Source organism: Rhizobium sp. 01L419, from assembly GCF_056400025.1.
The window spans coordinates 169678-282306 of sequence record NZ_JBFTSM010000009.1 but is presented as its reverse complement, the minus strand read 5'-3'; the positions used below and the strand labels follow the sequence as shown (position 1 = coordinate 282306).

At 60.4% G+C, this 112629-nt stretch carries 112 protein-coding genes and 1 tRNA gene (2 of these 113 cut by a window edge); 63 read left to right on the top strand and 50 right to left on the bottom strand.

Going from position 1 to position 112629, the window contains the following annotated elements; all coding sequences use genetic code 11:
* From AC1DUP_RS19685 to AC1DUP_RS19665, 5 genes are all read left to right on the top strand, one after another.
* A protein-coding gene (locus AC1DUP_RS19685) for an amino acid--[acyl-carrier-protein] ligase (RefSeq protein WP_113299561.1) crosses the window boundary here: on the top strand, nt 1–342 show its 3' end. It extends 567 nt beyond the left edge of the window; 342 of the gene's 909 nt are visible here — the last part of the coding sequence; its start codon lies off the left edge, out of view; it ends in the stop codon at nt 340–342.
* A complete protein-coding gene (locus AC1DUP_RS19680) occupies nt 333–1313 on the top strand; it encodes a DUF1839 family protein (RefSeq protein ID WP_477833916.1) in 981 nt (326 codons plus the stop codon). The genes AC1DUP_RS19685 and AC1DUP_RS19680 overlap by 10 nt, the downstream gene beginning before the upstream one ends.
* 16 nt (nt 1314–1329) lie before the next feature.
* Nucleotides 1330–3804 carry a glycoside hydrolase family 2 protein gene (locus tag AC1DUP_RS19675; protein WP_477833914.1) on the top strand — a complete coding sequence of 825 codons (2475 nt, stop codon included), beginning with the start codon at nt 1330–1332 and terminating at the stop codon, nt 3802–3804.
* A gap of 46 nt (nt 3805–3850) precedes the next feature.
* The gene (locus AC1DUP_RS19670; protein WP_477833954.1) at nt 3851–5029 is read left to right on the top strand and encodes a glycosyltransferase family 4 protein; all 1179 of its coding nucleotides are present in this window, start codon (nt 3851–3853) and stop codon (nt 5027–5029) included.
* 89 nt (nt 5030–5118) lie between these two features.
* Nucleotides 5119–8430: an oligosaccharide flippase family protein gene (locus AC1DUP_RS19665; RefSeq protein ID WP_477833912.1), complete on the top strand. Its 3312-nt coding sequence runs from the start codon at nt 5119–5121 to the stop codon at nt 8428–8430.
* A gap of 116 nt (nt 8431–8546) precedes the next feature.
* Here AC1DUP_RS19665 and AC1DUP_RS19660 read toward each other — a convergent pair whose 3' ends face one another.
* From AC1DUP_RS19660 to AC1DUP_RS19650, 3 genes are all read right to left on the bottom strand, one after another.
* On the bottom strand, nt 8547–9713 hold the full coding sequence (locus AC1DUP_RS19660) for a glycosyltransferase family 4 protein (RefSeq protein WP_477833910.1): 1167 nt from the start codon (nt 9711–9713) through the stop codon (nt 8547–8549).
* Between the two features lie 103 nt (nt 9714–9816).
* Complete coding sequence (locus tag AC1DUP_RS19655) at nt 9817–10053, bottom strand: Lrp/AsnC ligand binding domain-containing protein (RefSeq protein ID WP_113299657.1); 237 nt, start codon at nt 10051–10053, stop codon at nt 9817–9819.
* A 70-nt stretch (nt 10054–10123) separates the two neighbouring features.
* Nucleotides 10124–11032 carry a LysR family transcriptional regulator gene (locus AC1DUP_RS19650; RefSeq protein ID WP_113299565.1) on the bottom strand — a complete coding sequence of 303 codons (909 nt, stop codon included), beginning with the start codon at nt 11030–11032 and terminating at the stop codon, nt 10124–10126.
* A gap of 103 nt (nt 11033–11135) precedes the next feature.
* Between AC1DUP_RS19650 and hglS the strand changes: the two genes are divergently transcribed.
* The 7 genes from hglS (at nt 11136) to AC1DUP_RS19615 (ending at nt 19558) form a co-directional block, all read left to right on the top strand.
* A complete protein-coding gene (gene hglS, locus AC1DUP_RS19645; RefSeq protein WP_477833907.1) occupies nt 11136–12542 on the top strand; it encodes a 2-oxoadipate dioxygenase/decarboxylase HglS in 1407 nt (468 codons plus the stop codon).
* A gap of 69 nt (nt 12543–12611) precedes the next feature.
* The gene (locus AC1DUP_RS19640; RefSeq protein ID WP_477833905.1) at nt 12612–13895 is read left to right on the top strand and encodes an NAD(P)/FAD-dependent oxidoreductase; all 1284 of its coding nucleotides are present in this window, start codon (nt 12612–12614) and stop codon (nt 13893–13895) included.
* Nucleotides 13896–13919: 24 nt separating this feature from the next.
* Nucleotides 13920–15458 (top strand): L-piperidine-6-carboxylate dehydrogenase, encoded by a 1539-nt coding sequence (gene amaB, locus AC1DUP_RS19635; protein WP_477833903.1) that lies wholly within the window; start codon nt 13920–13922, stop codon nt 15456–15458.
* An 11-nt stretch (nt 15459–15469) separates the two neighbouring features.
* Entirely contained in the window at nt 15470–15646 is a 177-nt protein-coding gene (locus tag AC1DUP_RS19630) for a hypothetical protein (protein ID WP_162747193.1), read from the top strand.
* Nucleotides 15647–15665: 19 nt separating this feature from the next.
* Complete coding sequence (locus AC1DUP_RS19625; RefSeq protein ID WP_477833900.1) at nt 15666–16691, top strand: iron ABC transporter substrate-binding protein; 1026 nt, start codon at nt 15666–15668, stop codon at nt 16689–16691.
* A 165-nt stretch (nt 16692–16856) separates the two neighbouring features.
* On the top strand, nt 16857–18524 hold the full coding sequence (locus AC1DUP_RS19620) for an ABC transporter permease (protein ID WP_477833898.1): 1668 nt from the start codon (nt 16857–16859) through the stop codon (nt 18522–18524).
* On the top strand, nt 18521–19558 hold the full coding sequence (locus AC1DUP_RS19615; RefSeq protein WP_113299572.1) for an ABC transporter ATP-binding protein: 1038 nt from the start codon (nt 18521–18523) through the stop codon (nt 19556–19558). The genes AC1DUP_RS19620 and AC1DUP_RS19615 overlap by 4 nt, the downstream gene beginning before the upstream one ends.
* Nucleotides 19559–19560: 2 nt before the next feature.
* Here AC1DUP_RS19615 and AC1DUP_RS19610 read toward each other — a convergent pair whose 3' ends face one another.
* The 10 genes from AC1DUP_RS19610 to AC1DUP_RS19565 form a co-directional block, all read right to left on the bottom strand.
* A complete protein-coding gene (locus AC1DUP_RS19610) occupies nt 19561–20892 on the bottom strand; it encodes a glucoamylase family protein (RefSeq protein ID WP_477833896.1) in 1332 nt (443 codons plus the stop codon).
* Nucleotides 20893–21147: 255 nt separating this feature from the next.
* Nucleotides 21148–22986: an ABC transporter ATP-binding protein gene (locus AC1DUP_RS19605; RefSeq protein ID WP_477833894.1), complete on the bottom strand. Its 1839-nt coding sequence runs from the start codon at nt 22984–22986 to the stop codon at nt 21148–21150.
* Between the two features lie 38 nt (nt 22987–23024).
* Entirely contained in the window at nt 23025–23780 is a 756-nt protein-coding gene (locus AC1DUP_RS19600) for a DUF1028 domain-containing protein (RefSeq protein ID WP_477833892.1), read from the bottom strand.
* Nucleotide 23781: 1 nt separating this feature from the next.
* Nucleotides 23782–25566, bottom strand: a complete 1785-nt coding sequence (locus AC1DUP_RS19595) for a gamma-glutamyltransferase family protein (protein WP_477833890.1) — start codon at nt 25564–25566, stop codon at nt 23782–23784.
* A 21-nt stretch (nt 25567–25587) separates the two neighbouring features.
* Nucleotides 25588–26472, bottom strand: coding sequence for an ABC transporter permease (locus AC1DUP_RS19590; protein WP_113507246.1), 885 nt, complete (start codon nt 26470–26472; stop codon nt 25588–25590).
* Nucleotides 26469–27416: an ABC transporter permease gene (locus AC1DUP_RS19585; RefSeq protein ID WP_113299578.1), complete on the bottom strand. Its 948-nt coding sequence runs from the start codon at nt 27414–27416 to the stop codon at nt 26469–26471. The genes AC1DUP_RS19590 and AC1DUP_RS19585 overlap by 4 nt, the downstream gene beginning before the upstream one ends.
* Nucleotides 27417–27479: 63 nt before the next feature.
* Nucleotides 27480–28988, bottom strand: a complete 1509-nt coding sequence (locus AC1DUP_RS19580) for an ABC transporter substrate-binding protein (RefSeq protein WP_113299579.1) — start codon at nt 28986–28988, stop codon at nt 27480–27482.
* Between the two features lie 81 nt (nt 28989–29069).
* A complete protein-coding gene (locus AC1DUP_RS19575; protein ID WP_115036112.1) occupies nt 29070–29792 on the bottom strand; it encodes a FadR/GntR family transcriptional regulator in 723 nt (240 codons plus the stop codon).
* A 203-nt stretch (nt 29793–29995) separates the two neighbouring features.
* Nucleotides 29996–31438 carry a M81 family metallopeptidase gene (locus tag AC1DUP_RS19570; protein ID WP_477833887.1) on the bottom strand — a complete coding sequence of 481 codons (1443 nt, stop codon included), beginning with the start codon at nt 31436–31438 and terminating at the stop codon, nt 29996–29998.
* 7 nt (nt 31439–31445) lie between these two features.
* Nucleotides 31446–32579 (bottom strand): ROK family transcriptional regulator, encoded by a 1134-nt coding sequence (locus tag AC1DUP_RS19565; RefSeq protein WP_477833885.1) that lies wholly within the window; start codon nt 32577–32579, stop codon nt 31446–31448.
* A 137-nt stretch (nt 32580–32716) separates the two neighbouring features.
* Here AC1DUP_RS19565 and AC1DUP_RS19560 point away from each other — a divergent pair, with 137 nt between their 5' ends.
* The 3 genes from AC1DUP_RS19560 to AC1DUP_RS19550 are packed head-to-tail and all read left to right on the top strand — an operon-like array spanning nt 32717 to nt 36117.
* Nucleotides 32717–34267, top strand: coding sequence for an ABC transporter substrate-binding protein (locus AC1DUP_RS19560; protein ID WP_477833883.1), 1551 nt, complete (start codon nt 32717–32719; stop codon nt 34265–34267).
* A gap of 60 nt (nt 34268–34327) precedes the next feature.
* Complete coding sequence (locus tag AC1DUP_RS19555) at nt 34328–35248, top strand: ABC transporter permease (RefSeq protein ID WP_477833881.1); 921 nt, start codon at nt 34328–34330, stop codon at nt 35246–35248.
* Entirely contained in the window at nt 35248–36117 is an 870-nt protein-coding gene (locus AC1DUP_RS19550; protein WP_477833879.1) for an ABC transporter permease, read from the top strand. The genes AC1DUP_RS19555 and AC1DUP_RS19550 overlap by 1 nt, the downstream gene beginning before the upstream one ends.
* Nucleotides 36118–36178: 61 nt before the next feature.
* On the opposite strand, the gene AC1DUP_RS19545 is transcribed toward AC1DUP_RS19550, so the two are convergent.
* Nucleotides 36179–36253, bottom strand: a tRNA-Gly gene (locus AC1DUP_RS19545).
* 257 nt (nt 36254–36510) lie between these two features.
* Between AC1DUP_RS19545 and AC1DUP_RS19540 the strand changes: the two genes are divergently transcribed.
* The 4 genes from AC1DUP_RS19540 to AC1DUP_RS19525 all read left to right on the top strand — a co-directional run bounded on the left by AC1DUP_RS19540 (nt 36511) and on the right by AC1DUP_RS19525 (nt 39019).
* A complete protein-coding gene (locus AC1DUP_RS19540; protein WP_477833877.1) occupies nt 36511–37020 on the top strand; it encodes a prolyl-tRNA synthetase associated domain-containing protein in 510 nt (169 codons plus the stop codon).
* Nucleotides 37021–37078: 58 nt separating this feature from the next.
* Nucleotides 37079–38050, top strand: a complete 972-nt coding sequence (trxA, locus tag AC1DUP_RS19535) for a thioredoxin (RefSeq protein ID WP_113299586.1) — start codon at nt 37079–37081, stop codon at nt 38048–38050.
* Nucleotides 38051–38151: 101 nt separating this feature from the next.
* Nucleotides 38152–38823, top strand: coding sequence for an LON peptidase substrate-binding domain-containing protein (locus AC1DUP_RS19530; protein WP_113299587.1), 672 nt, complete (start codon nt 38152–38154; stop codon nt 38821–38823).
* 7 nt (nt 38824–38830) lie between these two features.
* Nucleotides 38831–39019: a Trm112 family protein gene (locus AC1DUP_RS19525; RefSeq protein WP_007814601.1), complete on the top strand. Its 189-nt coding sequence runs from the start codon at nt 38831–38833 to the stop codon at nt 39017–39019.
* Between the two features lie 70 nt (nt 39020–39089).
* On the opposite strand, the gene AC1DUP_RS19520 is transcribed toward AC1DUP_RS19525, so the two are convergent.
* On the bottom strand, nt 39090–40304 hold the full coding sequence (locus tag AC1DUP_RS19520; protein ID WP_477833875.1) for a ubiquinone biosynthesis hydroxylase: 1215 nt from the start codon (nt 40302–40304) through the stop codon (nt 39090–39092).
* Nucleotides 40305–40389: 85 nt separating this feature from the next.
* On the opposite strand from AC1DUP_RS19520, the gene tesB reads away from it, so the two are divergent.
* From tesB to AC1DUP_RS19490, 6 genes are all read left to right on the top strand, one after another.
* Entirely contained in the window at nt 40390–41274 is an 885-nt protein-coding gene (tesB, locus tag AC1DUP_RS19515) for an acyl-CoA thioesterase II (RefSeq protein ID WP_477833873.1), read from the top strand.
* A 213-nt stretch (nt 41275–41487) separates the two neighbouring features.
* Nucleotides 41488–41838, top strand: coding sequence for a P-II family nitrogen regulator (locus tag AC1DUP_RS19510; RefSeq protein WP_007814595.1), 351 nt, complete (start codon nt 41488–41490; stop codon nt 41836–41838).
* Between the two features lie 30 nt (nt 41839–41868).
* Nucleotides 41869–43299 carry an ammonium transporter gene (locus AC1DUP_RS19505; protein ID WP_477833871.1) on the top strand — a complete coding sequence of 477 codons (1431 nt, stop codon included), beginning with the start codon at nt 41869–41871 and terminating at the stop codon, nt 43297–43299.
* 237 nt (nt 43300–43536) lie between these two features.
* Nucleotides 43537–46206: a DNA translocase FtsK gene (locus AC1DUP_RS19500; protein ID WP_113308688.1), complete on the top strand. Its 2670-nt coding sequence runs from the start codon at nt 43537–43539 to the stop codon at nt 46204–46206.
* A gap of 135 nt (nt 46207–46341) precedes the next feature.
* Nucleotides 46342–47016, top strand: coding sequence for an outer membrane lipoprotein carrier protein LolA (locus AC1DUP_RS19495; protein ID WP_113299592.1), 675 nt, complete (start codon nt 46342–46344; stop codon nt 47014–47016).
* Nucleotides 47017–47183: 167 nt separating this feature from the next.
* Nucleotides 47184–47987: an exodeoxyribonuclease III gene (locus AC1DUP_RS19490; protein WP_477833868.1), complete on the top strand. Its 804-nt coding sequence runs from the start codon at nt 47184–47186 to the stop codon at nt 47985–47987.
* Between the two features lie 6 nt (nt 47988–47993).
* Here the strand turns inward: AC1DUP_RS19490 and AC1DUP_RS19485 are convergent, their stop codons facing one another.
* Complete coding sequence (locus AC1DUP_RS19485; protein WP_113299594.1) at nt 47994–48449, bottom strand: cyclic nucleotide-binding domain-containing protein; 456 nt, start codon at nt 48447–48449, stop codon at nt 47994–47996.
* 1 nt (nt 48450) lies between these two features.
* On the bottom strand, nt 48451–49134 hold the full coding sequence (locus tag AC1DUP_RS19480) for a response regulator transcription factor (RefSeq protein WP_112564470.1): 684 nt from the start codon (nt 49132–49134) through the stop codon (nt 48451–48453).
* 139 nt (nt 49135–49273) lie between these two features.
* Between AC1DUP_RS19480 and AC1DUP_RS19475 the strand changes: the two genes are divergently transcribed.
* The gene (locus AC1DUP_RS19475) at nt 49274–49822 is read left to right on the top strand and encodes a L,D-transpeptidase family protein (RefSeq protein WP_477833865.1); all 549 of its coding nucleotides are present in this window, start codon (nt 49274–49276) and stop codon (nt 49820–49822) included.
* Between the two features lie 159 nt (nt 49823–49981).
* Entirely contained in the window at nt 49982–50812 is an 831-nt protein-coding gene (locus AC1DUP_RS19470; RefSeq protein WP_477833863.1) for an aldo/keto reductase, read from the top strand.
* A gap of 56 nt (nt 50813–50868) precedes the next feature.
* On the opposite strand, the gene AC1DUP_RS19465 is transcribed toward AC1DUP_RS19470, so the two are convergent.
* From AC1DUP_RS19465 to ffh, 10 genes are all read right to left on the bottom strand, one after another.
* Nucleotides 50869–51210: a cell surface protein gene (locus tag AC1DUP_RS19465; protein WP_162805071.1), complete on the bottom strand. Its 342-nt coding sequence runs from the start codon at nt 51208–51210 to the stop codon at nt 50869–50871.
* 196 nt (nt 51211–51406) lie between these two features.
* Entirely contained in the window at nt 51407–52816 is a 1410-nt protein-coding gene (leuC, locus tag AC1DUP_RS19460) for a 3-isopropylmalate dehydratase large subunit (protein WP_477833861.1), read from the bottom strand.
* A gap of 242 nt (nt 52817–53058) precedes the next feature.
* On the bottom strand, nt 53059–53874 hold the full coding sequence (locus tag AC1DUP_RS19455) for an amino acid ABC transporter permease (protein WP_477833859.1): 816 nt from the start codon (nt 53872–53874) through the stop codon (nt 53059–53061).
* A 17-nt stretch (nt 53875–53891) separates the two neighbouring features.
* The gene (locus AC1DUP_RS19450) at nt 53892–54689 is read right to left on the bottom strand and encodes a transporter substrate-binding domain-containing protein (RefSeq protein ID WP_113299600.1); all 798 of its coding nucleotides are present in this window, start codon (nt 54687–54689) and stop codon (nt 53892–53894) included.
* 146 nt (nt 54690–54835) lie between these two features.
* Nucleotides 54836–55399: a 50S ribosomal protein L19 gene (rplS, locus tag AC1DUP_RS19445; protein WP_113299660.1), complete on the bottom strand. Its 564-nt coding sequence runs from the start codon at nt 55397–55399 to the stop codon at nt 54836–54838.
* Nucleotides 55400–55598: 199 nt separating this feature from the next.
* Nucleotides 55599–56300 carry a tRNA (guanosine(37)-N1)-methyltransferase TrmD gene (trmD, locus tag AC1DUP_RS19440; RefSeq protein ID WP_477833856.1) on the bottom strand — a complete coding sequence of 234 codons (702 nt, stop codon included), beginning with the start codon at nt 56298–56300 and terminating at the stop codon, nt 55599–55601.
* Between the two features lie 5 nt (nt 56301–56305).
* On the bottom strand, nt 56306–56875 hold the full coding sequence (gene rimM, locus AC1DUP_RS19435) for a ribosome maturation factor RimM (protein ID WP_477833854.1): 570 nt from the start codon (nt 56873–56875) through the stop codon (nt 56306–56308).
* A 125-nt stretch (nt 56876–57000) separates the two neighbouring features.
* Nucleotides 57001–57375 carry a 30S ribosomal protein S16 gene (gene rpsP / locus AC1DUP_RS19430; RefSeq protein ID WP_113299602.1) on the bottom strand — a complete coding sequence of 125 codons (375 nt, stop codon included), beginning with the start codon at nt 57373–57375 and terminating at the stop codon, nt 57001–57003.
* Nucleotides 57376–57424: 49 nt separating this feature from the next.
* Complete coding sequence (locus AC1DUP_RS19425; RefSeq protein ID WP_113299603.1) at nt 57425–57745, bottom strand: chorismate mutase; 321 nt, start codon at nt 57743–57745, stop codon at nt 57425–57427.
* 16 nt (nt 57746–57761) lie between these two features.
* Nucleotides 57762–59345, bottom strand: coding sequence for a signal recognition particle protein (gene ffh, locus AC1DUP_RS19420; protein WP_477833851.1), 1584 nt, complete (start codon nt 59343–59345; stop codon nt 57762–57764).
* Between the two features lie 496 nt (nt 59346–59841).
* Here ffh and AC1DUP_RS19415 point away from each other — a divergent pair, with 496 nt between their 5' ends.
* The 6 genes from AC1DUP_RS19415 to AC1DUP_RS19390 all read left to right on the top strand — a co-directional run bounded on the left by AC1DUP_RS19415 (nt 59842) and on the right by AC1DUP_RS19390 (nt 65166).
* Complete coding sequence (locus AC1DUP_RS19415; RefSeq protein ID WP_477833849.1) at nt 59842–60072, top strand: hypothetical protein; 231 nt, start codon at nt 59842–59844, stop codon at nt 60070–60072.
* Between the two features lie 160 nt (nt 60073–60232).
* Nucleotides 60233–61135, top strand: coding sequence for a diaminopimelate epimerase (dapF, locus tag AC1DUP_RS19410; protein ID WP_115036125.1), 903 nt, complete (start codon nt 60233–60235; stop codon nt 61133–61135).
* Entirely contained in the window at nt 61132–62406 is a 1275-nt protein-coding gene (gene mtaB, locus AC1DUP_RS19405) for a tRNA (N(6)-L-threonylcarbamoyladenosine(37)-C(2))-methylthiotransferase MtaB (protein ID WP_477833847.1), read from the top strand. Before dapF ends, mtaB begins: the two co-directional genes overlap by 4 nt.
* A gap of 15 nt (nt 62407–62421) precedes the next feature.
* Entirely contained in the window at nt 62422–63876 is a 1455-nt protein-coding gene (gene ftsY, locus AC1DUP_RS19400) for a signal recognition particle-docking protein FtsY (RefSeq protein ID WP_477833845.1), read from the top strand.
* A gap of 61 nt (nt 63877–63937) precedes the next feature.
* A complete protein-coding gene (locus AC1DUP_RS19395) occupies nt 63938–64582 on the top strand; it encodes a septation protein A (protein WP_113299609.1) in 645 nt (214 codons plus the stop codon).
* Nucleotides 64579–65166, top strand: coding sequence for a DUF2585 domain-containing protein (locus AC1DUP_RS19390; RefSeq protein ID WP_115036128.1), 588 nt, complete (start codon nt 64579–64581; stop codon nt 65164–65166). The genes AC1DUP_RS19395 and AC1DUP_RS19390 overlap by 4 nt, the downstream gene beginning before the upstream one ends.
* On the opposite strand, the gene AC1DUP_RS19385 is transcribed toward AC1DUP_RS19390, so the two are convergent.
* The 5 genes from AC1DUP_RS19385 to ccmA are packed head-to-tail and all read right to left on the bottom strand — an operon-like array spanning nt 65163 to nt 68051.
* Nucleotides 65163–65771 (bottom strand): DsbE family thiol:disulfide interchange protein, encoded by a 609-nt coding sequence (locus tag AC1DUP_RS19385; protein WP_477833842.1) that lies wholly within the window; start codon nt 65769–65771, stop codon nt 65163–65165. The two genes, AC1DUP_RS19390 and AC1DUP_RS19385, sit on opposite strands and share 4 nt — an antisense overlap.
* Entirely contained in the window at nt 65768–65938 is a 171-nt protein-coding gene (gene ccmD, locus AC1DUP_RS19380; protein ID WP_113299612.1) for a heme exporter protein CcmD, read from the bottom strand. The genes AC1DUP_RS19385 and ccmD overlap by 4 nt, the downstream gene beginning before the upstream one ends.
* Nucleotides 65939–65940: 2 nt before the next feature.
* Nucleotides 65941–66702: a heme ABC transporter permease gene (locus AC1DUP_RS19375; RefSeq protein ID WP_113507230.1), complete on the bottom strand. Its 762-nt coding sequence runs from the start codon at nt 66700–66702 to the stop codon at nt 65941–65943.
* Nucleotides 66703–66750: 48 nt separating this feature from the next.
* A complete protein-coding gene (gene ccmB / locus AC1DUP_RS19370; protein WP_113299614.1) occupies nt 66751–67410 on the bottom strand; it encodes a heme exporter protein CcmB in 660 nt (219 codons plus the stop codon).
* Nucleotides 67407–68051, bottom strand: coding sequence for a heme ABC exporter ATP-binding protein CcmA (gene ccmA, locus AC1DUP_RS19365; RefSeq protein ID WP_477833839.1), 645 nt, complete (start codon nt 68049–68051; stop codon nt 67407–67409). The genes ccmB and ccmA overlap by 4 nt, the downstream gene beginning before the upstream one ends.
* 261 nt (nt 68052–68312) lie before the next feature.
* Between ccmA and acnA the strand changes: the two genes are divergently transcribed.
* The 3 genes from acnA to AC1DUP_RS19350 all read left to right on the top strand — a co-directional run bounded on the left by acnA (nt 68313) and on the right by AC1DUP_RS19350 (nt 72655).
* A complete protein-coding gene (gene acnA / locus AC1DUP_RS19360; RefSeq protein WP_477833837.1) occupies nt 68313–71003 on the top strand; it encodes an aconitate hydratase AcnA in 2691 nt (896 codons plus the stop codon).
* A gap of 236 nt (nt 71004–71239) precedes the next feature.
* On the top strand, nt 71240–71980 hold the full coding sequence (locus AC1DUP_RS19355; RefSeq protein WP_113299617.1) for a DUF1223 domain-containing protein: 741 nt from the start codon (nt 71240–71242) through the stop codon (nt 71978–71980).
* A 273-nt stretch (nt 71981–72253) separates the two neighbouring features.
* The gene (locus tag AC1DUP_RS19350) at nt 72254–72655 is read left to right on the top strand and encodes a DUF2794 domain-containing protein (protein ID WP_113299618.1); all 402 of its coding nucleotides are present in this window, start codon (nt 72254–72256) and stop codon (nt 72653–72655) included.
* Between the two features lie 6 nt (nt 72656–72661).
* Here the strand turns inward: AC1DUP_RS19350 and AC1DUP_RS19345 are convergent, their stop codons facing one another.
* From AC1DUP_RS19345 to AC1DUP_RS19330, 4 genes are all read right to left on the bottom strand, one after another.
* Nucleotides 72662–73219 (bottom strand): N-acetyltransferase family protein, encoded by a 558-nt coding sequence (locus tag AC1DUP_RS19345; protein ID WP_477833834.1) that lies wholly within the window; start codon nt 73217–73219, stop codon nt 72662–72664.
* Nucleotides 73220–73330: 111 nt separating this feature from the next.
* Complete coding sequence (locus AC1DUP_RS19340) at nt 73331–74059, bottom strand: Bax inhibitor-1/YccA family protein (RefSeq protein ID WP_477833832.1); 729 nt, start codon at nt 74057–74059, stop codon at nt 73331–73333.
* Between the two features lie 178 nt (nt 74060–74237).
* The gene (locus AC1DUP_RS19335; RefSeq protein ID WP_477833830.1) at nt 74238–76781 is read right to left on the bottom strand and encodes an ABC transporter permease; all 2544 of its coding nucleotides are present in this window, start codon (nt 76779–76781) and stop codon (nt 74238–74240) included.
* Nucleotides 76778–77485 carry an ABC transporter ATP-binding protein gene (locus tag AC1DUP_RS19330; protein WP_113299621.1) on the bottom strand — a complete coding sequence of 236 codons (708 nt, stop codon included), beginning with the start codon at nt 77483–77485 and terminating at the stop codon, nt 76778–76780. The genes AC1DUP_RS19335 and AC1DUP_RS19330 overlap by 4 nt, the downstream gene beginning before the upstream one ends.
* A gap of 72 nt (nt 77486–77557) precedes the next feature.
* Here AC1DUP_RS19330 and AC1DUP_RS19325 point away from each other — a divergent pair, with 72 nt between their 5' ends.
* Nucleotides 77558–78202 carry an arylesterase gene (locus AC1DUP_RS19325; protein WP_113299622.1) on the top strand — a complete coding sequence of 215 codons (645 nt, stop codon included), beginning with the start codon at nt 77558–77560 and terminating at the stop codon, nt 78200–78202.
* 68 nt (nt 78203–78270) lie between these two features.
* A complete protein-coding gene (gene thpR / locus AC1DUP_RS19320) occupies nt 78271–78864 on the top strand; it encodes an RNA 2',3'-cyclic phosphodiesterase (RefSeq protein WP_113299623.1) in 594 nt (197 codons plus the stop codon).
* Here thpR and AC1DUP_RS19315 read toward each other — a convergent pair.
* On the bottom strand, nt 78771–79271 hold the full coding sequence (locus tag AC1DUP_RS19315) for a low molecular weight protein-tyrosine-phosphatase (protein WP_113299624.1): 501 nt from the start codon (nt 79269–79271) through the stop codon (nt 78771–78773). The two genes, thpR and AC1DUP_RS19315, sit on opposite strands and share 94 nt — an antisense overlap.
* Before the next feature lie 35 nt (nt 79272–79306).
* Here AC1DUP_RS19315 and AC1DUP_RS19310 point away from each other — a divergent pair, with 35 nt between their 5' ends.
* Both AC1DUP_RS19310 and AC1DUP_RS19305 read left to right on the top strand, forming a co-directional pair.
* A complete protein-coding gene (locus AC1DUP_RS19310; protein WP_113299625.1) occupies nt 79307–79612 on the top strand; it encodes a 4a-hydroxytetrahydrobiopterin dehydratase in 306 nt (101 codons plus the stop codon).
* A gap of 51 nt (nt 79613–79663) precedes the next feature.
* Complete coding sequence (locus tag AC1DUP_RS19305) at nt 79664–80056, top strand: YkvA family protein (RefSeq protein ID WP_113299626.1); 393 nt, start codon at nt 79664–79666, stop codon at nt 80054–80056.
* On the opposite strand, the gene AC1DUP_RS19300 is transcribed toward AC1DUP_RS19305, so the two are convergent.
* The gene (locus AC1DUP_RS19300; RefSeq protein ID WP_113299627.1) at nt 80053–80613 is read right to left on the bottom strand and encodes a sigma-70 family RNA polymerase sigma factor; all 561 of its coding nucleotides are present in this window, start codon (nt 80611–80613) and stop codon (nt 80053–80055) included. The two genes, AC1DUP_RS19305 and AC1DUP_RS19300, sit on opposite strands and share 4 nt — an antisense overlap.
* A 337-nt stretch (nt 80614–80950) precedes the next feature.
* Here AC1DUP_RS19300 and AC1DUP_RS19295 point away from each other — a divergent pair, with 337 nt between their 5' ends.
* The 5 genes from AC1DUP_RS19295 (at nt 80951) to AC1DUP_RS19275 (ending at nt 85780) form a co-directional block, all read left to right on the top strand.
* The gene (locus AC1DUP_RS19295) at nt 80951–81460 is read left to right on the top strand and encodes an invasion associated locus B family protein (RefSeq protein WP_113308708.1); all 510 of its coding nucleotides are present in this window, start codon (nt 80951–80953) and stop codon (nt 81458–81460) included.
* A gap of 244 nt (nt 81461–81704) precedes the next feature.
* Nucleotides 81705–82940 carry a dual-specificity RNA methyltransferase RlmN gene (gene rlmN / locus AC1DUP_RS19290; protein ID WP_477833825.1) on the top strand — a complete coding sequence of 412 codons (1236 nt, stop codon included), beginning with the start codon at nt 81705–81707 and terminating at the stop codon, nt 82938–82940.
* A 93-nt stretch (nt 82941–83033) separates the two neighbouring features.
* A complete protein-coding gene (locus tag AC1DUP_RS19285; RefSeq protein WP_477833823.1) occupies nt 83034–83987 on the top strand; it encodes an ABC transporter substrate-binding protein in 954 nt (317 codons plus the stop codon).
* Nucleotides 83988–84110: 123 nt separating this feature from the next.
* The gene (locus tag AC1DUP_RS19280; RefSeq protein WP_113308711.1) at nt 84111–84989 is read left to right on the top strand and encodes an ABC transporter permease; all 879 of its coding nucleotides are present in this window, start codon (nt 84111–84113) and stop codon (nt 84987–84989) included.
* Nucleotides 84986–85780, top strand: coding sequence for an ABC transporter ATP-binding protein (locus AC1DUP_RS19275; RefSeq protein ID WP_113299632.1), 795 nt, complete (start codon nt 84986–84988; stop codon nt 85778–85780). The genes AC1DUP_RS19280 and AC1DUP_RS19275 overlap by 4 nt, the downstream gene beginning before the upstream one ends.
* Nucleotides 85781–85802: 22 nt before the next feature.
* Here AC1DUP_RS19275 and AC1DUP_RS19270 read toward each other — a convergent pair whose 3' ends face one another.
* Nucleotides 85803–86444: a LysE family translocator gene (locus AC1DUP_RS19270; RefSeq protein ID WP_113308712.1), complete on the bottom strand. Its 642-nt coding sequence runs from the start codon at nt 86442–86444 to the stop codon at nt 85803–85805.
* 85 nt (nt 86445–86529) lie between these two features.
* The gene (locus tag AC1DUP_RS19265) at nt 86530–87381 is read right to left on the bottom strand and encodes an SDR family NAD(P)-dependent oxidoreductase (RefSeq protein ID WP_113308713.1); all 852 of its coding nucleotides are present in this window, start codon (nt 87379–87381) and stop codon (nt 86530–86532) included.
* Nucleotides 87382–87569: 188 nt separating this feature from the next.
* Here AC1DUP_RS19265 and AC1DUP_RS19260 point away from each other — a divergent pair, with 188 nt between their 5' ends.
* A complete protein-coding gene (locus AC1DUP_RS19260) occupies nt 87570–88793 on the top strand; it encodes an argininosuccinate synthase (protein WP_113308730.1) in 1224 nt (407 codons plus the stop codon).
* A gap of 136 nt (nt 88794–88929) precedes the next feature.
* The gene (locus tag AC1DUP_RS19255) at nt 88930–89571 is read left to right on the top strand and encodes a LysE family translocator (RefSeq protein ID WP_113507218.1); all 642 of its coding nucleotides are present in this window, start codon (nt 88930–88932) and stop codon (nt 89569–89571) included.
* Here the strand turns inward: AC1DUP_RS19255 and AC1DUP_RS19250 are convergent, their stop codons facing one another.
* Entirely contained in the window at nt 89572–90018 is a 447-nt protein-coding gene (locus AC1DUP_RS19250) for a hypothetical protein (RefSeq protein ID WP_007814507.1), read from the bottom strand.
* Nucleotides 90019–90223: 205 nt separating this feature from the next.
* Here AC1DUP_RS19250 and AC1DUP_RS19245 point away from each other — a divergent pair, with 205 nt between their 5' ends.
* The 4 genes from AC1DUP_RS19245 (at nt 90224) to ppa (ending at nt 95681) form a co-directional block, all read left to right on the top strand.
* Nucleotides 90224–92311: a M3 family metallopeptidase gene (locus AC1DUP_RS19245; protein ID WP_477833819.1), complete on the top strand. Its 2088-nt coding sequence runs from the start codon at nt 90224–90226 to the stop codon at nt 92309–92311.
* 159 nt (nt 92312–92470) lie between these two features.
* Nucleotides 92471–94291, top strand: a complete 1821-nt coding sequence (gene typA / locus AC1DUP_RS19240) for a translational GTPase TypA (RefSeq protein ID WP_113299637.1) — start codon at nt 92471–92473, stop codon at nt 94289–94291.
* A 197-nt stretch (nt 94292–94488) separates the two neighbouring features.
* Nucleotides 94489–94995: a GNAT family N-acetyltransferase gene (locus AC1DUP_RS19235; RefSeq protein ID WP_113299638.1), complete on the top strand. Its 507-nt coding sequence runs from the start codon at nt 94489–94491 to the stop codon at nt 94993–94995.
* Between the two features lie 149 nt (nt 94996–95144).
* Nucleotides 95145–95681, top strand: a complete 537-nt coding sequence (gene ppa, locus AC1DUP_RS19230; RefSeq protein ID WP_113299639.1) for an inorganic diphosphatase — start codon at nt 95145–95147, stop codon at nt 95679–95681.
* Nucleotides 95682–95684: 3 nt separating this feature from the next.
* On the opposite strand, the gene AC1DUP_RS19225 is transcribed toward ppa, so the two are convergent.
* On the bottom strand, nt 95685–95996 hold the full coding sequence (locus tag AC1DUP_RS19225; RefSeq protein WP_477833815.1) for a DUF167 domain-containing protein: 312 nt from the start codon (nt 95994–95996) through the stop codon (nt 95685–95687).
* Nucleotides 95993–96313 (bottom strand): YggT family protein, encoded by a 321-nt coding sequence (locus AC1DUP_RS19220; RefSeq protein ID WP_113299641.1) that lies wholly within the window; start codon nt 96311–96313, stop codon nt 95993–95995. The genes AC1DUP_RS19225 and AC1DUP_RS19220 overlap by 4 nt, the downstream gene beginning before the upstream one ends.
* 109 nt (nt 96314–96422) lie before the next feature.
* On the opposite strand from AC1DUP_RS19220, the gene AC1DUP_RS19215 reads away from it, so the two are divergent.
* Nucleotides 96423–97667: an MFS transporter gene (locus tag AC1DUP_RS19215; protein WP_477833813.1), complete on the top strand. Its 1245-nt coding sequence runs from the start codon at nt 96423–96425 to the stop codon at nt 97665–97667.
* Here the strand turns inward: AC1DUP_RS19215 and AC1DUP_RS19210 are convergent.
* The 6 genes from AC1DUP_RS19210 to hemC all read right to left on the bottom strand — a co-directional run bounded on the left by AC1DUP_RS19210 (nt 97648) and on the right by hemC (nt 103492).
* A complete protein-coding gene (locus tag AC1DUP_RS19210) occupies nt 97648–98403 on the bottom strand; it encodes a glutamine amidotransferase (protein ID WP_477833811.1) in 756 nt (251 codons plus the stop codon). The two genes, AC1DUP_RS19215 and AC1DUP_RS19210, sit on opposite strands and share 20 nt — an antisense overlap.
* A complete protein-coding gene (locus AC1DUP_RS19205) occupies nt 98390–98875 on the bottom strand; it encodes a tellurite resistance TerB family protein (protein ID WP_113299644.1) in 486 nt (161 codons plus the stop codon). Before AC1DUP_RS19205 ends, AC1DUP_RS19210 begins: the two co-directional genes overlap by 14 nt.
* A 17-nt stretch (nt 98876–98892) precedes the next feature.
* On the bottom strand, nt 98893–100500 hold the full coding sequence (locus tag AC1DUP_RS19200; protein ID WP_477833809.1) for a heme biosynthesis HemY N-terminal domain-containing protein: 1608 nt from the start codon (nt 100498–100500) through the stop codon (nt 98893–98895).
* Nucleotides 100501–100502: 2 nt separating this feature from the next.
* Nucleotides 100503–101780, bottom strand: a complete 1278-nt coding sequence (locus AC1DUP_RS19195; RefSeq protein ID WP_477833807.1) for a COG4223 family protein — start codon at nt 101778–101780, stop codon at nt 100503–100505.
* A gap of 68 nt (nt 101781–101848) precedes the next feature.
* Nucleotides 101849–102556, bottom strand: a complete 708-nt coding sequence (locus tag AC1DUP_RS19190) for a uroporphyrinogen-III synthase (RefSeq protein ID WP_477833805.1) — start codon at nt 102554–102556, stop codon at nt 101849–101851.
* Nucleotides 102557–102562: 6 nt separating this feature from the next.
* A complete protein-coding gene (gene hemC, locus AC1DUP_RS19185; protein ID WP_113299648.1) occupies nt 102563–103492 on the bottom strand; it encodes a hydroxymethylbilane synthase in 930 nt (309 codons plus the stop codon).
* Nucleotides 103493–103564: 72 nt separating this feature from the next.
* Here hemC and tsaD point away from each other — a divergent pair, with 72 nt between their 5' ends.
* From tsaD to AC1DUP_RS19160, 5 genes are read left to right on the top strand one after another with little or no spacing between them, the layout of a single operon-like run.
* Nucleotides 103565–104662, top strand: a complete 1098-nt coding sequence (tsaD, locus tag AC1DUP_RS19180; RefSeq protein ID WP_113299649.1) for a tRNA (adenosine(37)-N6)-threonylcarbamoyltransferase complex transferase subunit TsaD — start codon at nt 103565–103567, stop codon at nt 104660–104662.
* Nucleotides 104659–105642, top strand: a complete 984-nt coding sequence (locus AC1DUP_RS19175; protein ID WP_477833802.1) for an NAD(P)H-dependent glycerol-3-phosphate dehydrogenase — start codon at nt 104659–104661, stop codon at nt 105640–105642. Before tsaD ends, AC1DUP_RS19175 begins: the two co-directional genes overlap by 4 nt.
* A gap of 9 nt (nt 105643–105651) precedes the next feature.
* Entirely contained in the window at nt 105652–105945 is a 294-nt protein-coding gene (locus tag AC1DUP_RS19170; RefSeq protein ID WP_113299651.1) for a YciI-like protein, read from the top strand.
* A 5-nt stretch (nt 105946–105950) separates the two neighbouring features.
* Nucleotides 105951–106382, top strand: coding sequence for an EVE domain-containing protein (locus AC1DUP_RS19165; protein WP_113299652.1), 432 nt, complete (start codon nt 105951–105953; stop codon nt 106380–106382).
* Between the two features lie 6 nt (nt 106383–106388).
* Entirely contained in the window at nt 106389–107036 is a 648-nt protein-coding gene (locus tag AC1DUP_RS19160) for a class I SAM-dependent methyltransferase (RefSeq protein ID WP_477833801.1), read from the top strand.
* Here AC1DUP_RS19160 and AC1DUP_RS19155 read toward each other — a convergent pair.
* Nucleotides 107033–107527 (bottom strand): hypothetical protein, encoded by a 495-nt coding sequence (locus AC1DUP_RS19155; protein WP_113299175.1) that lies wholly within the window; start codon nt 107525–107527, stop codon nt 107033–107035. The two genes, AC1DUP_RS19160 and AC1DUP_RS19155, sit on opposite strands and share 4 nt — an antisense overlap.
* A gap of 300 nt (nt 107528–107827) precedes the next feature.
* On the opposite strand from AC1DUP_RS19155, the gene sdhC reads away from it, so the two are divergent.
* From sdhC to zapE, 6 genes are all read left to right on the top strand, one after another.
* On the top strand, nt 107828–108220 hold the full coding sequence (gene sdhC / locus AC1DUP_RS19150; protein ID WP_113299174.1) for a succinate dehydrogenase, cytochrome b556 subunit: 393 nt from the start codon (nt 107828–107830) through the stop codon (nt 108218–108220).
* A gap of 11 nt (nt 108221–108231) precedes the next feature.
* A complete protein-coding gene (gene sdhD / locus AC1DUP_RS19145) occupies nt 108232–108612 on the top strand; it encodes a succinate dehydrogenase, hydrophobic membrane anchor protein (RefSeq protein WP_113299173.1) in 381 nt (126 codons plus the stop codon).
* A gap of 7 nt (nt 108613–108619) precedes the next feature.
* Nucleotides 108620–110461: a succinate dehydrogenase flavoprotein subunit gene (gene sdhA, locus AC1DUP_RS19140; protein WP_113308275.1), complete on the top strand. Its 1842-nt coding sequence runs from the start codon at nt 108620–108622 to the stop codon at nt 110459–110461.
* Nucleotides 110462–110476: 15 nt separating this feature from the next.
* Entirely contained in the window at nt 110477–111256 is a 780-nt protein-coding gene (locus AC1DUP_RS19135; protein ID WP_113299171.1) for a succinate dehydrogenase iron-sulfur subunit, read from the top strand.
* Nucleotides 111257–111533: 277 nt separating this feature from the next.
* Nucleotides 111534–112046, top strand: a complete 513-nt coding sequence (locus AC1DUP_RS19130) for a protease inhibitor Inh/omp19 family protein (RefSeq protein WP_113299170.1) — start codon at nt 111534–111536, stop codon at nt 112044–112046.
* Nucleotides 112047–112094: 48 nt separating this feature from the next.
* Nucleotides 112095–112629: the start of a cell division protein ZapE gene (zapE, locus tag AC1DUP_RS19125; RefSeq protein WP_113308274.1), read on the top strand. Its footprint extends 629 nt past the window's final position; the window shows 535 of its 1164 coding nt (coding positions 1–535); the start codon lies at nt 112095–112097; the stop codon falls past the right edge of the window.

Genomic DNA, 112629 nt, shown 5'->3' with positions numbered 1-112629 from the left:
ATGATGAAGCAGGTCGGGCTCGACGTTACGATCGACGTTGCCAACGACCCCTTTTTCGGCCGTGCCGGCAAAATGATGGTCAATAACCAGCGTGACCAGAACCTGAAGTTCGAACTGTTGATCCCGATCACATCGGCGGCAAATCCGACGGCCTGCATGAGCTTCAACTACCATCAGGACTCCTTCGGCGTGAAGTGGGGCCTGAACCTCGAAGACGGCAGCGTCGCCCATACCGCCTGCGTCGGCTTCGGCCTGGAGCGCATCGCGCTCGCGCTCTTCCATCACCACGGTCTTGACGTCAAGGAATGGCCGGCAAGTGTGCGGAAAGTCCTGTGGGGCTGAGCGGCACGATGACATCGGTCTTTGCGGGTATCGACCCTGATGCCTACAAGCCGCATGCGCTGCATTCCAACGAGCGCATGTGGCCGGAGACCAATTGCTATATCGATCTCTGGATCGAGGTTCTCTCGACCTTCGGCGTTGCGCCGGAAGCCATGCTCGGTTTCACGCTGACGCAGGATTTCGAGGGCGACCAGTTCACCTTCTTCAAGGTGCCGTTGGAGGATCTCGAAGCGCTCTACGGCATCCGCGCCACCGAGCTTGCGATCTACGACCGTATCGAGCGGCATGCCGAGGTGCAGATCGCCCGCGGGCGGCTCTGCCTCATCGAAATGGATTCCTTCTACATGCCGGATACGCGCGGCACCGCCTACCGGCAGGAGCACGGCAAGACCACGGTCGCGATCAACCGGCTGGATTTTGCCGGCAAGCGCGTCGACTACTTCCACAATGCCGGTTATTTCCGCATCGAAGGCGAGGATTTCGACGGGCTGTTCCAATCTCATCTGACGGACGAGGATGCGCCGTTCCTGCCCTATACGGAATTCGTCAAGTTCCCGGAACGCCCGGCTGGCGAAGCGCATCTGCGCGAGGTTTCCCGGCGTCTCCTTGCTTTCCATTTTCGTCGCCGCCCGAGCGCCAACCCGATCCGCGCTTTTGCCGAGGTCTTTCCGCTGCAGGTCGAAGCAGTGGCCGATCGGCCCTTCGGCTTCTTCCACAAATATGCCTTCAACACACTGCGGCAGGTGGGTGCGAATTTCGAACTTGCTGCCGATCATCTGACCTGGCTCTCAGCCGGCGAGTTTGGTGTTGCCGCTGAGGAGGCGCGCCGCATCTCGGAAGTGGCGAAGTCAGTTCAGTTCCAGCTTGCCCGCGCGGTCACCCGCCACAAGTTCGAGCCATTGAAAGCGGCACTTGATCCGGCAGCCGATGCATGGGATTCGATGATGGCATCGCTCGTGGAGCGAGTCTGAAGCCGGAGATCTGACCATGCGGGGGCGGTTAGCAAGCATCGGGGCTGAGGAAAGCTTGCTTTCCGAAGGGTGGAATCTGGTTCTGACCGAGCCTGATGCCTGCGCGACACCCCATGATATTCACCTTTCCGCACAGTTCATTCCAGCGCCCGTTCCGGGCACGGTCGCGGCCGCGCTCGAAAGGGCTGGTCTCTTCGACCGCGAAAATCCGCGGGCTCTGAACACCAAGGACGCCTGGTATCTGACCCGCCTGTTCGATACGGAGCCGGGCGAGGCGATCCTGCGTTTTGAAGGGCTGGCGACGATCTGCCATGTTTTCCTCAACGGCCAGGAAATCCTCTCTTCCGAGAGCATGTTTACTGCGCACGAAATGCCGGTGACGCTGACAGGCGGTGATGAACTGGCGCTCTGCTTCCGGGCGCTTGGCCCTCGCCTTGCGGAACCCGGACCGCGTGCTCGCTGGCGGCCGCAGATGATTACGCCGCAGGGGCTGAAGAATGTCCGCAACACGTTGCTCGGGCATATGCCCGGCTGGTGTCCGGAGATCCATGCCGTGGGGCCATGGCGTCCGATTTCGCTCGTGCGGCGAGGAGTGGCTGCGGTCGACAATGTCTCGGTACGCGCCATGCTGGAGGAAAACCGGGCGGGGCGGCTCAGCGTTTCCCTTTATACCGATGGCGAAGAGCCTGTGATGCTGTTGCGCTGCGCTGGCGTCGAACAGGGTTTTGAGAAGATCGGCGACCGGCATTATTCGGCGATCCTCAAACTGCCCGAAGTCGAGGCATGGTGGCCGCGCACGCATGGTGCGCCGCATCTCTATGACGTGACGCTGATCCTCGACGGCGAAGAACACTCGCTGGGCAAAACGGGTTTCCGGCGGATCGAGGCCAACCATGGCGCTGATGGCAGCGATTTCGCGCTTCTCGTCAATGGCGAGCGGGTCTTCTGCCGGGGCGCGGTGTGGACGACAGCCGATATTGCACGGCTGCCGGGCGAGCGGGCCGATTACGAACCCTTCCTGCGGCTTGCGGCCGAGGCCGGCATGAACATGATCCGTATCGGCGGAACCATGGCCTACGAGACACCTGATTTCTTTGCGCTCTGCGACGAGCTCGGCCTGTTGGTCTGGCAGGACTTCATGTTCGCCAATTTCGACTATCCGAAGAATGACAAGGCGTTTATCGGCCATGTGCATGCCGAGGTGGAGGAATTCCTGCACGGGGTGCAGCTCTCGCCCTCGCTTGCCGTGCTCTGCGGCGGCAGTGAAATCCACCAGCAGGCCGCGATGTTCGGCCTCCCCTCGGATTTCTGGAGCGGGCCGATCACCGACGAGATCATCCCGGCAATCTGCCAGCGCATGCGCCCGGATGTCCCCTATGTGCCGAATTCGCCCTATGGCGGAGCGATGCCCTTTTCGCCGAACGCCGGCGTTACGCACTATTACGGCGTCGGAGCCTATATGCGGCCGCTCGATGATGCGCGACGTGCCGAGGTCCGTTTCGCGGCTGAGAGCCTGGCATTTGCCCATGTGCCGCAGCAGAGGATCCTCCAGCGGCATCTCGATGTGCCCTCGGTTCACAGTCCGCTCTGGAAAGAGCGGGTCCCGCGCGACCGCGGTGCCTCCTGGGATTTCGAGGATGTGCGCGATTTCTATCTCGGGCTTCTTTACGATCTCGACCCGGCCAGGCTCCGCCGCGAAGACCCTGAACGCTATCTCGATCTTTCGCGTGCTGTGACGGGTGAGGTGCTGGAGGAAACCTTTGCCGAATGGCGGCGCAAGGGATCGTCCTGCAATGGCGCGCTCGTCTGGACCCTGCAGGATCTGTTGCCAGGGGCTGGCTGGGGCGTGATCGATTCCACCGGCGAGCCGAAGCCCGTCTGGTACGCAATGCGCCGCGCCTTCCGTCCTGTCCAGGTCGTCTTCACTGATGAAGGGACGAACGGGCTCTACGCTCACGTTATCAATGAAACGGACAAGGTGGTCGCTCTCGAACTCGATGTCGCCTGCCTGCGCGATGGGCGCCAGCAGGTGGCAAGCGGCAGCAAGGCCTTCAACCTTGACCCCAGAAGCGTGGAGCGCATCGCCTGCACCGACCTTTTCGGCGGCTTCTTCGATGCGGCCTATGCCTTCCGTTTTGGCGCGCCGTCACATGATGTGAGCGTCGGCTGGCTGCGGTCGACGATGGACGGCGCGCTCCTGGCGCAAGCTTTCCATTTTCCTCGCGGGCGGGCGAAAGCCTTCCACGACGCGACGATCGAAGCGTCCTTCATGCGCGAGGGCGACGACTGGTTCATCACGCTTGCGACCGACAGGCTGGCGCAGTCGGTGCACATCGATGTCGAAGGCTATCGAGCGGAAGAGGACTGGTTCCATCTGGCGCCGGGTCCGGCCAAGCGGGTGAAGCTTATTGCCGCTGCGGGCACCGATAGCGAAGCGCTGCCGACGGGCGAAATCAGGAGCGTCGGCGCCTCGCGCCGTTTCGCGCTTTAAGGACCAGGGAGCGGTAATGACGATCAGAGTGCAGGTGGAAGAGGCTTTGCGGGGCGTCTATCGGAGCGTGCGCGGGCATCTGCTGCAGCGCCTCATCGTCAAATCGCGCCTTGCCTTCAATCCGCGCCGACCTGTCGAGATCGTCGGCTATCTGTCGATGGCTGCAGGCGTCGGGGAATCCGCAAGGCTTTGCGCTGCCGCGCTCTCGAAGGCGGGTCGAGAGATCATGCTTGCTGACGTCAGCACCCATCCGGACGAAGGCAAGCTGGTGGAATGGGCACCGGCGAATCTCTCCGACGGTCAGCCGGGAAGCCGTATATGGCATCTCAACCCGCCCATGCTGCCGCGCGCGATCCTGAAGAAGGGGCTCGGTAATTTCACCCGCACCTTCAACATCGGCTACTGGGCCTGGGAGCTCGAAGTGGTACCAGCGGAATGGCGCAATGCCATGCACTATATGAACGCCGTCTTCGTTCCCTCGGAATTCACGCGACGGGCGATCGCGCCGCATACGACCGCACCTGTCATCGTCGTGCCGCATCCAGTAACCGAGCGGCCGGCGGCTGAAGGCATCCGGCGGAAGTTCGGGATCGCCGATGACGCCTTCTTCGTGTCGTTCATCTTCAGTGCCGGTTCCTCGATCAACCGCAAGAACCCGCAGGGCGCGATCGAGGCCTTCAGGCTGTTCAGCGCTGAATGCCCCAATGCCTTTCTCCTGATGAAGGCGAGTGGCAATCCGGCAAGGGACGAGACGCTTCGAGCAGTCATGCAGTCCGTCGAAGGCGATCCTAATATCAGGATCGTTACCGACAATCTGACGAGTTCGGAGATCAACGGCATTATCCGCGATTCCAACGCCTATCTTTCCCTGCATCGTTCCGAGGGTTTCGGCCTGACGGTCGCCGAGGCGATTATGCATCGCACGCCTGTCGTCTCGACCGGCTGGTCGGGCACTGCAGACTTTTGCGACCCCGATAATACCTGGCTGGTCGAGCCGTCGCTCATTCCCGTCGTCGATAGCCATCCGGAATTTGCCGATCTCAAGGATGCAGTCTGGGCCGATCCTTCGCCGGCGGCAGCGGCAGCGCATCTGAAGAGCATCCATTCGGATACAGATGGTGCGAGGCGGAAGGCGGAGGGGGCCAGGGACTATCTGATGCGCCATCTTGCCGAGCACAGCTATGACAAGGCGCTTTCAAGGCTTTCGGCGATGCAGGTGAGCTAAGCTGAGGGCGTCACTCCCCTTTATTTTAACATTTCCAATTTAGAGATGGCTTGTTTTTGGCCGCGATGCGGCGTGCAACGGATGGATCGATGTCGAAGGGCATTATTGCAAACTCGATGATGAATGCGGCGGCGGGCATGCTGCTTCTGGTGACGGGGTTTGCTTCCTCGATCATAACCGCACGCCTGCTCGGACCTGAGGCCAATGGCATTGTTGCCTTCTCGCTCTGGCTCGTCGTCACCGGCGCCTCGATTGCCGAACTCGGCTCCAGCATCACGCTTCTGAAGACGCTGCCGCAACTCTCGGCGCAGGGCTACAGCCTTGAGCAGCGCAGGGGATTTGCCTCGATCCTCGTCACATTCATGGTTTGCTCCACGCTCGTGTTGCTGGGGCTCTATGCCATGTTCTTCCTGACCTCGGAGGAGATGCACTGGGCCGATACCGCGCCGTCGGTGGCGCTGGTCACCGGTATCCTTTTCTTCGTTCAGGCAATCGGCTCCTTCGTCAAATTCTACCTTATCGGCGAGAAGCGGCTCGGCACCTTCTTTCGGCTGACGCTGATCGTCTCGGTCTTCCAGCTAGTGGGCGTGGCGATCGGCGCGGTTTTTTATGGGGTGCTGGGCGTGCTGGTCGGCTATGCGCTCGGCCAGTTCGTGCTTTTCGTCGCGACCTTGCCGATCCTCTCTACCCGCCGTGACCGCTGCGGCGTCTCGCTCAAATATCTGGCGTCATCGTCGGTCATCCTGTCGATGCAATTCATCATCGATTCGATCTTCCTCAACCGTATCGAGCTGCTTTTCCTGCAGCAGTTCTGGTCGGTGGAAATGGTTGGTTTCTATGCTGCCGGCCTGTCCATCGCCAATATCGCGCTGCAGCTTCCCATCCAGATGAGCGGCAGCCTGCTGCCCTATTATTCGGAACGGCGCCATGCCAGCGCCGATGCGAAATTCCCTGTCGAGGCCTTTGCCGCAGTCATCCGCAGCATGGCCTATATCGTGCTGCCGATGAGCCTCGGGCTTGCCGCGATCTCCAGTGAACTGGTGCATGTGGTATTCGGCGAAGCCTTCGATCGAAGCGGCGGGGTTGTTGCCCTGCTTGCGCTTGTGGCGCCGGCGTACACTTTGATGCAGGTTCTCAGCCTGTACCTGCTTTCGATCGACAAGGCCAATGTACGGTTGAAAATCAGTGTGATAGGTGGCCTCCTGATGGTAGTGGGTTGTTTACTCATCGTACCTAGGCTGGCCGCTGAGGGTGCCGCGCTTGTGCGCATAGCCGTATTTGTTGCGATGTCGGTAATGATGGTCAGACAAACGGGATTCGGAGCTCAGCTTTCGGGGCTTTATCTCAGCCTTACGAAAATCACGCTTGCGGCGGTATTGTGCGCTTGCGGCGCAATTACCGCGCTCGAGATCTTCCAGGGGCCTGTTGGCCTTGTCGTCGCGATCATTGCCGGCACATTTGCCTATTTTGCTGCGCTTAAGGTCTTCCGTGCCGTTCCGGCCGAGGATATCCAGGTGCTGCGCTCGATCCTCGACAAGATCCCGGCGCTGTTGAAGGGACCGGCAAGGCGCGCGGTTGATTTCATCACCGCGCCGACCCCCGAAGGGGAACAGAAGAAGCCGGTCAACGAAGAATTCTCGCGCGAACCGGCAGAAGGCGCCGGCGGTGCTGCTGCTCTTCCCGTTGTCTTCGATGGCACGATCGGTCTCTTCATGCCTGAAAAGGCTGACGTTGCAAAACGTTCGGCTGCCGTTCTCTTCGTCAGTCCCTGGGGTTTCGAGGAAATGTGCACGCGGAAATTCTACCGTGTGGCGGCAGAGCATTTTGCCGATATCGGCGTCCCGAGCCTGCGTTTCGACTATACGGGTACGGGTGACGCTCTGGATTTTGGTGATCACACACCGAGCCTGGAAATCTGGAAGAATTCTATCCGCGCGGCGGCTGGAAAGCTGAAGGCGCTCAGTGGTTGCTCGCAGATCATTCTTGTCGGCCAGGGTCTCGGTGGCACGCTTGCTCATCTGACCGGCCATACAATCGAGGGCGTCGACAGCGTCGTGCTGCTTGCGCCTATTCTGAGCGGCAGGGGGCATCTGCGCGAAATCAACATGTGGTCGCGCATCATCCATGCCGACCTTGGTCTCAGCAAGGAGCATGCGCCGAGCGCACAGGTCCAGATCGCCGGTCTGTCTTTGCCCGACGCAATTGCTGCGGAAATCGGCAAACTGAATATCAGCTCACCACAGGACCTGGCAGCGCCGAATTACCTCATCCTCGAACGCCCGGTTCGCGTCGACGATACGGGGTTTGCTGACGCGCTGAAGGCGCTCGGCGGCAATGTCGAGCAGCGCGTTTTCGAAGGTTATGACGAGCTGGTCACGAACCCGCTCTTTGCGAAGACGCCGATGGCAGTCATCGACCTGCTCGCCGAATGGCTTGTCGAGACGACCTCGCCAGAAGCATCCGCCACTCACTCTCCGCAGATGGTCGAAAACCAGCCGCTCGCGGGTGATGGTTTTGAGGAAATTCCGGTTCGTTTCGGCGCATTCCAGCATCTCATCGGCGTCATCAGTCGCCCGCAGGGCGAGATCAAAGGCAATGCCGTGCTCTTCATGTCGACGGCCTATGATCGGCACGCCGGTTGGGGTCGTACGACTGTCGATATGGCGCGTGAACTGGCTCGCCAGGGCGTCGTTTCACTGCGCTTCGATTCCGCCAATGTCGGCGACAGCGTTCCACGCCCGGATGCGCCGGAACAGGTTCTCTATTCGGCGACGCAGACGGAAGATGCGCTCGCCTCGCTGGATCTCTTGGAAAGCTTCGTCGCCGGCCCGATCATGGTCGCGGGTCGCTGCAGTGGCGGCTATGTGGCCCTGCGTGCGGGCATCGAGGACGAACGCCTGAAAGCGATCGTTTCCATCAATCCCTTCGTCTACTACTGGGATCCCGAGATGCCGGTGCGGCGCGAGCATGTCGTCTCCGTTCCGCGCAGCGTCGACGACTACGGTCAGCGGATGATGCGGCTCGACACGGTCAGGCGGCTGTTCCGCGGCGAGGTCGATGTCTTTGCGGCGTTGCAGAACATCTTCATCGCGATCGGTCGCCGGCTTTCGCCGCGCATCGCGCCGCTTGTCGAACTCATTCCGGGCCGCCGTCATATCGCACGGCAAGTGCGCCAGTCCTTTGCCGCGCTCGGCAAGCGCAAGGTGCCGCTGACGCTGATCTACAGTGAAGGCGATGTGGGTCTCGACCACATGTATTTCCACTTCGGTCCGCGCGGGCACAAATTTACCCGGCACCCCAATGTGCGAGTGGTTATGCTGCAGGATGCCGATCACAACCTGACGCCGCCGGAATCGCGCAAGCTGGTGCTGGACGAGATCGTCCGGCTGGCAAAGGCCTGAGAATCTCCTGATTTTCGGGAGCATTTTCGTTTTCGTTGAATCACGGAAATGCTCTGTCGCCTCGTGTTCCCACAATTCCGGATGCAAAACTGCTGTTCGCTTTTGCTAGAATTTCTCTAGGCGATAATGCCGATCGACCGGTAGAGGTCGATGTAGCGCCCTGCCACAGCATCCCACGAATAGGCCTGGGTGGCTTCGATGAGGCTTTCCCGCAGGACCGCACCCTCGGCAGCGACTTTCCGGTAAGCTTCTTCGATCGCATCCGCGGCCGCGTCCGGCTTCGTGAAGTCGGCGAGGGCAATTGCCTCATGCCTTCCAGCCAGCGCGCGATAGGCCTCATTGGCGTTGAGAACCGGCAGTAGGCCGGCGCTCATCGCTTCCAGGGCGACAAGCCCGAAACCTTCGTATTCCGAAGCGGAAGCGAAGAGGGATGCCTTGGCAATGATGTCGCGGATCGCCTGGTTGTCAGGCGAGATGCTGAGGGTGACAGACTTCTCCAGTGATCTCTCGGCGATTTCACGCTTGAGATCGGCGGCATTGAGGTCGGATTCGGCGCCGACAATATCGAGATGCCAATCGGGATTGCGTCTGACGAGGGCGGCCCCAGTATTCAGCAGGTTATCGAGCCGCTTGTTCACGGAGAAACGCCCGATCGTGACGATGCGACGTTGGGGTGCGCGCGAGGCGATATCGGCAAATTTGCCGATATCGGCGCCGTTTTCGATAGTGATGCCGTCAGGAGCGATCCGGATGAACTGGCTGAGGTCGGACGCGCTGCAGCACACGACCTGCCGGTAGGCCATCGCCGAGAGCCGTGTCAGCGTGCTGAACCAAACCTTCTTGATGACAAGAAATTTCTTGGTGTGAAAGAAGCCGCCATGGGTGGTCACGACCATGGGCTTGCGATGAAGGAGCCTGCTCCAGGCGAGTGCATCGAAGAAGAAGTCGATCGCATGGACATGAATGAGGTCGGCATCGCCGATATGGCGGAACACCTGCGGTGCTACCGGGTAGCGGCTACTCCCGGACCAGGGGATGCGCACCACTTCGATGCCGTCGATGATTTCACGTAGCGGAAGCTTCTTTTCGGGTGCGGTGAAAAGGGAATCAAGCGTGACGACGCGAACGCGATATCCGCGCTTCAGCGTCTGGCGAGCCAGATTGGCAACCACATCTTCCATCCCGCCGCGGTTTGGCAGGAACTGGCGCACCACATGCACGATGAGGGGCGCCGCCTGCGGCTGCGCCCTGTTCTCAAAGGCCTCGATCATGGAGACGGACATTTCCCACCTATTCTTCGTGGGAAGGATCAGCCATGCCGGCCGTTAATGTGCGGTATATGCGGGCGCACTACAGCCGGCTTTGTTAACAGAAGGGTTAATCGCGTCAGAACGCCTTGAAGGTCAATGTCGTCAGAGAACGGATGATGCCGGGGATATTGGCGATGTTGTCGTTGATGAACTTGCCGATATCCTGGCCTTCCTCGATGTAGACCTTGAGCAGCAGGTCGTAATTGCCTGATGTCGAATAGAGCTCCGAGACCAGTTCGGTCTTGTAGATGGCGTCAGCGACCTCATAGGTCTTGCCTGGGGCGCACTGGAGCTGGACGAAGATCGGCTTCATGGGAATTTCCTGCGTCGAATTCTGATGGCGCGCATAATGGTCGAAACCGCTGCTGCGATGCAAGCCTTCCTTATGTGTCCGGATCCGAACCGGCCTCGGAGACGATCCAGTCGCGGAAGGCGGCAAGCGGCGCGTAATCGGCGCGCTCCGGTGGGAAGGCGAGATAGTAGCGCTCGCGGCTTTCCATCTCCCTGTCAACGGCGGCAACGAGATCGCCGCGTTTCAATTCCTCCTGCATGAGGAAGGTTGGCAGCAGGGCGACACCGAGGCCGGCGATTGCTGCCTGCGCTGCCGTGGCGAACTGGTCGAACAACATGCCGTGCACGCTTTCGAAGTCGACGCCGCTATCGGCAAACCAGCGTTCCCAGGCGTCGGGCCGGGTCGTCAGATGTAAGAGAGGCACCGTCAGGAGGTCTTCCGGTCGGGTGATCGCATTGCGTTTGAGGAAGTCTGGGCTGCAGGCGGGCAGCGTGTGCTCCGACATCAGGAAGGCGAGTTCCGCGCCGGGCCAATGCGGATGACCGAAATGGATGGCGGCATCGATGGAATCAAGGCGGAAATCGAAGGGGGAAAGCCGGGTAGCGAGGTTGATCGTGACACCCGGATTGGCGGCAAGGAAGCGGCCGAGGCGCGGTGCCAGCCAGCGTGTACCGAAGGTCGGCAGGATGGCGAGGTTCAGCGTGCCACCATGCGGGTTGGCGCGCAGGTTCAGCGAGGCGCTGGAGATGCGCCGCAGCGCTTCGCGGATTTCTCGAGCATAGGCATCACCGGCGATTGTAAGGCGCACGGTTTGCCGCTCGCGCAGGAAAAGCTCGACACCGAGGTGTTCCTCCAGTGCCTTGACCTGGCGGCTGACGGCGCTCTGCGTCAGGTCGAGTTCGCGGGCCGCCGCCGTCACGCTGCCAGTGCGGGCTACTGCCTCGAAGGCGGCGAGATGGGAGATCGAGGGCAAAAACCGTCTTGGTGCGAGCATGATCATTCCGTTTCAGAATGGGCTATTTCCGAAACGTCGATATTCATGGCTCAAGCTGGATTGTAAAGAATTTCATCCTGCAAAATCGGAATGAACGCGGAGTTCCTTCATGCCCGTCCCTTTCGTCTCCACGGACCACATCCGTTCGCTTTTCACCGAAGCCATGTCGCAGATGTACCGGACGGAGGTGCCGCAATACGGGACGCTGATCGAGCTTGTGGGGCAGGTCAACGCCGAAGTCCTCGCGAGAGACCAGGAACTCAGCGAGCGGCTTCGGCGTGCGGGCGAGCTGGAGCGTATCGATGTCGAGCGTCATGGCGCGATCCGTCTCGGAACGGCCGAAGAGCTGTTCACGATCCGCCGGCTCTTTGCCGTCATGGGCATGCAGTCGGTCGGTTACTACGATCTTTCGGTCGCCGGCGTTCCCGTACATTCCACCTGCTTTCGGCCGGTCGATGAGGCGGCGTTGCACGTCAACCCGTTTCGCGTTTTCACCTCGCTTCTACGCTTGGAGCTGATCGAAGATGAAGATTTGCGTGCGGAAGTTGCTGCAATCCTCGCCAAACGGCGCATCTACACACCCCGTGCCATCGCTCTCATCGAACAGCATGAGAAGGCCGGCGGTCTGACGGAGCCGGAAGCTTCGGAATTTGTTTCCGAAGCGCTGGAGACCTTTCGCTGGCAAGGCGAGGCGACGGTCAGCGCCGAGACCTACAAGCGGCTGCATGATACGCATCGCCTCATTGCTGACGTCGTCAGTTTCAAGGGTCCGCATATCAATCACCTGACACCGCGCACGCTAGATATTGACGAAGTGCAACGGCGCATGCCGGCGCGCGGCATCACACCTAAGGCTGTCATCGAAGGGCCGCCCCGGCGCGACTGTGATATCCTGCTGCGGCAGACGAGCTTCAAGGCGCTTGAGGAGCCGATTGCCTTTGCGGATGCTGCTGGCACAGCATCAGGCACGCATACGGCCCGCTTCGGCGAGATCGAACAGCGCGGTGTGGCGCTGACGGCCAAGGGGCGGGCGCTTTACGATAAGCTGCTTGCCTTGGTGCGCAGCGAAGTGCAGGTCGGTGCATCCGGCGCCAAGGCCAGCGATTATGATTCCGAGCTTGCTGAACGGTTCAAGGCGTTGGCGGATAATTGGGATGATTTGCGGCGCGAGGGGCTGGCCTTTTTCCGCTATTCCGCCACTCCTGCCGGCATTGCGGTCAGAGGGCAGCTGCCGTCTGATCCGGAGGCATTGATCGCCAGAGGATATCTGCGCTTCGATCCGATCATCTACGAGGATTTCCTGCCCGTCAGCGCGGCTGGCATTTTCCAGTCGAATCTCGGTACGGACCAACAGCAGAATTATGCAACGCGTTCAAACCGCTCAGCCTTCGAAGAGGCGCTGGGCGCGAAGGTGCAGGACGAGCTCGCACTTTACGCCGAGCGGCAGGCTGCATCGCTCGATCTTGCCATGGAAAAGTTAGGCCTTTGCGACCTGACGCTGAAGACGGTGGCCTGATATTTGGCCGCTTCCGCAAGCGCGGAGGCGGCGCTAGAGTGCCGATTTCGATCCTGACTGGACTGTCCGATGCTCAATGATCCGCGCTCCCACGGCCTGTGGGAAAAGACTGCTCCCCAGCCGCCTGTTACGTCTGCGCTGGAAGGTGCTGCCGAGGCCGATGTCGTCATCGTCGGCGGCGGCTATACGGGCCTGTCCTCCGGCCTGCATTTAGCCGAGGCCGGGTCGCGAGTCGTGCTCCTGGAGGCGAAGGACATCGGTTTTGGTGGAGCAGGCCGCAATGTCGGCCTCATCAATGCAGGCATGTGGGTCATGCCTGATGATCTGCCCGATGTGCTCGGATCTGTCTACGGTGAGCGGCTACTCGATCTGCTCGGCAATGCGCCGCAGCTGGTGATGGCGCTGATCGAAAAGCATGGCATCGCCTGCGAGCTTGAGAAGCAGGGCACCCTGCATTGTGCCGTCGGCCCCGACGGATTGAAGGAAGTCGAGGAACGCTACAAACAGTGGTCGGCGCGTGGCGCGGCCGTCACGCTGCTCGATGCGGATGAGACGGCAAAACGCATCGGCACAAACGCCTATAGTGGATCTCTGCTCGATATGCGGGCAGGCACGCTGCAGCCGCTCGCCTATGCGCGCGGGCTTGCCCATGCCGCGCAACAGGCGGGCGTTGTGTTGCACACGGCGAGCCCGGTGATTGCGACGGAGCAGCAAGGCAGCCGCTGGGTGGTGAAGACAGCGCGGGGGCAAATCACCGCTGACTGGATCATCGTGGCGACCGATGCCTACAGCACCGGCCCCTGGGAGCAGGTTCGCAACGAGCAGGTGTTTCTACCCTATTTCAATTTCGCCACCGTGCCGCTCGGCCATAATCTGCGTCAATCGATCCTGCCCAATCGCGAGGGTGTGTGGGACACGAAGGAGATCCTCTCCTCCTTCCGCATGGATCAGGCTGGTCGTCTGGTGTTCGGCAGTGTCGGAGCGCTGCGCAATACCGGCCTTTCCATCCACAAGGGCTGGGCGAAGCGCTCGCTGAAGCGGCTTTTCCCTGAGATCGGCGATGTCGAATTCGAGTGCGAATGGTACGGCCAGATCGGCATGACCGACAATGCGCTGCCGCGCTTCCACAAATTCGCTCCCAATGTCATCGGCTTTTCAGGCTATAATGGCCGCGGCATCGCGCCCGGCACGGTGTTCGGCCGCACATTGGCAGAGCATATCCTCGGCCGGGTCGGCGAGGCGGACCTGCCTCTGCCTCTGACCGATCCCCGCGAGACGAGCTTCCGCACGCTCAAGGAATTATGGTACGAAGCCGGCGCTCAGGTCGCCCATTTCGCCGATGCCCGTTTCTGAGAACAACAAGACTGGAACCAAGATATGACCATCGCCGTCCTCGATCTCGCCACCGAAACCGCCAAGCTGCTCGCCGATCTCGGCGTCGATGCCAGGAGCTATACGGGCGGAACGCTCTCCGTCTCCTCGCCGATCACGGGCAAGCAAATCGGCAAGCTGAAAGAGCATTCCGTCTCGGACGCCAAGGCGGCGATCGACGCGGCGCATCAGGCCTTCCTCGAATGGCGCGCGGTTCCGGCGCCGAAGCGTGGTGAGTTGATCCGCCTGCTCGGTGAAGAGTTGCGTGCCTCCAAGGTGGCACTCGGCCGGCTGGTCTCGATCGAAGTCGGCAAGATCACCTCCGAAGGCCTCGGCGAAGTACAGGAAATGATCGATATCTGCGATTTTGCAGTCGGCCTTTCCCGCCAGCTTTACGGCCTGACGATCGCCACCGAGCGTGCCGAACACAGGATGATGGAAAGCTGGCATCCGCTCGGCGCGATCGGCATCATATCGGCCTTCAACTTCCCGGTGGCTGTCTGGTCGTGGAATGCGGCGCTCGCCATCGTCTGCGGCAATTCCACCGTCTGGAAGCCCTCGGAAAAGACACCGCTTACGGGGCTTGCCGTTCAGGCGCTGTTTGAAAAGGCGCTGAAGCGTTTCGTCGCTGAAGGCGGCAAGGCGCCGGCAAATCTCTCGACGCTGCTGATCGGCGGTCGCGAGATCGGCGAAGTGTTGGTCGACCATCCAAAGATCCCACTCGTTTCTGCGACCGGTTCCACGGCCATGGGCCGCGCCGTCGGTCCGCGCCTGTCGCAGCGTTTTGCCCGCGCGATCCTGGAGCTCGGCGGCAACAACGCCGCGATCGTCTGCCCGACGGCCGATCTCGATCTGACGCTGCGCGGTGTCGCCTTTGCGGCGATGGGCACGGCCGGCCAGCGCTGCACATCACTGCGCCGTCTCTTCGTGCATGAGAGTGTTTACGACCAGCTCGTGCCGCGATTGAAGAAGGCCTATGGTTCGGTGACGATCGGCAATCCGCTGGAGACCGGCACGCTCGTCGGCCCGCTGATCGACGGGCAGGCTTTTGAGAAAATGCAGGCAGCGCTTGGTCAGGCAAAGGCTGCAGGCGGCTCTATCGTCGGTGGCGACCGCATCGAGAATGGTTCGGCAGAAGCCTTCTACGTTCGCCCGGCGCTCGTCGAAATGTCCACCCAGGCTGGCCCGGTCGAGAACGAGACCTTCGCGCCGATCCTCTATGTCATCAAGTACAGCGATTTCGACGCCGTGCTGGAGCTGCATAACGCCGTGCCGCAGGGCTTGTCTTCCTCGATCTTCACCAACAACATGCGCGAAGCCGAGACTTTCCTCTCCTCGCGCGGTTCGGATTGCGGCATTGCAAATGTCAACATCGGTCCGTCCGGCGCTGAAATCGGCGGCGCCTTCGGCGGCGAGAAGGAAACCGGCGGTGGCCGCGAATCCGGTTCGGATGCCTGGAAGGCCTATATGCGGCGTGCCACGAACACGATCAACTACGGTAAGACCCTGCCGCTGGCGCAGGGCGTGAAGTTCGACGTCGAATAAGGCGAGGCTGGTTGAAATTGCAAAAGGCGGCGTCCTCGGACGTCGCCTTTTTTGACGAGATCTGGATTTATTCCCGCGAAGATGAAAGATTTAGTCAAGATAATGTGATGCCGTTTTCGGCAGCGAAACTTGAAGTAATCAGTCAACAAAAATATACGGCTGCCATCACCCTTGGGGAACTCGGGTGACATCGTCACGGAGGCCATCATGAAAATTGCTCTTACCCGTCTTTCCGGCGCGTTCGCGCTTGCCGCTTCGCTTCTCGCTGCCACTACACTCGCTGGCAGCGCCAATGCGCAGGAGGCCGAAGGTATCGTCGTTTACAATGCGCAGCACGAAAGCCTCGGCCGCGAATGGATCGATGCCTTCACCAAGGAGACTGGCATCAAGGTCACCATGCGCCAGGGCAGCGACATGCAGTTTGCCAACCAGATCATTCAGGAAGGCGATGCTTCGCCTGCAGACGTATTCCTGACCGAAAATTCGCCGGCGATGACGCTGGTCGATGGCGCCGGGCTCTTCGCGCCGGTCGAGAAGGAAACGCTGGATCAGGTTCCGGAACGATATCGCCCGACCGACGGCATGTGGACCGGCATTGCCGCCCGCACCACGGTTTTTGCCTATGACAAGACCAAGCTGACCGAGGATAAGTTGCCGAAGTCGATGCTCGACCTCCAGGACCCGGCCTGGAAGGGCCGCTGGGGTGCCGCTCCTGCCGGCGCTGACTTCCAGGCGATCGTTGCCGCCTTCCTGCAGCTGAAGGGCGAAGATGCCACCAAGGCATGGCTGAAGGGCCTCAAAGACAACGCCACCCCCTATAAGGGCAACAGCGTCGCCATGAAGGCCGTCAATGCCGGCGAAGTCGAAGGCGCAATCATCTATCACTATTACTGGTTCGGCGATCAGGCGAAGACCGGCGAAAACAGCAAGAATGTCGGCCTGCATTACTTCAAGAACCAGGACCCGGGCGCCTTCGTCAGCGTGTCCGGCGGCGGTATCCTGAAGTCCACGCAGCACATGAAGGAAGCTCAGGCTTTCCTGAAATACATCACCAGCAAGACCGGCCAGACCGTCCTTAAGGATGGCGATTCCTATGAATACGCCATCGGCAAGGACGCTGCCTCCAACGACAAGCTGGTGCCGCTTGCAGACCTCAATGCGCCTGATGTCGAAGCCTCGACCCTCGACAGCAAGAAGGTCGTGGAGTTGATGACGGCCGCAGGCCTCATCTAAGCCTTTGCGCAAAAGCGTGCCTCGGTTTTGCGACAACGACAGGCGCGGAACAAGGACTTAAAGCGCGGCAAGCGGATCTGAAAGATCGCGACGCGCTTTAAACCTTTCTGCCGCAGGCTTGTTCCGGCTAAAACTATTGCTTTTGGCTCAAGAAAACCTTAGGGCATGACGAAATCCGGCAACCGCTTCTCAAAAGCGGTTGCCTTCCTTTTTCAGCGTGTAAAGGCATCGGCCTTGCTGCAGGACAACAGATTGCTTGCATCCGGCAATAAGGCGCCGGTAGCGCCAAGGGCCGCGCGAACGGTTTTGCCGCGCGGGCGCATGCCGCACGCTTCCGTCGTCCTCCTCGCATCGATTGTCGCGATCTTCAGCCTCGTGCCACTCGGCTTCATCGCCTGGGTGACCTATGATGTCGGCTGGGACGTCGTGAGGACGCTGGTCTTCCGACCGCGTGTCGGCGAACTTCTTGTTAATACGATCCTCTTGGAATTGTTCACTATTCCCCTGTCTGTCGCGCTTGCCGTCACGCTTGCCTGGCTGACGGAGCGAACAAATATCCCCTTTGCAAGACTTTGGGCGTGGCTGGCGATTGCACCCCTCGCGGTGCCGGCCTTCGTGCATTCCTACGCCTGGGTCAGCCTTCTTCCAGGCATGCGCGGCCTGCAGAGCGGTGTCTTCGTTTCCGTGCTTGCCTATTATCCGTTCCTCTACCTTCCGGTTGCCGCGGCGCTCCGCAGGCTCGATCCGGCGATCGAGGATGCCGCCGCCTCGCTCGGCCTTGGGCCTTGGCGCGTCTTCTTCCGCACGGTCCTACCGCAGCTTCGCCTTGCCATTTGCGGCGGCTCGCTGCTGATCGCGCTGCACCTGCTTTCGGAATATGGTCTGTTCGTCATGATCCGGTTCGACACGTTCGCGACCGCGATCGTCGACCAGTTCCAGTCTTCCTACAACAGCCCGGCCTCCAATATGCTCGGGGGTGTGCTTGTCGCCTGCTGCCTGTTCCTGCTTGGCCTCGAAGTGCTGCTGCGTGGCAATGAGCGCTATGCTCGCGTCGGTTCCGGTTCCGCGCGTCCGGCCGATCGCCGCCGGCTCGGCTGGTTCGTGTTTCCGGCCGTCGTGTTGCCGGTCGTCCTCGCGGCGCTGACGCTTGGCGTGCCGCTGATCACGCTTGGGCGCTGGCTCTATCTCGGCGGTGTAGAAATCTGGCGCATCGAAGTGGTGAGCGCTTTTGCGCAGACGATCGTGCTTGCCATTGCCGGTGGCGTGCTGACGACGATTGCCGCTGCGCCCATGGCCTGGCTATCGGTGCGCGCGCCGGGACGTCTCCAGCGCATTCTTGAAGCCTGCCACTATTATGTCGGCTCGTTGCCGGGCGTCGTCGTGGCGCTGGCGCTGGTCTCGATCACAGTCCGTATGATCCTGCCACTCTACCAGACTTTCGCCACGCTGCTCGTCGCCTATGTGCTGCTCTTCCTGCCGCGCGCCATGGTCGGCCTGCGTGCCAGCATCGCGCAGGCGCCGGTCGAGCTCGAGCGGGCCGCAATGGGGCTCGGCCGTACGCCGGGACAGGCGGTCCGGCAGATCACCATGCGGCTTGCCGCGCCAGGTGCGGCGGCCAGCGTGGCGCTTGCCGCGCTCGGCATCACCAACGAGTTGACGGCGACGCTGATGCTGTCGCCGAACGGCGTCGATACGCTGGCGACGAAATTCTGGTCGCTGACCAGCGAGATCGATTATGTTTCGGCAGCACCTTACGCCTTCATGATGGTCGTGTTGTCGCTGCCACTTACTCTCATGCTCTATGCCCAATCGAAACGGACTGCCGGTCAATGACGCTGCTTACCATCGACACTATCAGCAAGCGCTATGGCTCGGTTCAGGCCTTGAAGGATATCTCGCTCGAAGTACAGGCGGGCACACGCACGGCGGTCGTCGGTCCGTCCGGTTCCGGCAAGACGACGTTGCTGCGCATCATCGCGGGCTTTGAACAACCTGATGTCGGAAGGGTGACGCTCAATGGCGAAGTTCTTGCCGATGGACCGGCGAGCGTTCCGGCCCACAAGCGCGGCATCGGCATCGTCTCGCAGGACGGTGCGCTCTTCCCGCACCTGAGCGTCGCAGAAAATATCGGCTTCGGTTTTGAGCGCGGCGCGCCGGACCGCGAGAAACGTATTCGCGACCTCCTCGAAATGGTGGAACTCGAAAACAGCATGCTAGATCGCCGCCCGCATCAGCTTTCGGGCGGCCAGCAACAGCGTGTGGCGCTTGCCCGTGCGCTCGGTCGTCGGCCGCGCCTCATGCTGCTCGACGAACCGTTTTCGGCGTTGGATACGGGCCTCAGGGAAAATATGCGCAAGGCGGTCGCCCGCGTGCTGCAGGCGGCGGGGATTACGGCCATCCTCGTCACTCACGATCAGGGCGAGGCGCTGTCATTTGCCCATCAGGTGGCCGTGCTGCGCGAAGGGCGGCTGGTGCAGGCCGGATCGCCAGAGACGCTCTATCTCAAGCCGCGTGATCGCGAGACGGCGCTTTTTCTCGGCGATGCCGTCATGCTGCCGGCGATCATCAAGAACGGGTTTGCAGATTGCGCGCTTGGCAGCGTACCGGTCGAGGAAGGCCATCAGGGCAAGGCGGAAATCATGCTGCGGCCGGAACAGATCCGCGTCGTCGTCGACGAGGCCAATGCGAAATATGGCGGGCGTGTCGTGGATGTGGAATTCGGCGGCGCCACCTGCACGGTGGCCGTGTCGCTTGCGGCTGTCGCCTTGCCGCCGATCCTTATCAAGACATCAAGCGTGGCGCTGCCGGCGCGAGGCGATCTCGTTCGCCTCGATATCGCCGGCAAGGCGCATGTCTTTACGCGGTAAGTTCAGCCAGCCTTCAGAACCAGTTCTTCCGGTTCTTCGCCTGCCAGCCAGCCGCCAGTGAAGCCGGCGCGCTCCAGACCGAGGCGAATGATCGGCGACTTGCGCATCAGCTTCCAGATGAAGTCGGAACGTTCGTTCTCGACCGTCATGACGACGAGGCCCTGGTCTATAGCGACGGTGCGGTCGTCGACCCAGCCTTCCGGCCGCTTTGTCTGGACCGTCGGGTTGAAGCCGCCGGGAAAGCCGCCTTCCAGGAGCAGGTTCGGATAGGTTGTAAGCAGTGCCTTGGTGCCGTCGATGGCGGCCTGCCGGTCGTAAGGCAGGCAGCCAAGCGCTGCCCAGGGCGCAATCGTGCCGTCATCGGGACCGAGTGGAGCGCCACGGGCAGCATAACCCAGCACCTTCGGGCTGCGGCCACCGCGCATGCGGCGCGTCGGCGGCGGGCCATCGCAAGCGGTAAAGCCCCAGATATCCTTGCTGTAGCCGACGAACTGGCCGGGATTGCGTTCCGCATAATCGCGCTGGACGTTGATGACGACCTGTGTGTTGCGGAAATAATCCCAGTTCCGCTCGGCCATCGGCTTGTCCTGGATGCCGCGGAAATCGATCCAGGCATGGGAGAAGAGATGGATGAAGAGCGGACCGGCGTAGAGGTAGGGCTGCTCATTGAAGATCATCCACGAATAGCTTGCCGTGAAGGCGTCATAGCTCGATTGTGGAATCGGATAGGTCGGTGACGCGAGCGCCAGCGTGTAGAGGATGATCGCTTCATCGAAGCCATGGTAGCGCCAGCGCAGGAAACCGGAAGAGGGCTTCCAGCCCATCGAGATACAATCGCCCTTGTTCAGCGCCCAGCGCCAGTCGACTCGCTCGTAGATGAATTTTGCGAGCGCGCGTATCTCGGTCTCGGTTTCACCCTCGCCGTCGAAATATTGTGCTGCGGTCAAAATACCGGCGATGAGCAGAGCGGTATCGATGGTCGACAACTCGCTATTCCACGCGCGGTTGCCGGTATCCACATGGAGAAAATGGTAGAAGAAGCCGCGATAGCCAGTCGCGTGGCGTTCCGTGCCCTGTTTGGCGTTGGCGAAGAAGTGCAACGTGTTGAATACACGCTCTGCGGCTTCCTCGCGGCTGACCCAGCCGCGCTCGACGCCAACCGGATAGGAAGAAAGCCCGAAGCCGACTGCGGCGATGCTGGCCGGGACGCCAGGGATCGACGTGTCCGGCACAAGGCCGTTTTCAGGATTGGAATATTTCAGGAAATACTTGAACGCTGAATGCTGCAGCCTGTCGACTAGCGCGGCATCAATGTCATCAATCCGTTGCAGCATGTGCTCCTGCCCGACTGTTCTATCGCCCCATGGTTCAACATGGTGGCTGCCCCCAAGCAAATCAAACCTTTTTGATTCGCAAGGATAAGAGAACACAAACGCCAGCGATTGGCGTTAATAATTCCCAGTGAAATAATATCTGGAATAAATGATATAAGCGATGCAGCAAAAGGGATTAAACCGCACCCTCGGATGCGGCCTGTTTCCTGCAATAGCTGTCTTTCTCAAACAGCCGCCTAAGCCTCCCGGACTAACTCAGGCGGCTTCGTCCATCCGTACCATATGGCCTGCCGCGACCTCGCGGTACTGACGCTTCGGAGGCACGTAACCCACGGGGCGGACGGGGCTTTTCAGTTCGTCGGTGCCGAGGTTGCGGCGGATACCGCGGCGAGCGGGATCAGGCACGGGAACGGCCGCCATCAGCTTCTTGGTGTAGGAGTGTTGCGGGTTGCGGAAGAGTTCTTCGCGCGGGCCGATTTCGACAATCTCGCCGAGATACATGACCGCAACGCGGTGGCTGACACGTTCGACGACCGCCATGTCGTGGGAGATGAAAAGGAAGGCGAGGTTGAGGCTCTGCTGCAGATCCATCAGCAGATTGCAGACCTGCGCCTTGATCGAAACGTCGAGGGCCGATACGCTTTCATCCGCGACGATGACCTTCGGATCGAGCGCAAGGGCGCGGGCGATGCAGATGCGCTGGCGCTGGCCGCCGGAGAATTCGTGCGGATAGCGCTTCATCATATCCGGCTTCAGGCCGACGCGTTCGAGCAGGTCGGCGGCCTTGTCGCGCGCCTGGGCGCGGGTGCCGAGGCCGTGTTCGACAATGGGTTCGGCGACGGCGGCCCCTATCGTCATGCGTGGATTGAGGCTCGCGAAGGGGTCCTGGAAGATCATCTGGATGCTGCGGCGCATCTGGCGCAGGCTGATCGCGTCGAGGTTCAGCACGTCATAACCGTCCAGGCTGACGGAACCGGCATTCGGCTGCACCAGGCGGGTGATCGAACGTCCGGTCGTGGATTTGCCGCAGCCGGATTCGCCGACGAGCGACAGCGTCTCGCCCTGGAAGAGCTCGAAGGAGACATCCTCGACGGCGTGGATGGCGCCCGTCTTGCGGCCAAGCAGACCGCCGCGGATGTCGAAACGGGTGACGAGGTTCTTCACTTCGAGGATCGGCGTTTTGCGGCGGTCGATGGTTTCGGCCACCTCCACCGGTTCGCGACGTTCGCCAGTCGCCGCATCGATAACCGGGAAACGCAGAGGCCATTTGCGGCCATCCATCGAGCCGAGGCGCGGCACAGCCGAGAGCAAGGCGCGCGTATAGGGATGTTTGCCGCGATGGAAAATGTCGTCCGTCGTGCCGGTTTCGACCGCCTCGCCGCGATACATGACGATGGTGCGGTCGGCGATCTCGGCGACCACGCCCATGTCATGGGTGATAAAGAGAACAGACATGCCCTCCTCTTCCTGCAGCACCTTGATGAGATCGAGGATCTGGCCCTGGATGGTGACGTCGAGCGCAGTTGTCGGCTCGTCGGCGATCAACAGCTTCGGCCTTGATGCGAGCGCCATGGCGATCATCACACGCTGGCGCATGCCGCCGGAAAACTGGTGCGGATATTCGTCGAAGCGGGATGCGGCGTTCGGAATGCGCACCTTCTCCAAGAGGCGGACGGTTTCCGCCCGTGCGTCGGCCTTGCTGATATCGCCGTGGCAGGTGAGCGCCTCGGAGATCTGCCTGCCGATGGTGAAGATCGGGTTCAGGCTGGTCATCGGCTCCTGAAAGATCATCGCGGCATCCTTGCCGCGCACCGCGCGCATTTCCTTTTCGGAGAGCGAAAGAATGTCGCGGCCGTTCAACGTGATGCTGCCTTCGACACGGCTCGAGCCCTTGGCGAGCAGACGCATGATGGAAAGCGAAGTGACGCTCTTGCCGGAACCGCTCTCGCCGACGATGGCGACCGTCTCCCCCGGCATGACATCGAAGGAGACGTTGCGGACGACGGATTTCCATTCGCCGTCAGCGAGAAAGGAGGTCGTCAGGTTCTTCACGGAAAGAACCGGAGAGACGGATGCTGCGGACTGATCACTCATATCGTTCCCTTATTCTTATATGCCTGGTGGTCGGGCTTTCAGGTCTTCGGAGGCGTAGCGAAGGAGGCCGAGGGCCGCCCTTGCGCAATGCGCGCCGCTTCCAGCGCCGCGATCTTTTCATCGATCTCGCGCCTGTCAATCATTCCGTCAGGATTGGCTTTCGTCGCCATCGTCTCGGCGACATGCATGTAACGCTCCTGCGCCACCGCGTAGAGCCGGCGCAGTTCGGCGAGCGGATCCGGATGATCATCGGCGCGGATGCTGAACCAGGGATAATCCTGATCGCGGTAGACGAGGAGGGCGGCAGACTGCTTGCCACGCTTGTCACCGCCGGCATCCTCGCCGGCCTGCATGGCTTCGAGCAGGCGCTCGATGAAGGGCTTGTCCGTCGCCTTCCTGTAGATGGCAAGCGTCTCGGCAACGACCTCGGGACCGGCCAGCATATTGCCGGCAACGGAGACATTGTCGTCGATCAGATGGCCGGCCCAATCGATGCATTCGGTGCCGGTGAAGGCGGCGTTGCGGCCGTGAGCATCGATCAGGTGAAGCTGGCGCTGGTCACGGCCAGCATCACGACCGGTTAGCTCGGCGATGATCTCATCCGGTGCTTTGCCCTCGGCAAGCAGGGCAAGTCCGTCGGTGCCATAGAGCGGGCTGACGAAAGCCTGCGTGGCGACCGCGCCGATGCCGCCGCGGATATGCGGCACCAGCCCGCCGACCGCAAAGAAGCGGGTGGCGACGGCGATGCCGAGATAGCCGGTCTTGGGATCACGGGCGACGATGGACCAGGTCATGCTATCTCCCCACAGCATAGGCCTGCATGAGGCGTGGTGTGGCGGCTGCGCGCAGCAGTCCGTCGGCATCGCGGCGCGCGGCCGTCAGGCGGCCGATGGTCCAGGGCTCGGAGACCGTAAGGTCATGGCCACGGGCGCGCAGGCTGTCGAGCACGGCGGCGTTGAAATTGCCTTCCACCATCAGGCCACCCGGCTCACGCGTGCGCGGATAGAAGGAGCCGGGGAAATGCGAGGTGTGGAAGAGCGGCTGGTCGATCGCCGCCTGCAGGTTCATCTTGTGATGAACATAGCGCAGGAAGAAAGAAAGCTGCCATTGTTCCTGCTGGTCGCCGCCGGGCGTCCCGAAGGCGAGCGTCGGGCGGCCTTCGTAAAGGGCGAGCGAAGGCGTCAGCGTGGTGCGCGGGCGCTTGCCGGGGGCGAGCGAGGTCGGCAGACCTGGCTTCAGCCAGAACATCTGGGCGCGCGAATTCAGGCAGAAGCCAAGACCAGGAATGATCGGCGAAGACTGCAGCCAGCCGCCCGACGGTGTGACCGAGACCATGTTGCCTTCGCGGTCGATGACGTCGATATGCACGGTATCGCCGCGCTTTTCCGTCAGATGCGCCATGGTCGGTTCGTAGACCGCGCCTGTCTTGGAATCTGCGCCGAGCATCTCCATGGTTACATCGTATTGCTGCTCGAAGCCGGGCAGCTTTCCGGGACGCAGGTCGAAGGAGGCTTCGCCCGTTATGAGTTTGCGACGAGCGGTGGCGTAGGTATCCGACAGGAGATGGTCGAGCGGTATATCGGCGAAGTCGGGATCACCATAATAGATTTCGCGATCGGCGAACGCGAGCTTCATGGCTTCGGTGACAGTATGGACGAAATCGGCTCCATCCGACTCCATCGAGGCGATGTCCATGCCCTTGAGGATCGACAGAGTCTGGAGGAAGACAGGACCCTGACCCCAGGGGCCGATCTTGGCGACAGTCCAGCCGTGATAGTCGTAAGTCTTCGGCTCTTCGATCGTTGCCGACCAGTTGGCCATGTCATCCGCAGTCAGCACCGCCTTGTGACGGCTGCCGCTCGCATCGATCACTTCGGCGGTCTTCAGATAGTTTGCGATCCTTTCGGCGACGAAGCCGCGATAGAAAGCGTCGCGGGCGGCATCGATCTGTGCTTCGCGACCCTGCTTTGCTTCCGCCTCGGAAATAATGCGCTTCCAGGTCTCGGCCAGAACCGGGTTCTTGAAGTTGGAATTCGGTTCGGGAACGGAGCCGCCCGGAACCCAGGTCTGGTAGGACGTAGGCCATTCTTTTTCGAAGAACTCGGCGAGCCCGTTGATGGTGGCGGAAACGCGCGGCAGCAGCGGATGGCCGTTCTCGGCGTAGTAGATCGCAGGCTCCAGCACGTCGCGCACGCTCAGCCTGCCGTAGTCGCGCAGCATCAGCATCCAGCCATCGAAGGAGCCGGGAATGACGGTTGCGAGCAGACCGTCGCCGGGGATCAGTTTCATGCCTTCGGACGTGTAATGCTCGATGGTGGCGCCCGCCGGGGCAGGCCCCTGGGCGCAGATGACTTCGACCTTGTCCTTCTTCTTCGAATAGATGATCGCCGGCATGTCACCGCCGGGGCCGACGAGGTGCGGCTCAAGAATCTGCAAAGTAAAGCCGGTCGCAACCGCGGCATCGAACGCATTGCCGCCCTTTTCCAGGATGCTCATGCCGACGGCAGAGGCGATCCAATGCGTTGAGGTGACGACGCCGAATGTGCCCAGAATTTCGGGGCGGGTCGTGAATGCGGTCATTTCATATATCCTTTCGAAGAGTCACGCTTCGCGCGGATCGAGCGCATCGCGCAGGCCGTCGCCCAAGAGATTGAAACCGATAACGACGAGGAAGATGGCGATACCCGGCCACATCGCCATCCATGGTGCCTGGCTGAGGAAGTTCTTGGCAACGTTCAGCATCGAGCCCCAGCTCGGTGCCGGCGGCTGCTGGCCGAGGCCGAGGAAGGAGAGGCTGGCTTCGGCGATGATCGCGGTCGCAATCGTCAGTGTCGCCTGCACGAGGATCGGCGCGAGCACATTGGGCAGGATGTAGCGGGTGATGATGCTGAAGTGACGGAGCCCGATGGAGCGCGCACCTTCGATATATTCCTCGGTCTTCACAGCCAGCACCTGGCCGCGGGTCAGCCGCACGAAGATCGGCATGGCCGAAAGCCCGATCGCGATCATCGCATTGGTGAGGCTTGGGCCGAGGAAGGCGGCGAGGGCAATGGCGGTAATGAGGAAGGGCATCGCCAGGAAGGCTTCAGTGATGCGCGAGATCACCATGTCGATCCAACCGCCGAAATAGCCGGATACAAGGCCGAAGGGCACGCCGATGAGAACGGCGATCGCCACGGAAAAGACACCCGCCATCAAAGAGGCCTGAGCGCCCCAGATCATGCGAGAGAGGATATCGCGACCGAGGTCGTCTGTGCCGAACCAATGGGCGGCGGATGGCGCCTTGCGGATCGCCGACCAGCTTGTTGCGATCGGATCGGGAATCGGCAGAAGCGGTGCGATAATCGCAAGGATAGTGAAGAAGGCGATGATGGCGAGGCCGACGAGCGCGCCCTTGTTGGCTTTCAGCTTGCGCCACGCACGGTTCGGCGAACGTTGCTCGCTGGAGGCGACGGGTGCGGCTGCGACTTGATCGATTACGGTCATAGCGAGGCCCTCATGCGCGGATTGAGGAGGACGTAAAGCACGTCGGCCACGAGGTTCATCAGGATGAAGCCGATCGCGGTGCATATGACGACGCCCTGGACGACCGCATAATCGCGGTTGAAGACGGCATCGACGATGAGTTTCCCGAAGCCGGGAATGGTGAAGATCTGCTCCGTGAGAACGGCGCCGGCGAGAAGCTCGCCAAACAGCAAGGCGGTCAGCGTTACGATGGGCAGGACGGCATTACGGAAGCTATGCTCCAGTACCACGGAGCTTTCCGAAAGCCCCTTGGCACGGGCGGTGCGGATATAGTCGGCGCTCAGGACGCTCAGCATGGCCGATCGGGTGTGGCGCATGAGCGTGGCGGCGAGTGCATTGCCGAGCACGAAGGAAGGCATCAACATGGTTTCGAGCGAACGTAGCGGATTCGAGAAGAAGGGTTCGTAGCCCGAGGCTGGGAGCCAGCCGAGATTTACGGAGACCAACAGGATCAGCATGATGCCGAGCCAGAAATTCGGGATCGAAAGGCCTGATAGTGCGATGATGTTGGCGATATAATCGATGGCAGTGTTCTTCTTGACCGCCGCCAGAATGCCCATGGGAACGCCGATCGCGAAGGCGAAGATCATCGACATGATGGCGAGCTGGATTGTGACCGGCAACTTTTCGGCCACGAGTTCCAGAACCGGCTGGTTGGTGCGCAGGGAAATGCCGAGATCACCCTGAAGCGCAGAGCCCAGCCAGTAGAAGTACTGATAGGGGACTGGGTCGTTGAAGTGATATTTTTCGCGCAGGAATTCCAGCACCTGCGGGTCTCTCTCCTCGCCGGCCATGGCCAGAATCGGATCGCCGGGTAGAAGCTTCTGCAGCGAGAAGACGAAGACCGAAATGATCAGCAATGTTGGAATGGCGACCAGCAGCCGCTTGGCGATGTAACTGTACATGGGCGCTCCCGTAGCGTCGGGAGGACGCGGCAAAATCTGCCGCGCCCTCAGAGACTTGGCGTATCAGCCTTCTTTTTTCACGCCGATCAGGCGAATCATGCCGTCAGGCGAGGGGATGAAGCCGGAGACATTCTTGTGGAACGCCCAGCTCCAGGACTGGTGACCGATGAAGGTGATCGGCAGGTCCGCGTTGAGGATCACAGCCGCCGCATCATACTTCTGCTTGCGCACGGAATCATCGGTGGATTGACGAGCCTCGCTCAGCAGCTTGTCGACATCGGGATTGCAGTACTTGCTGTCATTCAGGCCGGCATTGCATGTGACGAACTGCTGAATGTTGCCGTCAGGATCGACGCGGCCAGACCAATCCGAGCGGCTGAGTTGGTAGTTGCCGGCGGTCTGCTCGTTGAGAAGGGTCGCAAATTCGGTCGCCTTCAGCGTTACGTCAAAGCCAGCCTCCGCGACCATCGACTGGATAATCTGCATCATCTGCATCGTGACCGGACCGTTCGCGACCATGATCTCTACGGGAACGCGGTCGTAACCGGCTTCCTTCACGAGAGATTTGGCCTTTTCGACATCGCGGGCCGGGACTGGGATATCCTTATCGAACCAGGGGCTGCTCGGCGGGAACGGCTGGTTGCCGGCAACGGCCGTGCCGTCATAAACGATCTGCATGGCGGCTTCGCGGTCGATGGCCAGCGAGAAAGCCTGTCTCAGGCGCTTGTCCTTGCCGAGCGGATTGTCAGCGCGCGCACCGTTGCCGACATTGGCGTAAATGCCGAGCCAGCCGGTATTGACGACATCCTTGTAGACGAGGTTCGAATCGGCTTTGATCGTCGCGGCGTCAGTTGCTGCGGGACGCTCGATCATGTCGAGATCGCCTGATTGCAGGTTAGCGAGGCGCACGGTCGTATCCGGGATCGGCAGGTAAGTGACCTTGTCGACGAAGACGTTGTCCTTGTTCCAGTAATCCTGGAACTTCTCGAGCACGATGCGATCCTGCTGGACGCGTTCGACAAATTTGAACGGGCCGGCGCAGACCGGATGGTCGCCGAACTTGGCGCCAAGTTCCTTCGCTGCCTTCGGCGAGACGATCATGCCGGCGCGGTCGGAAAGCTGGGCGAGAAGGGAGACGTCCGGGCTTTTCAGCGTGAACTTGACTTCGTATTCGCCGGTGGCCTCGACCTTGGCGACGGAGGCAAGCTCGCTCTTTCGACGGGATTCCGGCAGGGTGATGTTTCGCTCGATGGTAGCGACGACGGCCTCAGCGTTGAAAGGCGTCTCATCCTGAAATTTTACGCCCTGACGGAGCTTCATGGTGAGCTCCTTGCCATCGGCTGACCAGTTCCACTCGGTCGCAAGCTGCGGCACGATCTTCAAATCCGGCGAAACGTCGACCAGCTTGTCACACATCGCGGTGTAAACGATGCGGCCCACGAATGAGCGCGACTGAGCCGGATCGAGCACATCAGCGTCGTCCTGCAGGCCGATCTTCAGGTCGACCGCGAAAGCCGGAAACGCAAACAGCGCTGCCGTTGCAGCGGTCGTTAATAATTTGGCGAATTTCATTCCATTCTCCTCTGTTATGTTTTTGTTTCACGCTGTCGTTGGAAGCCGGCGAGTTATGGCTCCGCAGGTCTTCCTTCGCGTTCAGCTGGCCTTCTCGGCGCCCGTTTCACCGTGATCCAGCGAGGTGATGCGGATGAGGCTCTCCTGCAGGGTCAGCAGATGCTGGCGCATGGCCTCGCCTGCCTTGGCCGGATCGCGCGCGGCAATGGCGTCGACGATGGCCTTGTGCTGGCCATGCGTGACTTCACGTGTGCGGCTTATGCTGCGGGCGCGCTCGCGGATCATCTGCCAGGCGGGGTCCTGGCGTACGCGATTGATGACGTCGAAAATCGTCAGGAAGAACTGGTTGCCCGCGCACTGGGCGATCTGTCGATGCAGCGTACCGTCCCACAACTCGCGACCATCAGCATCGGTGCTCTCGTAGATCTTCTCTACCAGATCATACATGCGTTCGATCTCCGCCGCCTTGGCGCGCATGGCGGCAAGCTGGACGAGCTGCGGCTCGACGCGGAGACGCACCTCCATGATCTCCATGAAATCGGTTTCAGCGACGATGGAATCGACTTGACTGCTCCATTCGTCCGGCCGCTTGCCGGCGAAGGTGCCGGAGCCTTGCCGGCGCCATATGCGGTCTTCGGCTTCCAGCACTTCCAGTGCGCGGCGGATGGAGCGGCGGCTGACGCCGAGCATTTCGGAGAGGGTGCGTTCTGTCGGCAGCTTGCCGTCTGCGTCAAGACTATCCGATTGCAGGAGAGCTCTCAGCTTCTCCAGCGCATAGTTGGAATTGCCCTGCGTTTCGTCCATTGCCGCCCGAACCAATTTGATATTGGTTCAGTGCAAACCAAATTCGACCGATCGTCAAGCGCTTTTTTGTGCAGATAAATATCTGCCTGTTTTTTCGCCGTGCAGCATGGTTTTGCGGCAGATGCGAAGGCCGAATGCATGATTTCATGCGACCCGCGGCCTTATCGGGCGTGCCGAACCAAAAACGCAATTGGTACGACGCTTCAGCGCTTGGCGGATCGTGCGGACGGGAAGGTCTGCGGTTCGAAGGCAAAGTCCTTGTCGAAGGGGTAGGTCGGATGCTGCTTGCGCAGGCGCGGCAGGCGCTCGACGAACTGGTCGACAACGCCGGCCGAAAGCGCCATCAGGCTCGGATTGGCGATCGGCGCAAGTTCCGGCGAGAGATAGCCGGACTTGACCACGATGATTTTGGCCGTCTGCGGATCGAGGCCGAGGCGGGTGAAATCGACGATGTTATGGTAGGGGCGGCGTTTGGCCGAAAGCACCAGATCGATGCCGCGGATGGAAACGACGGCCTGGCGGTCGGCTGCATCTGCGGTCTCGTGCAGGAACTTCACAGTAAAGCGTCCTGTCAACGGCTTGCTGCCTTTGGTATCGAGCGAGGCGCCGACCGTCAGCTCCAACGCAGCACCCATACCGGCAGCATAGCAGGTGTCGGTGGCAGCCTTGTCCGCGATGCCGGCGAAGACCACGCCGGTGGCGCCCTTTGCAATCAGCTCGGCCAATACGTCGGCGCGATCGCCCACGCCGCCGCCAGTCGGATTGTCGCCGGATTCCGCAAGCACGACGGGGCCGGTAGGGCTGGCGATCGCCTTGGCGACGCACTCCTCGATCGAGCCGGTTTCGCAGCCGAAGATGAATTCTGCGCGCACCTCCCAATAGGCTTTTGCCAGACGTTTTGCCTCGCGCTCCAGAACCGCGCGGTCCGTGCCGGTCATGATGGCGGCAGCCGTGGCGCGGGGCTCGTCGGCCCAGACGTAGCCGACCATCAGCGAGGCATCCCAGACGCCGTCAAGCGTATCGATGCCGGGCAGTTCGGCATAGAGGCTCTTTGCCGGTTCATCGACGGTGCTGGTGCGTTCACCCGGCAGGACGACCGGGATCGGGGCCCACAGCAGGGTGGGCTTCACACCGGTCTTCAGGCTCTTCACCAGCATGGAGACCGAGCGGCGCATGGTTTCCTCGACATCGATATGGGGCGCGGTGCGATAGGTGGAGTACATGTCGAGCGCGTCGAGGATGCGCTGGGTGACGTTGCCGTGCAGGTCGTAACTTGCCGAAACCATGCAATCATCGCCGACGAGCGCGCGGGCCGCGCTGATCCAGTCGCCTTCCGCATCCTCCATGCCCTCGACATACATGGCGCCGTGCATGGCGAGATAGAGGCCGTCGAGCGGCAGAAGCTGTTTCAGGCGCTCGAGGAATTCGGCCTTGAAGGCCTCATAGGTGTGACGGGCGACCGGGCCGCCGGCAATCGCGCGGGCATGGATCGTCGGCAGGAATTCGGCATCGTAATCCCGAAGGAACGCAAAGTAGGGAGCGGCCAGCAGTTCCTCTCCGCGCACCACCCGGAAATCCTTCTCTTCGTTCAGGACGGGATTGTACGTGCTGCATTCGATGTGAATGCCACCGACGGCGATGCGCATGGGAACCTCAGCTTATATTGGGACCAATCAGAAAATTATGGGCGGCGATGCTGGCAGCCCCCCGCGCCCAGACGTCGCTATCGACGCGGCGGGTGCGGATTGGCGTCTGGCCGGCATAACGCGGGAGAACATTGGCTTCGATCGACTGTTGCACGACCGTGCCGAACAGGCCATCGAAGGAGCCATCGACGTGGGTGACGAGGATCATGCCGGGATCGTTCATCTGGATCAGATGCGAGATCGCCAGGCCGAGTGCTGCGCCGGCCTTGTGGATGATGGCGATCGCCTCGGCCGTGCCGTGCGAGGCTTCCTCTTCCAGTTCCGATAGCGAGGCGCATTTCAGGCCAGCGGTTCGCGCCATTTCCTTGATCGCCTTCATGGAAGCAATGGTATCCAGGCAGCCGCGCTTGCCACAGCGGCAGGGCGCGCCGCCCGGCTCTATCGTCGCATGGGCGATTTCGCCGGCGCCGCCATGATTGCCGCGATAGAGCCTGCCGTCGATGAAATGGGCGCAGCCGATGCCGTCTCCGAGTGAAACGACCGAGAAATTCGGCGTGTCGCGGGCAATGCCGAAGAGCTTCTCGCTGACGGCCACGGCCTTGGCGTCGTTCTCGATGAAGGTGTCGACGCCGCTCGCCTGACGGATGATATCGGCGAGCGGTACGTCCTGCCAGCCGAGCAGGGTGGATTGCACGCAGGTTGCCTGCTTTTCATCGACGAAGCCGGACAGCGCCACGCCAATGCCGGCAAGCTTCGAGCTTGCCTGCGGGTGGCCCTTCAGGATTTCCGGCAGGCAGTAGGCGATGGCATTGGCGATGACCTTGGGGTCGCGGGAATGGGGTAGCTGCTGACGGGCGATGATATTGCCGTTGAGGTCGCTGAGGATCATCGGCGCAGGATCTTCCAAAAGCGAGATGCCGATGAAGAAGGCGCATTCGGGTTTCAGGTCGAGCAGGACGGAGGGACGGCCCTGGCCGTAGACCGTTTCCGTTTCATGCAGCACGCCGCGCTCGATCAGCTCGCGGGCAATGCCGCTCATCGCCGCCTTGCTCAGCCCGATCGCGGCCGCAAGGTCGGTCCGGCTGAGGGGACCGGACTCGCTTATGACCCGCAGAAGCTCGCGCTGCGATGAGTTGAACATTCAATTCCTGACCCTGTTGCTTCTGATTTTGCCTTGACAATAAGTTCACAAAATGAACCAATCAATCAAAATAAATTACAAAAATTGATCAAGGCCGACCGAAAGGCGGCTTCAAGAATCAACAAGAGGGTGAACCAATGGAAATCATTCGCAAGAAATTTATTAGCACTCGCCAGTTTGCATTGAGCTGCGCCGTCGCCGGAGCGCTGTTTGTGCCGTTTTCCGCCTTCGCTTCCACGCTGACGGTCATGCAGACCGAAGCGCCGCGCTCGATGGATCCGGGCGATCAGACCGCGACGTTCACGGCCGCGGTTCTGGACCCGATGTATGAGGGGCTTCTCGCCCGCGCCAAAGGCCTTACTCTCCAGCCTGCGCTTGCTACGGAGTGGTCGAGCGACGATGCCGGCATCGTGTGGACCTTCAAGCTGCGCCAGGGCGTAAAATTCCATGACGGCACGCCGTTCGATGCCGATGCCGTGGTCAAGAACTTTACACGCCATCTCGACACCAAACGCGGTCTTGCCGCCAGCGGCCGTCTGCGCACCTTCATCGACAGTGTCAGCGCTGTCGATCCTTCCACGGTGCAGTTCAAGCTTAAAAAGCCTTATCCCGCCTTTCTCGCGCTTCTGACCACCGGCGCCTGCCTCATGGTCAGCCCGACCGCAGATGCTGCCGGCACGATCGGCAGCAAGGCAGTCGGCACCGGTCCCTACAAGCTGCAGGAATACAAGTCCGGCGAATATGTGCTGGAAACGAAGAACACTGATTGGTGGGGAGGCGCGCCGAAAGGTGCCGACGAGATCAAGTGGACCTGGACGGCCGAGCCGTCGGTCATGAACATGGCGCTGCAGACGGGTGATGCCGATATCGTCAATCCGCTGCCGGCCGCCTTTGCCAAGCAGCTCGCGGCCAACTCGGATATGAAGGTCAACAAGTCGGATGGTTCGGCAGTGTTCTGGGTTTCGCTCAACACCAAGCTGAAGCCGCTCGACGATGTGCGTGTGCGCCAGGCTCTGAACTATGCGACCGACCGGGACGGCCTCGTCAAGGCGATCATGCAAGGCAATGCGACGCCGGCAAATTCGCCGTTGGCGCCGGTCACGCCCGGCTATGAGAAGACGCTTGCGCCCTACACCTATGACGTCGACAAGGCGAAGAAGCTGCTCGCCGATGCCGGCTATCCCGATGGTTTCTCGATGACCACCATCGTGCAGGAGCCCGAGGCACGCATTGGCGAACTGCTGCAGGCCATGTGGGCGAAGGCCGGGGTGAAGCTTGACGTGCAGCGCATGGAAAGCGGTGTCTGGGCAAAGGCCGCCTTTGCTGATCCGGCCGGCAAGGCGGCTGCCAATACGGGTTCGGTGATCGCCTCCTGGTCTTCTGGCGTCAACGGCGCCGACCTGCAGTTCCGGCCGCTCTACTATTCGGCAAGTGCTTCGCCTGCCAGCGCCAATCTCGGCTTCTTCAGCGATCCGAAGCTCGATGAGTTGATCGACAAGGCAGCCTCTACGCTGGACGAGAAGGCGCGCAATGCGGTCTATGTCGATGCCCAAAAGGAGGTCAACGAGCAGGCGCCGCACGTTCTCCTCTATACGACGCAGGATCTCTATGCTGCCCGCGATAACGTGAAGGGTGCCTGGGTCATCCCGGGAGGCCAGGTCGTGGTCAAGGAAGCCACCAAGGACTGATGCGTATCCGGGCGGGCTGCGTATTGCGTCGTCCGTCCGATCACTGACAATGACGGTCCGATGAAAGCCTATATTCTCAAGAAGCTGCTCGCGTTGCCGCTGATCCTGATCGGCGTGTCGCTGCTCATCTTCATCGCCATCCGCGCGCTTCCCGGTGATCCGGCCCGCATGATGGCCGGCCCCGAAGCCACGCAGGAAGCGGTCGATAATATGCGGGCCCGGCTGGGGCTCGACCGCAGCATCGCCGAACAATATGGTTCGTTTGCCTATGGCGCCGTCAGGGGCGATCTCGGCATGTCCCTGAAGTCGAAGCTGCCTGTCGTCGATGAAATCGCCGAGCGGATGCCCTTTACGCTAGGCCTTGCGATCACCGCCTATCTGCTGGCGATCGCCATCGGTGTCCCGGCCGGCATGATCGGCGCGATCTACCGGCATGGCTGGCCGGACCAGGCCGTGATGTTGCTTGCCATCGCCGGCGCTTCCATCGCCAATTTCTGGCTGGCGCTAATGGCGATGAATACGTTCTCCGTCAGTCTCGGTTGGTTGCCGCTTCTCGGCGCGACCTCATGGAAGAGCTTCATCCTGCCGTCGATCACGCTCGCGGTGCTGCCGATGGCTGTCATCGCCCGCATGACGCGCTCCAGCATGATCGAGGTGCTGGCGCAGGATTATATCCGCACGGCGCGGGCCAAGGGTGTGGCGCCCAGCTCAATCTACTGGAGCCATGCGCTACGCAACGCGCTGATCCCGATCGTCACCATCGTCGGCCTGAATTTCGGCAGTCTGATCGGCGGCGCCGTCGTCACCGAATCGGTCTTCAACTGGCCGGGCATCGGTCGCCTGCTGGTCGATTCCGTGCGCTATCGCGACTATCCGGTCATTCAGGGTGTGACGCTGGTCGCTGTGACAGGCGTCATCGTCATGAATTTCCTGGCGGAAATGACGATCGCTGCGCTCAACCCGAAGATAAGGTTCGACTGATGGCGGTGAGCGAAGCGGAAAAGGTTGTGACCGGCAGCAGCGGCATGCGCCGCGCCTTGCGCTGGCTTGCGACGCATAAGGGCATCACTATCGGCGGCGGGCTGATCGGCATCATCGTGCTGATGGCAATCTTTGCGCCGCTCGTCACCTCGGCCGATCCCTATTCTCAGGATCTGCTTTCGACCATGCTGGAACCATCCTGGGAGCACCCCTTCGGCACCGATGACAATGGCCGGGATATTTTCGCCCGCGTGCTCTACGGCGCGCGTATCTCGCTTTTAGAGGTCGTCCTCAGCGTCGGGCTCGCCATCGTCGTCGGCGTGCCGCTCGGCATTGTCTCGGGCATGACCGGGCGCTATGTCGACCAGGCGATCATGTGGTGCATGGATATCCTCTTCGCCTTCCCGGGCATCGTGCTTGCCATCTTGATCGTCAGCGTGCTCGGCACCAGCCTGGTGAACCTGCTGATCGCCATCGCGATCTTTTCGGTGCCGGTCTATGCGCGGCTCAGCCGCAACCTGACGCTCGGCCTCAAGGCGATGGATTATGTCGAAGCGGCGATCTCGCTTGGCGTGTCGCGCCATCGAATCATGACGCATTACATCCTGCGCAACGCGATCGGCCCGATCATCGTGCAATCGACGCTGACGGCAGGCACGGTCATCCTGTCGGCCGCAAGTCTTTCCTTCCTCGGGCTCGGCGCGCAGCCGCCGCTTCCGGAATGGGGAGCGATGATGAGCGATGGCCGCAATTATCTCGGCCTCAACATCTATATGTCGCTCTTTCCGGGCCTTGCGATCATGGTCACCGTGCTCGGATTCAACATTCTCGGCGACGGCCTGCGCGACCTACTCGATCCGCGGAAATAGCCAATGTGGGGCGTAGTGAGCCGCACTTTTCATCTAATCGGTTGGGAAAGTTTTGAGAAACTGGAGCGGGCGAAGGGATTCGAACCCTCGACCCCAACCTTGGCAAGGTTGTGCTCTACCCCTGAGCTACACCCGCTCAATCCACACAGGTCCGGGGTAGTAAGTAGCGGACCGTGGGCGCCACCTTGCGGCGACGGGCGCTATATCGCCCAAACGATTTTCAAATGCAACAGGGAAATGACGGAAAAACGAAGAAAAGTTCGGATGGCGGAGAACCGGCTTCGGAAACGCCGCGAATGCGGGGCAACGCGTCGGTCCTGAAGATTGCCAAGCTCGCGAGGCGGACTTAAGCAGACAGTCCAATCTGCCTTACTCTTGTCTGATGGAATGATGATGACCGAAAACAAGCCCAAGACTCGCCAGGATCTTCTCGCCTTTCTCGATGGCCTCGGCATCGTCCACAGTACCAAGGACCATGCGCCCGTCTTCACGGTAGCCGAATCGGCGGCGCTGCGGGACGAGATCCCCGGCGGACACACCAAGAACCTGTTCGTGAAGGACAAGAAAGATCGTTATTTCCTGCTGACCGTGGAGGAAAATGCCGTCGTCGACCTCAAGCAGGTCCATACCATCATCGGCGCTTCCGGGCGCGTCTCTTTTGGCAAAGCCGAGAAGCTGATGGAATATCTTGGTGTCATTCCAGGCGCTGTGACCGCGCTCGGCGCGATCAACGATACCGGCAACAATGTCACCTTCGTGCTCGATGCGCATCTGATGCATGATGACATCGTCAACTGCCATCCACTCTCCAACGACGCGACGACTTCGCTCGCCAGCGCCGATCTGATACGATTCATGGAAGCGACAGGGCATAAGCCGCTTGTCTTGAAAGTGACGTCCTGACATACGATTTTAGCGCTATCAGAGAGACGCCGGCAGATCGGCGCGGCGGGAGATATCTATGAGCGGCAGCGACAATCCCTATAACGGCTCCTTCGGCAACCAGATGTCGGCAACGGCAAGTTTCGGCACGACACCGCAGCCTGCGGTGGAGGGCGGCCATATCAAGGACACGACGACAGCGAATTTCACCAAGGACGTTCTGGAGGAATCGCGCAACCAGCCGGTGCTGGTCGATTTCTGGGCGCCCTGGTGCGGTCCGTGCAAGCAACTGACGCCGGTGCTCGAAAAGGTCGTCAACGAGGGGCAGGGCCGCGTCAAGCTGGTCAAGATGAATATCGACGATCATCCGTCGATCGCCGGCCAGCTCGGCATCCAGTCCATTCCCGCCGTCATCGCCTTTGTCAACGGCCGCCCGGCCGACGGCTTCATGGGTGCGGTGCCGGAAAGCCAGGTCCGCCAGTTCATCGATCGCCTTGCAGGTCCTGCAGGCGCCGATCAGGCTGCTGAGATCGAGGGGGTTCTCACCGAAGCTGGCGAGTTGCTTGCTGCCGGGAACATCAATGAAGCGGGACAGCTTTATGGTGCCGTCATGCAGGCCGATCCGGAAAACACCAAGGCGCTTGCCGGCGTGGCCGAGTGCTTGATTGCGGCCGGTCAGCATGGTGAGGCCCGCCAGATGCTGAGCGAGCTGCCGGAAGAGCTTGCCAAGGATACCGGCATCCAGGCGGTTCTGAAGAAGCTCGACCAAATCGAAGAAGCCCGCAAGCTCGGCGATCCGATCGCCCTGGAACGCGAGTTGGCTCTGAACCCCGATCATCATGAAGCGCGCCTGAAGCTTGCCAAGATCCTCAATGTCGAAGGCAAGCGCGATGAGGCAGCCGAGCATCTGCTCACCATCATGCGCAAGGACCGCACCTTCGATGATGACGGTGCCCGCCGCCAGCTCCTGCAGTTCTTCGAGGTCTGGGGTTTCAAGGATCCGGCGACGGTTTCGGCCCGCCGCAAGCTTTCCTCGATCCTGTTTTCCTGAGTTTGCACCTCCGCCCTTGCGTTTTCAGACAAGGGCACCACATTTCTCGTCAGGGCGGACGCGTTAGACGCGCCCGTCGCAAGAGTGCGGGACCAGTCTTCATGCAAGTGGGCAATGCCAGATACCTGAAGCCCGGCGATCTACCGGACGAAATTGCTGTTTTCCCCCTGACAGGTGCGCTTCTCCTGCCTGCCGGGCAGTTGCCTCTCAATATCTTCGAACCGCGTTATCTTGCGATGTTCGATGCTGCGCTCACCGGAAACCGTCTGATTGGCATGGTGCAGCCGGCGCACGGCGAACATGAGGACAAGGCGCATGCGCCGGAACTTGCAGCTGTCGGCTGCCTTGGCCGGATCACCTCCTATGCCGAAACCGGTGATGGGCGTTATATCGTCTCGCTGACAGGCGTGTGCCGTTTCCGGCTGCTGGGGGAGCGATCGCACGGCCAGCCGTTCCGCACTTTCCGTATCGCGCCGTTCATATCAGACCTTTCGGCCGAAAACGAGGAGGATGCCGTCGACCGCAATGCGCTGCTGACGGCCTTCAAGGCCTATCTCGACGCCAACAAGCTGGAGGCGGACTGGGAGAGCGTGGAGCGCGCCAGCAACCTTACCCTCGTCAATTCGCTCGCCATGATGTCGCCCTTCGGCCCGGCCGAAAAGCAGGCGCTCCTTGAGGCGCCCGACCTGAAGACCAGGGCGGAAACCCTGATCGCCATTACCGAAATCGTGCTCGCTCGCGTTTTCGGCGATTCCGACACCGTGTTGCAGTAGAGGCGCCGTGGACGAAAAGCTGAGCCGGGTCGATCCCAAACTTCTCGAACTTCTCGTCTGCCCGCTCACCAAAGGGCGGCTTTCCTATGACCGCGAGCATAATGAGCTGGTTTCGGAAAAGGCGCGGCTTGCCTATCCGATCAGGGACGGCATTCCGATCATGCTGGTTTCGGAAGCGCGCACGCTCGAGGACTGATTTCTAGAGAATTTCTTTGTTTTTATGCAATTCCAAAACCGCTGCACCCTTTGCTGGAATTGCTCTCATTTCAAATCGTTTCGCCTGAGAGCAGTCGCGGATTGTCCTTGGCTGTCGTTCCCGCAGCCTGGCCGATGAAGAAGGACTTCAGACCGGGCAGGCGATCGACGATGCCGAGGCCGAAGTCGCGGGCGATGCGGATCGGCGCCATATCGTTGGAAAAGAGCCGGTTCAGCACATCGGTCGTGACGCCCATGCGGAAGGTGTCGAAACGGCGCCAGCTCTGGTAGCGCTCGAGAATGTTGATGGCGCCGATATCCAGGCCGAGGCGATCAGCTTCCACGATGGTTTCGGCAAGTGCCGCCACATCCTTGAAACCGAGATTGAGACCCTGGCCGGAAATCGGATGGATGCCGTGTGCGGCATCGCCGGCAAGCGCGAAGCGCGGTGCGACGAAGGAGCGTGCGAGTGTCAGGCCAAGCGGAAAGGCGCGCTTGTCGCCGACGACCTTGAGAGTGCCGAGCTTGTGGCCGAAGCGGCGCTCCAGTTCCTCCTCGAAAACCAGATCGTCGGCGGCAACGAGCCTGTTGGCATCGTTCGTCCGCTCGGTCCAGACCAGCGATGACCGATTGTTGCGTAGCGGCAGGATGGCGAAGGGGCCGGAGGGCAGGAAGTGCTCTTCGGCGCAGCCATTGTGCGGGCGCTCATGCTCGACGGTTGTGACGATGCCGGACTGACCATAATCCCAGGTGACGGTCTTGATGCCGGCAAAGTCGCGCAGCCTGGAGCGCACGCCGTCGCAGGCAACCAGCAGGCGCGATTGCAGCGTGCTGCCGTCGGACAGGCTGACCTCGATATTGGTATCACCGGTCGTCAGGCCCGTGGCGCTGAGGCCGTGGCGGATCTCGATGCCGAGTCGTTCGCAGACGCCGCGCAGCGCGCCGACCATGACGACATTGGGGATCATGTGGGCAAACGGCCGGCCCTCGGCCACTTCGCCGTCGAAGGTCAGGAAAATCGGACGGACGGGATCGGACATCTTGGAGTCGGTGACGATCATCTTGGTGATCGGCTGGGCCTCCGGCTCGATCTCGGCMCAGATGCCGAAGACCTCAAGCATCTTCGTTGCAGCGGCGATGATGGCGGAGGCGCGCATGTCTTTCTGCCAGACATGTTCGGGTGCGGCTTCGACGACGGCGACGTCAAGGTGAGGTGCAGCCTGCTTGACCGCCACTGCCACGGACAGGCCGACATAACCTCCGCCCACAACCAGCAAATCCAGCATCATCCGCTCCTGTTACTTTCTACGATCAGATGCGATCTATATAGATCATCACACTGCCACTTCCTACCGCCGGGAGCCGAACAAAATGACGGAGCAAACGGACAAACCCACCGCTATGGAAACGTTGATTTCGACGCTCGATATCGAGCCGATCGAGGTCGATATCTTCCGAGGCCGCAGCCCGCAGGTCGGCTGGCAGCGGGTGTTCGGCGGACAGGTGATCGCGCAGGCGCTGATGGCGGCTCACCGGACCGTCGATGATGAACGTTTCATTCACTCTCTGCATGCCTATTTCATGCGTCCTGGCGATCCCTCCGTGCCGATCATCTATCAGGTCGAGCGTATCCGCGACGGATCGAGCTTCAATACGCGCCGGGCCGTCGCGATCCAGCACGGCAAGGCGATCTTTGCGCTGTCGGCCTCGTTCCAGGTGGAAGAGGCGGGCTTCGATCACCAGATCCCCATGCCATCAGTGCCGATGCCGGAAACGCTGCTCGGCGAACAGCAGATCAAGGAACAGTATCTCGCCCATGCGCCGGCGGCAGTGCGCAAATATTGGGAGCGCGAAAGGCCGATTGAAATCAGGCCGATCTCGCTCAAGCATTATTTCACCCCCGAGAAGCTCGAGCCGCGTCAGGATGTCTGGGTTCGCGCCACTGGTCCCGTGCCGGACAGCCGGCTTTATCAGGCTGCCGTACTTGCCTATCTCTCAGACATGACGCTGCTCGATGCATCGCTGCATGCCCATGGAACGTCCATCTTCGATCAGAATTTACAGGTCGCAAGCCTTGACCACGCGATGTGGTTTCACAGGCCGGACAAGCTCGACGACTGGCTGCTCTACACGCAGGACAGTCCATCGGCCTCAGGCGCCCGAGGATTGACCCGTGGCAGCCTGTTTACGCGATCCGGTGTCCTGATCGCCTCGGTGGCGCAGGAGGGCCTGATTCGGAAAAAGGCAAATGAATAAATAGTAGGCATCTTTATAAATTTGCGCATTATTTGTGCGCTTATTGGCCCATCATCTGCCTGTTTATTGGCGTTCTCAATTATAATCTTTATATTTCAATAACTTATAGACTGTCACGAATCTGGCACGTCCTTTGAATGTCTATCGCCGGTCGCTGTTGAAGAAACAGTCAGCGGCAAGGAGAGTCGGCTCCGCGCCGAGGGATAACGAAGGATGGGAAACCAGATGAAAATTGTGATGGCCATTATCAAGCCGTTCAAGCTCGATGAGGTCCGCGAGGCCCTCACGGCGATCGGTATTCAGGGCCTGACCGTAACCGAAGTGAAGGGCTACGGTCGTCAGAAGGGACACACTGAAATCTATCGCGGTACTGAATATGCAGTCAGCTTCCTGCCGAAGCTCAAGATCGAAATCGCGGTCGCATCCGAAATCGTCGACAAGGCGGTAGAGGCCATCGCAGCATCTGCCAAGACCGGCCAGATCGGCGACGGCAAAATCTTCGTCTACTCGATCGACCATGCCGTGCGCATCCGTACGGGCGAAACCGATTCAGAAGCGCTGTAAAAAGAACGGCAGATCAAGGAGCTATTTCCCATGTCAATTTCGAAGTTTTCCTCTAACCTGACGCGACTTGGCGCGCTTTCCGCCGCTCTGCTGGCGCCGGTCGTTGCCTTCGCGCAGGAAGCCGCCCCGGCAGCTGCCGATGCTGCAGCCGCCGCTCCAGCCATGACGATGGATAAGGGCGACAACACCTGGATGCTCATTTCCACGGTGCTCGTTCTCCTGATGACCATCCCGGGCCTGGCGCTGTTCTACGGCGGCCTCGTCCGCGCCAAGAACATGCTGTCGGTTCTCATGCAGGTCTTCATGATCACGGCCGTCGTCATGATCATCTGGGTCACCTACGGCTATTCGCTCGCCTTCACGGATGGCGGCTCGCTGAACAGCTTCGTCGGCGGCTTCTCCAAGGCTTTCCTTGCCGGTGTGACGCCGTCTTCGCTCGTCGAGACCTTCTCCAAGGGCGTGGCCATTCCGGAACTCACCTACATCTGCTTCCAGATGACCTTCGCCTGCATCACGCCGGCCCTGATCGTCGGCGCCTTTGCCGAGCGTATCAAGTTCTCGGCCGTCATGCTCTTCGTCGTCCTTTGGGTCACCTTCGTCTACTTCCCGATGGCGCACATGGTCTGGTTCTGGGGCGGCCCGAGCGCCTATAGCGGCCCGTCCGGTCTCATCTTCTCCCTCGGCGCGATCGACTTCGCAGGCGGTACGGTCGTTCACATCAATGCCGGTGTCGCCGGCCTGATCGGCGCCATCATGCTCGGCAAGCGCACGGGCTATAAGAAGGAAATCATGGCTCCGCACTCCATGACCCTGACGATGGTCGGTGCCTCGCTTCTCTGGGTCGGCTGGTTCGGCTTCAACGCCGGCTCCAACCTCGAAGCCAACGGCTATGCATCGCTCGCAATGATCAACACCTTCGTCGCAACGGCTGCTGCCGCTGTTTCCTGGTGCATCGTTGAAAGCTTCACCCGCGGCAAGGCTTCCATGCTCGGTGCCGCTTCGGGTGCCGTTGCCGGTCTCGTTGGCGTTACCCCGGCTGCCGGTTTCGCCGGGCCGATGGGCTCGATCGTTCTCGGTCTCCTCGTCTCACCGGTCTGCTACTTCTTCGTCGACGTCGTGAAGAACAAGTTCAACTATGACGACTCGCTCGATGTCTTCGGCGTCCATTGCATTGGCGGTATCTTTGGCGCCATCGGCACCGGCATTCTCGTCAACCCGGCTCTCGGCGGCGCTGGTATCGTCGACTATTCGACGCCCGACTTCGCAGCCACTTATCTGGGCACGGGTGCACAGGTCTTCAATCAGCTCAAGGGCGTACTGATCACGATCGCCTGGTCGGGCATCGGCTCGGCGATCCTCTACAAGATCGTCGACGTCGTCATCGGCCTGCGCGTTCCGGTCGAAGCCGAGCGCGAAGGTCTCGACCTCGCAACGCACGGCGAAGCCGCTTACCACTCCTGATCACAGGGTTTGCGGCGCCCGGCACAAGGGCGCCGCTGAACAGCCCGTCGCGGCCTATCCAACAATAAGCCGCTCTTGGCCCGGACCTTCCAAGGTTCGGGCTTTTTTCTTTTTAGCGATCCGCCATATGCATGGTTAACATCGCTTTAACCCCGCTCTGATTAGGTGGAGCGGACGCATTTGGCGCGGCGAAGTATTGGCGATTCGCGTGCCCTCAGGCATTGGACGGGTTAGAACATGGCAAGAAGCACGTCGCCGGCAATGGATGGCCGTCCTGACCGGTTCTCCTTCTCGGCATTCATGCTGCGGCAGATCCAGGCTCTCATCGGCTTTGCGATCTTCCTGCTCTTAGCGCTCGCGGTTGCAGCACTTGCGACCTGGAACGTCACCGATCCCAGCTATTCCTACGCTACCGGCAACCTGCCGACCAATGTGCTCGGTTCTAGTGGTGCTGCCTTTGCCGACGTCGCCATGCAATTCCTGGGGTTGGCAAGCGTCGTTGGGATGCTGCCGATCGTTGCCTGGGCGCTGGCGCTGATTTCCGGCCGCCGCATCAGCCGCATTCCGGCGCGCGCCGGAGCCTGGCTTGCCGGCACAGTGTTTTCCTCCGCCGTCATCGGCTGTTTCCCGCCTCCGCTCACCTGGCCGATCCCGAACGGCATCGGCGGCGTTATCGGCGACATGATCCTGCGTTTTCCTGCACTCTTCGTCGGCGCTTATCCGACAGGTGTCTTCGCCACCGCCGTCGGCTGTATCTTCGCCGTTCCGACCGCGTGGATGATGCTCTTTGCTGCCGGCATCGTCGGTCGCACCGAGCTCGATGAGGAGGACGAAGAAGAGGAGTATGTCGATACCCGCAGCAAGGTGCGTGTCGTCGGCGATGAGGACGAGGACGATGACGGATCCCGCTGGATGGCCTTTAGCGGCGCCATGACGCATGCCTGGTACATGAACCAGGCGCGTTTCCGAAGGCTTTTCGGTATGGGACCGCGTAAGCGCCGCCAGAGCGATTTCGAATCGCCCTATGATTTCAACGACGACGAATTCGGTACGCTGAACGAGCCGGTGCGCGCCAAGCCCGCAGCGCGGGGCGAACGGATGGATCCCTCCATGGACCCGCGCGCCGCATCTGGCCGCCGGGTCGTCTCGGCTCCCTCCGTCTCTCTCAACGACGATGACGATGAGGACGACGATCCGCCGTTCGACACCGATATGCCGCCGCGTCCGGCCGATATCCTGCCGGACGACGACGATGATTGGACGATTCGCGCGCCGGCAAAGTCGGCCGGTAAACCCGAACCGCGCGTTATTCCCGCCTCGGCCCGTCCGAAGCCCGGCGCCCGCGTCGAACGCGAGGCGCAGGGTTCGTTCATCCGGCCAGAAGGTTTTCAGCTTCCGTCCATGCATCTGCTCGCGGAACCCAAGAATGTGGTGCGCGATTCCACGCTCTCGGCCGATGCCTTGGAGCAGAATGCCCGCATGCTGGAAGGCGTGCTGGAGGATTTTGGCGTCAAGGGCGAGATCATCCACGTCCGGCCGGGCCCGGTTGTCACCCTCTACGAGTTGGAGCCGGCTCCCGGCATCAAGTCGTCCCGTGTCATCGGCCTTGCCGACGATATCGCCCGCTCGATGAGCGCGATCGCCGCTCGTGTCGCCGTCGTGCCGGGCCGTAACGCAATCGGTATCGAACTGCCGAACCAAACGCGCGAAACCGTTTATCTGCGCGAGCTGATCGGGTCACGCGACTTCGAAGGCTCCAAGGCGAAGCTCGCAATGGCGCTCGGCAAGACGATCGGCGGCGAAGCCGTCATCGCCGATCTCGCGAAGATGCCGCATCTGCTGGTGGCCGGTACCACCGGTTCCGGTAAATCCGTTGCCATCAATACTATGATCTTGTCTCTGCTCTACCGCATGACGCCGGAGCAATGCCGACTGATCATGATCGACCCGAAGATGCTGGAACTCTCCGTCTATGACGGCATTCCGCACTTGCTCTCGCCTGTCGTGACCGATCCGAAGAAGGCTGTCGTGGCGCTCAAGTGGACCGTCCGCGAGATGGAAGAGCGCTACAAGAAGATGTCGAAGATCGGCGTGCGCAACATCGATGGCTTCAACACGCGCGTCGAGCAGGCGCTTGCCAAGGGCGACACGATCTCGCGCACCGTGCAGACCGGCTTCGACCGGCAGACGGGCGAAGCGGTCTACGAGACAGAGGAATTCGACCTGCAGCCGATGCCCTATATCGTCGTCATCATCGACGAAATGGCCGACCTGATGATGGTCGCCGGCAAGGATATCGAAGGCGCCGTGCAGCGCCTTGCGCAGATGGCGCGCGCCGCAGGTATCCACGTCATCATGGCAACGCAGCGTCCGTCGGTCGATGTCATCACGGGCACGATCAAGGCAAACTTCCCGACCCGTATCTCCTTCCAGGTGACCTCGAAGATCGACAGCCGTACGATCCTTGGCGAGCAGGGTGCAGAACAGCTGCTCGGCATGGGCGACATGCTCTATATGGCAGGTGGCGGCCGCATCCAGCGCGTCCACGGCCCGTTCGTGTCAGACGTCGAGGTCGAAGAAATCGTCTCCTACCTGAAGACGCAGGGTTCGCCGCAATATCTCGATGCCATCACTGCCGATGACGACGAGGATGGCGAGTATGGCGGCGGTCCAGCCGGCACGGCAAATCTTGCCGATTCAGAAGATCCCTACGATCAGGCGGTCGCCATCGTCCTGCGGGACGGCAAGGCATCCACTTCCTATGTCCAGCGCAGGCTGGGCATCGGCTACAACCGCGCTGCCTCGCTTGTTGAACGCATGGAGCAGGAGGGCATCATCGGCCCTGCCAACCATGCCGGCAAACGCGAGATCCTCGTGCCGACCGACGGAGATATCCTCGACCGCTGACGACGGAAAATTTGACGGCGCAACCCATCCGGTGGAAACCCTGGGGCACGTAATTCGTTACCTTTCACCGGGCAATCGCGGCGCCTTGAAGACGCCGCCTTTCGGCGGCATTCAGATTGCATACAGGAGGTTCAAATGACCAACTCCGCATCCATCTTTTCCGGCCTGCCGGTAACCCGCCGCGAGGTCCTTGGCGTCTTTGCCGCTGCCGCCGTTGCAAGCGCCGTTCCGTTTCCCGCTTTCGCCCAGGCGGCAGCCCCTGCCGCCAACAGCGTCACGGCACAGGCCATTGCCGATCATTTCTCCGCTGTCGCCACCATGCAGGGCGAATTCGTGCAATTTGGCCCGCGCGGCGAACAGACGGGCGGCAAGTTCTTTATCCAGCGCCCGGGCAAGCTGCGTTTCAACTATGACGATCCGTCGCCCATGCGCGTCATCGCCGACGGGAGAAACGTTGCCATCGGCAATGTGAAACTGAAGACCTGGGATCTTTATCCGCTCTCCAAGACGCCACTCAGCCTGCTGCTTGCTCCCCATATCGATCTCTCCGCCGGCATGGTGAAGGGCGTAAAGGAAGAGTCGGATCTGACGACGATTTCGCTCGGCAACAATACGGTGTTCGGCAACTCGACCATCACCATGATGTTTGACCCGAAAACCTATGACCTGCGTCAATGGACGATCACAGACAATCAGGGCAAGGATACGTCCGTGATGATCTTCAACGTCAAGACCGGTATGGCCTTCGAGGATCGCGTCTTCCGCGTGCCCTATGAGGATATCAAGGGCACTTCGGCAAACCGCGACTAAAGCGCTGTGCGTCCATTCTCCATTCGGACGCACAGAGCGCTCTACCTCTTCTAAGCCTGATGCTGTGACGCTTTTCAGTTGATCGCCGGCCGGTTTTGTCTGCGACCGGTTTTCTCGCTACTGCCTTTGCTCTAAAGCCTTTTCAGAGGGATCTGAAAGGGCATGGCATGAGCTTCTCAATCACCACCTGGAATATCAATTCGGTGCGCCTTCGCATGCCGATCGTCGAGCAGCTCGTGCTGAAGCACAGGCCCGATATCCTCTGCCTGCAGGAAACCAAGGTTACGAACGATCTCTTCCCGCTCGCGCCGCTGCGCGCCATGGGCTACGAGCACATCATCATCCACGGCCAGAAGGGCTATCATGGCGTTGCCATTGCCTCCCGTGTGCCGCTGACTGAGGATCACCGGCAGGATTACTGCAATGTCGGCGATGCGCGCCATATTTCGGCGGTCTTCGAGCGCGGCAACCGGCGTATCCGCCTGCACAATTTTTATGTTCCTGCTGGCGGCGACGAGCCGGATCGTACGATCAATCCGAAATTCGGCCATAAGCTCGATTTCATAGAGGAGATGAAGAACCTCAAGGCGAGCGCCGAGCCGAACACGTCAGCCATTCTCGTCGGTGATCTCAATATTGCACCGCTGGAACACGATGTCTGGTCTCACAAACAGCTTTTGAAGATCGTCAGCCACACGCCCGTCGAAACCGATGGGCTGCTCGAGGTGATGAAGCGTGGCGGCTGGCACGATCTCATGCGCCAGCATGTGCCTGCCAACGAGAAGCTTTACACGTGGTGGAGCTACCGCGCGAAGGATTGGGAAGCCGCCGACAAAGGCCGACGTCTCGACCATATCTGGTCCTCGCCAGATCTAGGTCCGCATCTGCAGTGCATCGAGGTGCTGAAGGAAGCGCGCGGCTGGGATCGGCCGTCCGACCATGTGCCGGTGACTGTGCATCTCAATCTCTAAGAAAGCTCAGCTGAAGCGGCTAAACTGGCTTGCGGCCTGAGCAGCAAGATCGGCGATGCTGTCGCGGATACGGTTTTCCATAATGCGCGCCGCCGACGGATATTCCTCGATCAGACGATGGAACAGCGCCCGGGTGATGCGGATGATGCCGGTATCCTCGCGTGCGATTGCCGTGAACTTGCGCTCCACCAGCGTGATCAGCGCCAGTTCCGAGATCAGCGCTCCGGGGCCGGCGATGGCTTCGGTCCGGCCCATGCCGTCGGAGCCTGTCACGCTGAGTTCCAGGCTGCCACTGGTGATCACATAGGCGCTTTCGGCGGGCGAGCCCTGACGAAACAGCATCTGCCCGGCAGCGATCACGCGTCGGTCGGCGCCGAAGGCGATCAGCCGCAGCTGGTCGTCGTTCATGTCCTTGAAGAGCGGAAGCTGCGAAAGCAGATGAATATCGTCGGAAAGAGACATTCTACGGGATGATCTTGTAGCCGCCGTTCTCCGTCACGAGGATCTCGGCGTTGGACGGATCACGCTCGATCTTCTGGCGCAGGCGGTAGACGTGGGTTTCCAGCGTATGGGTCGTGACGCCGGAATTGTAACCCCAGACTTCTTCCAGCAGTACGTCGCGGGTGACGACCTTCTGTTCGGCTCGGTAGAGATAGCGGATGATCGCCGCTTCCTTCTCCGTGAGCCTGATCTTTTGGCCGTTGTCGGTCGTCAGCAGCTTCTGGCTCGGCTTGAAGAGATAGGGGCCGACCGTGAAGGTGGCGTCCTCGCTCTGCTCGTGCTGGCGAAGCTGCACACGGATGCGGGCAAGCAACACGGCGAAACGGAAGGGCTTGGTGACGTAGTCGTTGGCGCCGGCCTCAAGGCCGAGGATCGTGTCGGAATCCGTGTCGTGGCCGGTCAGCATGATGATCGGCGCCTTGAAGCCGCCCTTGCGTAGCAGTTTCACCGCCTCGCGGCCGTCCATATCAGGCAGACCGACGTCCATGATCAGCAGATCGACCGGGTTGGAGCGGGCGGCCTGGACCCCCTTGCCCGCGGTCGCTTCCTGCAAAACCGTGAATTCCTCATACAACGACAATTGCTCCGTCAGCGTCTGGCGAAGGTCGTCGTCGTCATCCACCAGAAGAATGGTGCGTGCGGTCATGCGGGTGCGTCCTTGCGTTCTGTCAGATACTCCTACGCCAAATTCCGCATTTGGCAAGGATTGCTGGTCTGCGGTTGCCGCTCGGGGCCTGATATGATTTCAATCGAAGCCCAAGGCAATTCAACAACATGCGAGAAAGATGGAAAAAACAAGGCGAGAGCGAAGCGACAGGCCCTCAACGCTCGTTGTGCGGGCGGCACCGGGCAAAACAAGCAGGGCCATCGTCCGTTTTGGCCCACTTGTATTGCCAGCCGCGATCGGCCTTAGCGGCCGCACCGTGACAAAACGGGAAGGCGACGGAGCAACGCCGATCGGCAGCATGCGGCTTCTCTACGGCTTCCGGCGCGGCGAGCGAAACGGTCATCTTGCCTCGGCGCTGCCCATCAAGCGCATCCGCACCGGCATGCTGTGGTGCGATCAGCCGGACAATGCGAACTACAACCGGCCGGTTAAGGCACCGTTCAAGTCAAGCCACGAGGAGATGAAGCGGAAGGACGGACTCTATGATATCTGCCTGGTGCTCGACTGGAACGTAACGTCACGGGCGCGCAACCGCGGCTCGGCGATTTTCTTCCATCTCATCCGGCCGGGATATGAGCCGACCGCCGGCTGTGTTGCGATCAGTGCTCGCGACATGCGCCGCATCCTGCCCTACCTCAGAAAGGGAACGATCCTTCGCGTTGTCTGATTGTATTGCGGTCTCTCTGTCCTATATGGATTTTCGACCGGACGCGCAGGCTGCAATGCGTCCAGGGAAACCCGCCGCGCGGGTTCAAATCATGCCCTTATCCAATTCGTGCCCATCGAATTCAGTCTTGGCCAATCTTCAAACTTACGGAGATATATTGTGACCACTCAGCCCATCATCACTTTCCATGACGGACATTCCATTCCCCAGGTCGGTCTCGGCGTCTGGCAGACCCCGCAGGATATCGCGGCTCCGACCGTGCGCACCGCACTTGCCGCCGGTTATCGCCATATCGACACCGCTTCCGGCTATGACAATGAAGAGGGCGTCGGGGAAGGCATCCGGTCGGCAGGTGTCGACCGCAAGGATATCTTCCTTACCACGAAGCTGCGCAATACCGACCAGGGTTATGACAATGCGCTGCGTGCCTTCGAGGTCAGCCTGAAAAAGCTCGGCAGCGAGTATATCGATCTCTATCTCATCCACTGGCCATCGCCGCATCGCGGGCTCTACCGCGAAACCTGGAAGGCTTTCGTGCGCCTGAGGGAGGAAGGCCGCGTGCGCTCCATCGGCGTATCGAACTTCTATCCTGACCATCTCGATCACATCATCGGCGATACCGGCGTGGTTCCCGTCATCAACCAGATCGAGCTGCATCCCGACTTCCAGCAGAAGGCGGCGCAGGAAGCGCACAAGAAGCTCAATATTGCTACCGAATCCTGGAGCCCGCTCGGTCAGGGTCGCTTCATCTCCAATCCGGCCATCGGTCAGATCGCGGCCAAACATGGCAAGACGCCCGCTCAAGTCATCATCCGCTGGCACATCAATACCGGCCTCGTCGTCATCCCGAAATCGGTGACGCCGTCGCGCATCGAGGAGAACTTCAAGGTATTCGATTTCAAGCTCGACGGTGACGACATGGCTGCTATCGCCAAGCTTGACAATGCAGGCGCCCGCATGGGGCCGGACCCCTACACCGCGACCTTCTAAACGCTGTAAAACAAAGCTGCGGCTGTCACGTCGACAGCCGCCGTCTCGAACGCAGTCTAATAATTGCAATATTGCGAGCCGTTGGTCGGTGTGAATCCGTAGCTGCAGGTGTTCCGCAAGCGAGGCTGCGACTGGATCGAACCGGTGTAATCCCTATTTCCGCGGAATGCCTGAGGTGGATACCAGTATCCATCCGATGCCCGCCGATATCCCGTACGCTGCGTTTTATAGCCGGGATAGCCGTTCATGTATCTTTGCCCTGCCTGCGCGAGATGCACGATGCCGGCAATAGCGGGCGGTTCTGCGTAGAGTGGAGCAGCGATGCCAGGACCAACCGGCGCCATTGAGGCAAAGGCGGCGAGGGCAATCGGCAGGACTGCCAATAATCTCTTTCCCATTGATCAATCTCCCCAGCGATATCAACTCAAACGCTCATCCCGGGAGCGCAGATTCAATCACACACACAAGCGGCGGGCCAAGTCGATTATCCGAAAGGGTGAAATTCGATCAAAAGAGCGTCATTGCTATGCCATTGAAATAAAACGCCCGGTGCGGGTGCACCGGGCGTTTTTCATGTCAGATGTGCAAGAGCGATCAGTTCCACTCGCGGATATCGACGAAGTGGCCGGCAATCGCGGCTGCGGCGGCCATGGCCGGCGAGACGAGATGCGTGCGGCCCTTGAAGCCCTGACGGCCTTCGAAGTTGCGGTTCGACGTCGAGGCGCAGCGCTCGCCCGGCTTCAGGCGGTCGTCGTTCATGGCGAGGCACATGGAGCAGCCCGGCTCGCGCCAGTCGAAGCCGGCAGCCTTGAAGATCTTGTCGAGGCCTTCCTGCTCCGCCTGTTCCTTCACGAGGCCGGAGCCCGGAACGATCATGGCGTTGACGGTCGAGGCAACGGTCTTGCCCTCGACGACCTTGGCGACAGCACGCAGGTCTTCGATGCGGCCATTGGTGCAGGAGCCGATGAAGACGCGGTCGATGTTGATGTCGGTCATCGGCGTGCCCGGCTTCAGGCCCATATAGTCCAACGCACGCCACTTGGAGGTGCGCTTCGTTTCGTCCTGGATATCGTCAGGGTTCGGTACGATACCCTGCACGGAAATCACGTCTTCGGGCGAGGAACCCCAGGAGACGATCGGCGGCAGGTTGGCGGCATCAAGCACGACGACGCGGTCGTAATGCGCGCCTTCATCGGTCTGCAGCGTCTTCCAGTAGGCAATCGCCTGTTCCAGCGCCTCGCCCTTTGGCGCACGCGGCTTGCCCTTTATGTATTCGAAGGTCTTTTCGTCAGGGGCGATCAGGCCGGCGCGGGCGCCGCCTTCGATCGTCATGTTGCAGATCGTCATGCGGCCTTCCATCGACAGCGCGCGGATAGCTTCGCCCGCAAATTCGATGACATGACCAGTGCCGCCGGCCGTGCCGATCTCGCCGATGATAGCGAGGATGATGTCCTTGGCAGTGACATGCGGCGGAAGCAGGCCGTCGACACGCACCAGCATGTTCTTCGCCTTCTTCTGGATCAGCGTCTGGGTCGCCAGGACATGTTCGACCTCGGAGGTGCCGATCCCATGCGCCAGCGCGCCGAAGGCGCCGTGCGTGGAGGTGTGGCTGTCGCCGCAGACAATCGTCATGCCGGGCAGGGTGAAGCCCTGTTCCGGACCGACGATGTGAACGATGCCCTGACGCTTGTCGCCTGCCGAATAATACTCGACGCCGAATTCGGCGGCATTGGTGGCCAGCGCTTCGACCTGGATGCGGCTTTCCTCGTTCTTGATGCCGAGATGGCGGTCGGGCGAAGTCGGAACGTTGTGGTCGACGACGGCGAGCGTCTTTTCAGGCGCGCGAACCTTGCGGTGGGTCATGCGCAGGCCTTCGAAGGCCTGCGGCGAGGTGACTTCATGGACCAGGTGACGGTCGATGTAGAGAAGACAGGTGCCGTCTTCCTGTTCGTCGACCAGATGGTCGGCCCAGATCTTGTCGTAAAGGGTACGCGGTGCGCTCATGGCTATAGTCCGTTTTGGCTGGAGCATGGAATTTAAGGATGTCGCGGACAGACTCCGCGGACCGTCATTCGATCAACGAAGTCGGCTGTTGAGCGCACCGGAAACGGACGCATAGAAGCGTGCCGGCAGGCGGTAATGGTCCTGCAGCACGAAAATATGCGCACCGATGCATCTAAATTTGGATTCCATAGGGTGGATATAGCTATTTTTGACCGAAACGGCAATTCGAATCATGCGCCCGCTCAGTGCCGCGGCATCTGTTTCTTCTTCTCGATCCGCCGCAGGAAGAGCGACAGGCCGATCGTCAGGATCAGATAGATGTAGGTGACGATCGAATAGGTTTCGAAGAAGCGGAAGGAGCCGGAGGCGTAGACCTTACCCATCTGCGTGATGTCGGCGACGCCGAGGACGGAGACCAGGGAGCTGTCCTTCACCATGGAGACGAAGTCATTGGAGAGCGGAGGGAAGATCACTCTTATCGCCTGCGGGAAGACAACGAGGCGGAAACGGCGGTAGCGCGACAGGCCAAGCGACTTGGCGGCTTCGATCTGGCCGATATCGACGGACTGGAAGCCTGCCCGGAAGATCTCGGCGATAAAGGAAGAATAGCCGATCATGAGCGCAATGATCGCCCGCCACATCAACGACAGATCGCGCACGAGGATGGGTTCCAGAAGACCGGCACTTACCAGCGGAGTGATCAGGAAATTATAGGCTGCAACAACGCCCGGCGCGCCGACGAAGGCGATGTAGAAGAGCAGCACCAGAATCGGGATGCCTCTGATGATTTCGATGTAGAAGCGGGCTACCTGACGCAGCACGATGCTGTCCGACAGGCCCAGCAGCGCGATGCCGAGACCAAGCGCCGTCGCCAGCACGAAGGCGACGAGTGTGACAAAGATCGTGACGCCGGCTCCATTCACGACGGTCCGGAACACCTGCGTGTAGATGTCGTTGGTGACGATGACGGCGGCAAGCGCCATGCCGATCAGGACGAGGACGACCAGCCACCAGGGACGGTCGTCCTTCTCGTGTCGCGAGGATGGTGGGAGCGCCATCTGCGATTTCTCGGGGCTTATTCGCCCATCTTGTAGTCGAGGAACCACTTCTTGTTCAGCGCATCGAAGGTGCCGTCCGATTTCAGCGCGGCGATAGCGGCATTGACGGGCGCGACGAGATCGGAACCCTTCGGGAAGATGAAGCCGAAATCCTCGGTGCCGAGCGGTTCGCCGACGACCTTCAGCCCACCGTTCGAGGAATCGACATAACCCTTGGCAGCGACGCTGTCGGTCAGGACGAGATCGACGTCACCCGTCTTCAGCGCCTGCACGGTCGCGCCGAAGGTTTCGAAGAGCTTGATGCGCGGGTTCTGCTCGTTGCCATCGAGAATTTCATAGACGGCAGTATAGAAGGGCGAAGTGCCGGGCTGGGCGCCGATGAGGCCATCGTTGAAGGCGCCGAAGCTTTTGGCATCGGTGAAGCGCTTCTCGTCCCCACGTACCAGCATGAACTGCTGCGAGCGCATGTAGGGATCGGAGAAATCGACCTTCTGCTTCCGGTCGTCCTTGATGGTGATGCCGGTCATGCCGATGTTGTATTGCCCATCGGACACGGCCTGGATCATCGCGTCCCAGCTGGTGTTCTGGTATTCGACCTTGGCGTTCAGCCGCTTGGCGATCTCGTTCATCGCATCATATTCCCAGCCGATCGCCTTGCCGGACTTGGGGTCGACGAACTGCAGCGGCGGATATGCGTTTTCCGTCACAACGACGACGGTCTTGCCGCCGAGATCAGGCAGGCTGGCTGCGAAGGCTGTGAGCGGCGAAAGCATTGCGGCCGTCAGGCCGGCGAGAACTGTGCGGCGAAAGAACATGGTGTGGCTCCCCATTATTTGACCCGAGAATTGTCATGGAAGATGCCGCCATGGCAAGGCTGCAACCGCTGCCCGTAGATGCAAAAAAGAAAAGGCGGCCCAAAGACCGCCTTTTCCTTGCAATGATTTTCGCTTTCGCGAGCTGCTTATTCAGCCGAACCTTCAGCAGCGGCTGCGGCTTCTGCGGCAGCCTTGGCTTCGGCAGCTTCAGCGGCGGCCTTTGCTTCAGCGGCTTCTGCTGCTGCCTTTTCGGCGGCGAGAGCCTGAGCTGCTGCGATCTTTTCAGCTTCGATACGTGCCTTTTCCTCGGCAACGGCAGCGCGTTCGGCATCGTTGAGCTTGCGGGCGCGGACGCCGGTGTCTTCAACGATACGTGCAGACTTACCGCGACGGTCGCGCAGATAGTAGAGCTTGGCGCGACGGACCTTACCGCGGCGAACGACGTCGACACTTTCGATCATCGGCGAGTAAACCGGGAATACGCGCTCGACGCCTTCGCCGTAAGAGATCTTGCGGACCGTGAAGTTTTCCTGCAGGCCGCCGCCGGAGCGGGCGATGCAGACGCCTTCGTAGGCCTGAACGCGGGTACGGGTGCCTTCCGTAACCTTCACGTTGACGCGGAGGGTGTCGCCCGGGGAGAATTCCGGAAGCGTGCGCTTGGCTTCGATCTTGGCGGCCTGTTCGGCCTCAAGCTGCTGAATGATGTTCATCGTCTTAACCTTTGGTTCTTCTGAAACAGCCAGAGCGCTCACACTGTCCTTCGGTCGATGCCTCCGGAGTTTGCCCTTGCGGGCGGGAGCGGATTCGCCATTCTTTGTTTGCTGGCAGACGGGGATAAACCCCATTTCCGCGTGCGCCATTACACGAAAGACTTCCGCGTGTCATCCCTTGGACGGCAAATTTGTGGAATCAGCCGGCTTTTTCGGGTTTTTGCGCCGTAATCAGGTCCGGCCGCCGTTCCTTCGTCAGTGCAATCGCCTGTTCGTGTCGCCATTTCTCGATGGCGCCGTGATTGCCCGATATCAGGATTGCGGGAATCTCGCGGCCTTCCCATTCCTGCGGACGGGTGTAGTGCGGATGCTCCAGCAGTCCGCCCTCGAAGCTTTCATGCAGGCCCGAGAGATCATTGCCCATCACGCCCGGCAGAATGCGTACGATCGCATCGAGCAGGATCAGCGCCGCCGGCTCGCCACCGGACAGAACATAATCGCCGATCGAGACTTCTTCGAGTTCTCGCGCCTCGATCACACGCTGGTCGACGCCTTCGAAGCGGCCGCAGACGATGAGGACACCGTCGCCGGCAGCAAGTTCACGTACGCGCTCCTGGGTGAGGGGCTTGCCGCGTGGACTCATCAACAGGCGGGGGCGATTGTCGTTTTCAGAAGCGCTGTCGATAGCGCGGGCGAGTACATCAGGCTTCAGCACCATGCCGGCGCCACCGCCGGCTGGCGTATCATCGACGGTGCGGTGCTTGTCGGTCGCGAAATCGCGAATTTGCACGGTGTCGAGCGACCATTGTCCGCGCTCGGCCGCCTTGCCGGCGAGCGAAAAGCCCAGATGGCCCGGAAACATTTCCGGGTAGAGTGTCAGCACGGTCGCCCGGAAAGCCATGGCGCTTACTTCTTATTCTTCGGCTTGCCTGACGCAAGACCCTTCAGATCGTCAGGATCGTCGATAAGTCCGGCTGCACGCGGATCGATCAATAGCTTGCCGGCCTCGAGATCGATTTCCAGCACGGAGGCTTCCGAAAAAGGGATCAGAACCGGACGCTTGCCGGGACCTTTGAGCTCCAGCAGATCGCCGCCGCCGAAATCGAAGACACCGGTCACGGTCCCGTAGCTGACGCCGTGATCGTCGAATGCTTCCAGCCCTTCCAGATCGGCGTAGAAGAACTCGTCGTCCTCCAACTCCTCGTCGGACAGATTGTCACGCTCGATATAGAGTTCCAATCCGTTCAGCGCCTCGGCGGCGTTGCGGTCGTTGACGCCGCGGAAGCGCACGACGACCATATTCTTCATCTCGCGCAGCTCAAGGACCTCGAAGCTGCGTCCGTCCATGCTGTACAGGTGGCCGTAGTCGCCGAGTGCAGTCGGGTCGGCCGTATAGGCCTTCACACGCACTTCGCCGCGAATCCCCTGCGCGCCGCCAATGGTTGCCATCAGCACCGGATTTTCAAGCTTGGTCATGGGTTCCTTCATTCGAACGCAGGCAGAAGCCGAGATCACGCTTCTCATAAACGAAGTGCAAGGGAATGGAAACGAAAACGGGCGGCATGTCGCCATGCCGCCCGTTCTGGTGGGATCGGAACAGATTATTCGGCGGAAGCAGAAGCAGCGGCTTCGGCAGCGTCAGCAGCCTTCTGAGCCTTTTCTGCTGCACGCTCCTGGGCCCTCTTGCCCGGCTTTGCCTTTTCCGGGTTGTTGCGGGCTTCGCGCTTGGAGATACCGGCTTCGTCGAGGAAGCGCAGTACACGGTCGGTCGGCAGGGCGCCCTGGTCGAGCCAGTGCTTGATGCGTTCGCCGTTCAGCTGAACGCGCTTCTCGTCGTCCTTGGCGAGCATCGGGTTCCAGGAGCCGAGGCTCTCAAGGAAGCGGCCGTCGCGCGGGCTGCGGGCATCGGCGAGAACGACGTGGTAGTACGGGCGCTTCTTGGAACCACCGCGTGCGAGACGAATTTTCAGTGCCATGTTCTTTACTCCTTAGGCTTTTCTTGAACCGCTTCGTTGAGCGGCATGGTTATCGGGCTGCGGCGCTCTGTTCAGCGTGGTCCGCAGCGATCTGCTCATGATGCCGGATGACTTCCTTGATGATGAAGTTCAGGAACTTCTCAGCGAAATCCGGATCCAGATGCGCATCTTCGGCAAGCTGCCGAAGACGGGCGATCTGGTATTCCTCGCGCGCCGGATCAGCCGGCGGCAGATTGTATTTTGCCTTCAGCACGCCGACCTCTTTGGTGCAGCGGAAGCGTTCGGCAAGAACATGCACAAGCGCCGCATCGATATTGTCGATCGACTGACGGTACTTGGCGAGCTGGGCTTTGACGTCTGGATCAATCATGGGGCAGGCGATCCTTTCACTTCTTCTTGGGCAATCCGGGCAGACCCGGGAAACCACCACCGAGGCCCGGCAGCTTTGCGCCGCCAAGACCGGGCAATCCGCCCGGCAAGCCTCCGCCTAGACCGGGCATACCCCCACCCGGCTTTCCGAGACCCGCGGCTTCCGCCTGCTTCTGCAGCGCTTCGAGCTGCTTCGGGTCGATATTCGAGAGATCGGGCATGCCGCCCATGCCGCCGAGGCCCCCCAGCCCCATCTTGCCGGCAAGGCCGCCCATCATCTGCTTCATCATGCCGCCTTTGCCCTTGCCGCCCATCATCTTCATCATATCCGCCATCTGGCGGTGCATCTTCAGAAGCTTGTTGATGGCGGCGGCATCGGTGCCGGAGCCGGCGGCGATGCGCTTCTTGCGCGAATGCTTGAGCAGGTCGGGATTGGCGCGCTCGGCCTTGGTCATCGACTGGATGATGGCGATCTGGCGGCCGAACAGCTTGTCGTCGAGGCCGGCGGCAGCCATCTTGTCCTTCATGCCGCCCATGCCAGGCATCATGCCCATGATGCCTCCCATGCCGCCCATCTTCTGCATCTGACGCAGCTGGTCGGCGAGGTCGTTCAGGTCAAACTTGCCCTTGGCCATCTTGGCGGCCATGGCGGCGGCCTTTTCGGCGTCGATGTTTTCGGCCGCCTTTTCGACGAGCGAAATAATGTCGCCCATGCCGAGAATGCGGTCGGCGATACGGCGGGGATGAAACTCCTCCAGCTCGCCCATTCGTTCGCCGACGCCGATCAGCTTGATCGGCTTGCCGGTGACGGCGCGCATGGAAAGGGCCGCACCGCCGCGGCCATCGCCATCCATGCGGGTCAGCACGAGGCCGGTGATGCCGACGCGCTCATCGAAACTGCGGGCGAGGTTGACGGCGTCCTGACCCGTCAAGCTATCAGCAACCAGCAGGATTTCGTGCGGATTCGACTTCTTCTTGATATCGGCCATTTCGACCATCAAGGGCTCGTCGATATGGGTACGGCCTGCGGTGTCGAGAATGACAACATCATGTCCGCCGAGCTTGGCGGCCTGCACGGCGCGTGCGGCGATATCAGTCGGAGACTGGCCGGCAATAACAGGCAGCGTGTCGATGTTTGCCTGAGCGCCGAGCTGGCGAAGTTGCTCCTGCGCGGCCGGACGGCGCGTGTCGAGCGATGCCATCAGCACCTTCTTCTTCTCGCGCGTCGTCAGCCGGTTGGCAATCTTTGCCGTCGTCGTCGTCTTACCCGAGCCCTGCAGACCGACCATCATGATGACGACGGGTGCGGGTGCATGCAGATCGACGCCAACGCCTTCGCCACCGAGCATTTCGATGAGCTCGTCATGAACGATCTTGACGACCATCTGGCCGGGCTTGATCGACTTCAGGATCTCGGCGCCGACGGCCTTTTCACGTACGCGGTCGGTGAAGGAGCGGACGACTTCGAGCGAAACGTCGGCTTCCAGAAGCGCACGGCGAACCTCGCGCAGCGCTGCGGAAACATCACTTTCCGAAAGCGCACCACGGCCTGTCAGTCCATTCAGGATGGAACCAAGACGGTCCTGGAGGTTCTCAAACATCGGCTCTTCCTTGCTACGTTTCGGGGAGTTTTGGGATGTCCCGAACGTCGTGCTTTTCCTTGACGAAAACAAGACGCAAAGCCAAAAAGCACCCGAGGGCGCAGCGCGCTGTCGGGTGTTGACCTCCGGTATCCATGTCCCGGTCGGCGGCTCGGAGTCTAATGCTCGTCGCAGATTTGGCGCGATAAACAGGAAAGCTGCGAGAAAGTCAAGGCGAATGCGACTAGGGACGGCTTGGCGAATTTTTCCGACGTTATACGACAGGCGGCCGCGAGCATATTTTGCCGTGCAATCTGTAGTGGCAAAGGAAGTATATATTCATATAAACTAAAATGTTATCTCTAATAAATGACCGATATCTGGCGCCCCAAAGATGAGTATTTCAACCGAAGAGCCGAATTCTCTATAAAGGCCGGTTGCAAAATATTCCGCTTCTGATTCTACTTTCTACTTAAGTGCATTCTGTAAAATGATTCGTGAATATCCTTGATGCCGAATGAATCGGTGGAGATATCGAATGATAAACCCTGACATCCAGGACTGGGCGCTGGCGCGCGCCCATACTATTGTTTTGAACGAAGGCTTGAATCTGGCGAAGGCAGCACAGGATCTGGATCGTAAACGGTCCCGCTTGCTGGTCTATGAGCTGAGAAAGGTCATCACCGCGGCTATTGTCGAAGCCCATGCAGCATCCTTCAATTCAGATGGCACGCTGCGGGAAATCTGAATTGCGCCCGGTTCCGTGGGTGATCGGACGTCATCCCTTCAGATTTCGCGGACGTAGCATTGACGTGTGAGGAAGAGGGCGATGCTCGTCCGGCGCTCACCCACTGGTAATCCCTGTGCATTTCCGCCATATACAGGCGAAACGCAGTGGACATAATCAGATGAGCAACACGGTCGAATTCGCGAAGATGAACGGGCTTGGCAACAAGATCCTGGTCGTTGACATGCGCGGGCGGACCGACAGGGTGACGTCGCAGGCTGCGATTGCGCTCAATGCCGCTTCCGATACTCAGTTCGACCAGATCATGGCAATCCACGACCCGAAGGCGCAGGGTACCGACGCGTTCATCGACATCCTCAATTCCGACGGCTCCAAGGCGCAAGCCTGCGGCAACGGTACGCGTTGCGTCGTGCAGGCGCTTGCCGCCGAAACCGGCAAGAAGGTCTTCACCTTCCAGACGGTTGCGGGCATCCTGAATGCCGTCGAGCACGACGACGGCACGATTTCCGTCGACATGGGCCGGCCGGTCTTCGAATGGGACCGCATTCCGCTGGCCGAGGAATTTCATGATACCAGCCGTATCGAATTGCAGATCGGACCAATCGACAGTCCCGTGCTGCATTCGCCCTCGGCCATGTCTATGGGCAATCCGCATGCTATCTTCTGGGTCGACCGCGATCCGATGAGCTTCGATCTCGAGCGTTTCGGGCCACTGCTCGAAAACCATCCGATCTTCCCGGAAAAGGCCAATATCACCCTGGCGCAGGTCATCTCGGATTCAGCACTGCGGACGCGGACGTGGGAACGCGGTGCGGGCCTGACGCTTGCCTGCGGTTCGGCTGCCTGTGCCTCCGCCGTCAGCGCCGCACGCACCGGCCGCACGGGCCGGAAGGTGAGCATTGACGTCGCTTCAAGTCCTATCCGTCAACCGCTCATCATCGACTGGCGCGAGGATGATCATGTCGTGATGACCGGGCCTGCCGAATGGGAATGGTCCGGCTTGGTCGATCCGTCGACCGGTATGTGGTCGCGCGATGCCGAACGCGGAGCGGAAGCGCGGTGAGCGGCGTCGAGGTCATCACCTTCGGCTGCCGTCTCAATACTTATGAATCCGAAGTGATGAGATCGCAGGCGGAAGCGGCCGGGCTCAACAATGCGATTCTGGTCAATACCTGCGCCGTGACCGGCGAGGCCGTACGCCAGGCCCGCCAGGCGATCCGCCGCGCGCGCCGCGACAATCCGCATGCCCGCATCATCGTCACCGGCTGCGCGGCCCAGACGGAGAAGCAGACCTTTGCCGAAATGGCCGAGGTCGATGCGGTACTCGGCAATGAGGAGAAGCTGAAGGCAGCTTCCTACCGCGCGCTTCCTGATTTCGGTGTTTCGGCAGAAGAGAAGCTGCGTGTCAACGACATCATGAGCGTGCGCCACACTGCGCCGCAGATGGTCAAACACATCGATGGTCATGTACGCGCTTTCATCCAGGTGCAGAATGGCTGCGACCATCGCTGCACCTTCTGCATTATTCCTTATGGCCGCGGCAATTCGCGCTCCGTGCCCATGGGCGCTGTGGTCGATCAGGCGCGCAATCTCGTCGAAAGTGGCTATCGCGAAATCGTGCTGACCGGAGTCGACGCCACAAGTTATGGCGACGATCTCCCAGGCCAGCCGACACTCGGGCTGCTGGCAAAGACGCTTTTGAAACAGGTACCGGATATCCGCCGCCTGCGGTTGTCTTCCATCGACAGTATTGAGGCCGATCTCCATCTCATGGACCTGATTGCTGACGAACCGCGCTTCATGCCGCATCTGCACCTGTCGCTGCAGCATGGCGACGACATGATCCTGAAGCGCATGAAACGCCGGCATCTGCGCGCCGATGCCCTGCGCTTTATCGAGGACGTTCGCAGGCTGCGGCCGGAAATGAGTTTTGGCGCGGACATGATCGCCGGTTTTCCGACGGAGACCGAGGATATGTTCGATAATACGGTGCGGCTGGCGGAAGAGGCTGACATCGCGCATCTGCACGTCTTCCCCTATAGCCCGCGGCCCGGCACGCCTGCTGCGCGCATGCCGCAGCTCGACCGTTCGCTGATCAAGGACCGCGCCGCTCGCCTCCGCGCCACTGGACAGATGCTGCACCGGCGCCATCTGGACAAGATGGTCGGAACGCGGCAATGGCTGCTGGTGGAAAACAACGGTCTTGCCCACACGGAAAACTTCACGCTTGTCACTGTCCCCGGTCTTCGTCCGCGCGATATCGTCGAAGCGACGATATCTGGCCACAACGGCAAGCATCTCGACATGCAATTGACGGCTGCCGCGGCGGCCTGAATTCACGGACAGCTCATGGCGCTCAGTTTCATCAAAAAGGTCTTCACCTTCGGCAAGCCGGCGGAAGAGCCTGTGCCGGATGCCGTCGAACGGGAACTGGAGCCGCGTTCGCGCGACGAAGATCTGCCGGTTGCAGACGATCCCGTCCTCGCTGAAGAAATGGACACCGCCGGTGGACCTGCGGCCGATTTCGATGAAGCCATAGCTGAGCAGGAACCCGTCGAAGCCGAGTCGGATGTGTTGCCGACTGTCGATCATCTCGGCGACATGGGTGTCGTGCCTTTATCGCTGCTTGAGGCGGAAGTGGCGGCCGAGGAAAGCCCGACGGTTTCCGTTGATGCTGTCGAAGACGAGCGGATGCCGGATTGGGGCGCCGACGACGAGCGCCCGACCGAAGTTGTTGATACGCTTGCCGAGGAAATTCCTGCCGTAGAGCTCGTAGGGCAAGAGCCGATAATTGAAGAGGCACCGGCGGCCGAGCCGGTTCTTCCCAAAGGCTTCGCAACCGGACCGACCGCAGAGCCCGAACCTGTGCTTACGACGCAGCCAAGGCTTTCCTGGTTCCAGCGCCTGCGCAATGGCCTGGCGCGCACTTCCTCTCAGCTCACCAGCCAGATCACCGCGCTCTTCACAAAGCGCAAGCTGGACGACGACACGTTGCAGGATCTGGAAGACCTGCTGATCCAGGCCGACCTCGGTGTAGAGACGGCAATGCGCGTCACCGATACGCTTGCTTCCGAGCGCTACGGCAAGGATGTGACAGGCGAGGATGTGAGCCGCATCATGGCGGCCGAAATCGCCAAGGTTTTGAAGCCGGTCGCCAAACCGCTGCAGCTCGATCTCTCGCACAAGCCGCATGTCATCCTTGTCGTCGGCGTCAACGGTACCGGCAAGACGACGACGATCGGCAAGCTTGCAGCCAAGCTTTCCGGCTCGGGCCTCAAGGTGATGCTGGCTGCCGGCGATACGTTCCGCGCTGCGGCCATCGAGCAGCTGAAGATCTGGGCGGATCGCACCAAGTCGGAATTCATCGGCACCAAGCTCGGCGCCGACGCGGCGGGTCTTGCCTACGATGCCTTCGAGCAGGCGAAGGCCAGTAAATGCGATGTCTTGATCATCGATACGGCCGGCCGCTTGCAGAACAAGGCGGAGCTGATGGCAGAGCTCGAAAAGATCGTGCGCGTGCTCGGCAAGCTCGATCCGGATGCGCCGCATACAGTCCTGCAGACGCTCGATGCGACGACCGGGCAGAATGCGCTCAATCAGGTCGAGATTTTCCGCAATGTCGCAGGCGTCAGCGGGCTTATCATGACCAAGCTTGACGGCACGGCGCGCGGTGGCATTCTGGTGGCGATCTCCGCCAAGCACAAGCTGCCGGTCTATTTCATCGGTGTCGGGGAAGGTGTCGACGATCTCGAACCGTTCGAGGCCGAGGATTTTGCGCAGGCCATTGCCGGTATTGGCCAATGATGCCACAGATTAGCCGTTGATGGCTTGCATGCATTGCAAAAAAAAGCAGGTTTGAAGAAGTATGACGACTGAAAGCGATATCACTCCCAGCGCCGCAGACCGGCATCACCCGCTTCTGAAACTGGCGCTCGAACTCGGGCCGCTTCTGGTCTTCTTCTTTGCCAATCTGCGCGGTGAATGGTTGGTAACAAGCTTTCCCGCACTCACCGAACTCGGCGGCCCGCTTTTCGTGGCGACAGCGCTGTTCATGGCCGCGACCATAATTTCGCTCGTCGTTTCGAAGATCATGCTCGGCCATCTGCCGATCATGCCCTTCGTTTCAGGCATCGTCGTCGTGATCTTCGGCTCTCTGTCGATCTGGCTGCAGAACGAGACCTTCATCAAGATGAAGCCGACGATCGTCAATGCGCTCTTCGGCTTTGCGCTGCTCGGGGGGCTTGCCTTCGGCAAGTCGCTGCTCGGCTATGTCTTCAACGCCGCCTTTCAGCTCGATGCCGAAGGATGGCGCAAGCTGACGATCCGCTGGGGCATCTTCTTCCTGTTCCTTGCGGTACTGAACGAAGTCGTCTGGCGCAATTTCTCCGACAGTTTCTGGATCGCCTTCAAGGTATGGGGCACGATGCCGATCACCATCATCTTCACCATGGCGCAGATGCCGCTGGTGCTGAAGCACAGCATTTCCACCGAGGCGGAAAGCGAGAAGTGACGGCAGTCGAGGGCGCCGCCCGATCGCGGCATCAGATCTTCTGGTTTTCTGCCTGCCTGGCAGTGCTGGTCGCACAGATCGTGATCGAATATCTGCTGGGCCGCGTGCCGATCTGCACCTGCGGCTATGTCAAGCTCTGGGAAGGCACGGTCAATTCCAGCGGCAATTCGCAGCATCTGTCCGACTGGTACACGCCGTCGCATATCATCCACGGTTTCCTGTTCTACGGGCTTGCGCATCTCGTGCTTCGCGGCAAACCGCTTGCGGTGAAACTGCTTCTGGCTGTGCTCATCGAATCCGGATGGGAACTTCTGGAAAATTCGCCGCTGATCATCGATCGCTACCGCACGGCGACGATCTCGCTCGATTACTACGGCGACAGCATCATCAATTCGGCGATGGATACGATCTTCATGGCCGTCGGCTTCTTCTTCGCCTGGCGGGCTCCCGTGGCGCTGACGGTCGCTATTGCCATCTTCTTTGAGCTTTTCACCGGTTATGTGATCCGGGACAACCTGACGCTCAACGTGCTTATGCTGATCTGGCCGGTCGAGGCGATCAAGGTCTGGCAGGGCGGCGCTTAGGAGGCCGGCTTGGCCAGCGCCTTCTCCATCGCGGGAAACAGCCCTTCCTTCAGGCTGATATCGTCGAAGGGGCCGACACGCTTGTAGATGATCGTACCGTCAGGCGTGACGAGATAGCTTTCCGGAATACCGTAGACACCCCAGTCGATCGCGGCCTTGCCGTTCGGGTCGATGCCGATCGCATGGTAGGGGTTGCCGAGTTCGCCGAGAAAACGCAGGGCGTTCTCGTTCTTGTCCTTGTAGTTGATGGCAACGATATTCAGTCGTCCATCCTCGGCGAGCTGCTTGAGAAGAGGATGTTCGTCGCGGCAGGGAATGCACCAGGAGGCGAAGACATTGACGAGGGTGAGCTTGCCCTTAACCGCCTCGTCCGTCAGCGCCGGCAGGCTGGAGCCTTCGAGCGGCGGCAGGTTCAGCGACGGGGCCTTGGTGCCGATCAGGGCGGAGGGGATTTCGGCGATGTTCTTGCCGTGGAAATCCTGGTCGTAGAGCATCTTGCCAGCGGTTGCGGCGATGCCGCCGAAGACGACGAGCGGGATCAGTGCAAAAGCATAGCGGCTGACGCCGCGGCTCTTCGGCTTATTGTCTTGCTGAGCTTCGGTCATTCACCGTCCTTCGGTCGGGCAGAACGGCGACGGATGCCGGCGGCCTCGAGCGCTGCCAATTCCTTCTGGCGGGCACGGCCGTCAGACCAGGTCCAGAGCGTCACCGCAATCGTCACCAGGGCGGCGAAACCATAGGAGCCGTAAACGTAGAAAGCGTAGGAGCCCACCGCTATTCCTCCCGGTTTGCCATACGGGCGGCCATCCGGCGCTGGGAGGCAATGCGGCGGCGCCAGATCTCGTTTCTCATCGCCATTAGATGCAGCGTGAAGAACAGCAGCGTAAAGGCGATTGCCATGATCAGGAGCGGGCGCAGAAACTCAGGATCGATTGCCGGGCCGTCAAGGCGCAGAACGCTTGCCGACTGATGCAGGGTGTTCCACCAGTCGACCGAGAACTTGATGATCGGGATATTGACGAAGCCGACGAGGATCAGGATGGCGGTAACACGTGCAGCCTTCGAAGGATCGTCCATCGCACGGCTCAGCGCGATCAGGCCGAGATACATCAGGAAAAGGATGAAGACAGAGGTGAGCCGCGCATCCCAGACCCACCATGTGCCCCACATTGGCTTGCCCCAGAGCGAGCCGGTGACGAGCGCAAGCAGGGTGAAGGCGGCGCCGAGCGGGGCTGCGGCCTTGGCCGAAACGTCTGCCAGAGGGTGGCGCCAGACGAGCGTGCCGATCGCCGAAATGCTCATGATCGTGTAGCACATCATGGCGAGCCAGGCAGACGGCACGTGGATATACATAATGCGCACGGTCTCGCCCTGCTGGTAGTCGCCTTCGGTCGAGAAGCTCAGATAGAGACCAGCCACGAAACAGAGGGCGGTGATACCCGCCAGCCATGGAATGATACGCGATGCCAGCGCCAGAAACCGTGTCGGGTTGGCGAGATCGCTGAATTTGCTGATGGCAAGGCTCGTTTCGCTCATATCCGCTTCCTTACCTTGATCCGTTCGGAGCCGCAATCGAAGCGCCAATCAATCCGCCGTGTTTCTGAGTGCGAGTGCAGCCGCCGCCGGGCCGATGACGGCAAAGAAAAGAGTGAGGGCTATGAGGATCAGAAAAGGCGGCAGGAAGGGCGATGGTCCCTCGACCGCCGCATAGGTGGCGCTGACGCCGAAGATCAGCACCGGGATCGTCAGTGGCAGGATCAGCACCGATACCAACAGGCCGCCGCGAGGCAGCGCGACGGCAACAGCGGCGCCGACCGCGCCGATGAAGGTGATGGCCGGGGAGCCGACGAGGAGGGTGAGCATGGTTGCGCCGATTGCCGTTTCGTTCATGTTCATGAAAAGGCCAAGCAGCGGCGAGGCGATGACGAGCGGCAGACTGGTCGCTGTCCAGTGCGCCGCGCATTTGATCAGCACGGTCAGGACCAGCGGTGTTTCCTGCATGAGCAGCAGATCGAGCGAGCCATCGTCGCGCTCCGCCTGGAACAGCCGATCGAGCCCGAGAAGTGCCGCCAGCAGCGCACCGATCCAGACGATGGCAGGGCCGATACGGGCGAGAAGCGCAAGGTCGGGTCCGACGCCGAAGGGGATCACGGCGACGATCGTCAGAAAGAAGAGAATGCCGATCAGTGCTCCTCCGCCGGCGCGGATGGAGAGTCTTATATCGCGAAGGAAGAGGGCGGTCATCCCCACACCCCTTGATCCACACCAGCAAAGCCGGTCATTTTCAATTCCTTAGCTCTATCCAATCCCAGCGGCTGGTGCGTTGCCGCGACGACGATGCCGCCTTTCCGGCGGTGGCCTTCAATCAATTCCGCAAACAGCCGATCCGCACTTGCATCCAGCGCTGCGGTCGGCTCATCCAGGATCCAGATCGGGCGGTGCGCCATCAGAAGCTTGGCGAAGGCGAAACGGCGTTGCTGGCCGGCGGAGAGGTAGCCGAAGGGCAGATGTGTGATGCCGGGCAGGCCAACGGCCTCGGCAGCTTCCTCGGTGCCGAGGCCGGGCTCACTGCCGGTCCCCAGAAAAGATCGCCAGAAATCCAGATTCTCTGCAACCGTAAGTTCAGTCTTCATGGCGTTACGATGGCCGAGGTAGTGGCTCGCTTCGGCCGCCGGGCGCCTCTCGGCATCGACCGAATCAGAGACTGTGACGGAGCCTTTTTCCGCCCTCAAAAGACCGGCGATGACCCGCAATAAAGTGGACTTTCCCGATCCGTTTTTACCCGTCAGAATTAGTGCCTCTCCGGCCTGCAAGTGAAAGGAAACGTTAACGAAAATCAGATCTTCCCCGCGCCGGGCAGCCAGATTTTCAGCGATGAGATGCATGCATCGGTTCTTTCTTCATTGCGCTCGTGGGCAGGCTCAAAAAATGTAAAATTTCGACCTTTGTTGCTATGGCAAGTCTTTACGAAATTATCTATAAGACCTGCAACCACGCCAGCGGTCGGCGTGAATTTCATCCTTGCGCCGAACTTGGGGTCTTCTCCTCACGTGCGGACAGCGGAAATGGCCGTACCCGCATCCTGATGTGCATTAAGTGCATAGGCGTTCGCACGACTGTGTTGGCTATCAGAAACGGGGTCTCTCGTGTCTAAATCTCTTGACAGTTTCAATTGTCGGTCCACGCTTTCCGTCGGTGGAAAGGACTACGTCTACTACAGCCTGCCGAAGGCTGAGGCAAACGGCCTGCCCGGCGTATCGAAGCTCCCCTATTCGATGAAGGTGCTGCTGGAAAACCTGCTGCGCTTCGAAGACGGCCAGTCGGTCACCAAGGAGCACATCCTTGCTGTTGCCGAATGGCTTAACAACAAGGGCGCCGTAGAGAACGAGATCGCCTATCGTCCGGCCCGCGTGCTGATGCAGGACTTCACCGGCGTTCCCGCCGTCGTCGATCTGGCTGCAATGCGCGATGCAATGGTCTCCCTCGGTGGCGATCCGGAAAAGATCAACCCGCTCGTTCCCGTTGACCTCGTCATCGACCACTCTGTTATTGTTGACGAATTCGGCACGCCGCAGGCTTTCGCGAGGAACGTCGAGCTGGAATACCAGCGCAATGGCGAGCGTTACCGCTTCCTGAAGTGGGGCCAGCAGGCATTCAAGAACTTCCGCGTCGTTCCTCCGGGCACCGGCATCTGTCATCAGGTCAATCTCGAATATCTCGGCCAGACGGTCTGGACGAAGGAAGAGGACGGCGAAACGATCGCTTATCCCGACACCTGCGTCGGCACCGACTCGCACACGACGATGATCAACGGCCTTGGCGTTCTCGGCTGGGGTGTTGGCGGTATCGAAGCTGAAGCCGCCATGCTCGGCCAGCCGGTCTCGATGCTCCTGCCTGAGGTCATCGGCTTCAAGCTGACCGGCAAGCTCAAGGAAGGCGTCACCGCGACCGACCTCGTTCTGACCGTCGTGCAGATGCTGCGCAAGAAGGGCGTCGTTTCCAAGTTCGTCGAATTCTTCGGCCCGGGCATGGACAACATGCCACTCGCCGACCGCGCGACGATCGGCAACATGGGTCCGGAATACGGCGCGACCTGCGGCTTCTTCCCGGTCGATGGCGAGACCATCAACTACCTCACCATGTCCGGCCGTACGCATGACCGGATCGCCCTCGTCGAAGCCTATTCGAAGGCCCAGGGCATGTGGCGCGATGGCGACGGTTCCGAGCTCGTCTTCACCGACACGCTGGAACTCGACCTCGGCGACGTCGTTCCGTCGATGGCCGGCCCGAAGCGCCCGGAAGGCCGTATCGCGCTTGAGAACATTGCTGCCGGATTCGCCGGCTCGATGGATGCCGACTACAAGAAGCCCGGCCAACTCTCCAACCGCTACGCGGTCGAAGGCACGGATTTCGATCTCGGTCATGGCGACGTAGCGATTGCCGCCATCACGTCGTGCACCAACACGTCCAACCCGTCCGTGCTGATCGCTGCCGGCCTTCTTGCCCGCAACGCCGTTGCCAAGGGCCTGAAGACCAAGCCGTGGGTCAAGACCTCGCTCGCTCCGGGATCGCAGGTCGTCGGCGAATATCTTGCCAAGTCCGGCCTGCAGGCCGATCTCGACAAGCTCGGCTTCAACCTCGTCGGCTTTGGCTGCACGACCTGCATCGGCAATTCCGGCCCGCTGCCGGCGCCGATCTCCAAGACGATCAACGACAAGGGTCTGATCGTTTCCGGCGTGCTCTCGGGCAACCGCAATTTCGAAGGCCGTATCTCGCCGGACGTTCAGGCGAACTACCTCGCTTCGCCGCCGCTCGTCGTCGCCTACGCGCTTGCCGGTACGGTCCAGAAGGATCTGACCAATGAGCCGATCGGCGAAGACCAGGACGGCAATCCGGTGTTCCTGAAGGATATCTGGCCGACTTCGCACGAGGTTCAGGAATTCATCCTGAAATATGTCACCCGCGAGCTTTACGAAACCAAGTATGCCGACGTCTTCAAGGGCGACGAAAATTGGCAGGCCGTTCAGGTTCCCCCAGGCCAGACCTATGCATGGGACGACGATTCGACCTATGTCCAGAACCCGCCCTATTTCGTCGGCATGGGCAAGAAGGGTACCGGCATTTCCGATATCAAGGGCGCCCGCGTTCTCGGCCTCTTCGGCGACAAGATCACCACCGACCACATTTCCCCGGCCGGTTCGATCAAGGCTGCTTCGCCGGCAGGCGCCTACCTGCTCGGCCATGACGTCGCCGTTGCCGACTTCAACCAGTACGGTACGCGTCGTGGCAACCATGAGGTGATGATGCGTGGTACCTTCGCCAACATCCGCATCCGTAACTTCATGCTGGGCGCGAACGGCAAGGAAGGTGGCTACACCATTCACTATCCGTCCAAGGAAGAGACGTCGATCTACGATGCGGCCATGCAGTATAAGGCCGAAGGCGTCCCGCTGGTCATCTTCGCCGGTGTTGAATATGGCAACGGCTCTTCGCGCGACTGGGCTGCAAAGGGTACGAACCTGCTTGGCGTCAAGGCCGTCATCGCTCAGAGCTTCGAGCGCATCCACCGCTCGAACCTGGTCGGCATGGGAATCATCCCCTTCGTCTTCGAAGAAGGCACGACGTGGCAGAGCCTCGACCTGAAGGGTGACGAAATCGTCACCATCGAAGGCCTCGAGAACATCAAGCCGCGCGAGAAGAAGATCGCCAAGATCACTTATGCCGACGGCACGGTGAAGGACGTCCCGCTGTTGTCGCGCGTCGATACGCTTGATGAGGTCGTCTACCTCAACAATGGCGGCATCCTGCAGACGGTTCTGCGCGACCTCGCAGCCTGATTGTTAAGAGACTCAGCTGATAATGGCCGCCGGAAAGCAATTTCCGGCGGTTTTTCTTTGCGGAATATATAGCTGTTTCACTGCTCACGGTGATGTGTTTCGGCCGCAATCCGCCTGGGCCTCCGTCTCACCCGTTCGTGACTTTCCGTTTGGACCCGGAAGGATTATTCGTACGTTCATATCTCAGAGCCGGCGGTTCAAGACTGCTGTCGGCGCTGAAAAAGAGGTGCTGGTGAATGTCCCCGCGTTTTATGATCCCGCTGATCGCCGGGCTTGCGTTCGCAAGTCCGCTCCTGGCTGAAGACGGCGCGCCGAAAGGCGTCGTTGAGCTATTCACGGCGCAGGGCTGCGCCTCCTGTCCGCCGGCAGACGCCGCGTTCCGCAAGCTCGTCAGCCAGGGCAATGTCATCGCACTCGCCTATCACGTCGATTACTGGAATTATCTGGGCTGGGCCGACACGCTGAGCTCCAAGGAAAATACGGAGCGGCAGTACGGCTATGCCCGCATGATGGGCCGCAGCAACATCTATACGCCGCAGGCGATCGTCAATGGCCGTGACCATCTCGCAGGTGCGGACCTTGCCGGCATCAACGGCAAGGTCAACGGCTATGCGGATGAGGGCAAAGGTCTGACCGTGCCTGTTAATGCTCGCATGCGCGGCGACGAGCTGGAGATCAAACTCGGTGCCGGCCAGGGCAAGGCCAATGTGGTGATCGTTTATTTCGACAAGGAAAAAACGATCGACGTCGAGAAGGGCGAAAACAGCGGCCAGAAGATTTCCTACCTTCACAGCGTGACCGATGTGGAGACTGTCGGCATGTGGGACGGCAAGGCCATGACGCTCACCCTGCCGGCGAGCGTCATGGAAAAACCGGATCTGGAAGGGTCGGCGATTCTCTTGCAGTCCGTGACAGCCAACGGCGATCCGGGCGCAATCCTCGGTGCGGCCGTCGTCATGGCGGGAAAAAATATCTAGGAATTTCATCCGCTTGCGGATGAATGTCAGGCGGCCCGGCCAAGCGTATTCGGGGCTGGGGTTAAGGTCGATACGCTCCGCCGGGCCCTTTGGCGCGCTGGCGCCAAACTGGAACCTATAGTTCTCTTGGAAATGAGGCGCTGTTTTGACTGAAATGCGGCGCTGCGGAGAAAGCAGGTTTCGTCCCCAGTGTGATAGTCCGTGCCCTTGCAATTTGCCGCGGCTCGGGCAAACTGTCACTCTCCTGTCACACGTGGAGGTCTTGGGAGTCTGATGACAGATACGCCGGATTTGCGACACGGCGAAAGCCGCTCCGTCGACAATAGCTCTTCAACCGTCGTTGATCTCAAGGAATACAGACAAAACAAGGACCCAATGCCGGTGACATTTCACCGGCGGGAGCTCGACCAGATTCTATGGATCTATGGTCGCATGGTGGGTGAGGGCGAGTGGAAAGACTATGCCATCGACCACACCAGGGAGAAGGCAGTTTTCTCCGTCTTCAAGCGTTCGGGCGAAATGCCGCTTTTCCGCATCGAGAAAAACCCGAAGCTCGCGGCCAAGCAGGGCGCCTATTCGGTCGTCAACATCAACGGAATGATCCTGAAGCGCGGCCACGAGCTCGGACTGGTGCTGAAGGTCTTCGACAAGTCGCTCAAGCTTGTCGACAAATAGGCGATATCACCCCTTGAACAGGTTGCCCGGATAGGCAGCGGGGTCGGGATGCGTTTCCGTTCCTTCGCCGAGTGTTCGCTGCATCAGCATCGTATCCAGCCAGCGGCCATGCTTGTAGCCGGCGCCTTTCATCAGCCCGAGCTCTTCGAAACCGAGCGAATGGTGAAGCGCTATCGACGCAGGGCCCGCGCCACCGATGACCGCGGTCATCTGTCGAAAACCCGAGGCCGTGCAGCGGGAGATCAGCTCTCTAAGGAGCAGTTTGCCGATACCTTTTCCGCGCGCCTCCGTGCCTAGATAGATCGAATCCTCGACCAGCCAGCGATAGGCCGGGCGGGTGCGGAAGGCGGAGGCATAGGCGTAGCCAAGCAGGGTTCCGTCCTCGCCCGTTGCAGCGATGTAGGGGTAGCCCTGCTCGCGGATGATGGAGAAGCGAGCCGTCATTTCCGCTTCGGTCGGCGGCGTGATCTCGTAGCTCGAGGTGCTGTTCAGCACCGATTCGCGGTAGATCTCGGTAATGGCGGGAAGATCGGAGGGAATGGCGTCGCGCAGGGTAGGGGGCATTTCGGATCGATCGGCACTGTTGGAGGACAGGCCCCGTTGAAGCACTCCAGCGAACTGCTCGCAACAAAAAAGGCGGCCGAGGCCGCCTTTTCGTTTTCATTCCGATCCTGCTTATTTCCGGTTACCCATGAACTGCAGCAGGAACATGAAGAGGTTGATGAAGTCGAGGTAGAGCGTCAGCGCACCCATGATGGCCTTGCGGCCGGCGACATCAGAACCGTCTGCTTCAAAGTACATTTCCTTGATGCGCTGCGTATCGTAGGCGGTGAGGCCTGCGAAAATCAGCACGCCGATCGCGGAGATCGCGAACTGCAGGGCAGACGAAGCCAGGAAGATGTTGACCAGCGAAGCGATGATCAGGCCGAAGAGGCCCATGATCAGGAACGAGCCCATTGCCGACAGGTCACGCTTGGTCGTGTAGCCGAAGAGCGACAGCGCGCCAAAGGAAGCGGCAGTCACGAAAAAGGTCTGCGTGATGCTCGACTGCGTGTAGATCAGGAAGATCGACGACAGCGAGAGACCGACCAGCGCTGCATAGACCCAGAAGGTCGTCTGCGCGGCAGCGACGCTCATGCGGTTAATGCGGAAGCTCAGGAAGAAGACTGCCGCAAGAGGCGCAAGAATGATGACCCAGCGCAGGGGCGACTGGAACAGCAGGCTGCCGAACTGCGTGAGCTGGCCATCCTGCACAGCGAAGGTGAATGCGAAATAGGCGGCCAAACCAGTGATCGCCAGACCCAGCGCCATCAGGTTGTAGACCTTGAGCATATAAGCGCGGAGGCCTTGATCAATCACTTCGCCGGTTTGTGCGCGGCTTTGATAGTTACGGAGATCAGCCATAGTTTCCTCTTACAAGCTCCGATGGAAATACGGTGTCGGGTTCACGACCCGGGCGCCGCTGCGGAGCTCCAGCATGCCTGCTGACAATATGAGGCTTTTGCCCTTTTCAAACAAGGCCTTTGCAATCAGCCGTTCGGTTAAATCGCCGTAAGGTGAAGGGATATGAGCGTCTCACCCGTCATAGCTCGCGCAAAACGGGTGCCGCTTTCTGGCCGAGGATGCGCCAGGTGCCGATCAGGCCGATGCCGACGGTCAGCACGAGGGCGGTGACCAGGGTCATACCTGCGACGTCAGGCATGAAAGTGGAGGGCAAGCGCATGATGCGGCTGACGATGAACCAGGCGGCCACGCCGCCGGCAAGGAGCGCGAAGATGGCGGTGGCGACACCAAGGATCAGGTATTCGTAGCTGAAAGCGCGGATCAGCATGGTCCGGGTCGCGCCGAGGGTTTTTAGTACAACGGCATCATGGGTGCGCGCCCGGTTGCCGGCGGCCAGCGCTCCTGCCAGCACGAGGATGGAGGCGATGAGGGCAACGGAGGCGGCTGCGCGGATCGCGGTCGCAAGCTCACCGACCAACTGGTTGACGATATCGATCGCGTCCTTGACGCGGACACTCGTGATCGTCGGATAGGTGTTGGTCACGGACTTCAGGATTGCGGCGTCTTCGGTCTCCGTGGACGCGGGATCCGTCAGTGTCGCCAACCAAGCATGCGGAGCGCCACGGAAGGTGTTCGGCGAGAACACCATGACGAAATTGATCGACAGCGATTCCCACTCGACCCGCCGCAGATTGGCAATCTTGGCGGTGATGTTGCGGCCGAGCACGTTGACGGTGACGGTATCGCCGATCTTCAGGCCGAGCTCACGCGCTTCCTCCGCCGAGAAAGAGACAAGCGGCTCGCCGCTATAATCCTTGCCCCACCACTGGCCTTCGGTCAGGGCGGAATTCTCCGGCAGGCTTTCCTCGTAGGTAATGCCACGGTCGCCATTCAGCACCCAGCGGCCCGCCGCCGGCACGTTCATCTTGGTCACATCCTGGCCATTAAAGGCGATGATGCGGCCGCGCAGCATCGGCACTTCCACCAGTTTGCCGTTCGGCGACTGGGTGTGGATCAGGTTGCGGAAGGCATCGACCTCGGCACTCTGGATATCGACGAAGAAGAAGTTCGGGGCGCCCTCGTTCATGCGGCCGGTCAATTGCTGGCGCAGGTTTCCATCGATCAGCGTGAGGGTCACGAGCAATGCAAGGCCGAGGCCGAGCGAGAGGACGACTGACGGTGTCAAAGCGCCGGGGCGGTGGATATTGCCGATCGCCAGCCTGAGCGCCGGCGAGCTGACGCGCGGGCTCCTGCGCGCCAACCAGGCAATCAGCGCGGCGACAAGGCGCAAAATGACGAAGGCGAAGATGATGGCACCGACGAAGACCACGGCGATGAAGCGGTCATAGGCGGTAAAGATGGCAAGACCGGCCAATGAGGCCATGAAGAGCGCGGCAAGCAGCACATAGGGCCAGGAGGGCAGGCGGCGGGCTTCAAAACCCTGCTCGCGGAAGAGCGCGGTTGCCGGAACTTCGCGCGCATGGCCGAGCGGCAGGATGGCGAAGGCGAGCGTCGTCAGCATGCCGAAGAGGGCTGCAAGCAGCAGCGCGCCGGGATAAAGCGTCGGATCTGTGGAAACCGGCAGGAACTGGGCAAGAAACTGTGCCGCCAGCATTGGTGACAGCGCGCCGAGCACCAGGCCGATCAGGATGCCGCCCGCCGCGATGAGAGCGATCTGGAACAGGTATATCCAGACGACGACCGCCGCTGGCGCGCCGAGGCACTTGAAGGTCGCGATCGTCGTGCGCTTGGCGTCAAGGAAGGCGCGTACTGCATTGGCGACGCCGACGCCGCCGACGATGAGTGCGGTCAGACCGACCAGCGTCAGGAACTGCGTGAAGCGGGTGATGTTTTCCGTCAGGGACGGTGCCGCGCGATCGCTGGTGCGGATCGACCAGCCGGCCGACGGGAATTCTCTGGTCGCGCGGGCCTGGATGCCGGCCATCGTACCGCGGTCTTCCAGCTTGATCTTGTAGGCATGCTCCACAAGGCTGCCGGTCTGGATCAGGCCGGAGGCCTGAAGCGCGTTCCGGGTGACCAGCATACGGGGGGCGAAACCGAAGCCTTCAGAGAGTGCATCCGGTTCCGTCTTGACGGTGCCGGTGATGCTGAGCTTGACGTTGCCGAGCAGCAATTCGTCGCCGATCTGCAATCCCAGCCGCTCCAGCAGCAACGGGGCGACAACGGCGCCGTAGGTGCCGCCCTCTCCTGATAGCATGGAAGCAAGCGGATAATTCGGCTCTGCTTCGAAGGTGCCATAAAGCGGATAGGCCCCGTCGACAGCCTTGACCTCGACCAGCGCTTGATCGGATCCGTCGGGCTTGCGAGCCATGGAGCGCAGGCCGGTGGAGACGGAAACCTCCCCGAGGCCGCGCAGAAAATTCATCTCCTCTGGCGTGGCTTCGCGGTTGTTGAGTTCGAAGCGAACATCACCGGCGAGAAGCTCCTGTCCCTGCGAAGCGATCGTATCGGTGATCGACTGAGATACCGAATTGACCGCAGCGATTGCCGCGGTGCCAAGCGCGATACAGGCGAGGAAGATGTAGAAGCCTTTCAGGCCGCCGCGCAGCTCGCGAAGGGCCAGGCGGAAGGCGAGCGAGATGCGCGGTGTGACGATCCTCATGCGATCGCCGCCTCGGAGCGACGGGCGGCGCTGTCGCCTTCAATGCGGCCGGAGCGGACGCGGATCTGGCGCGAGCAACGGTTGGCGAGGCCGACATCGTGCGTCACGAGCAGCAAGGTCATGCCGCGCTCGGCCTGCTTGGAGAACAGGAGATCGGCGATCTGCCGGCCGGTATCGGTGTCAAGATTGCCGGTCGGCTCGTCGGCGATCAGCAGTGCAGGCGAGGGAGCCAGCGCGCGGGCGATTGCAACACGCTGCTGTTCGCCGCCTGAGAGCTGACCGGGATAATGGCTCAGGCGCTCGCCGAGCCCGACGGAGTTCAGCTCGCGTTGGGCGATCTCGAAGGGGTTGGGAATATTGGCGAGCTCGAGCGGCACCGCGACGTTTTCCAGTGCCGTCATGTTGGCGATCAGATGGAAGGACTGGAAGACGATGCCGATGTTGCGACCGCGGAAATCGGCGACCTGATCCTCGCTCAGCGCATGCAGGGGCGTGTCGTTGATGTTGATCTCGCCGCTGTCGAGCTTTTCCAGGCCTGCAAGCACCATCAGGAGCGTGGACTTGCCGGAGCCGGAAGGACCGACGATGCCGACGGATTCGCCGGCGCTGATCTCCAGATCAATGCCCTTCAACACATGGACGGAGGCCGCAGCGCTACCGAGCGTCAAATCGGCTTGTTTCAGATCGATGATGGTTTTGGCCAACAGAAATCGCCCTATATAATTCCCTAACCGAATGGCCGCATAACGGCACCTAGCCAATCTAGGGAAAGCATTATGAGATTTAAAGTTGCCGCCCTTCACTTCGCCGTCATTGTTTCCGCACTGATTTTCTCGACGGCTGCCGAAGCCCGCACCATCAATCTGGTCGGTTTCGGCGACAGCCTGATGGCGGGCTACCAATTGCCGCCGGGCGATGGCTTTCCTGAGAAGCTGCAGGCGTCCCTGAAAGCCAAGGGGATCGATGTTGCGATCACCAATGCCGGCGTCTCCGGCGATACGACGACGGGCGGGCTCGCGCGAATCGACTGGTCTGTCCCTGACGGCACCGACGGCGTTATCCTCGAGCTTGGTGCCAATGATGCGCTTCGCGGCATTCCCCCGGAACAGAGCGAAAAAAATCTCGACGAGATGATAAGCCGGTTAAAGCAGCGCGGCATCGCCGTCCTGCTCGCCGGCATGATAGCGCCGCCGAACATGGGCGCGGATTATGCCGAACGCTTCAACCCGATTTACCAGAAACTCGCGGAAAAACATGGCGTTGAACTCTATCCATTTTTCCTCGACGGCGTGGTCCTGGATGCTGGTCTGAAGCTCGACGACGGCATGCATCCCAATGCCAAGGGTGTCAATGTGATGGTGGAGAAGATGGAACCGGCTGTCACAAAATTCGTCGAGACGATTTCTTCTGTGAAGAAATAGGGGCTTGCACAGGTTTGTAATGCGTGATTCCGTGTGAGCACCTGCAAAAGATTCGGGGAGTGCTCGTTATGCCGAGACTTTTTACCGCCCTCGAAATTCCGCGCAATGCGGCGATGAGCCTATCATTGTTGCGCGGTGGTCTTCCCGGAGCACGATGGATCGATGTGGAGAATTACCACATCACACTTCGCTTCATCGGCGATGTCGATGGCCGGACCGCAGACGAAATCGTCGAGCGCCTCGACCGGATCGACCGGCCGGAATTCCAGCTCCGGCTTGATGGCATCGGCTCTTTCGGCTCCAAGAAACCGCATTCGATCTGGGCCGGGGTTTCTCCTTCGCCGGAAATGTACGCCCTGCAGGGCGAGATCGAGCGGATCTGCCAGCGCATCGGCTTGCCGCCGGACCCGCGCAAGTTCACGCCGCATGTAACGCTCGCCCGGCTGAAATATTCGCGCGTCGACGATGTCGTGCAGTATCTCGCCGGCCGCGGCAACTTCCAGACCTCAACCTTCACCGTGCCGCGCTTCGTGCTTCTGTCGTCGCGCGAATCGGTCGGCGGCGGGCCTTACCTGACCGAGGAAGTCTTCCCGCTCCACGAGCCGCTGATGGTGCCGAGCCTTTCGACCAGCGTATTGCAGCCGTTCAAGAGCCTCGCATAGACGAACTCGAAGTCTTCCGGGCCGCCATAGTAGGGGTCCGGAATATCTTCGCCGGTGCCCAGCGCGAAATCGCCGAAAAGGTGAATGTTATCCGCATGTGGCGAACGGCGGCGCAGTTCCGCAACATTCGAGTGGTCCATGGCAAGGATCAGATCAAAATCTTCGAAATCGCCGGCCAATATGCGTCGGGCGCGTTGCCCGGCAATGTCGATGCCGTGGGCGCTTGCGGTTGCAATCGAGCGGCGGTCCGGCAATTCGCCTTGATGCCAGCCGCCGAGACCGGCGGAATCGACGTGGACTGCATCATCAAGGCCTGCTCTAGCCACGACGCGGCTGAAAATTCCCTCTGCGAGCGGTGAGCGGCAGATATTGCCCATGCAAACAAAGAGGATGCTGATACGTTTCATCTGGGAGCCTTACGGAAGGATGAAAGGAGCATGGCATGAAACGGGAAAAGCTGGAAAGGGCGGCCATCACTGAGTTGCTCGGCGATCTGGAGGGCTGGACGCTCGATGATGCGGCAGGTTCGATTTCGAAGACCTTCAAATTCGCCAGTTTCGTGGAGGCCTTCGGCTTCATGGCAGAGTCGGCGCTCGCGGCCGAGAAGCTCAACCATCATCCGGAATGGTTCAACGTCTATTCCCGTGTCGAGGTGAAGCTCAACACCCATGATGCCGGCGGGCTGACCGAGCTGGACTTCAAGCTCGCAAAGGCCATGGAGAAGGCGGCGGCGCGGCGGGCCGATTGAATCGGTTCCGGCCATCACCATATGTTCGGAGCGACTAAAAGGGATACAGGGATGGACGAGGTCAAATACGGGGAGATCCTGTTGCCGGGCGACGAGGATACTCAGAACCGGCGCGAAAAGACGGTGCGGCAGAAATTCTGGCCGACATTTCGTCGTGCCGTGCGCCAGATACCGTTTTCACGCGATGTGGTTGCCGGCTTCTATTGCGCCCTCGATCCGCAGACACCTGCCAGGGTGCGTGGCGTGCTCCTGGCGGCACTTGCCTACTTCGTCATGCCTGTCGACATCATCCCCGATGTCTTCGCCGTCATCGGCTTTTCGGACGACATTGCCGTCCTGTCGGCAGCCTTTGCCATGGTCAGGGGGAACATCCGGTCAAGCCACTACGAGGCTGCCGACCGTGTGCTTGCCGACCAGTCCGAAGACGGTATGAAGACGATTTAGGCCTCTTCCCGCTCCAGCAGGTTTCGGAGTTTGCCAAAGGCGAGCCTGATGCGCGACTTGACGGTGCCGAGCGGCAGGCCGGTCGCCTCGGCTATTTCGGTATGCGACTGGCCAAGGAAGAAGGCGGCCTGCAGCAGCGCCCTCTGCTCTTCCGGCAACTGGCCGACGGCGTCGCGTACCTGCGCGTCGCGGTCGTCATTGGCAACGATTTCGTCAGCGCGCATTTCTTCGGGTGGCTGGAGCGTAGGGTCCTCCCCGTCGAAAACGCGCACCTGCGCGCGGCGCTGAAGATCGATGCGCCGGTTGCGGGCGATGCGGAAAAGCCAGGTGGAGAGAGAGGAGCGGGTGGGATCGTAGAGACCGGCCTTGTGCCAAAGGACAATCATGATTTCCTGCACAAGTTCCTCGGCCTCGCCTGATGTCATCTTCTGGCGCATCAGCCACGATTTGAGGCGCGGTGCGAAATAGTCGAAGAGTACAGAGAATGCGGATTCGTCGCGCTCATCTGCAACGGCCTTTGCGAGGGCAGCGAAACGCTGTTTTTCCTCGGCATCCATCCCTCTCACGAACTCCCTGCGGTCAAGATTTCGGTCTGAATTTCCTTATCTTAACGACCTACAACGGATTTTAGAAAGGTCAAACTCTTGCCTGAATCTTTGTGTCTTAAATTCTCCCGAACGGATGGGCTGGGCCATCACGACAGCGCACGGTCACACGCGCCGCTGCCGGTTCGCAAAGTTAACAGTCGGGCGAAAATGAAACAGGCAGGTACAATTCGCAGCCATTGTTGACCATTTGGTAACCTGAATTAAGTCAAAATAAAGCAGATCGTGATTATGCGCCGCCCGCAATGATCGCTTCGGGCCTTGAACCGCAAGAACCGGCAGGAATTCCATGTTAGTAAAAAGTATCGTATCCGCTTTCGCCCTCACAGTTGCTATGACCGGAGTGGCGGCAGCGCAGCAGGCGGCTCCGACCCGCATCCAGCAGTTCCAGGCATGGGGCGCTTACTCGTACAAATCCGGCAACGCTACCGTTTGCTACGTGCTATCGGTGCCGACCGCAAAGCAGCCGGCAAGCGTCGACCACGGTGACAACTTCTTCATCGTTTCCCAGCGTCCGGGCCAGAATATCTCCTACGAGCCGCAGGCGATGATGGGCTACACGGTGCAGGAGAACTCCAAGGTCAACGTGACGATCGATAACAAGACCTTCGTGATGTTCACCAAGGACAAGGCAGCTTGGGTCGAGAATGCCGCGCAGGAGCCGGCTCTCGTCGCCGCCATGAAGACCGGTCATTCGATGACCGTCAGCGCCACCTCGCGCAAGGGCACCGGTACATCCTACAGCTATTCCCTGTCCGGCATTTCTGCCGCGCTGAAGCAGATCGAAAGCTGCAAGTAAGCGCGTGTCATCGGGCAAAGTTTCGAAGGCCGGCCTTGCGCCGGCCTTCGCCGTTTCCATCTATAGTGACGATTCCATGTCTAGTGACGTGGGGCGAAAATGATGCTAAAGCGGCGCGCAACTGCGGAAGGATGGCGATTTATCGCCGCTCCGCTCATTCATTTCTGCAATCGTGCGTCAACGGCCCCGTAAGTCTTCCGGCTTTCCGGGATGGTTGCCATGTTGAGTTCGGGATTAGAAGATTATGTCCGTTATGGATGCGACGACCGTTGCCAAGCCCGCTGCGCGGGTACCTCTCGGCACTGAGCTTTCGCCCAAGCCCTCGCTGATCGGTCTGACGCGCGAGGAAATGAGTGCGGCGCTGCGCGAAAAGGGCGTGCCGGACAAGCAGATCAAGATGCGCGTCTCGCAGCTCTGGAACTGGATCTATGTGCGCGGCGTCTCCGACTTCGACCATATGACGAATGTCGCCAAGGACATGCGTGAGATGCTGAAGCAGCATTTCACCATTGCCCGGCCTGAAATCGTCGAAGAACAGATTTCCAATGACGGCACGCGCAAGTGGCTGCTGCGTTTTCCGCCGCGCGGCGCCGGCCGGCCGGTCGAGATCGAGGCCGTCTACATCCCTGAGGAAGGGCGCGGCACGCTCTGCATTTCCAGCCAGGTCGGCTGTACGCTGACCTGTTCCTTCTGTCACACCGGCACCCAGCGGCTGGTGCGCAACCTGACGGCAGAGGAAATTCTCTCCCAGCTTCTGTTGGCCCGCGATCGGCTGGGTGACTTCCCGGACCGCGACGTGCCCGTCGGCGCCATGGTGCCGTCGGAGGGACGCAAGGTCAGCAATATCGTGATGATGGGCATGGGCGAGCCGCTCTATAACTTCGATGCCGTCAAGCAGGCCCTGCTGATTGCCACGGATGGCGACGGCCTGTCGCTGTCCAGGCGCCGCGTGACGCTTTCCACTTCCGGCGTCGTGCCTGAGATCTTCCGAACCGGCGATGAAATCGGCGTCATGCTGGCGATCTCGCTGCATGCGGTGCGTGACGACCTGCGCGATATCCTCGTGCCGATCAACAAGAAGTATCCGTTGAAGGAACTGATCGACGCCTGCAGGAGCTATCCGGGGCTTTCGAATGCACGGCGCATCACCTTCGAATATGTGATGCTGAAGGACGTCAACGACAGCCTGGAAGACGCCAAGGGGCTCATTCAGCTTCTGAAGGGTGTGCCGGCGAAGATCAACCTCATTCCCTTCAACCCGTGGCCGGGTACGAATTACCAGTGTTCGGACTGGGAGCAGATCGAGAAGTTTGCCGATTTCATCAATTCGGCGGGTTATGCTTCGCCGATCCGCACGCCGCGCGGCCGCGACATCCTCGCCGCCTGCGGCCAGCTGAAGTCGGAATCCGAACGCATGCGAAAGACGGAGCGGCTGGCCTTCGAAGCGATGATGATCGCCAACCACGGCGCCGACGACTGATCAGCAAGTTTGATCCTCGCTACAATTCTCCGCGATTGATTAAAGGGGACGCTTTTCTTAAAAGTGCTCTCAAAATCATCCTGGAGGACACTCATGCGTTCAATTCTTCTGGCTTTTGCCGCAACTCTGGCCCTGGCGCTGCCGGCGAAGGCCGATAATGTCACGGTTGCCGTAACCGCGATCGTCGAACATCCGGCGCTCGATGCCGTGCGCAAGGGCGTGCAGGACACGCTGGCCGCTGCAGGCTACAAGGAAGGCGAAAATCTCAAATTCGTCTTTGAGTCCGCGCAGGGAAATCCCGCAACGGCGGCGCAGATCGCCCGCCAGTTTGCCGGCGATGAACCCAATGTCATCGTACCGATCTCCACGCCCTCGGCACAGGCCGTCGTTTCCTCGACACGTGATATCCCGGTTGTCTTCACCGCCGTCTCCGATCCGCTCGGCGCACAACTCGTCAAGAACATGGACAAGCCGGGCGGTAACGTAACCGGCCTTTCCGACATGTCGCCGGTCGGCGAGCATATCGCCCTCATCAAGGAAATCCTGCCGAACGTAAAAACGATCGGCTACCTCTACAATTCCGGCGAGGCGAACTCGGTTTCGCTGCTGGCGGCGCTGAAGGCTGAAGCCGAAAAGGCCGGCATCACGATCGTTGAATCCGCTGCGACGAAGTCCGCCGAAGTGCAGGGCGCTGCCCGTGCGCTCGTCGGCCGTGCCGATGCGATTTACGTCCCGACCGACAATACGATCATCTCGGCTCTCGAAGGTGCTGTCGCCGTTGCCGAGGAAAGCAAGCTGCCGCTCTTCACCGCCGATACGGATTCCGTTTCGCGCGGGTCGATTGCCGCACTCGGCTTCAACTATTACGATGTCGGCAAGCAGACCGGGGACATCGTCGTGCGGGTGCTGAAGGGTGAAAACCCTGGTGATATCGCGGTCAAGACTGCGGCCGGCAGCGACCTTGTGATCAACAAGTCTGCCGCGGCCAAGATGGGCGTCACACTGCCGGAAAGTGTTGTTTCGCGTGCCAACAAGGTCATCGAATAGTCAGCACTCATTTCAACGGTTTAGACAGATTCAGCCGCTCCCGTTTGCACGGGGGCGGCTGTTGGTATTAAAAGGCTCCGGTTTCGCGACGGGCGGAACGGAAACAAAAAGGGGCTGAAAGCCTTGAGCCAAATCGCATTCTGGGGGGCCGTCGAGCTCGGCCTGGTCTATTCCTTCGTCGCTCTCGGCGTCTATCTTGCCTTCCGCGTCCTCGATTTTCCGGATCTGACGGTGGACGGCTCGTTTCCGCTCGGAGCGGCGGTGACTGCAGTGCTGATCATCGCCGGCGTCAACGCATGGCTTGCGGCGCTGATTGCGATGGGGGCTGGTGCTGCGGCCGGCATGGTGACTGCGCTTCTCAATGTGCGCTTCAAGATCCTCAACCTGCTTGCCTCGATCCTGACGATGATCGCGCTTTTCTCCGTCAATCTGCGGGTGATGGGCAAGCCGAATGTCGCGCTTATCAATGCCGATACGATGATCAGCCCTTTCTTCGGCCATGGGCTCAGGGATTTCTATGTGCGGCCGCTCTTCGTCGGCGTTCTGGTTGTTCTTGCCGTCATCGTCGTCTGGCGTTTCCTGGAAAGCGATGCCGGGCTTGCCATGCGCGCGACCGGCGCCAATGCCCGCATGGCACGCGCTCAGGGCGTCGATACCAGCCGGCAGATCTATTTGGGTATGGCGATTTCCAATGCGCTGGTGGCGCTTGGCGGCGCACTCTTTGCGCAGACCAACGGCTTTGCCGACGTCACCTCCGGTGTCGGCACCATCGTCGTCGGCCTCGCAGCCGTTATCATCGGCGAGACCTTACTCGGGCGGCGGGGACTGCTGATTGCGTTGATCGGTTGCGTATTCGGCTCGATCATCTACCGCATCGCCATCCAGCTCGCGCTTTCGAGTGATGTCATCGGCCTGCAGGCCTCCGACCTGAATTTCGTGACGGCGGTTCTCGTGACTGTCGCGCTCATTCTTCCCCGCCTTCGCGGAGGTGCTCCATCATGATCAGCGTCAAGGATATCAAGGTTGTTTTCGGGCGCGGCACGCCGCTGCAGAAACAGGCACTGAATGGCGTCAGCCTGACCATCGAGCAAGGTTCCTTCGTCACCGTTATCGGCTCCAACGGCGCCGGCAAATCGACGCTGCTCGGTGTGCTCGCGGGCGATGTCCTGCCGAGCGAAGGCACGGTGCTGATCGGCAAGACCGATGTGACGCGCAAATCGACGGCGGGACGCGCCGGTCTCGTCGCCCGTGTCTTCCAGGATCCGCTGACCGGGAGTTGCGGTGCGCTGTCGATCGAGGAGAACCTCGCGCTCGCCGCCCGCCGCGGCGAGAAGCGCGGGCTTGCCTCAGCGCTTGGCGGCAACAGGCGCGATTATTTTCGCGAGCGGATTGCAGAACTGAATCTCGGGCTGGAAAACCGGCTGAAGGACCGTATGGACCTTTTGTCCGGTGGCCAGCGGCAGGCGGTTTCGCTCGTCATGGCGACGCTCGCCGGCTCCGAAGTGTTGCTGCTCGACGAGCATACTGCAGCGCTCGACCCTGGCATGGCGGAGTTTGTCATGAATCTCACGCAAAAGATCGTTTCTGAACGCAAGCTCACGACAATGATGGTGACGCACTCCATGCGCCAGGCGCTGGATTACGGCCATCGCACGATCATGCTGCATGGTGGCGAGATCGTTCTGGATGTTGCCGGCGACAACAGAAAGAACCTGCAGGTCGAAGATCTCATCGCCATGTTCCGCAAGATGCGTGGCCAGACGCTCGATGACGATGCCCTGCTGATCGGCTGATCACGGCATGGCGCGCTATAATTCAGCGTGCCTGGGTGAGCAGGATCTTGGCGGCGAAGACCGAGAAGACGCCGGCGAAGGTATAATCCATGCCGCGCAGAACCTTCCTGTTGTTCTGCAGCCAGCTCGACAGCCAGTCGGCGGCCATGACGACAGCCGCGTTGACCGGCATGCCGATCACGATGAAGCAGAAGCCGAGGAAGAGCAGCTTGTGCGTGACGGCGGGATCGTTGGCGCTGACGAACTGCGGCAGGAAGGTCATGAAGAAGATGATGACCTTCGGGTTCAGAAGGTTGACCCAGAAGCCCGAGGAAATGTTGGACAGCATCGTGCCCTTCGGGCCTTCGGCCTTGGCGACCGTCAGCTTCGAGCCATAACGGATTGCCTGCACGGCCAGCCAGAAGAGATAAGCGGCACCGCCGGTCTTCAGGATCAGGAAGGCGGTCGGCGAAGCGGTGATCAGCGCCGAGATACCGAATGCGACCAGCATCGTGTGCACGACGATGCCGAGGCTGGTGCCGAGAACGACGAATAGCGCTGCCTTCTTGCCCTGCGCCAGCGCACGGCTGATCGACAAGGTCATGTCAGGGCCTGGAGTTGCCGCCAGCAGCAAGGTGGCGGCGGCAAAGGCAAGAAGCGTCGGAAAGCTCGGCAGGAAGTCCATGTTCTACTCTGAAGCCGGAAAAAGATCCGACGATCTCTTATCCGGCTTTCAGAAAATTACCAATCAAACCTTGTTATGGCGCCGATTACTTCTGTTCGAGGTAGGTCTTGAACTTGTCGGCATAGTCCTTGTGCCAGCGCGATAGCGGCGGACGATTCTCGATGATATCGCCGATCGCCCAGGCCATACGGCGTTCGTCGACGGGGCGGGCCACGTCATTGTCGGGGCAGAGGATGTAGAAATCGCCGCGCTCCAGGCTTTCGACCATGAAATCGACTGTCTGCTCCGGCGTCCAGGCGGCTGCGGGCTTTTCCTGGCGATCGCCCTTTGTGAGGCCGGTGAAGACGAAGCCGGGGATCAATAGATGCGCGGAAATCTGTGCACGTTCGGTGTTGCGCAGCTCATGCTCAAGCGCTTCGGTAAAGACCTTCACGCCGGCTTTGGAGACGTTGTAGGCCGGGTTGCCGGGCGGCGTGGTGATGCCCTGCTTGGAGCCGGTGTTGATGATGAGGCCGGGTTCGCCATGGGCGGCCATGCCAGGGCCGAAGGTTCTGACGCCGTTGATAACGCCAAGAAGATTGACGCCGAGGATGTTGTCCCAATTGGCCTGGCCGCTGAAAATGGAGGTTTCCGGGCCGATGCCGGCATTGTTCATCAGCACATGCACCCGGCCGAAGCGCTGGATCACGGCGCGTTCGAGAGCCTCGATCTGGTCCTTCTGCGAAACGTCGGTCTCGACAGCCATCACGTGTTCCTGGCCGACGATACGCTCAAGCTCGGCGCGGGCCTCGGCCAGTCTATCGCCGCCGAGATCGGCGATCACGACGCTCATGCCGATCTTGGCAAAGTGTTTTGCAGCGGCAAGCCCGATGCCGGACGCACCACCGGTGATGACGGCAACATTGGATTTCTTGAAAATGTCTTGAATATTCGTCACGGGACGGGCCTCTCCTCGGAGCATTGTTCGGACGATGCCGAATATGGGCTCACGTTCTGCACTGTCAAACCTTATCGGGCCGGTTGCTTTCTTCGTTGCACTTGCGTCATGCGCCAATCTCGCTAAAAGTGCCGCGATACCGGGCTTTGCGGGTGTGCCGCGGCCTCTATGCAACGGACCTCATCATCATGGCATCATACAAAGACGTGAAGAAAGTCGTGCTCGCCTATTCGGGCGGTCTCGATACCTCGATCATCCTGAAGTGGCTGCAGACCGAGCTCGGCGCCGAAGTCGTCACCTTCACGGCCGATCTCGGCCAGGGCGAAGAGCTGGAACCGGCGCGCAAGAAGGCCGAGATGCTCGGCATCAAGGAGATCTATATCGAGGATGTGCGCGAGGAATTCGTGCGCGATTTCGTCTTCCCGATGTTCCGCGCCAATGCCGTCTATGAAGGCGTCTATCTGCTCGGCACCTCTATTGCCCGTCCGCTGATCTCCAAGCACCTGATCGAGATCGCCAAGAAGACCGGTGCCGATGCGATCGCTCACGGCGCCACCGGCAAGGGCAATGACCAGGTTCGCTTCGAGCTTTCGGCCTATGCGCTGAACCCCGATATCAAGATCATCGCCCCGTGGCGCGATTGGTCCTTCAAGAGCCGTACCGACCTGCTCGAATTTGCCGAAAAGCATCAGATCCCGGTCGCCAAGGACAAGAAGGGCGAGGCTCCCTTCTCCGTTGACGCCAACCTTCTGCACTCCTCGTCGGAAGGCAAGGTCCTGGAAGATCCGGCGGTTGAAGCGCCTGAATACGTGCATATGCGCACGATCTCGCCGGAAGCTGCGCCCGACAAGGCGACCACCATCAAGGTCGGCTTCCGCAAGGGTGATGCCGTCTCGATCAACGGCGTCGAGATGTCTCCTGCGACGCTGCTTGCGGCGCTCAACAATTACGGCCGCGACAATGGTATCGGCCGCCTCGACCTCGTCGAAAATCGCTACGTCGGCATGAAGTCGCGCGGCGTTTACGAGACCCCCGGCGGCACGATCCTGCTCGCAGCGCATCGCGCCATTGAGTCGATCACGCTCGACCGTGGCGCGGCGCACCTGAAGGACGAGATCATGCCGCGTTATGCCGAGCTGATCTATTACGGTTTCTGGTTCTCGCCGGAGCGAGAGATGCTGCAGGCTCTCATCGACAAGAGCCAGGAGCATGTCGAAGGTGAAGTGACGCTGAAGCTCTACAAGGGCAATGTCATGGTCACTGGCCGCGAGAGCGAAAAGTCGCTCTATTCCGATAAGCTCGTCACCTTCGAAGACGACCAGGGCGCCTACGACCAGAAGGATGCGGCYGGCTTCATCAAGCTCAACGCGTTGCGTCTTCGCACGCTCGGCAAGCGTAACCTGAAGAAGTAAGCCATATCAAAGCGATCTCAAAAAGCCCGCCGGCTCTGCCGCGCGGGTTTTTCTTTGCCGTGCTGCTGGCAGTTGTAAAGTCTTGACGCGATAAGGGTATCGCATAAGCTGGGCCTGTCATCACCGGAGCATTTCCATGCCGCTATCCCTGCTTTTCGGCGCCTTCCTGGCAGCGCTTTTTTATGTGCTCATTCCCGGCCCGGCCTTTCTTCAGCTTCTCGGGATCGGCGCCGGTCAGGGGCGCAAGGCAGGCGCCTTGTTCATGATGGGCCATCTCGTCGGCGACATCATCTGGTCGGGACTGGCGCTGGTTGCGATCGTCGGAGCCAAGACGATTGGCACCTTCGTATTCGATCTGCTCGGCCTTGCCTGCGGTTTCTATCTCGCCTGGATCGGCTGGAGCGCCGTCAATGCCAAGCCGAAGGCCGAGGGGCAGGCGCTGATGGTGGTGGAACGGCCGTTCAGGCGCGGGTTGATCTTCGGCGTGACCAATCCGAAAGGCTATCCGGTGGCGCTTGCGACCTTCACGGCACTGGTGGCCGGTTCGGCGAGCGCGCTCGATTTCCAGGCCTTGCCGATGCTGCTCAGCATTTCCTTTGTCGGTTTCGTCACTGCTGACATCATCCTGATCGGCATCATCGGCGCCGGCGTCGTACGCCGTTTCTACCGAGCGCATGAACGACTGATCGTCCGTTGTTCGGGCGTACTTTTCATGGGCTTTGCCGTGCAAGCGCTGTGGCACGCCACACCCGGCTTGCTCGGTTGGCGAAAGGCCTGATCAGGCCTCGTTGACGAGAAAGCCTACGACCGAATTCAGCGTCTGAACCTCATTCGGATCGCCGATCGACATGGCGATCTGAAGCTGGTTGCGATAGTAGTCGAGGAAGTTGAAGCTCGTGCCGTCAGTAACGTTGGACAAGTCGATGACATTGCCGAGCGGATCAATCGCGTGCATCGGCAGCGGTTCGGATATTGCGGCAAACGTATTCTGATCGATCAGGCCGTTGTCGTAGCCCTGGCGCGCATAGCTGCGCAATTCACCCGGGCTGACGGCTGTAAAATCGAGCGCCTGCCTGTTGTCAGAGTCTTCGATTTGGAATGAACCTTGGGCGACAGTCGGCTTCGGCTCAATTGTAATATCAGCGGTCTTCGAACTTTTTGCGTTATTATTGGGATTATTTTTGAATAGCAAACTCTGAGAAGACCGCACGGAAAAGATTTCCATACGCATGTCCTCTTACATGAAGATTAAAGTGAAACTAGCGTCTCGGCGTGATTCGCGTCAATCGTTAACGATTGGTTAATTTTTATGTATCAATTCTTGCCCCCAAGATTTAGTCGGGCGAGCAAAAGTCCAGGTCAACCACATATCAATTCTGTGATGACCTTCCTATATTACCGATCCACTTGCCGGCATAAAGGACTTTCATATGTCTTCTCCCAGTCAATTCAATCAGGCGCTTGTCAACTGGAATGGCCTTCATGGCCTGCCGCGGTTTGATGCGGTCGCCGATGGCGATTTCGCTGACGCCTTCGAGTCGGCACTTGCCTCGCACGAAAGAGAGATCGATGAGATCGCGGGCAACAAGGAAGAGCCGACTTTCGAAAATACGGTCGTCGCGCTCGAACTCGCCGGGGATGCGTTGTCGCGGGTTTCCGCGCTTTTCTGGAACCGGGCAGGTGCTCATACCAATGATGTCATTCAGGCGCTGGAGCGGGAAATATCGCCGAAGATGTCCCGGCATTATTCGAAGATCGGCATGAATGCGAATCTCTTCAAGCGCATCGATAGGCTCTGGGAAAAGCATGAAAGCCTCGGTCTGACGCTGGAGCAGACGCGTGTGTTGGAGCGGCACTGGAAAGGTTTCGTCAAATCGGGTGCCAAACTGCCAAAGGCCGAACAGGAAAAGCTGGCGGCAATCAACGAAAAGCTCGCCGGCCTCAGCACCAGCTTTGGGCAGAATGTGCTGGCCGACGAGAAGGGCTGGGCGCTGATCCTTTCGGACGAGGCGGAGCTTGCCGGCATTCCCGATTTCCTGCGCGACGCGATGGCAGCGGCTGCCCGCGAACGCGGCGAGGAGGGCAGATATGCCGTGACCCTCTCGCGCTCGATCATCGAGCCCTTCCTCACTTTCTCGGAACGGCGGGATCTCCGCGAGCAGGCCTTCAGGGCCTGGGTGGCGCGTGGCCAAAATGCCGGGGCGACCGATAACCGCGGGATCATTCGCGAGACGCTTGCCCTGCGCGATGAGGTGGCGAAGCTTCTCGGATACGGCAATTTCGCCGAACTGAAGCTCGACAACACGATGGCGAAGACGTCTGATGCGGTGAACGATCTGCTGCGGGCCGTCTGGGCCAAGGCGGTAAAACGCGCGCATGAGGAAGAAGACGATATCGCCGGCCTGATCGCTGCAGAGGGCAAAAACCACGACGTCATGCCGTGGGACTGGAGGCACTACGCGGAGAAGATCCGTGCGCAGCGGTTCAATTTTTCCGAGACCGAGCTGAAGCCCTATCTGCAGCTGGAAAAGATCATCGACGCATGCTTCGACGTGGCCGGCCGGCTGTTCGGCATTCGCGCGGTGGAGAAGAAGGGGATCGCAGCCTATCATCCCGATGTACGCGTCTTCGAGATCCGCGATCGCGACGATAAGCTGGTCGCACTCTTCCTCGGTGATTATTTCGCCCGGAGCTCGAAGCGCTCGGGCGCCTGGATGAGCTCCTTCCAGTCGCAGCATAAGCTGACGCTGAAGGACGGCCATCACGGCGAGCTGCCGATCATCTACAATGTCTGCAACTTCGCAAAGCCCGCAGAAGGCAAGCCGGCGCTGCTTTCGCTCGATGATGCGCGCACGCTGTTTCATGAGTTTGGTCATGCCCTGCATGGCATGCTCTCCAACGTCACCTATCCCTCGGTCGCCGGCACCGGCGTCTCGCGTGATTTTGTGGAATTGCCCTCGCAGCTCTACGAACACTGGCTGACGGTCCCGGCCATCCTCAAGGAATATGCCGTGCATTTCGAGACCGGTGAGCCGATGCCGCAGGCATTGCTCGACAAGGTGCTGGCAGCCCGCACCTTCAATTCCGGCTTCAACACGGTGGAATTCACCTCCTCGGCGCTGGTCGATATGGCCTTCCACACGCGCGACAAGGTAAAGGATCCGATGGCCGTGCAGGCGGAAGTGCTTGCGGAGATCGGCATGCCGAAATCGATCGTCATGCGCCACGCCACGCCGCATTTCCAGCATATCTTCTCCGGTGGTTATTCGGCCGGCTACTATTCCTACATGTGGTCGGAAGTGCTCGATGCCGATGCCTTCGCCGCCTTTGAGGAAACGGGCGACGCCTTCAATGGCGAGATGGCGCGCAAGCTCAAGGAGAATATCTATTCGGTTGGCGGCTCGGTCGATCCGGAAGATGCCTACAAGGCGTTCCGCGGCAAGCTGCCAAGCCCGGATGCAATGCTGGTCAAGAAGGGACTTGCGACCTTCGAGGAATTGACAGGCAGCGACGCTTAAGACAATTTGATGACATAGATTAAAGCGGCATGGTAAAAGCCATGCCGCAGCTTTCGCGTGCCACCCCCTTTCGCAATCGCGAAAAAAACGGTATGAGCGCGCCAAACGTAAATGGCGCGTCCACTAAGCGTAGCGCCCCAGCCTCAGAGATTATGACAAATGGCACTTCGCAACATCGCGATCATCGCGCACGTTGACCATGGCAAAACCACCCTCGTCGACGAGCTTCTGAAACAGTCCGGCTCGTTCCGCGAGAACCAGCGCGTCGCAGAACGCGTGATGGACTCGAACGACCTTGAAAAAGAACGCGGCATCACCATTCTCGCCAAGGCGACCTCGGTGGAATGGAAGGGTGTCCGTATCAACATCGTCGACACCCCCGGCCACGCCGACTTCGGCGGTGAGGTCGAGCGCATCCTGTCGATGGTGGATGGTGCGATCGTTCTGGTCGACTCTTCCGAAGGTCCGATGCCGCAGACGAAGTTCGTCGTCTCCAAGGCGCTGAAGGTCGGCCTTCGCCCGATCGTCGCGATCAACAAGATCGACCGTCCCGACGGCCGCCACGAAGAAGTCATCAACGAAGTCTTCGACCTCTTCGCAAATCTCGACGCGACCGACGAGCAGCTTGACTTCCCGATCCTCTATGGTTCCGGCCGCGACGGCTGGATGAACGTCAATCCTGAGGGACCGAAGGATCAGGGTCTTGCTCCGCTTCTCGACCTGGTGCTCAAGCATGTGCCGGAGCCGACTGTCGAAGAAGGCCCGTTCCGCATGATCGGCACGATCCTCGAAGCCAACCCCTTCCTCGGCCGTATCATCACCGGCCGCATCGCATCGGGCTCGATCAAGCCGAACCAGGCCGTCAAGGTTCTCGGCCAGGATGGCAAGCTGATCGAAACCGGCCGAATTTCCAAGATCCTGGCTTTCCGCGGTATCGAGCGGACGGCGATCGACGAAGCACATGCGGGCGACATCGTCGCGATCGCTGGCCTCTCCAAGGGCACTGTCGCTGATACTTTCTGCGATCCGGCCGTTTCGGAAGCCATGAAAGCGCAGCCTATCGATCCGCCGACCGTCACCATGTCCTTTATCGTCAACGACAGCCCGCTGGCGGGCACCGAAGGCGACAAGGTGACGAGCCGCGTCATCCGCGATCGTCTCTTCAAGGAAGCAGAAGGCAACGTCGCCCTGAAGATCGAAGAAGCCGAAGGCAAGGATTCGTTCTACGTATCCGGTCGCGGCGAACTTCAGCTTGCCGTTCTCATCGAAACCATGCGTCGCGAAGGCTTCGAGCTTGCCGTATCGCGTCCGCGCGTCGTGATGCATAAGGACGAAAGCGGCCAGCTTCTGGAGCCGATCGAAGAAGTTGTCGTCGACGTCGACGAAGAACATTCCGGCGTCGTCGTGCAGAAGATGTCGGAGCGCAAGGCCGAAATGGTCGAGCTGCGTCCGTCAGGCGGCAACCGCCTTCGCCTGCGTTTCTATGCACCGACCCGTGGCCTGATCGGCTATCAGTCGGAATTGTTGACGGATACGCGCGGCACGGCGATCATGAACCGTCTGTTCCACGACTACCAGCCCTACAAGGGCGTGATCGGTGGCCGCGTCAACGGCGTGCTGCTCGCCAACGCTTCCGGCGAAGCCGTCGCCTATGCGATGTTCAACCTGGAAGATCGCGGCCCGATGATCATCGAGCCGGGTGAAAAGGTTTATGCCGGTATGATCATCGGCATCCATTCGCGCGACAACGATCTTGAAGTGAACGTGCTCAAGGGCAAGCAGCTGACCAACATCCGCGCTGCCGGCAAGGACGAAGCTGTGAAGCTGACGCCGCCGATCCGGATGACGCTTGATCGCGCTCTCTCCTGGATCCAGGACGACGAGTTGATGGAAGTGACACCGAAGAACATTCGTCTGCGTAAGATGTATCTCGACGCGAACGACCGCAAGCGTTTCGAAAAGTCGAAGGCAGCCCTCTGATAGCCTAGAGGAACTCTTAAAACCCCGGCCCTCGCGCCGGGGTTTTTTATTGTGCGCTGCGTCGATTCCTTCTTGTGACAATCGTTAAAAAAGCGTTAAATTTTCTCTGTCGTCCACATATCAAGTCTGTGGGCAATCGATCACGTTGCGGTCGCCGCAGATGGTTAATTGCCTCCAGCGGGACCAGAGTAAGCGTTATGAAGACGTTGTCGATTGATGTCCGGCGGGCCGAACCGCATGATGCCCGAGCCATATCGGAAGCCCATCGGCTTTCCTGGCAGCATACTTATGCGGGCATCATTCCGCATCGCGCTCTCAGCCACATGATTGAGCGCCGCGGGGAGACCTGGTGGCGCAAAGCGACACGTGGCCCGGCAACGCTACTGGTTCTCGACGTGGCAGGCACCGTGGCGGGCTATGCCACCCTTGGCCTCAACCGTGCCCGTGCGCTGCCGCAGGAGGGCGAAATCTATGAGCTCTACCTGCGTCCGGAATATCAGGGCATCGGCCTCGGCAAGATGCTTTTCGGCGAGGCCCGGCGACTTCTGAAATCTCTCGGCTGCAACGGCATGGTCGTCTGGTGCCTGGAAGAAAACGAGACGGCCGCCAGCTTTTATCGCGACCATGGCGGGATCGATTTCTGCGAGGGCATAGAAAATTTCGACCATAAGCAGATCAAAAAGATCGGCTTCATCTGGAATTGATAACGGCTTCGCAACCGCGCCATTTGATACAGAAAATATTCCACTTTTGAGTGTCCTCGCATATTAAGCATTGCTTGCGAGGCATGTTGCGTTGCGAGATGAAACCGATTAACTGGCTTCGACGCAATTCAATCTCGCGGGAGTTTCCTATGCGCATCGATGCCGTTTCAATCGGTAAGAATCCACCTGAAGACGTCAACGTTATCGTCGAGGTTCCCGTCGGCGGTCATCCGATCAAGTACGAAATGGACAAGGAAGCCGGTACGCTGGTTGTCGACCGCTTCCTCTACACGCCGATGACCTATCCGGGTAACTACGGCTTCGTACCGCACACGCTTTCGGAAGACGGCGACCCGATCGACGTGCTGATCGCCAGCACCCGCCCGCTGGTTCCGGGCTGCGTCATCAACGTTCGCCCGATCGGCGTCCTGAAAATGGAAGACAATTCCGGTAAGGACGAGAAGATCATCGCCGTTCCGTCGCCAAAGCTGACGCAGCGCTATGACAAGGTGAAGGATTACACCGACCTTCCCGAAATCACGCTGAAGCAGATCGAGCACTTCTTCGAGCACTACAAGGATCTTGAGCCCGGCAAGTGGGTAAAGATCTACGGCTGGGGTGATTACAAGGAAGCCGGTGAGCTTATCCTTGAGGCGATCGAACGCGCCAAGAAGGAAAAGGCCTGATCTTCAGGCCAGAAGCCTTTTGAGCTTTTCTATCAAATCCTCCGGGTCGCCATCGATCCGGAGGATTTTTTTACGCGCCGTGTCGCCGGAAGCGATGCTGACGGAGGATTTGGCGATACCGAGCGATTTGGCGACGAGCGCGATCAGCGCCTTGTTCGCCCTTCCCTTTTCCGGGACGGCGGTGACGCGCGCCTTCAGCAGCATTCCGCCTTCACCATCGGGCTCAATGCCATCGATGGCATCGCGCCCGCCATTCGGCGTCAGCCGGATGGCGAGACGGACATGATCGTCGAATTTTTTCCAGGGCCGGTTCAAACGAAGAGCGGATAGATCGTCGTCCAGAGGAAGGAGCGCAGGAAGAAGATGATCAGTAGCAGGATAATCGGAGAGATATCGATGCCGCCGAGATTGGGCAGCAGGCGGCGGATCGGGCGCAACACAGGTTCGGTGACGTTGTAGAGGAACATCCCCACCTGATTGACGAACTGATTGCTGGAATTGATGACGTTGAATGCAAAGAGCCAGGAAAAGATAGCGCTTGCAATCAGGATCCAAGTATAAATTTGCAAAGCCAAATCAATGGTTTGAAATAGCGCAATCATCGTCGTCTCCAATTCGTTGTTGACAGACATGTAGACATTGGCGACTAAACGGGCAAGTACCGTGTGGGAGAGCACGGTGAATCATGTTTAACGGCCGCTCTTACATGGCTTTTGGCGCCCGTTCCCTCGGAAAAGCTTCATGTCGCTTTCGCCTACCGGAGATCGTTTTGCCGCGTTCCGGCACCCGTCTTACACCCGCTTCTTCTTTGCGCGCTTCCTGCTTTCCTTTTCGCAGCAGATCGTCAGCGTCGCAGTCGGCTGGCAGATGTATGACCAGACAGGGAGCGCAATTTATCTCGGCCTCATCGGGCTTGTGCAGTTCCTGCCGTCCCTCGTGCTGATCCTTGTGACCGGCTCCGTGGCCGACCGGCACAATCGCCGCGCCATCGCCTCGATCTGCTCGTTTGTCGGCGCGCTCTGCACGCTGGCGCTTCTGGCGATGACGCTTACCGGCACCTTTTCGCCGATCCCGGTCTTTGCCGTGCTGCTGATCTTCGGCATCGAGCGCGCCTTCATGACGCCGGCCGTACAATCGCTTGCGCCGAACCTGGTGCCGGAGAAGGATCTCTCCAACGCGATCGCCTGGAATTCATCTTCATGGCAGCTTGCGGCAATTACCGGTCCTGTCATCGGCGGCCTGCTTTATGGCATCAGCGCGTCGACGGCCTATACCACCGCCGTCATCTTCTCGGTACTCGGTGCGATCCTCCTCTACACGATCCCCAAACCGCCGCAGAAGACGATCGGAGAGGCCAGGAACTGGGACATGATCCTTGGCGGTTTTCGCTATATCCGGGAAGAGAAGGTGGTGCTCGGGGCGATTTCGCTTGATCTCTTCGCCGTCCTGCTCGGCGGCGCCACCGCGCTGATGCCGATCTTTGCGCGTGACATTCTAACACTCGGGCCTTGGGGCCTCGGTCTGCTTCGCTCGGCGCCGGGCGTGGGCGCCATCATCATGGCGATCTTTCTCGCCGCCTATCCGCTGAAGCATAAGGCAGGGATCTACATGTTCATCGGCGTGGCACTCTTCGGCCTCGGCACGATCGTGTTCGGCCTGTCGACGAATACCGAGGTCTCGATTGCTGCGCTCGCCATCATGGGGGCAGCAGACATGATTTCCGTCTATGTCCGCGAAAGCCTGATCGCGCTCTGGACGCCGGACCATTTGCGCGGCCGCGTGAACGCCGTCAATACAGTCTTCGTCGGTGCTTCCAACGAGCTTGGAGAATTCAGGGCAGGCACCATGGCTTCGGTCTTCGGCGCCGTCCCGGCCGTCATCATCGGCGGTGTCGGCACGCTCGCCGTTGCCGCGATCTGGGCAACCAGTTTTCCGAAGCTCAGGAAGATCGATACGCTGGACGCGCCTACGCGGAAAGCGGCGTAGCGGCTTCAGTCGCTATCGACTTGCCTTCGAAGACGATGTCCAGAAAGCCATCGAGCCAGGCTCTCAGAGGTGCATCGAAAAGCATGCGGCCTTCCAGATGCTCGCGTCCCTGCTGCGCATTCGGCAGGATGAAGCGCTGGGCGCCATGAACGACCCAGCGGTGCATCATCACCCGCGTCAGCTCTGCATGGAACTGCAGGCCCCAGGCATTGCCGTTATAGCGGAAGGCCTGATTGGGATAGGCGTCGCCGGTTGCCAGCAACTCCGCACCATAGGGCAATTCAAATCCTTCCCGGTGGAAGTGATAGACCATCTTCGGCCAACGCATTAAGAGCCTGCCCTTTTCGGTCGGATGTAGCGGATACCAGCCGATCTCCGTGGATCCGTCATTGTTGGCGGCAACCTTGCTGCCGAGATTGCGGGCCAGCATCTGCGCACCGAGGCAAATACCGAGATAGGGGCGATTTTCCTTAAGCGGCACTTCCAGCCAGTCGATCTCCGCCTTGACGAATTCGTCCGGGTCATTGGCGCTCATCGGGCCGCCGAAAATCACTGCGCCGGCATGGTTCTCAAGCGTGCAGGGCAAGGGGTCGCCAAGGGCGGGGCGACGGATATCGAGATCATAGCCTTTCTGGACGAGAAGCTGGCCGACACGACCGGGGCTGGAGCGCTCCTGATGGAGAATGATGAGAATAGGGCGCCTGTCGCGTCTTATACTTCTGTCAGTCAGTGTCATCCTGCACCACCTGTGCGTCCGTAACCCTTGCGGCCGCCTCCTGCCGCTTCTGAATACGCTCACGGGAAGAAACGCCCAGGAGATCGGCAATCCGCCAGATCACGTGGTCTTCCATCTCGCTGCGCTCGCCATCGGCATAGACGATATCCCAGAGAATACCGATCAGCTCCAGACGCTGTTCGGTATTGAGATGTCTCTTAAGATCGGAGGTGAAGCGGAAATAATCAACCGCCGAGCTTTCAGCTTCAAGGCCCGCGGCTATCAAGGCATCGAGCTGTTTGCCGTCGAGCGCATATTGCTCTTTCAACAGCTTGCGCAGCCGCTTTTTCTCGCTGTCCTTGATTTGACCGTCGGCTTCCATGACCTGCATGCAGAGTGCCGCCACGGCAATCCGCGGATCATCCGGGGCAAAGCCTGCTTTGGGGCGGTCGGCGGTCAGATTCTGGAAGAAGGCCTGAAAGCGTTCGAACATGCAGTTTTCGTTCCATTTCAGAAAAGGCGGAGCCGTGTCTTGGGGTCCGGTTCCATCTTGGGGTCACGGACGCCAGGGTCATCCGGCAGGCCGCCAAAGAAAGGTTTTGGTTCGGGCGTGGCAGGAGCCCGCTGTCGGGCGGGCGGCTCGGCGGGTTTCGTCGATGCCGGCGCGAGGGGCGCAGGCCGCGCGGCTTCTGCAATCGTTGCGGCGCGTTCCAGCTCGATGATGCGGTGGTCGTTGACCACGCTTTCCGGGCGGGTTTCACGCAGTGGCGGCAGGGTCTTCAGCGCCGCCTCAAGCGGGGCGGTCGAACCTTCTTCTACCGGACCTTCGAGTTGGCCGAAGGGCGCCTTCCATTCGAAGGCATCGAGGCGGCCGGTCACCGGCGAGACCGGAAGCCATTTGTCGGACACGAAACCATCGGCGACCCAGGCCGGGTCGCGTGGTGCCTTCAGCGCCTGTGCGAGCCAATGGCGCACACGGCCCTGGTCGCCGGTTTCCGCTTCCTCGATATCCGCAAGCAGGAGGAAGGCAGCCTCGCGCGGCTCGATGCGGGCTGCAGCTTCCGCCTTGGCGCGGGCCTTGGCGAATTCCTGCGCATCGAGCGCCGCTTGAGCGACGACGAGGAGGGATTCGACATTGTTCGGCCGCATGCCTTCCAGCCGCTCGGCGCGCTTCAGGCGGTCGAGCGTGGAATCGCCGCTGCGGGCGCGCACATAAACGCTGCCGATCTCCGGATGCGGTCCAGCTTTCCATGCCTGTTCGAGGATGGAGGCTGCCCTGCGTATGCCGCCTTCGCGGAAAAGCGCCTTTGCGGCGATGAGGGCCGCGGGAACGAAATCGGCCGACAGCTTCAGCGCCTGCTGGGCATCGTCGCGGGCGCCGGCTGGATCGCTTTCAAGTTTGTCGTCGGCACGGGCGGTCAGCAGGACTGCATGAAGGCGACTGGCTTCGGCCTTTTCGACAACCTTGGCTGCCTTCTGCTGCTCCAGCAGACGGATAGCGTCGTTCCAGCGGCCGGACTGGCTGCGATATTCCAGCGTCGCCTGTGCGGCCCAGGGGAGGTAGGGCGCGTTGTCGGCGGCCTTTTCCGCATATTGGCGGGCGGCTTCGTTGGCGCCGAGACGCTTGGCTTCGAGATAAAGACCGCGCAAGCCGAGCTCGCGCGTCTCGGGATCGTTAGCCATGGCCTCGAACTTTGAGCGTGCTTCATCATAGCGGCCTTCGATGAGGGCGGCCTGCGCTTCCAGAAGATTGATCAGCGGTTCCTGGTCAGCGCGAATGAGGCCGCGCGAACGGGCGGCCATCTTGCGCGCAAGCAAGGAATTGCCCGCACCGGCGGCAATAAGGCCGGTCGACAGGGCTTGATAGCCGCGATCTCGCTTGCGGGCGCGGAAATAGCGCGTCACCGAATGCGGCGAGGTCCAGATGAGGCGGACGAACCACCAGGCCGCCATGACGACTGCGATCAGCGCGATGATGGCGCTTGCCGCGACGATGAGCCTGGTCTGGTAGATCTGGCCTTCCCAGATCAACGACAGATCGCCGGGGCGATCGGCAAGCCAGGAAAAACCATAAGCGAGAGCGAGGACGAGGAGCGCGAAGATAACCAGGCGGACCATGCTCATCCTTCCTTGCCGGTGCCGGAAACGGCCTTGGAGACTGCGCCACTGACAAGGTCTTCGACGCGGATGCGGGCCTCAAGCGATTGCTTGAAGGCGGCTGAGGCCTGTTTTGCTGTCGCTGGCAGGCTGTTCCATTCGGCCGATGCGCCGGGCAGGTCGCCGTTCTTCACCTTGTCCTCCATGCGCGCGGCAATGGCTTCTACGCTTTCGCCTTCGATATTGCCGACAGGGCGGACCGTGACCAGTGATTTGGCGCTCGACATCAGCCGGTCCGACCAGCTCTCGTTGGGATCTGGCTGGCTGACGGAATCGACGATTGCAGTTGCGACATCGGGAACTTGACGGATCAGCTCGGCGCGTGAGGGCACGCCGGTTTCGGCAAAGCCGCGCAGATCGGTTGCGGCAGGATCATCGGGCGCCACGCCTGCGAACGTATCGAGCTCGGCGGTGAAAGGTCCGCCGCGATCGATCGCGGCCTTCAGAGCTGCGGCGGCAATGGCGCGGGCGACAGCAACGTCCTCGCGCGGTTCGTTCAACTTCTTTTCGGCTTCGGCGAGGCGGTTCGACATGTCGGCGCCGTTGGAAGCCTGCTGTTCGGTGACCTGCGCAACGCTCGTCTTCAACTGATCGATCTGAGCGGTCAGATCCGCAATCTTCTGGTTGAGTGCGTTGACATCGGTCGAGCCGGTGGAGGCGCCGGATGCCGGTGCCTGAGGTGTCGCCTCGAGAGCCGCGACGCGCTTTTCAAGGGCGCTGTTATCGGCTGCAGGTGTCGGGCTGGCGGCAAGACCTGCGACCGATTGCTTGAGGCCTTCGATCTCGCCCGAGAGGTCAGCCATTTCGGCAGAGTTCGTCTGCTGGGTCGAGGAGCCCGGCAGATAACCGGCATATTGAATCGCGCCAGCGCCAAGCAGGGCGACAAGGCCGCCAAAGATGCCGGCGGCAATCAGGCCTGACGTTGCCGCAATTTTCTGCGGCGGGGCCGGCTGTACCGGTTCTGCGGGCGGAAGCTCTTTTGCAGAAGGTTCTTCCTGTGCGCTCGCGGCCCGTTCGCTCTCATGTTCCGATAGCGGTTCGCCACCAGCCTCCGCGACCGCTACTGCCTCGGCAACAGGTGCATCACCGGCGGCAGCTTGCGCAGCTTCTTCGGCAGATTTTTCGGGATCGTTTGCCGAGGCGAAGTCCTGCGCGTCCAGGTCGATCGTGACCGGTTCGTCGGAACTCTTCGAGTGGCGTGGCGGATTTCCCGATACCATGAGGTCCTCATTATCCTGCATCGCAACGAAACTAGACAGGGATGGTAATTAAGGGAAGAGGTTAGATCAAATTTGGGCGGCTAAAGCCTTCAAAGCAGCGACAAAAGGCTTTTTTCATCCGGCATCGGCGAAACCTCCAGTGCTCTTCCCAAGCTCGGCGGAATGGTCTCCGCAACAGTTTTGCTGAGGCAAATGAGACGGATTTTGGGCATTTGCAGCAAGAGCCACTCTACCTGCGGGATATGAAAGAAATTTTCGGCCGTCTGGCGAGAGTAAAAAAGAACCGCGTCCGGAGGATTGTTTGTGAGAAGTGCCGCTACGGTCTCCGGATCAGGTGCGACAGGCTCCATCCGGTAACATTCGAGCACGGAGAAGTGCCGTCCGAGTTCTACCAGTCTCGCTTCGAAAGTTTCGGCGCGCGGATTGCCGGCGAGATAGAGGAGGTCGTCAGCATTGCTTGCCCCGATCAGCTCGGCTAGCTCACGGCCGCTGCCCGACGAGGCCGTGACAGAATTGAAACCCAGCCTGCGTGCCTCATCCGCCGTCGCCTCGCCGACGGCAAAGAGGCTGCGGGAGAGGTGAGGCTGGAGTGCTGGGCCTACAGCCTCAAGCGTCCGCATGGCTTCCGCACTCGTTACGGCAACTGGCCCGGCGGTTTTTTCCAGAGCCAATCGGGCCGCTTGCGGGTCGTAAACGGGCCGAGCGAGAGGCAGCAACAACGGTTCGTGACCCAGTTCGCGCAAACGTTGAGCGGTTCGCTCGCCCGAATGCGCGGGACGGGTAACAAGCACGCGCATGTGGGCCTAGCTCCAGTCCTCGAAGAAGGTGCTGCCCGCTCTCTGGCGCACGTCCTGTCCGGCGCGGGTGCCGAGTGCTGCCGCATCGCGGCGGTTCCCGTCGATGGTGATCGCATGCTGGTGGCGACCATCCGGCGTGATGATAAGGCCGGAGAACCTGATCTGATCGCCTTCGCAAACGGCATAACCACCGATCGGCGTACGGCAGGAACCGTCGAGGGCGGCAAGAAAGGCGCGCTCGCAGGAGACCGTGTCGAAGGTCGGCGTATCGTTGATGGGTGCCAGCAGGTCGTCGATCCTGCTGTCACCAATGCGGCTTTCAAGACAGATCGCGCCCTGCGCCGGTGCGGGCGGAAAATTATCGGGGTCAAGGATATCGGTGATGACGTCGACCTTGCCGAGGCGCTTGAGGCCGGCAAGCGCCAGAAGCGTCGCATCGACCTGGCCTTCCTGCAGCTTGCGCAAGCGCGTCTCTACGAGGCCACGGAAGGTGATGACTTTGATATCCGGCCGCATGCGGCGGATGAGCGCCTGACGGCGAAGCGAGGACGAGCCGACGGTTGCGCCATGCGGAAGGTCGATCAGTTTCGGCGCGGTTCGACCGATCACGGCATCGCGGATATCCTCGCGCGGCAGATAGGCCGAGAGATAGAGACCTTCCGGCAGGGTGGTCGGCATGTCCTTTGTGGAATGCACGGCAAAATCGAGCTCGCCGGCGACGAGCTTATCTTCCAGCTCTTCGGTGAAAAGCCCCTTGCCGCCGATCTCCGCCAGCGAACGGTCGGTGATGCGATCGCCCTTGGTCGTCAGCACGACGACTTCGAACATCTCTTCCGGCAGATTATGGGCTGCCATCAGCCGTTCGCGGGCTTCGTTGGCCTGTGCGAGCGCCAGCGGGCTGCCGCGCGTACCGATCCGGAAAGGTTTTGTTTGCATCCGCTTTGATCCGTTGTTACCGGAGTTCTCGTAAACGGGTTTAACCTCTATCGCAATCAACGAACAGGTTTCATGGCTCCCTTTCTGCGCATCCTCGGCATCGAGACAAGCTGCGACGAGACCGCTGCTGCGGTCGTCGAGCGTGATGCGGATGGCCGCTCCAACGTGCTGTCGGATGTCGTTCTTTCCCAGCTGGACGAGCATAGCGCCTATGGCGGCGTGGTACCCGAAATTGCCGCACGTGCCCATGTCGAGGCGCTTGACGAGCTGATCGAGGAGGCGTTGAAGCGCGCCAATGTGTCGCTCTCGGATGTCGATGCGATCGCGGCGACATCGGGACCCGGCCTGATCGGGGGGCTGCTCGTCGGACTGATGACCGGCAAGGCGATCGCCAAGGCGGCTGGAAAGCCGCTCTATGCCGTCAATCATCTGGAGGGTCATGCGCTGACGGCGCGACTGACGGATGGACTTTCCTTTCCCTATCTGATGCTGCTCGTTTCCGGCGGCCATACGCAGCTCATCCTCGTGCGCGGCGTCGGCGAGTACGAGCGCTGGGGCACGACCATCGATGATGCGCTGGGCGAAGCCTTCGACAAGACGGCCAAGCTGCTCGGCCTTCCTTATCCGGGCGGCCCGGCGGTGGAGCGAATGGCAAAGAACGGCAATGCCGATCGTTTCAATTTCCCGCGGCCGCTGGTCGGCGAGGCGCGGCTTGATTTTTCCTTCTCCGGCCTGAAGACGGCCGTGCGGCAGGCTGCGACCGAGATCGCGCCGCTGACGGATCAGGATGTGGCAGATATCTGCGCCTCCTTCCAGAAGGCGATTTCACGCACGATGAAGGACCGCATCGGCCGCGGTCTGCAGCGGTTCAAGGCGGAGTTTGCCGATCTGCCAGAAAAGCCGGCGCTGGTGGTTGCCGGCGGCGTTGCCGCCAATCAGGAAATCCGCAGCACGCTGCAAGCGCTCTGCGACAAGAACGGTTTCCGCTTCATTGCGCCGCCGCTCCATCTCTGCACCGATAATGCGGTGATGATCGCCTGGGCGGGACTGGAGCGCATGGCGAAGGGTGTTTCTCCCGACGATCTCGATGTGCAGCCGCGCTCGCGCTGGCCGCTCGATTCAAAGGCCGAGACCTTGATCGGATTCGGAAAGCGGGGAGCCAAGGCATGAGCGAACACATCGCCGTCGTCGGATCGGGCGCTTTCGGCACGGCGCTTGCCGCTGTCATTGCGCTGACCGGGCGCAATTCAGCTGTTCTCGTCGGCCGTGATCCCTCGCTGATTGGCGATCTCAAAACCGAGCGGCTGCATGATGCGGTACTGCCCGGCATCCCGCTACCAGAATCGTTGGAATTTTCGGCTGACGCGAATGCGATCGGCAATGCCGGCATCGTGCTCTTTGCCATGCCCTCGCAGGCGCAGGCGGATGCCGCGCGGCAATATGGTCCTTATCTGTCTAAGGATGCCGTTGTGGTCACCTGCGCCAAAGGCATCGAACGGCAGACCGGTGCACTTCTGACCGACATGCTGGAGCACGAATTGCCTGATCATCCGGTTGGCGTGCTCTCCGGACCCGGCTTTGCCGCCGATATCGCCAAGGGGCTGCCGACGGCAATGGCAATCGCTGCGGCCGACATGCAGGTTGCCGAGCGCCTGGCGCAGGCGATTTCGAGCCGCACCTTCCGGCTCTATGCCTCCGACGACCGCATCGGCGTGCAGCTTGGTGGCGCTTTGAAGAATGTGCTGGCGATCGCCTGCGGCATCGTCGAAGGCAGCGGCATCGGCGATTCGGCCCGCGCCGCGCTGATTGCCCGCGGGCTTGCCGAGATGTCGCGCTTCATTGTTGCCAAGGGTGGCAATGCCGATACGGCGCGCGGGCTTTCCGGCCTCGGTGATCTGGTGCTGACGGCAACCAGCCATCAGTCGCGCAACCTGCGTTTCGGCATTGCGCTCGGGCGCGGCGAAAAGGTGGACCCTTCCCGAGGCGAGTTGGTGGAAGGCGCTTTTGCTGCGGCGATTGCCTCGCGGCTTGCCGAAGAGCTCGGCGTGGAGATGCCGATCACCGATGCGGTTTCAGCGATCATCGAAGGCAAGCTCGGCATATCCGAAGCCATCGAACAATTGATGACACGTCCGATTACGACCGAATAGGAGACAGACATGCTTTTCGCCCTTCTGTGCAAGGACAAGTCCGGCCATCTCAATGTGCGCATGGAAACGCGCTCGACACATCTCGATTATCTCAACAAGCTGAATGCCGAAGGCAAGCTTGCCATGGCCGGCCCGTTCCTCGATACGGAAGGCAAGCCCAACGGCAGCCTCGTGATCGTCCATGCCGAAACGGTTGATGATGCCAAGGCACTCGGCGCTGCCGATCCCTATGCACTCGCCGGCCTGTTCGAAAGCGTCGAGGTGAAGCCTTTCAACTGGGTCTTCAACAAGCCGGAGGCTTAAGCGGGATGGCGCATTGGCTTTATAAATCCGAACCCGCGGCCTGGTCCTGGGAACAGCAGAAGGCGGCTGGCGAGAAGGGCACCGAATGGACCGGTGTGCGCAACTACCTTGCGCGCAACAACATGCGGGCCATGCAGATCGGCGACAAGGGTTTCTTCTACCATTCCAATGACGGGCTGGAGATCGTCGGTATTGTCGAGGTTTGTGCGCTCTCGCATCCGGATTCGACGGCGAAGGGCGATCCCAAATGGGATTGCGTCGATATCCGCGCCGTCATGGATGTGCCGAAGCCTGTGACGCTGAAGGACATCAAGGCAAATGAGAAGCTGTCCAAGATGTCGCTGGTCACATCGATGCGGCTTTCCGTGCAGCCGGTGACGGAGGACGAATGGGCCGAGGTTTGCCGCATGGGCGGTTTTGACAACTCGCCGCGCTGAGCAGCTTTGAAGACCGACCCGGAAAGCTTCATCCGCGCCAATACCAGCCTGATTGCGCCGCCGCATGTGCCGGAAATCCGGCTGTACCTGGCCAGCGAAGCCCATGAGCTCTGGCTGAAGACGGAAGAGGAGCTTGAGGCGATCGGCCTGCCGCCGCCTTTCTGGGCATTTGCCTGGGCGGGCGGGCAGGGGCTGGCGCGCTATGTTCTCGATCACCCCGAAACGGTCGCAAGAAAGCGGGTGCTCGATTTTGCAAGCGGTTCGGGACTGGTCGGAATTGCAGCAAGCAAGGCTGGCGCTGTCAAAGTGATGGCCGCGGATATCGATCCATGGTCGCAGACGGCGGTGCGCCTGAATGCAGCCGCTAATTCGGTCCTGCTGGATTTCGACAGGACCGATCTTATCGGGCGAGACCTCGATGTGGATGTCGTGCTCGCCGGCGATGTCTTCTACGACAGGGCTTTCGCCGAAGCGCTGGTTCCGTGGTTCGAGACGCTCGCAGCCGAGGGCAAGGACGTGCTGGTCGGCGATCCCGGGCGCGCCTATTTGCCAAAGGACAGGTTGGAATTCTGCGCCGTCCATGAAGTGCCCGTCACCCGGGCGCTTGAAGACAGCGAGGTCAAGAAGACGACGGTCTGGCGATTCAGGCCTTAGGGTCGGATGACACAGACATTGGCCTCATAAGAGCAGGGGTCATCGGCAATACCGACATCGATGATCTTGGCCTTCGGGGCAAGGTTGTGTTCCGGCGCAGCCAGACGGTAGTACCCGTCGCCGCCGACATAGGTCCCGCCATCCGTCTGATAGGCATAGGACGATCCGGCGTAGAGGCCGTTGCTCCCGTAATTCTGATCATAGCTCTGGGGCTGGGACGCAATGACGATAATGTTGTTGTGACCGTAGCGACTTGTTCCCGGATAGTTGAACTGCTTTAGAAAAGGGCTGCGTGGGCGATGGCGGATGACATTGTCGCGTGTGAAGTGCAGGCCACTATCCCAATGGGTGCGCTTGCCGAGAAAAAACCCGTCATTAAAGCCGTGATGGCGCGGAAAGCGATGATCGAAGTTGCGCTCTCCTGCTGCGGCGGGAAGTGCTGCCAGCACCGCAAGGAGGGCAAGGGTGGTCTTGGACAGACTGCGAAACATGGACCAAACTCCGAAACGCTAACAAATCGTTAACGTGAGATTGCGCCAAAAGGCGGATCTTGTCCACGCAGGCGTGCGCTCGGCCCAAAAATTGAGCGAGAGAGGCGAGTTTCCCGGCTTGAAACTTCCCGGTAACGCGAATCGATTAAATTAAAAGCAGGCTGTAATTATGCTTGTCGTCAGGGGGTTCGGTGATTAAACGTCGGGATTGATGCAACGCACACAGAATTTTGTCATTCGTGTGGTTGACTGAGTACGCTCCGCGCTCCGGGAGCTTAGAGAAGACGCCGCGAGGTTCTGATGGCGAATGTGACAAACCGGCCCCTGTCGCCGCATCTGCAAATCTACAAGCCTATTCCCACCATGGTCATGTCGATCGTTCACCGCATCACCGGTGGCGCTCTGTACTTCGGCACGCTGCTGATTGTCTGGTGGCTGATCGCAGCCGCTAGCGGCCAGGCCTATTACGACTGGGCCAACTGGGTGCTTGGCAGCATCATCGGCAAGCTCGTCCTGCTCGGTTATACCTGGGCGCTCATGCACCACCTGCTTGGCGGCTTCCGCCATTTCATGTGGGACCTCGGATATGGCTTCGAGAAGGAATTCTCGACCAAGCTCGCCATCGCCAATATCATCGGATCGCTCTGTCTGACCGTGCTGGTCTGGGTGATCGGCTTCATCATTCGCTTCTGAAGGTCGCACTCATGGATATGCGTACTCCTCTGGGCAAGGTTCGTGGTCTCGGCTCCGCCAAGGAAGGCACCGATCATTTCTGGCGCCAGCGCCTGACGGCCGTCGCCAACGTTCCGCTTATGATCTTCTTCGTCATCTTCATGATCGTCTATGCCGGCGCGCCTTACGCCGACGTGGTTCGCGCCCTCTCGAACCCGTTCGTCGCCGTCGTCATGGGCCTGATGGTCATCTCCGGCGTTATTCACATGAAGCTCGGCATGCAGGTCATCATCGAGGATTATGTTCATGGCGAAGGACTGAAGATCATCAGCCTGATGCTGAACACCTTCTTCGCGATCGTGGTCGCCGGCCTCTGTATCTTCGCCATTCTGAAAATCGCATTCGTAGGATAACCGTATCATGGCACCGTCTTCACCCGCTCAGAATGGGAAGGCCTATACCTATGTCGATCACTCCTATGATGTGATCGTCGTGGGCGCCGGCGGCGCTGGCCTGCGCGCCACGCTCGGCATGGCCGAACAGGGCTTCCGCACGGCCTGCATCACCAAGGTATTCCCGACCCGCTCGCACACGGTTGCGGCTCAGGGCGGCATTGCCGCATCGTTGCAGAACATGACGCCGGACAGCTGGCAGTGGCACCTCTACGACACCGTCAAGGGCTCCGACTGGCTCGGCGATGTCGACGCCATGCAGTATCTCACCATGGAAGCGCCGAAGGCGGTCTATGAACTCGAGCATTACGGCGTACCGTTCTCGCGCAACGAGGAAGGCAAGATCTACCAGCGCCCGTTCGGCGGCCACATGCAGAATTTCGGCGAAGGCCCGCCGGTGCAGCGCACCTGTGCGGTTGCCGACCGTACCGGCCACGCCATCCTGCATACGCTCTACGGCCAGTCGCTGCGCAACAATGCGGAATTCTTCGTCGAGTATTTTGCGCTCGACCTCATCATGTCGGATGACGGCAGCCGCTGCACCGGCGTCATCGCCTGGTGCCTCGACGACGGCACGATCCATCGCTTCGCCGCCAAGATGGTAGTTCTGGCGACCGGCGGTTACGGCCGCGCCTATTTCTCGGCGACATCGGCCCATACCTGCACCGGCGACGGCGGCGGTATGGTGGCCCGCGCCGGCCTGCCGCTGCAGGATATGGAATTCGTGCAGTTTCATCCGACCGGCATCTACGGTTCCGGCTGTCTCATCACCGAAGGCGCACGCGGCGAAGGTGGCTACCTCGTCAACTCCGAGGGCGAGCGCTTCATGGAGCGCTATGCACCCTCGGCCAAGGATCTTGCCTCGCGTGATGTCGTTTCGCGCTGCATGACGCTGGAAATCCGCGAGGGCCGCGGCGTCGGCAAGAACAAGGACCACATCTTCCTGCATCTCGACCATCTCGATCCGGCCGTGCTGCATGAGCGCCTGCCGGGCATTTCCGAGAGTGCAAAGATCTTTGCCGGCGTTGACGTTACCCGCGAGCCGATCCCGGTCCTGCCGACCGTCCACTACAACATGGGCGGCATCCCGACTAACTACTGGGGTGAGGTGCTCAATGCCGACAGCTCCAATCCGGAGCGCATCATCCCCGGGCTGATGGCTGTCGGCGAAGCCGGTTGCGCCTCCGTTCACGGGGCAAACCGTCTTGGCTCCAATTCGCTGATCGACCTCGTGGTCTTCGGCCGTGCGGCTGCGATCCGCGCCGGCGAGGTCATCGACCGCGCGTCTGCGGTACCGGCGCTGAACGTTGCCGCCTGCGACAAGATCATGGATCGTTTCGATGGTCTGCGTCACGCCAGCGGCGGCACGCCGACGGCGGTGCTGCGCGAAAAAATGCAGCGCGCCATGCAGGATGACGCAGCGGTATTCCGTACGCAGGAATCGCTGGAATCCGGTTGCCGCCGTATCTCGGAAATCTGGAGCGAACTCAAGGACATCAAGGTCACTGACCGCTCGATGATCTGGAACTCCGACCTCGTTGAGACGCTGGAACTGCAGAACCTGATGGCCAATGCGATCACCACGATCTACGGTGCCGAGGCCCGCAAGGAAAGCCGCGGCTCGCATGCCCGCGAGGACTATACGTCAGGTCCGTTCGCCGGTCGTGACGACGTCAACTGGCGCAAGCACACGCTGGCCTGGGTGAATGAGGCGGGCGACGTGAAGCTTGACTACCGGCCTGTCCACACCGACCTCATCGCAGACGGCATCGATCCTCACAAGATCGAGCCGAAGGCTCGCGTATACTGATCAGAGGAACCTGACATGGTTGAACTCGCTCTCCCCAAGAATTCCCAGATGCGCGAAGGCAAGGTGTGGCCGAAGCCGTCGGGCGCCAAGAACACCCGTGAGTTCCGCGTCTATCGCTGGAGCCCGGATGACGGCCAGAACCCGTCGATCGACACCTTCTACGTCGACATCGATGATTGCGGGCCGATGGTTCTCGATGCACTGCTCTACATCAAGAACAAGATCGACCCGACGCTGACGCTGCGCCGCTCCTGTCGTGAAGGCATCTGCGGTTCCTGCGCGATGAATATCGACGGTACGAATACGCTCGCCTGCACCAAGGGCATGGACGACATCAAGGGCACTGTGAAGATCTATCCGTTGCCGCATATGCCCGTCGTCAAGGATCTCGTTCCCGATCTCAGCAACTTCTATGCGCAGCATCGCTCCATCGAGCCCTGGCTGAAGACGGTTTCGCCGACGCCGGCCAAGGAATGGAAACAGAGCCATGAGGACCGCCAGAAGCTCGACGGCCTCTACGAGTGCATCCTGTGCGCCTGCTGCTCGACTTCCTGTCCGAGCTACTGGTGGAACGGCGACCGTTACCTCGGTCCGGCCGTTTTGCTGCAGGCCTATCGCTGGCTGATCGACTCCAGAGACGAAGCAACTGGCGAGCGCCTCGACAATCTCGAGGATCCGTTCCGCCTCTACCGTTGCCACACGATCATGAACTGCGCGCAGACCTGCCCGAAGGGTCTGAACCCGGCCAAGGCAATCGCAGAAATCAAAAAGATGATGGTCGAGCGTCGCGTGTGAGCGTCGACGCCTCTACCGGAATCAATCGAGCGTTATCTCGACGTCGCAGAACGGATCAAACCTGATCAAGAACGAGACGGCCGGGCACAACACCTTGCTGACATATTTTACCAGCAAGAAGTCCCACGAGCGGACGGTTGAATTGTGCCGGTTGCGCCATAGGTGTCACGAAGGCATTTTGGGTTTGTGCTGACTTGATTAACCAAAGTGAAATACGGTAATTCGAACTTACAATTGAATATCTCTGCGGTTGAGGCGGACATTCGGGAGCTTGATGATGCAGTTGCGATATGTGGTGACGGGTCTAACGGCCGCTCTGGCCTTGGCAGGATGCCAGCGCACCTCATATGACTATAGCAGTAATAACGCGCCTCCGCCGCTGACTGCGCAGCCTGTGCCTTCCGTGCAGGGCGGTCAGCTTCCGCCTCCGGGGGGCAGTTCGCAGTTCCCCGCTGCTCCGGCGTCCACGGCCCCGATGGCCGGTGTTCAGCCGGGTGGCGCAGCACCGGCGACTTCGCTTGATGTCACCAAGGAATCGATGGTCGGCAGCTGGCGTGTCAACGGCACCTGCGACATGTTCCTGACGCTCACCAATCTCGGCAGCGGGTCGCGCGGCGGCACGCGTGGTTGCGTCGGCGAATTGACGGCGATGGGTTCCTGGGAGGTTTCTGGCAAGCAGGTTCTGCTCAAGGACCGCAGCGGCAACCAGCTCGGTGCTGTCTACAAGGTGGCTGACAACAGCTTCAGCGGCCAGACCGCGACCGGACAGGCGATCAATCTCAGCCGGTAAGTCAATCCGGCGGATACCCGCTGGTTACGCATAGGCGGACAAGCCCTCATGCAGCCAATGCCAGACTATTCGCTCAGCGTCACCGAGCAGCTCAAATCGCTGACGGCCTCGGGAACGCTGCAGGTCGATTCCGCCCAGATGGATGTGGCCAAAAGCCTCGACCGGGTCCTCGCCTCCCTCAAGCAGAAGCGGCCTGCCACCAAAAGTAACGCGCTCGGCTGGTTGTTTGCCTCCAGGAAGAAGACCGAGACCGGCATCAGGGGGCTCTATATCCACGGCAGCGTCGGACGCGGCAAGACGATGCTCATGGACATGTTTTTCCAGATGGCGCCATGCCGGAAGAAGCGGCGCGCGCATTTCCATGAATTCATGGCCGATGTGCATAATCGCATCGCCGCCCACCGRCTGAAGCTGAAGAACGGCGAGACGAAGCAGGCCGATCCGATGCCGCCGGTCGCAGCCGCGCTTTTCGAGGAAGCGGAACTGCTGTGCTTCGACGAATTCACGGTCGCCGACATCGCCGATGCAATGATCCTGTCGCGGCTTTTCTCCGAGCTTTTCGAACGCGGCTGCGTGCTCGTTG

What these genes read in the sequence shown, in the direction of transcription:
- AC1DUP_RS19170 (WP_113299651.1), top strand. Translation starts at nt 105,652, where the DNA reads ATGCTTTTCGCCCTTCTGTGCAAGGACAAGTCCGGCCATCTCAATGTG.
- AC1DUP_RS19490 (WP_477833868.1), top strand. Translation starts at nt 47,184, where the DNA reads ATGAGCTTCTCAATCACCACCTGGAATATCAATTCGGTGCGCCTTCGC.
- AC1DUP_RS19560 (WP_477833883.1), top strand. Translation starts at nt 32,717, where the DNA reads ATGGAAATCATTCGCAAGAAATTTATTAGCACTCGCCAGTTTGCATTG.
- AC1DUP_RS19450 (WP_113299600.1), bottom strand. Translation starts at nt 54,689, where the DNA reads ATGTTCTTTCGCCGCACAGTTCTCGCCGGCCTGACGGCCGCAATGCTT.
- AC1DUP_RS19155 (WP_113299175.1), bottom strand. Translation starts at nt 107,527, where the DNA reads ATGTTTCGCAGTCTGTCCAAGACCACCCTTGCCCTCCTTGCGGTGCTG.
- AC1DUP_RS19665 (WP_477833912.1), top strand. Translation starts at nt 5,119, where the DNA reads ATGTCGAAGGGCATTATTGCAAACTCGATGATGAATGCGGCGGCGGGC.
- AC1DUP_RS19190 (WP_477833805.1), bottom strand. Translation starts at nt 102,556, where the DNA reads ATGCGCGTGCTTGTTACCCGTCCCGCGCATTCGGGCGAGCGAACCGCT.
- AC1DUP_RS19385 (WP_477833842.1), bottom strand. Translation starts at nt 65,771, where the DNA reads ATGACCGAAGCTCAGCAAGACAATAAGCCGAAGAGCCGCGGCGTCAGC.
- AC1DUP_RS19485 (WP_113299594.1), bottom strand. Translation starts at nt 48,449, where the DNA reads ATGTCTCTTTCCGACGATATTCATCTGCTTTCGCAGCTTCCGCTCTTC.
- AC1DUP_RS19205 (WP_113299644.1), bottom strand. Translation starts at nt 98,875, where the DNA reads ATGTTCGAACGCTTTCAGGCCTTCTTCCAGAATCTGACCGCCGACCGC.
- AC1DUP_RS19455 (WP_477833859.1), bottom strand. Translation starts at nt 53,874, where the DNA reads ATGGCGCTCCCACCATCCTCGCGACACGAGAAGGACGACCGTCCCTGG.
- AC1DUP_RS19655 (WP_113299657.1), bottom strand. Translation starts at nt 10,053, where the DNA reads ATGAAGCCGATCTTCGTCCAGCTCCAGTGCGCCCCAGGCAAGACCTAT.
- sdhC (WP_113299174.1), top strand. Translation starts at nt 107,828, where the DNA reads ATGGCGAATGTGACAAACCGGCCCCTGTCGCCGCATCTGCAAATCTAC.
- AC1DUP_RS19575 (WP_115036112.1), bottom strand. Translation starts at nt 29,792, where the DNA reads ATGGACGAAACGCAGGGCAATTCCAACTATGCGCTGGAGAAGCTGAGA.
- AC1DUP_RS19285 (WP_477833823.1), top strand. Translation starts at nt 83,034, where the DNA reads ATGCGTTCAATTCTTCTGGCTTTTGCCGCAACTCTGGCCCTGGCGCTG.
- AC1DUP_RS19425 (WP_113299603.1), bottom strand. Translation starts at nt 57,745, where the DNA reads ATGATTGATCCAGACGTCAAAGCCCAGCTCGCCAAGTACCGTCAGTCG.
- AC1DUP_RS19375 (WP_113507230.1), bottom strand. Translation starts at nt 66,702, where the DNA reads ATGAGCGAAACGAGCCTTGCCATCAGCAAATTCAGCGATCTCGCCAAC.
- AC1DUP_RS19215 (WP_477833813.1), top strand. Translation starts at nt 96,423, where the DNA reads ATGTCGCTTTCGCCTACCGGAGATCGTTTTGCCGCGTTCCGGCACCCG.
- trmD (WP_477833856.1), bottom strand. Translation starts at nt 56,300, where the DNA reads ATGGCTTTCCGGGCGACCGTGCTGACACTCTACCCGGAAATGTTTCCG.
- AC1DUP_RS19660 (WP_477833910.1), bottom strand. Translation starts at nt 9,713, where the DNA reads ATGTCCGTCTCCATGATCGAGGCCTTTGAGAACAGGGCGCAGCCGCAG.
- AC1DUP_RS19570 (WP_477833887.1), bottom strand. Translation starts at nt 31,438, where the DNA reads ATGCGCATCGCCGTCGGTGGCATTCACATCGAATGCAGCACGTACAAT.
- typA (WP_113299637.1), top strand. Translation starts at nt 92,471, where the DNA reads ATGGCACTTCGCAACATCGCGATCATCGCGCACGTTGACCATGGCAAA.
- sdhD (WP_113299173.1), top strand. Translation starts at nt 108,232, where the DNA reads ATGGATATGCGTACTCCTCTGGGCAAGGTTCGTGGTCTCGGCTCCGCC.
- AC1DUP_RS19325 (WP_113299622.1), top strand. Translation starts at nt 77,558, where the DNA reads ATGAGATTTAAAGTTGCCGCCCTTCACTTCGCCGTCATTGTTTCCGCA.
- AC1DUP_RS19415 (WP_477833849.1), top strand. Translation starts at nt 59,842, where the DNA reads ATGAATCGGTGGAGATATCGAATGATAAACCCTGACATCCAGGACTGG.
- AC1DUP_RS19510 (WP_007814595.1), top strand. Translation starts at nt 41,488, where the DNA reads ATGGGAAACCAGATGAAAATTGTGATGGCCATTATCAAGCCGTTCAAG.
- AC1DUP_RS19505 (WP_477833871.1), top strand. Translation starts at nt 41,869, where the DNA reads ATGTCAATTTCGAAGTTTTCCTCTAACCTGACGCGACTTGGCGCGCTT.
- AC1DUP_RS19310 (WP_113299625.1), top strand. Translation starts at nt 79,307, where the DNA reads ATGAAACGGGAAAAGCTGGAAAGGGCGGCCATCACTGAGTTGCTCGGC.
- hemC (WP_113299648.1), bottom strand. Translation starts at nt 103,492, where the DNA reads ATGCAAACAAAACCTTTCCGGATCGGTACGCGCGGCAGCCCGCTGGCG.
- AC1DUP_RS19500 (WP_113308688.1), top strand. Translation starts at nt 43,537, where the DNA reads ATGGCAAGAAGCACGTCGCCGGCAATGGATGGCCGTCCTGACCGGTTC.
- ftsY (WP_477833845.1), top strand. Translation starts at nt 62,422, where the DNA reads ATGGCGCTCAGTTTCATCAAAAAGGTCTTCACCTTCGGCAAGCCGGCG.
- AC1DUP_RS19200 (WP_477833809.1), bottom strand. Translation starts at nt 100,500, where the DNA reads ATGGTCCGCCTGGTTATCTTCGCGCTCCTCGTCCTCGCTCTCGCTTAT.
- AC1DUP_RS19600 (WP_477833892.1), bottom strand. Translation starts at nt 23,780, where the DNA reads ATGACCTGGTCCATCGTCGCCCGTGATCCCAAGACCGGCTATCTCGGC.
- AC1DUP_RS19480 (WP_112564470.1), bottom strand. Translation starts at nt 49,134, where the DNA reads ATGACCGCACGCACCATTCTTCTGGTGGATGACGACGACGACCTTCGC.
- AC1DUP_RS19565 (WP_477833885.1), bottom strand. Translation starts at nt 32,579, where the DNA reads ATGTTCAACTCATCGCAGCGCGAGCTTCTGCGGGTCATAAGCGAGTCC.
- AC1DUP_RS19235 (WP_113299638.1), top strand. Translation starts at nt 94,489, where the DNA reads ATGAAGACGTTGTCGATTGATGTCCGGCGGGCCGAACCGCATGATGCC.
- sdhA (WP_113308275.1), top strand. Translation starts at nt 108,620, where the DNA reads ATGGCACCGTCTTCACCCGCTCAGAATGGGAAGGCCTATACCTATGTC.
- AC1DUP_RS19640 (WP_477833905.1), top strand. Translation starts at nt 12,612, where the DNA reads ATGCTCAATGATCCGCGCTCCCACGGCCTGTGGGAAAAGACTGCTCCC.
- AC1DUP_RS19585 (WP_113299578.1), bottom strand. Translation starts at nt 27,416, where the DNA reads ATGTACAGTTACATCGCCAAGCGGCTGCTGGTCGCCATTCCAACATTG.
- AC1DUP_RS19250 (WP_007814507.1), bottom strand. Translation starts at nt 90,018, where the DNA reads ATGGAAATCTTTTCCGTGCGGTCTTCTCAGAGTTTGCTATTCAAAAAT.
- AC1DUP_RS19495 (WP_113299592.1), top strand. Translation starts at nt 46,342, where the DNA reads ATGACCAACTCCGCATCCATCTTTTCCGGCCTGCCGGTAACCCGCCGC.
- AC1DUP_RS19295 (WP_113308708.1), top strand. Translation starts at nt 80,951, where the DNA reads ATGTTAGTAAAAAGTATCGTATCCGCTTTCGCCCTCACAGTTGCTATG.
- AC1DUP_RS19305 (WP_113299626.1), top strand. Translation starts at nt 79,664, where the DNA reads ATGGACGAGGTCAAATACGGGGAGATCCTGTTGCCGGGCGACGAGGAT.
- amaB (WP_477833903.1), top strand. Translation starts at nt 13,920, where the DNA reads ATGACCATCGCCGTCCTCGATCTCGCCACCGAAACCGCCAAGCTGCTC.
- rlmN (WP_477833825.1), top strand. Translation starts at nt 81,705, where the DNA reads ATGTCCGTTATGGATGCGACGACCGTTGCCAAGCCCGCTGCGCGGGTA.
- AC1DUP_RS19465 (WP_162805071.1), bottom strand. Translation starts at nt 51,210, where the DNA reads ATGGGAAAGAGATTATTGGCAGTCCTGCCGATTGCCCTCGCCGCCTTT.
- AC1DUP_RS19275 (WP_113299632.1), top strand. Translation starts at nt 84,986, where the DNA reads ATGATCAGCGTCAAGGATATCAAGGTTGTTTTCGGGCGCGGCACGCCG.
- AC1DUP_RS19675 (WP_477833914.1), top strand. Translation starts at nt 1,330, where the DNA reads ATGCGGGGGCGGTTAGCAAGCATCGGGGCTGAGGAAAGCTTGCTTTCC.
- ccmB (WP_113299614.1), bottom strand. Translation starts at nt 67,410, where the DNA reads ATGACCGCCCTCTTCCTTCGCGATATAAGACTCTCCATCCGCGCCGGC.
- AC1DUP_RS19175 (WP_477833802.1), top strand. Translation starts at nt 104,659, where the DNA reads ATGAGCGAACACATCGCCGTCGTCGGATCGGGCGCTTTCGGCACGGCG.
- ffh (WP_477833851.1), bottom strand. Translation starts at nt 59,345, where the DNA reads ATGTTTGAGAACCTCCAGGACCGTCTTGGTTCCATCCTGAATGGACTG.
- tsaD (WP_113299649.1), top strand. Translation starts at nt 103,565, where the DNA reads ATGGCTCCCTTTCTGCGCATCCTCGGCATCGAGACAAGCTGCGACGAG.
- rimM (WP_477833854.1), bottom strand. Translation starts at nt 56,875, where the DNA reads ATGACCAAGCTTGAAAATCCGGTGCTGATGGCAACCATTGGCGGCGCG.
- AC1DUP_RS19210 (WP_477833811.1), bottom strand. Translation starts at nt 98,403, where the DNA reads ATGACACTGACTGACAGAAGTATAAGACGCGACAGGCGCCCTATTCTC.
- AC1DUP_RS19550 (WP_477833879.1), top strand. Translation starts at nt 35,248, where the DNA reads ATGGCGGTGAGCGAAGCGGAAAAGGTTGTGACCGGCAGCAGCGGCATG.
- ppa (WP_113299639.1), top strand. Translation starts at nt 95,145, where the DNA reads ATGCGCATCGATGCCGTTTCAATCGGTAAGAATCCACCTGAAGACGTC.
- AC1DUP_RS19340 (WP_477833832.1), bottom strand. Translation starts at nt 74,059, where the DNA reads ATGGCTGATCTCCGTAACTATCAAAGCCGCGCACAAACCGGCGAAGTG.
- AC1DUP_RS19245 (WP_477833819.1), top strand. Translation starts at nt 90,224, where the DNA reads ATGTCTTCTCCCAGTCAATTCAATCAGGCGCTTGTCAACTGGAATGGC.
- AC1DUP_RS19530 (WP_113299587.1), top strand. Translation starts at nt 38,152, where the DNA reads ATGCAAGTGGGCAATGCCAGATACCTGAAGCCCGGCGATCTACCGGAC.
- AC1DUP_RS19135 (WP_113299171.1), top strand. Translation starts at nt 110,477, where the DNA reads ATGGTTGAACTCGCTCTCCCCAAGAATTCCCAGATGCGCGAAGGCAAG.
- AC1DUP_RS19595 (WP_477833890.1), bottom strand. Translation starts at nt 25,566, where the DNA reads ATGACCGCATTCACGACCCGCCCCGAAATTCTGGGCACATTCGGCGTC.
- AC1DUP_RS19300 (WP_113299627.1), bottom strand. Translation starts at nt 80,613, where the DNA reads ATGGATGCCGAGGAAAAACAGCGTTTCGCTGCCCTCGCAAAGGCCGTT.
- leuC (WP_477833861.1), bottom strand. Translation starts at nt 52,816, where the DNA reads ATGAGCGCACCGCGTACCCTTTACGACAAGATCTGGGCCGACCATCTG.
- AC1DUP_RS19345 (WP_477833834.1), bottom strand. Translation starts at nt 73,219, where the DNA reads ATGCCCCCTACCCTGCGCGACGCCATTCCCTCCGATCTTCCCGCCATT.
- thpR (WP_113299623.1), top strand. Translation starts at nt 78,271, where the DNA reads ATGCCGAGACTTTTTACCGCCCTCGAAATTCCGCGCAATGCGGCGATG.
- AC1DUP_RS19195 (WP_477833807.1), bottom strand. Translation starts at nt 101,780, where the DNA reads ATGCAGGATAATGAGGACCTCATGGTATCGGGAAATCCGCCACGCCAC.
- AC1DUP_RS19540 (WP_477833877.1), top strand. Translation starts at nt 36,511, where the DNA reads ATGACCGAAAACAAGCCCAAGACTCGCCAGGATCTTCTCGCCTTTCTC.
- hglS (WP_477833907.1), top strand. Translation starts at nt 11,136, where the DNA reads ATGCCCGTCCCTTTCGTCTCCACGGACCACATCCGTTCGCTTTTCACC.
- AC1DUP_RS19475 (WP_477833865.1), top strand. Translation starts at nt 49,274, where the DNA reads ATGGAAAAAACAAGGCGAGAGCGAAGCGACAGGCCCTCAACGCTCGTT.
- AC1DUP_RS19650 (WP_113299565.1), bottom strand. Translation starts at nt 11,032, where the DNA reads ATGATCATGCTCGCACCAAGACGGTTTTTGCCCTCGATCTCCCATCTC.
- rpsP (WP_113299602.1), bottom strand. Translation starts at nt 57,375, where the DNA reads ATGGCACTGAAAATTCGTCTCGCACGCGGTGGTTCCAAGAAGCGCCCG.
- AC1DUP_RS19615 (WP_113299572.1), top strand. Translation starts at nt 18,521, where the DNA reads ATGACGCTGCTTACCATCGACACTATCAGCAAGCGCTATGGCTCGGTT.
- tesB (WP_477833873.1), top strand. Translation starts at nt 40,390, where the DNA reads ATGACGGAGCAAACGGACAAACCCACCGCTATGGAAACGTTGATTTCG.
- AC1DUP_RS19395 (WP_113299609.1), top strand. Translation starts at nt 63,938, where the DNA reads ATGACGACTGAAAGCGATATCACTCCCAGCGCCGCAGACCGGCATCAC.
- AC1DUP_RS19350 (WP_113299618.1), top strand. Translation starts at nt 72,254, where the DNA reads ATGACAGATACGCCGGATTTGCGACACGGCGAAAGCCGCTCCGTCGAC.
- AC1DUP_RS19130 (WP_113299170.1), top strand. Translation starts at nt 111,534, where the DNA reads ATGCAGTTGCGATATGTGGTGACGGGTCTAACGGCCGCTCTGGCCTTG.
- AC1DUP_RS19625 (WP_477833900.1), top strand. Translation starts at nt 15,666, where the DNA reads ATGAAAATTGCTCTTACCCGTCTTTCCGGCGCGTTCGCGCTTGCCGCT.
- AC1DUP_RS19255 (WP_113507218.1), top strand. Translation starts at nt 88,930, where the DNA reads ATGCCGCTATCCCTGCTTTTCGGCGCCTTCCTGGCAGCGCTTTTTTAT.
- dapF (WP_115036125.1), top strand. Translation starts at nt 60,233, where the DNA reads ATGAGCAACACGGTCGAATTCGCGAAGATGAACGGGCTTGGCAACAAG.
- AC1DUP_RS19555 (WP_477833881.1), top strand. Translation starts at nt 34,328, where the DNA reads ATGAAAGCCTATATTCTCAAGAAGCTGCTCGCGTTGCCGCTGATCCTG.
- AC1DUP_RS19580 (WP_113299579.1), bottom strand. Translation starts at nt 28,988, where the DNA reads ATGAAATTCGCCAAATTATTAACGACCGCTGCAACGGCAGCGCTGTTT.
- AC1DUP_RS19605 (WP_477833894.1), bottom strand. Translation starts at nt 22,986, where the DNA reads ATGAGTGATCAGTCCGCAGCATCCGTCTCTCCGGTTCTTTCCGTGAAG.
- AC1DUP_RS19165 (WP_113299652.1), top strand. Translation starts at nt 105,951, where the DNA reads ATGGCGCATTGGCTTTATAAATCCGAACCCGCGGCCTGGTCCTGGGAA.
- trxA (WP_113299586.1), top strand. Translation starts at nt 37,079, where the DNA reads ATGAGCGGCAGCGACAATCCCTATAACGGCTCCTTCGGCAACCAGATG.
- AC1DUP_RS19620 (WP_477833898.1), top strand. Translation starts at nt 16,857, where the DNA reads ATGACGAAATCCGGCAACCGCTTCTCAAAAGCGGTTGCCTTCCTTTTT.
- AC1DUP_RS19355 (WP_113299617.1), top strand. Translation starts at nt 71,240, where the DNA reads ATGTCCCCGCGTTTTATGATCCCGCTGATCGCCGGGCTTGCGTTCGCA.
- ccmA (WP_477833839.1), bottom strand. Translation starts at nt 68,051, where the DNA reads ATGCATCTCATCGCTGAAAATCTGGCTGCCCGGCGCGGGGAAGATCTG.
- AC1DUP_RS19590 (WP_113507246.1), bottom strand. Translation starts at nt 26,472, where the DNA reads ATGACCGTAATCGATCAAGTCGCAGCCGCACCCGTCGCCTCCAGCGAG.
- AC1DUP_RS19220 (WP_113299641.1), bottom strand. Translation starts at nt 96,313, where the DNA reads ATGTCTGTCAACAACGAATTGGAGACGACGATGATTGCGCTATTTCAA.
- rplS (WP_113299660.1), bottom strand. Translation starts at nt 55,399, where the DNA reads ATGAACATCATTCAGCAGCTTGAGGCCGAACAGGCCGCCAAGATCGAA.
- AC1DUP_RS19610 (WP_477833896.1), bottom strand. Translation starts at nt 20,892, where the DNA reads ATGCTGCAACGGATTGATGACATTGATGCCGCGCTAGTCGACAGGCTG.
- AC1DUP_RS19270 (WP_113308712.1), bottom strand. Translation starts at nt 86,444, where the DNA reads ATGGACTTCCTGCCGAGCTTTCCGACGCTTCTTGCCTTTGCCGCCGCC.
- AC1DUP_RS19335 (WP_477833830.1), bottom strand. Translation starts at nt 76,781, where the DNA reads ATGAGGATCGTCACACCGCGCATCTCGCTCGCCTTCCGCCTGGCCCTT.
- AC1DUP_RS19315 (WP_113299624.1), bottom strand. Translation starts at nt 79,271, where the DNA reads ATGAAACGTATCAGCATCCTCTTTGTTTGCATGGGCAATATCTGCCGC.